The sequence below is a fragment of the Streptomyces sp. NPDC020917 genome (genome assembly GCF_044333795.1).
Lineage (GTDB): Bacteria > Actinomycetota > Actinomycetes > Streptomycetales > Streptomycetaceae > Actinacidiphila.
This window is the reverse complement of the sequence record NZ_JBIRRR010000020.1, coordinates 1-93,827: the sequence shown is the minus strand read 5'-3', so window position 1 is coordinate 93,827 and position 93,827 is coordinate 1. Positions and strand designations below refer to the sequence as shown.

The window sequence follows — 93,827 nt, the reverse complement described above, 5'->3', positions numbered from 1 at the left end:
CGGGGTGCCCCCGGGCGTGCGTTCCCGTCTGCGACGTGCGTTGCGGCTGGGCGCGGAGTTCCCCGCACTCCTGGAGCATCGCCCCTCCGGGGCGGGAATCCGGGGTGCCCCCGAGGGTGCGTTGCCGGGCGCGCGGTGCCTGGGTGGCTGAGCGCGCAGTTCCCCGCGCCCCTGCGGGTCCCGTCCTGCCCCCCCAGGGTGCGTCCCCGTCCAACGCTCCGCCGTGGTTGCTCGCGCAGTTCCCCGCGCCCCTGCGGCAACTGGGGTGCCCCCGGGCGTGCGTTCCCGTCTGCGACGTGCGTTGCGGCTGGGCGCGGAGTTCCCCGCACTCCTGGAGCATCGCCCCTCCGGGGCGGGGGCCGGGGCTGCCCCCGGGCCCACGTTCCCGCGTGCGGACCGGCTGTGGCTGGTCGCGCTGGGGGCACCTCCCAGGCGAAGCGCTGGGGGACCCCGCGCCCCCATGGGTGACCCCCGGACCCATTCCTCCCGCAGACGGGGGCCGCCCGGGAGGGGACGGTGCGGGAGTGTCCCCGCAGGAACTGTGCATCCTCCCGGGCAAGCCAAAGGACAAAGCCGCACGCACAGTTCCGAGGAGACACTCCCGTGGCGGCCCCGACCCCACCCACCGAAGGTGCACCGCCAGGGGCGCGGGGAACTGCGCGCTCAGGCGGGACGATGCCCGCAGACGGCAATGGCGCCCAGGGGGCACCCCGGACCCCGAAGGGGCGCGGGGAACTGCGCGACAAGCCACGACGGACCGTTCGCCGGGAACGGCGGCCAGGGGGCACCCCGAACACCGAGGCGCGCGGCAGGCGGCAGAGCAGGCCCAGGCCACCCGGAAGGCGGACCCCGTCCACCTCAGGCGGAGCCGACGACGCGGCGGCGTCCGCACCGTGAACCCATGGGAGAATCGGATCCCGTGAGTGGAGCCCTTGCGCGTGTGATCCTGGTGGCCGGCCCTTCGGGGTCGGGGAAGTCGTCCCTTGCCGCCCGCACCGGGCTTCCCGTGCTGGTCCTCGACGACTTCTACCGGGACGCCGACGCCCCGGGGCTGCCGCTGATGCCGGGCGGTTCCGCGGTGGACTGGGACGACCCGGGGTCGTGGGACGCCGACGCCGCCGTGGCGGCGATCGCCGCGCTGTGCGCGCTGGGCACCGCCGAGACCCCGGTCTACGACATCGCGGCGAGCGCCGCCACCGGCCGCGCCCGGCTCGACCTCGAAGGGGCACCGGTCTTCGTCGCCGAGGGCGTCTTCGCCGCCGAGATCGCCGGCCGCTGCCGTGAACTGGGCCTGCTGGCGGACGCGTTGTGCCTGCGCGGGCGGCCGGCCACCACCGCGCGGCGCCGGTTCGTCCGCGACCTGCGCGAGGGCCGCAAGTCGGTGCGGTTCCTGCTGCGCCGCGGCTGGCACCTGATGCGCGCGGAACGCGGCATCGTGGCCCGGCACGTGGCGCTCGGCTGCCACCCGTGCGGGCACGCCGAGGCCGAGCGCCGGATCGCCGACGCGCGCAACGGTGCGCCGGTCCCCGTCGACGCCTGACCCCGGCCCGGCCCCCGAACCGACTCCGGCTCCGGCTCCGACTCCGGCCCCCGACGCCGACTCCGACCCCGGCTCCGACCCAGCCCCCGAACCGACCCCGACCCCGACTCCGGCCCCGGCTCCGGCTCCGGCTCCGGCTCCCAGACCCTCACCCGCTCCCCCCTCTCGTACGCGCCGCCGCACCCCCCCGCCCGGCTTGCCCGGCCCAGCGCTGGCTTCTACGCGTACGCGCTGCCGTAACGGCCGGCCCGGGCCGCCCCGGCCCCACGCCTCTCCCCTCGTCTCGCAAGCGCCGCCACGCTCCCGCATCCCGCGCGGCGGCGCGCCCGCGCCGCTCCCGCCACGCCCCCGCGCCCGACTCCCGCTCTCCCGCCGCGGGTTCGGCTCTGGCTCCTGTCATTGACATGTACCTGCGTGCGCTGTGACCCTAGTGCTCCGAAGTGAGCGATTCACCGTAGTTTCACGCGCAACTGAGCATCCAGCAGCCTGATTTGATCGGAGACATCTGCTTTGCGGAGACTCAGACCACACCCACGGGCGGCGGGCGTGCTCGCCGCCGCACTCGCAGCGGCGCTGTCCGTCACCCTGCTCGGCGCCCGGGTGCCGACCGCCGCGGCGGCCACCGGCAGCGGCGGCGTCCTCGACGGCACCACCAAGAGCGTCACCTGGCAGAGCCCGGTCTACGCCAAGGGCACCACCGGGGGGCCCACGTCCTGCCCGGCCGAGGACGCCGACCCCGGCAACACCGTCTGCGACTGGTTCGACCTGACCGTCTCGGTGCCGGCCGGCTACTGGGACGACAACCCCGAGGGCGGCGTGCCGGTCTCGGTCCAGTGGCAGCACCCGACCGACGACTTCGACATGTACATCTACGGTGCCGACGGCAAGGAGGTCGCCGAGAGCGCGGGCACCGCGGACCCTGAGGCCACCGTCATCCCGATGGCGTCGGGCACGTACCACGTGCTCGTCGTGCCGTACGACGTGCACGACAACTCCTTCACCGGCACCGCGTACCTCCCCGAGACCACCGACGCGGGCGACCTGACGTCGTTCAGCGGGAGCGACGGCAGTTACGCGATCGCGGCCGGCGACCTCAAGGCGAAGGTCGACTTCCTGGCCGACGGGCAGCTGCGGCTGCAGGCCGCGCCCGACGGCGCCTTCACCGACCCCGCCGGCTCGGCGCAGATGATCGTGAAGCAGCCGGCCGCCGACCGGCGGACGCGGTCCTTCGACGCCGGTGCCTACTACGGCATCAGGGCCGACGACACGGTGCTGCGGGTCTACAAGAAACCGCTGCACTTCGGCCTGTACAAGGCGGACGACCGCACGGTGATCTGGCAGGAGGACAAGCCGCTGCGCTGGTCCACCCACGGCATGCGGCAGAGCCTGGTGCGCGGCGCCGACGAGCAGTTCTTCGGCGGCGGCGAGCAGAACGGCAGCTTCTCCCACCGCGGCCAGACCATGCACGTCGGCAACAACTTCAACTGGAACGAGGGCGGCTGGAACAACTCCCAGCCCTTCTACCTCTCCAGCGCCGGCTACGGGGTGTTCCGCGACACCTACTCCCCGGGCGTCTACACCTTCAACGCCCCGGTGACCACCGGCCAGCAGGAGCGGCGGCTGGACGCCTACTACTTCCTCGGCGACGCCAAGCAGGTCATCGGCAAGTACACCGCGCTGGTCGGCAAGCCGTTCATGCCGCCGGTGTACGGGCTGGAGCCGGGCGACTCCGACTGCTACCTGCACAACGCCAACCGCGGTGAGCGGCACACCCTGGACGCGCTGAAGATCGCCGACACCTACCAGCAGCAGCAGATGCCGCTGGGCTGGATGCTCGTCAACGACGGCTACGGCTGCGGGTACGAGAACCTGCCGGAGACCGCCAAGGGCCTCCAGGACGACCACGCGCAGCTCGGCCTGTGGACGCAGGACGGCATCGACAAGCTCGCCGACCAGGTCAAGGCGGGCCAGCGGGTGGCGAAGCTGGACGTGGCCTGGGTCGGCAACGGCTACGACTTCGCGCTGGGCGCCTGCGACAAGGCGAAGGCCGGCATCGAGGACAACAGCGACGCGCGCGGCTTCGTCTGGCTGCCGGTGTCCTGGGCCGGCGCCCAGCGCTGCGGCGTGCTGTGGAGCGGCGACCAGAGCCTGTCGTGGGACTACATCCGCTGGCAGATCCCGACCTACGCCGGCGCCACCATGTCCGGCATCGCCTACGACACCGGCGACGTCGGCAGCATCTACCGGCACGACCCGAAGATGTACACCCGGGACCTGGAGTGGAAGGCGTTCCTGCCGGCCATCATGACCATGGACGGCTGGGCCAGCGACATCACCACCCACAAGCCGTCCGACCAGCAGCCGTGGGTCGACGGCGACCCGTACACCTCGATCAACCGGAAGTACCTGCAGCTCAAGGAGCGGCTGCTGCCGTACATGTACACGCTGTCCGCCGAGGCGGCGAAGTCCGGGGTGGGCGCGGTGCGCCCGCTGTGGCTGGAGTACCCGGACGACCCGAACACCCTGGGTGCGAGCGCCACGTACGAGTTCCTGGCCGGCAAGGACTTCCTGGTGGCGCCGGTGTACCAGGACTCCGACACCCGCGACGGCATCTACCTGCCGAAGGGCGAGTGGACCGACTACTGGACCGGCCGCACCTACCACGGCCCGACCACGGTCAACGGCTACCACGCGCCGCTGGACACCCTGCCGCTGTTCGTCCGGGGCGGCGCGGTCGTCCCGATGTGGCCGAAGGGCACGACGTCCTGGCAGACCCGTGACCGCGGGGAGCTGGACTGGGACCTGTACCCGCAGGGCCGCAGCTCGTACACGCTCTACGAGGACGACGGCGTGACGCGGCAGTTCGCCGCCGGCTCGTCGGCCGAGCAGCGGGTGGACGTGAACCAGACCCGCGGCGCGACGGTGGTCACGGTCGGCGCGAGCAAGGGCTCCTACCAGGGCGAGCCGCAGGCCCGCGGCTACACCTTCACGGTGCACGGCGAGGCGGTGCCGCGCCAGGTGGTGCTCTCCGGCACCGGCCCGCTGGCCAGGGCCGGCTCGGCCGCGGCGCTGGACGCCGCCGGCTCCGGCTGGTGGTACGACCCGGACACCGGCGTCACGACGGTGAAGACGCCGTCGCTGCCGCTGGCGAAGGGCTTCACCGTGAACCTGGTGCGCTGACCCCGGCACTGTGACGGAACGCACCGGCCGGGCGCACGGCGGCCCGGCCGGTGCACGACACGACGGGACCGGACGGCTTCCCCCTCGCCGTCCGGTCCCGTCGTGTTCCCCCCGTGCGTTCCCCCGTGTCCCCCCTGGTGCTCCCCCGTTCCCCCGTTTCCCCCTCGTCCGGTGGGCCGTGGCCGGCCCCCGCGGGCGGTGCGTCAGGCGACGAGCTCGCCGAACGCGTCCTCCTCGCTCCGGCCGAAGCTCAGGGCCTCGTCCTCGCGCATCCGGCGCAGCGAGCGCCAGATGCTGCTCTTGACGGTGCCGACGCTGATGCCCAGGATCTCGGCGATCTCCGGGTCGGTGCGGCCCTCGTAGTAGCGGAGGACCAGCATGGTGCGCTGCTGCTCGGGCAGCCGGGCCAGCGCCTGCCACAGCACGGCGCGCAGCTCGGTGCCGCCCATCTCGTCGTTGTCGCCGACGGTCTCCGGCAGCTCCTCGGTCGGGTACTCGCTGAGCTTGCGACGGCGCCAGGCGCTGATGTGCAGGTTGGTCATGGTGCGGCGCAGGTAGCCGCCGACCGCCGCCTTGTCGCTGATCCGGTCCCACGCGCGGTAGGTGGAGAACAGCGCGCTCTGCAGCAGGTCCTCGGCGGCGAACCGGTCACCGGTGAGGTGGTAGGCGGTCGCGTACAGCGAGGCGCGGCGCTCCTGGACGTACGCGGTGAAGGCCGCCTCGGCCTCCGCCTTCTGCTCCGAGCCGCGGCGGGTGGCGTCGCCCTGGTCCTGGGCGGGCGTCCGCTCGTCGCTGCTGCCCTCGACCGGGGTGATCCATGCCGGGCGCTGGCGGCCCGGGCCGGCCTGGTGGGGCGTGCGTCCGGCGCCGCGAGCGTACCCCCGTCCGCTCGCGGCGCCGGACATCTCGTTGGTCCTGACCGAAAGGTGATCGTGCGCGGATCGGACTGCGGCGGTGGTGGTGCTGTGCAGTGCGTTCATGTCGCGCCCCCGTCGATGGAACCTTCAGCGTGGTGTTCGGCGTCGCAGCCGGTGTGGCGTGCGCTCATCCGATGGCCATAAGACTGCCGGGCCAGTTTCATGGCGCTGTCCGCCGAGTGTCACAGCACCGTCACAGAGGCAGGTCCCGGTGCGGAGCAGGTGAGCCGGGTGCGGCGGGCGGTACGGCAGAGGCGCCGGGCCCGGTACGGGCGGTGTCCCGGCCGGATCCGGGCGGAATCCCGGTGGAGCGCGGGCCTGCCGCGGGGGGCGGCTCCCCCCAGGCAGTCGCAGAGAAAGGAGCAGTAGGCAACAATGTCCGGCGTGCCTTTCCTGTTGCTAATCGAGGATGACGACGCCATCCGCACCGGTCTCGAGCTCGGCCTGTCCCGTCAGGGCCACCGCGTGGTGGCCGCTGCGACGGGTGAGGACGGCCTGCGGCTGCTCAAGGAGCAGCGGCCGGACCTGATCGTGCTGGACGTGATGCTGCCCGGGATCGACGGCTTCGAGGTGTGCCGCCGCATCCGCAGGACCGACCAGCTGCCGATCATCCTGCTCACCGCCCGCAGCGACGACATCGACGTCGTGGTGGGCCTGGAGTCCGGTGCCGACGACTACGTGATCAAGCCGGTGCAGCCGCGGGTGCTGGACGCCCGGATCCGCGCGGTGCTGCGCCGCGGCGAGCGGGACAGCACCGACTCGGCGGCGTTCGGCGCCATCGTCATCGACCGCAACGCGATGACCGTCACCAAGGACGGGCAGGACCTCCAGCTCACCCCGACCGAGCTGCGGCTGCTGCTGGAGCTGAGCCGGCGGCCCGGACAGGCGCTGTCCCGGCAGCAGCTGCTGCGCCTGGTGTGGGAGCACGACTACCTCGGGGACTCGCGGCTGGTCGACGCGTGCGTCCAGCGGCTGCGCGCCAAGATCGAGGACGTCCCGTCCTCCCCCACCCTGATCCGCACCGTCCGCGGGGTCGGCTACCGCCTGGACACGCCTCAATGACCGCTGCCGCACCTACGGCGGGGAAGGAAGCTCACGGCCTGCGCAGGCGGCTGCCCGGCCTGCTGCGCCTGTCGTCGCTGCGGCTGCGGCTGGTGGCGGTGTTCGCGCTGGTGGCGCTGACCGCCGCCGTCTCCGTGTCCGGCATCGCCTACTGGCTGAACCGCGACGCGGTGCTCACCCGCGCGCAGAACAGCGCGCTCAACGACTTCCGCGACTCGCTGCAGCGCAACGCCGCCTCGCTGCCGGTGCAGCCCACCTGCGCGTCGCTGAACACCGCGGCGAACCGGATGGGCGGTCCGGACACGTACCAGGTCGTGCTGATCGACACCACGCCGGACAACTCGCCGTGCGCCGCGCCCTCGAACCGCGACGCGTTCACCCTCGACGACGTGCCCGCCTCGCTGCAGCACGCGGTGAACACCCCGCACAGCAAGGACGACAACCGCTACCACCTGCACTGGGAGCGGATCTCGCTGCAGAGCCACCCCTACCTCGTGGCGGGGGCGCGGATCAACGACGGCGGCCCGACCGGCTACATGCTCAAGTCGCTGGACGCCGAGCGCAAGGACCTCAACTCGCTCGCGTGGTCGCTGGGGATCGCGACGCTGCTCGCGCTGATCGGCGCCGCGCTGCTCGCGCAGGCCGCCGGCTCGACCGTGCTGCGCCCGGTGCGGCGCCTCGGCGAGGCCGCGCAGCGGCTCGGCGAGGGCCATCTGGACACCCGGCTGAAGGTCAGCGGCACCGACGAGCTCGCCGATCTGTCACGGACGTTCAACAACGCTGCGGAGCTGCTGGAGAAGCGCGTCGAGGAGCTGAGCGGCCGGGAGGCGGCCAGCCGCCGGTTCGTCGCCGACATGTCGCACGAGCTGCGCACCCCGCTGACCGCGATCACCGCGGTGACCGACGTGCTGGAGGACGAGGCCGAGGCGCTGGACCCGATGATCGCGCCCGCGGTCCGCCTGGTGGTCAGCGAGACCCGGCGCCTGAACGAGCTGGTGGAGACGCTGATGGAGGTCACCCGGTTCGACGCCGGAACCGCGAAGCTGCGCGTCGACGAGGTCGACGTCGCCGACATGATCATGGCGTGCATGGACGCGCGGGCCTGGCTGGACTCCGTCGAGCTCGACGCGCCCCGCGGGGTGCTGGCCACCCTCGACCCGCGCCGGCTGGACGTGATCATGGCCAACCTGATCGGCAACGCGCTCAAGCACGGCGGCTCCCCGGTGCGGGTGTCGCTGCGCAAGGAGGGCGACGACGAGACCGGCGAGATCGTCGTCGAGGTCGCCGACCACGGCCCCGGCATCCCCGCGGACGTCCTGCCGCACGTCTTCGACCGCTTCTTCAAGGCCGACGCCTCGCGTGCCCGGTCCGAGGGCAGCGGGCTGGGCCTGTCCATCGCGATGGAGAACGCGCACATCCACGGCGGCGACATCACCGCCCGCAACTCCCCTGCCGGAGGCGCGGTGTTCACCCTGCGCATGCCGATCCGGCCGCGGCACGGCGACGGCCCCGAGGGCTCCCCGGACGCGGCCGTCGACGGGCAGGACGGGAACGGCCGCCAGGGGAACGGGCGCGACGGCTCCGGCCTCGGCGGCCGTGACGAGGGGCGCACCAGCGGTGCGGCCGGCACTCCCGGCAGCAACGGCGCGGGCGGTGCCGGATGAGATCCCGCTCCACCCGCCCGGCCCCGAGCCGCACCCGCGCCCACAGACGCGGGGCGGCTCCCGCCGCGGCCCTGGTCGCCCTGGTGCTGCTGCCGCTGCTGGCCGGCTGCGGGATCCGCACCACCTCGGTCCCGGTCGACGCCGGGCCGGCGCCCTCGCGGGTGTCGTGCGCACCGCCGAAGGCCGCGGCGGACCCGGACCCGGACACCGTGAGCCGGCAGGTCTACCTGGTGTGCAGCATGCAGCTGGCGCCGGTCAGCCGGAGCGTGCCGGTGCGCGACGTCGGCAACGTGCGCACCAGCGTCTCCAGCCAGGCCACGGCGCTGATCCGGCAGCTGGAGCAGAGCCCGCGCAGCGCCGAGTCGCAGGCCGGGTTCTCCACCGCGGTGCCGGCCACGACGGAGATAGCCGCGCGGCACGGCGGCGACCCGGCGAACGCGCTGCGCCTGAACCAGGAGCTCGACGATCTGCCGTCCTTCGCGCTGGCGCAGATCGTCTGCACGCTGACCGCCGACTCCGGAATCGCCCCGGACGGCACGGTGCTGCTCGGCGGGCAGTCGCCCGGCGATCCGCTGCGCACCTACACCTGCACGTCCGACCTGCGGACCCGGCCCGACGCCGGGGACGACGCCGGCACACTCGTGCGGCAGCCGTGAGCGAAGAGCGGAACCGCGTGACCCCGTACCGCGTCATCGAAGGCGTGCGGCACGAGGGCTCCAGGATCAGGGTGCGCGCGGCCGGGCTGCTGCTCACCGCGGCGTATCTCTGCTTCGTCGCGTGGCTCCTGCTGCGGCCTCATTATGCGGCCTGGGTGCCCGCGCCGAACCTGCGTCCGCTGGCCACGATCCGCTCCGACCTGTCGGCGGGCGCGGTGCCCGCGGCCCGGCGGATCGGCGAGGGCCTCGGGCTGCTCGCGCCGCTGGGCGTACTGCTGCCGATGGCCGGCGGGCGGGTCGACGTGCCCGCGTTCACCTCGTTCGCGCGGACCGTGTTCGCCGGGCTGATGGTGTCGATGTCGCTGGAGTTCACCCAGACCGTGGTCCCGGGCCAGCTCTTCGATGTCGACGCGCTGCTTCTGAACACGGCGGGCGTGGCGCTGGCTCATCTTCTGGTCGTCCCGGCCGTCCGTCGCCGGCTTCGCCAGCGCTTTCCCGTTTCTCCTCCCCCGCACCCGACCCCCGCGCCCGCCGGCCTCACCCCCTGAGCGGGGGGATCCCCCCTCCCCACGGCGAAGTGCGCCCCGCCAGGGGCGCGAGGTCCCCCAGAGCTGCGCCTGGGAGGTGCCCCCTGCGCGCTCAGCCCCAGCGGCGACCCGCCGTCCCCACGACGAGGTGCCCCCACAGGGGCGCGAGGAACTGCGCGAGCAACCGGCCACCGGCCGGTGGTCCGGGACGGACCGAACTGCCCCTTCGGGACGGTGACGACCCGCGGCGCCGCGCTGGCTGAGCGCGCTGGGGGCACCTCCCAGGCGCAGCTCTGGGGGACCCCGCGCCCCTTTCGGGGCTCGTCCTGCCCCGCGAGGCGACGTCGCCGTCCAACGGCCCGTGGATGGTTGCTCGCGCAGTTCCCCGCGCCCCTGGCGGGGCAATGTCGCCGTCCAACGGCTGCCGGGGGCCCGCGCCGTGTGCGGGCGGGGCGGGAGGGAGGGGTGGCTCCCCGCAGGGGGGCTAGCCGAGGAGGCCGCCGCCGGCGGGGAGGCCGCCGAGGAGGCCGGAGACGGGCGCGACCTGGTTGCCCGACACGTGGTTGCCGGAGGGGAGCAGGCCGTGGGTGGGCAGCGCGGACGTGCCGTCGCCGACCGCCTGCCGGGCGCCGGCCGCCGAGTCCGCGGCGCCGGGCACCAGGTCGGTGGCCTGGCCGACGGGCAGCCCGCCGAGCGTGTTGGTGGCTCCTGCGAGGTCGGCCGCGGAGGCGGAGCCCGCGGCGGCGGCCACGGCCGCAAGTCCCAGCGCAGCCGTGGTGAGGGTCTTCTTGGTTCGCGTGTGCATAACCGCGGAACGTAGTCATCCGCTCACGGCCCCCGCAACCGCCGTGGCGTGCCCGCACTCCCGCCGCGGCGGCCAGGCGCGGGCCGCCCGATCAGCCCTCGGAGTCGGCAGATCCGCTGGCCACAGGGGGTGCGGCCGCACCGGCCGTGAACAGCCACTCGGCCTTCAGCTCGGCGTACCCGGGCTTGATCACCTCGTTGATCATCGCCAGACGTTCGTCAAAAGGAATGAACGCCGACTTCATCGCATTGACGGTGAACCACTGCATGTCGTCGAGCGAGTAGCCGAACGCCTTCACCAGGTGCTCGAACTCGCGGCTCATGGTGGTGCCGGACATCAGGCGGTTGTCGGTGTTGACGGTGACCCGGAAGTGCAGCCGCCGCAGCAGCCCGATGGGGTGGTCGCGGTAGGACTCGGCGGCGCCCGTCTGGAGGTTGGACGTCGGGCACATCTCCAGCGGCACCCGCTTGTCCCGCACGTAGGCGGCCAGGCGGCCCAGGGACACCTCGCCGCCCTTCTGCTCGATGTCGTCGATGATCCGCACGCCGTGGCCGAGCCGGTCGGCGCCGCACCACTGGAGCGCCTGCCAGATGGACGGCAGGCCGAACGCCTCGCCCGCGTGGATCGTGAAGTGGTTGTTCTCGCGCTTGAGGTAGTCGAACGCGTCGAGGTGCCGGGTGGGCGGGAAGCCGGCCTCGGCACCGGCGATGTCGAACCCGACGACGCCGGCGTCCCGGTAGCGGTTGGCGAGTTCGGCGATCTCCTTGGAGCGGGCCGCGTGCCGCATCGCGGTGAGCAGGGCGCCGACCCGGATCCGGTTCCCGTTCTCGCGTGCCCGCTGCTCGCCCTGCCGGAAGCCGTCGTTGACCGCCTCGACGACCTCCTCCAGGGACAGGCCGCCCTCCAGGTGCTGCTCGGGCGCGTACCGGATCTCGGCGTAGACCACGCCGTCGGCGGCCAGGTCCTCGGCGCACTCGGCGGCCACCCGCGCCAGCGCGTCCCGGGTCTGCATCACCGCGCAGGTGTGCGCGAACGTCTCCAGGTAGCGCTCCAGCGAGCCGGAGTCGGCCGCCTCGCGGAACCACGTGCCGAGCTTGTCCGGGTCGGTCTCGGGCAGCGCGGTGTAGCCGCCTGCCCGCGCGAGCTCCACGATGGTGCCGGGGCGCAGGCCGCCGTCGAGGTGGTCGTGCAGCAGCGCCTTGGGCGCGCGGCGGATCTGTTCGGCGGTCGGGATGCTCGATGTCGGGTTCTGCATGCACGAACGATAGCCCCTACGCGCGTAGATATCGCGTACGTGCCCACTATTTTCCGCAGGGCCATACAGTGCACACCCTGTCTTCTGCCAAGGTTGCCGCATGGCTTCGCAAGCTTTACCGGCGCGTGGCGCCCGGCTGGGGCGGCAGGTGACCGTCGGGCTGGTGCCCGGGCCCCGGCAGCGCGACCCGCACGCCGGCGCGACCGTACGCGCGGTGGTGCTCGCGCTGCCCGGTGGCGACGCGCTCAGCACCCGGCGGCGCTCCCCGCTGGCCGCGGCCCTGATCTGGCCGCTGGCCCGGCACCTCGTGCGTGAGGGGCAGGACGACGGTCTGGCCGCGCACGTGGTCCACTACCGCTTCCGCGGCTGGAACGGCGGGCACGCCCACCCCGCGGAGGACGCCGAGTGGGCGGTCGGTGAGGCGGTGCGCCGGTACGGGGACGTGCCGGTGTGCCTGGTCGGCATCGACATGGGCGCGCGGGCGGCGCTGCACGCGGCCGCGCATCCCGCGGTGACCGCCGTGGTGGCGCTCGCGCCGTGGCTGCCCGGCGGGCCGGAGCCGGAGCCGGTGAAGCAGCTGATCGGCCGCAAGGTGCTGCTCGTGCACGGCACCGAGGACGACTCCACGGCGCCGGAGCTGTCGTACCGGCTCGCCGAGCGGGCGAAGAAGGTGAACCGGGACGTGTGCCGCTTCGAGGTGCACTCGGACGGGCACAGCCTGCACCAGCACCGCGCGGAGGTGTCCGCGCTCACCGCGGACTTCGTGCTCGGCAACCTGCTGGACCGGCCGTTCGCCCGCCCGGTGGCCGACGCCCTGGCCGCGCCGCCCCCGCTCGGCCTGCGCATGCCGCTGGCCGCCGGCTTCGGCCGCTCCCTGCGCGCGTAGCGCCCCGCGGAAGGGCGGCCCGCGGAGCGCTGTCCCGCGGTCGTCCGGACGGCGCCGTGACCCGGGGGACGACCGGCGTCGTCCGACCGACGGATCCTTCCAGCGCAGTCGCGGGTCCCGGGACGGGCAGGTGGGCTCCGACTCCCCGCGCCCACCTGGCCTTTCAGTGGCGGGGATCGGGAAGCAGGCGGCCCTTGCGGGAGAGCAGGAAGCGCTTGAAGGCGGCGACGGGCGGGGCGTCGTCCTGGCCGTCGAGCCAGGCCACGCCGATCTCCCGGACCGCCCGCTGGCCGAGCACGTCCAGCTCGGTGACGCCGGGGCGCGGCACGGCGGGCGGCGGCAGCAGGGCCACGCCGAGCCCGGCCGCGACCAGGCCGCGCAGCGTCTCCGCCTCCTCGCCCTCGAAGGCGACCCGCGGGGCGAACCCGGCCTCCTCGCACAGCGCGTCGGTGATCCGGCGCAGCCCGTATCCGGCTTCGAGCGTGACGAACGGGTCCCCGGCCACCTCCGCCAGCCGCACCCTGCGCCGCCCGGCGAGCCGGTGCCCGGCCGGCACCACCAGCCGCAGCCGCTGCTCGTCCAACCGCCGCACCACCAGGCCCGGCTCGTCCGGCAGCGGCGAGGTCAGGCACAGGTCGAGACCGCCGGCCCGCAGCCGCTCCAGCATCGCCTCGCCCCACGTCTGCACCAGCTGGAACCGCACCCGCGGGTGGTCCGCGCGGAAGGTCCGCAGGAGTCCCGGCACGGTCTCGGGGCCGAGGGTGTGCAGGAAGCCGAACGCCACCCGGCCGCTGCCGGGGTCCGCCTCCAGCCGGACGGACTCCGCGGCGCGCTCCACCTCCGCCAGGGCCCGCTCCACCGCGCCGCGGAACGCCACCCCCGCCCGGGTCAGCCGCACCGTGCGGCCCTGCCGGGCGAACAGGGTGACGCCCAGGTCCGCCTCCAGCCGGGCCAGCGCGCGGCTGAGAGTGGGCTGCGGCATCCCCAACTGCTGGGCGGCGCGCGTCACATGCTCGGAACGCGCGACCGCGGCGAACTGCGCGAGGCGCGGCGCGAGCAGCGCCGCCCAGGCGTCGGCGGACGGCTCGGGGCCGGGCGGCTGCGCAGTGGTCCTGATCTCGTCGCTCACCTCGTACACCCCTGCCCACCTCGTGTCATGCGCTGGCGCATCAATAGTGCCGCATTCATGCATTGGACGCATGGAAGCAGGCGGTCCTACGGTCGGGCCATGACCTCCGCCGATACCGGGGCGGCGACGCCAGTGCGCCGCGACGCCGCCCGCCCCAGCGCCTCCCCCGGGCCCGCCGCCTCCGCCGCAGCGCCTGCCGGTTCCACCGACTCCCGTCTGCGCAAGGGCACTTCGGCGTACCGGCGGGCGAACCTCGCGTTGTTCGCCGCGGGCCTTGCGACCTTCGCGCTGCTGTACTCCACGCAGGCGCTGCTGCCCGCGCTGTCCAGCGGCCTGCACCTGTCGCCGGCGCAGGCGAGCCTGACGGTGACGGCGTCGACCGGTGCGCTCGCCGTCGCGCTGCTGCCGGTCAGCGCGCTGAGCGAGAAGTACGGGCGCACCACGGTCATGACGGCGTCGGTCTTCGGCGCGTCGCTGCTCGCCCTGGCGGTCCCGTTCGCGCCGAACCTGACCGCGCTGGTCGTGCTGCGCGCGGTGCAGGGCGTGGCGCTGGCCGGGCTGCCGGCCACGGCGATGGCGTACCTCGCCGAGGAGGTCCACCCGTCGGCCATCCCGTCGGCGATCGGCCTGTACGTCGCGGGCAACTCGATCGGCGGCATGAGCAGCCGGGTCGCCGGCGGCGCGCTGGCGCAGGCGTACGGGTGGCGGGCCGCGCTGCTGGCCGTCGGCCTCACCTCGCTCGCCTGCGCGGTGGCCTTCCGGCTGCTGGCGCCGCCCGCACGGCACTTCACACCCGGCCCGGTGCATCCCTCGGCCCTGTGGCGCACGGTCCGCGGCCACGTCGGCGATGTGCGGCTGCGCCGGCTGTACGCGCTCGGGATGCTGTTCATGGCGGTGTTCGGGGCGGTGTACACGGTGCTCGGCTACCGGCTGACGGCGGCGCCGTACCACCTGTCGCAGACGGCCGTCGGCGCGATCTTCCTGGTCTACCTGGTGGGGACGGGCACCTCCGCGGCGTCGGGCGCGCTGCAGGCACGGCTGGGCCGGCGCGGCGCCTTCGCGGTCGCCCTGGTGCTGTGCGCCGCGGGCCTGCTGGTGACGCTGGCCGGGCCGCTGCTCCTCGTCCTGCTCGGGCTGGTGCTGATCACCGCCGGGTTCTTCACCGGCCACTCGGTCGCCTCCGGCGCCGTCAGCCGGACCGCCACCGCGGGCCGCGCCCAGGCCTCCGCGCTGTACCTCACCGCCTACTACGTCGGCAACAGCGTCGGCGGCAGCGTCGCGGCGTCCGCCTACCACCGCGCCGGCTGGCCGGCCGCCGCCACCGTGGCCCTCGTCGCCGTCGCCCTCTGCCTGCGCCCCGCCCTGCGCCGCATTCCCGCACCTCGCCGCTGATGCCGCAGTGAATGTGCCTGCCGACTCGACCGGCTCTCAAGCGAACTGACGAATACTGCAGATGCATTGAGACAGCACGTACCAGCGGAGGAAAATGTGTCCGAGACCACTGAGTTAGCGGACCTCTACTCGGTCATCGAGGAATCGGCCCGGCTGCTCGAGGTGCCGTACTCGCGGGACAAGGTGCGGCCGATCCTGACGGCCTACCAGGATGCGCTGCGGAGCGAGCCCATCGCATTCAGGATGGGGATGGGAGAGCGCTATACGGGAGACGTCGATTGGCGCTTCTCGGTTCCCGTCGAGGACGACGAACCTTACTCCGTCGCCCTGGCGCACGGACTGCTCGACAGTACCGACCATCCGGTCTTCTCGCTGCTCGGGGAGGCCACGGAGCGGTGCAACGTCAGTTCCTACGGCGTGGACTTCGGCGTCGTCGGCGGCCTCAAGAAGATGTACGTGGTCTTCCCGCCCGACGACATGGCCGACCTCGCCGCACTGCGCGACCTGCCGTCCATGCCGCCCTCCGTGGCCGGGAACTACGACACGTTCGCCCGCCACGGCATGGTCGGCAAGCTGGTCCCCACGTTCGCGATCGACTACCGGGACCGCACCGTCAACCTGTACTGGAACTTCTCCGTGCTGCCGGCGGCCACGCTCGCCCCCGACGGCGTCCGTGCCCTGTTCCGCGACCTGGGGCTGCGGGCTCCCAGTGACCGGATGATCGAGCTGAGCAAGCAGGCCATCGGCGCCTACGTCACCCTGGGCTGGGACTCCGCGCGGGTCGAGCGGTTCAGCTTCACCGTCCTGGCCAAGGACCCGGCGGACCTCCCGGTGCCGATGGAGCCCGAACTCCGGAAGTTCCACGCCGACTTCCGGCACCACGCCGACGATGACACGTTCCTGTACTACGTCGCCGTGTCGTCCTCCGGCGAGGAGATCTACAAGTACGCCCAGTACTACCGGTCCAAGGCGTTCGTGAACCAGATGCTGCAGTCCACTCCGGGCGAGAGACGGAACGGCTGACCACTCGCCGCCGCGCAGCCCCGAAGGACGGCCCGGCCACCGGGCGTCCTCTTTCCAGGACCCTCTTTCCCGCACGTCAGCGCAGCCGGCCCGGATCCACCGCTTCGAGGTGATCCCCCCGCGGGCCACGGGAATCCACGTTCCCTTTCTCTTTTTCATGACGGCCCGGTCCTGCCGTCTTTTCCAGCGAGCGATCCGCCGCCATTCGGCGTGCCGCCACGTGGTGACACGCCGATGGTTCGCGCGCGGTTTCCCGCGCGTTCACGGCGGCGTCCACGACGTCATCACCGAATCTCCCGATATCCAGAACAGGAGTGTGGCATGAGGCCACTGAATGATGCGTGCTCGGCTCCCATCCCCTGGCCCGCGGAAGTCGATCCGGGCCAGGTGCGCCAGGCCACATCGCGACTGGTCGCATATGTCAGCAACAGGGTCGGTCCTGACGGCGCGTTGCAGGAGGAGTGCCAGAGCCGCGTACTGGAGTCGGCGCTCGCGCTGACGCTCATGATCCGCACCGGAACGGTCTCCCCGGCGCGGGATCGCGTGCTCGCCTTCCTGGAGGCGCAGCGCGACACCTCGAACGAGTTCAACCGCCTGCTGGCCGCGTTCGCCCTCGGGCGGGCGTCGGACCGGGAGCCGGCCGGCGACGCCGAGCTCATCGCCAAGCTGACCGAGGCCGTGCTCGGCAACGCGCCGGAGTTCCTCTCCGCGCGCCGCCGCCGGATGCTGTACGCCGTGCTGTCGGTGCTGGGGTGCCCGCTGCCCGCGGGCGTCGTGCCGGCGGCCGACGAGGAGCCGCCCACCGACGTCGTCCACTCCTGGGCCGCCGTCCAGCAGGCCGGTGTCACGCTGATCCTGGCCTCCGCCGCGGGCGTCAGCAACAAGGCCACCGACGCCGCGCTGAGCACCCTGACGGCCACCCGCCCGGCGTCGACCGTGTGGGAGGGGTACGTCCTGCTGCACCTGCTGTCGCTGCACGGCCTCGCCGGCGTTGCCGGGCAGGAGGCGACCGTGCGGCGCGGCCTGCGGGCGCTGGTCCGCTGCCAGCGGCACGACGGCGGCTTCCCCTTCGTGATGCAGATGGACAACTGGTGCGCCTCGACCGCGGGTCTCGCGCTCGCCGCGGCCGGTGCCCGGCCGAGCGTGCTGCGGCCGATGGCGCAGACCCTCGCGGCCCACCGGGTCGACGCCTCCCAGCGCGACCTCTACCTGTCCCTGTCCCGCGGCAGGCCGCTGCTCGGCGGCTGGTCCATCGGCCCCGAGGTGGCGCAGGAGGACGTGGACGACACCGCGTGCGCCGTGGAGTTCCTGCACGAGGTCGACCCGGTCGCGTTCCGGGGGCCGGTGCGGCGCGGCGTGGACGCGCTGCTGGCCGTCCAGAACGACGACGGCGGGTTCCCCACCTATGTCGCCGGCGGCTCCTCCGAGCCGTGCATGACGGCCGCCGCCGTCAACGCCCTCGCGCCGTTCCCCTCCACCGCGCCCGCGCGGGAGCGCGCCCTGAAGTCCCTCGTCGACAGCCAGCTGGCCGACGGCGGGTTCGAGCCGGGGTGGAGCAGCAGCCGCCACCACGCGATGTTCCGCGCGCGCCTGGTCGCGCTCACCGCGGACCCGGACGACCGCGGTGCGGCCCTGATGGCCGAGCGGATCGAGCGGTCGGTGTACGAGACGCAGAACGACGACGGCGGCTGGGGGATGCAGCCCGGCGATCCCAGCGACGACATCAGCACCGCCTCGGCGCTGATCACGCTGTGCTACGGGGACAGGTCCGAGCCCGTCGGGCGCGCCCTGGCCTGGCTGCTGGCGCACCAGAACGCCGACGGCGGGTACAGCGGCCCGCCCGACCAGGTGGGCCCCCGCCCGCTCTCGTACCACTTCCCGGTGCTGACCGACATCCCGGTGCTGCTGGCCCTCGGCCACGTCCGCTCCCGGGTCGGCCGTACGACGTCCCAGCTCCAGGGCATCGCATGACCTCGAACACCCCAGCCGTCCAAGGGAGTTGAGGACTGCCTGCCCGCCCCGCCGGCCGCCCTGCGGGCGGGCGGCGGGGTGACGCCGGGCCGGGGTCCGGCACCGGCGTCGGCGGGGACGACATCACCGACGCCGGCGTGGGCGGTACCGCCTCCGCGGGTCAGGCGATGCGGTCGAGGACGATCGGCGTCGGGGTGAAGGGCTGCCCGGCGGCGGACACGGCCACGGCGCCGTCGAGGGCCTGCAGCGCGTACCCGAACTGCTCGGGGGTGTCCGTGTGGAGGGTCAGCAGCGGGGCGCCCTCGGTGACGGTGTCGCCCGGCCTGGCGTGGAGTTCGACGCCCGCACCGGCCTGGACGGCGTCCTCCTTGCGGGCGCGGCCGGCGCCGAGGCGCCACGCGGCCAGGCCCACGGCGTAGGCGTCGAGGGAGGTGAGCACGCCGGAGGCGGGCGCCGGCACCACGTGGGTCTCGCGGGCCACCGGCAGCGCCGCGTCCGGGTCGCCGCCCTGGGCGCGGATCATGCGGCGCCACACGTCCATGGCCGAGCCGTCGGCCAGGGCCTTCGCGGGGTCCGCGTCGACCAGCCCGGCGGCGTCCAGCATCTCGCGGGCCAGCGCCAGGGTCAGCTCGACGACGTCGGCCGGGCCGCCGCCGGCGAGCACCTCGACGGACTCGCGGACCTCCAGCGCGTTGCCCGCGGTGAGGCCGAGCGGCACGGACATGTCGGTGAGCAGCGCGACGGTTCGCACGCCGTGGTCGGTGCCGAGGCCGACCATGGTGGCGGCCAGCTCCCGGGCGTCCTCCAGGGACTTCATGAAGGCGCCCGAGCCGACCTTGACGTCGAGCACCAGCGAGCCGGTGCCCTCGGCGATCTTCTTGGACATGATCGAGGAGGCGATCAGCGGGATGGCCTCGACCGTTCCGGTGACGTCCCGCAGCGCGTAGAGCTTCTTGTCGGCCGGGGCCAGCCCGTCGCCGGCCGCGCAGACGACCGCGCCGACCTCGTCGAGCACCGACAGCATCTCGTCGTTGGAGAGGGTGGCGCGCCAGCCGGGGATGGACTCCAGCTTGTCCAGGGTGCCGCCGGTGTGGCCGAGGCCGCGGCCCGACAGCTGCGGCACGGCCGCCCCGCAGGCGGCGACGAGCGGGGCCAGCGGCAGCGTGATCTTGTCGCCGACGCCGCCGGTGGAGTGCTTGTCCGCGGTGGGCCGGGACAGGGCGGAGAAGTCCATGCGCTCGCCGGAGGCGATCATCGCGGCGGTCCAGCGGGCGATCTCGGCCCGGTCCATCCCGTTGAGCAGGATCGCCATGGCGAGCGCCGACATCTGCTCGTCGGCGACCACGCCGCGGGTGTAGGCGTCGATGACCCAGTCGATCTGCTCGTCGCTGATCCGGCCGCGGTCGCGCTTGGTACGGATGACGGAGATGGCGTCCATGAAAGGCAGTTCCCTCGGGGTTCGTGAGGTCGGCGGTCACCGGCCGGCCGCCCGCCGGGCTGCGGTGGCAGCCCGGCGGGGCGCCGGCGGTCAGCGGTCGGTGGAGGCGGCGGCGGGGCGCCGGGCGGTCAGCGGTCGAGGTCCTCCGGCCCGAACGCGTCGGGCAGCACCTCGCTCATCGGGCGCACGCCCCGCACCGTCTCGACCTGCAGCCCGGGCCCGCCGTGCTCCCACAGCAGCTGCCGGCACCGCCCGCAGGGCATCAGCACGTTGCCCCGCAGGTCGACGCAGGTGAAGGCGACCAGCCGGCCGCCGCCCGAGGCGTGCAGCGCGGAGACCAGCCCGCACTCCGCGCACAGCGCGACGCCGTACGCCGCGTTCTCCACATTGCATCCGACGACGACGCGGCCGTCGTCGGTCAGCGCGGCCGCGCCCACCGGGAACCCGGAGTAGGGCGCGTAGGCCCGCTCCATGACCTCCCGGGCGGCGCGGCGCAGCGCCTCCCAGTCCACGGCGGGATCGGTCACCCGCCCTCTCCCTTCCGGTACGGAACGCCGTCCGCCTTCGGCATGCGCAGCCGTTGCGCGGACAGACCCATCACCAGCAGTGTCGCCACATAGGGCGTGGCCTGCACGACCTCGTCGGGCACCGTGTCGGTGGTCACGTACCAGATGGACAGCAGGACGGCGAAGGCCAGCGCGACGGCCGCGCCGATCCGCGCGCCGCGCAGGAACTTCCAGATCGCCATGCCGAGCAGCAGCACCGCGAGCAGCAGGAGCAGGGCGTGCACCGAGGGGCCGCCGTTGCGCAGCTGGAGGCTGTCGGCGTAGCCGAACAGCCCGGCGCCCATGGCGAGGCCGCCGGGCCGCCAGTTGCCGAAGATCATGGCGGCCAGACCGATGTAGCCGCGGCCACCGGTCTGCCCGGCCAGGTAGAAGTGCGTCTGGATGGCCAGGAAGACGCCGCCGAGGCCGGCCAGCCCGCCGGAGATGATCACCGCGATGTACTTGTACGTGTAGACGTTGACGCCCAGCGACTCCGCGGCGACCGGGTTCTCGCCGCAGGACCGCAGCCGCAGGCCGAACGAGGTCCGCCACAGCACGAAGAACGTCCCGGCGAACAGCACGATCGCCAGCAGGGTCAGCGACGAGATGTGGGTGACGAAGCCGCCGACGATCCCGGCGAGGTCGGAGATCAGGAACCAGTGGTGCTTCTCGATGGTGCTGAGCCAGTGCGACAGGCCCGGCACCGTGAAGTGCTTGATGTCGTCCATCGGCGGCGACTGCTTGGGGGTGCCGCCCTTCTCGGCCGCCGCGCCGCCGGTGAACAGCTTCTTGGCCAGGTAGGCGGTGACGCCGGTGGCCAGGATGTTCATCGCGACACCGGCGATGATGTGGTCGACGCCGAAGGTGACGGTGACGATCGCGTGCACCAGGCCGCCGGCCGCGCCGCCGAGCACGCCGATGAGGACGGCCAGCCACGGGTTGGTCTGCCAGCCCACCCACGCACCGAAGAAGGTGCCGAGGATCATCATGCCCTCGAGGCCGATGTTGACCACGCCGGCCCGCTCCGACCACAGGCCGGCCAGACCGGCCAGGCCGATCGGCACCGCGCTGGACAGGGCGCCGGCGATCTGCCCGGCGGAGGTGACGTCGTTGGCCCCGGTGACCGCGCGGACCGCGGACACCAGGATCAGCGCCGCCGCTATGACCAGCAGGACCACCGCGGGGGTGAACCTGACCCGCCGGTTCTGCGGCTTCCCCACCCGCGGCGCAGCCGGCGGCGGAGTCTTCGTAGCTGTGGCGCTCACTGAGTCTCCCTGTTCGCTTCTCCGCCCGCTCGGCGAAGCCGAAGGCTCTTGTCTGACTGCGGGCCGGTGGCCTCGCGTGCGCCGCTCACGCCGCAACCTCCTGCTTCGTAGCGCCAGCAGCGGCGAGTTCCGCGCCGACCTGGCGTTGCTGCCGGGTGATGCCGTAGCGGCGGACGACTTCGTAGGCGATGACGACGGCCAGGACGATGACGCCCTGGATGACGCCGACGATCTCCTTGTCGTAGCCCTCGAACTCCAGGCCGTTGGAGGCCCGCTCCAGGAACGCCCAGAGCACCGCGCCGACCGCGACGCCGATCGGGTTGTTGCGGCCGAGCAGCGCGACCGCGATGCCGGTGAAGCCGATGCCGACCGGGAAGTCGGTGCCGTAGTCGTAGGACTCGTTGAGCAGGGTGGGCATGCCGACCAGGCCGGCCATCGCGCCGGAGATCAGCATGCTGGTGACGACCATCCGCTTGACGCTGACGCCGGACGCCTCGGCCGCGGACTGCGAGCGGCCGACCGCCCGCAGGTCGAAGCCGAACCGGGTGCGGGACAGCCCGAACCAGTAAACGACGCCGGCCACCACCGCGAGGACGATGAACCCGTCGATCGGGCCGCCGCCGGTGGTGAAGTTGAACAGGTGGCTGGAGGACGGCAGCGGCTTGGTGGAGACCATGTTGGCGCTCTTGTCGAGCACGCCGAGCCGGCCGCCTTGCAGGAAGTACCCGATCACGATCCCCGCGATCGAGTTCAGCATGATCGTGGAGATGACCTCGCTGACCCCGCGGGTGACCTTCAGGACGCCCGCGATGGCCGCCCAGACCGCGCCGACCGCCATCGCGGTCAGGATGATGATCGGGATCTGGATGACGCCGGGGAGGGACAGCGCCCCGCCGACCGCGGCGGCGAAGAACGCCGCGAGCCGGTACTGGCCGTCCACACCGATGTTGAAGAGGTTCATCCGGAAGCCCACCGCGACCGCGAGACCGGCCAGGTAGTACGTGGTGGCCTTGTTCAGGATGTAGACCTGGCTGTCGGTCTTGTCGCCGTAGTCGATCATGACCCGGAAGGCGGTGAACGGCTCCTTGCCGGTCGCCAGGATCACCAGCGCGGTGACGATCAGCGCACCGACCACCGCGAGCACGGGCGCGGCGATCCCCAGGACCACCCGGTCCTTGTCGAACTTCTTCATCGGTCCTCTCCCCCGGACGCGCCGGACCCGGAGAGGGTCCCGTCGCCGTTCTCGGAGTCCACGGTGTCCACCGGGCCCGCGGTGTCCGCGGCCAGTACGGGGGGTTCGGCGCCTTCGCCGCCGTCGTCGTGTTCCAGGTGGCCGCTGGCCGCGCCGGTCATGGCGGAGCCCAGCTCCTCCGGGGTGACGGTGGCCGGGTCGGCGTCCGCGACGAGCCTGCCGCGGTACATCACGCGCAGGGTGTCGGACAGGCCGATCAACTCGTCGAGGTCGGCGGAGATCAGCAGCACCGCCAGGCCCTCGCGGCGGGCCTGGCGTATCTGGTCCCAGATCTGCGCCTGGGCGCCGACGTCCACGCCGCGGGTGGGGTGGGCGGCGATCAGCAGCTTGGGCAGGTGGCTCATCTCCCGCCCGACGATGAGCTTCTGCTGGTTGCCGCCGGACAGCGACGCCGCGGTGACCTCGATGCCGGGGGTGCGGACGTCGTACTCCTCGACGATCCGCTCGGTGTCGCGGCGGGCTGCCGTGGTGTCGATGAGGAAGCCCTTGCTGTTGGGCCGCTCGGTGACGTGGCCGAGGATGCGGTTCTCCCACAGCGGCGCTTCCAGCAGCAGGCCGTGCCGGTGCCGGTCCTCGGGGATGTAGCCGATGCCGTCCTCCCGGCGCTTGCGCGTCGGGTCCCGGGATATGTCCTGGGCGTCGAGCACGATCGTGCCGGCGTCCGGGGTGCGCATGCCCATGATCGTCTCGACCAGTTCGGCCTGGCCGTTGCCCTCCACACCGGCGATGCCCAGCACCTCGCCCTTGTGGATGGTGAACCCGATGTCGTCCAGCAGGATGCGCTCGACGCCGTCAAGATCCACCTCGGCCAGCCGCAGCGCGCCGACGGTGAGCATCGGCTCGGTGGTGACGGTGGACTCGCGGGTCTCCGGCGACGGCAGCTCGCTGCCGACCATCAGCTCCGCGAGCTGCTTGGTGGTGGTGCGCTTCGGGTCGGCGTTGCCGACCGTGGTGCCGCGCCGGATGACGGTGATCTCGTCGGCGACCGACAGCACCTCGCCCAGCTTGTGCGAGATGAAGATGACGGTGAGGCCCTCGGCCTTCAGCTCCCGCAGGTTGTCGAAGAGCGCGTCGACCTCCTGCGGGACGAGCACCGCGGTCGGCTCGTCGAGGATGAGGATGCGGGCGCCGCGGTAGAGGACCTTGAGGATCTCCACCCGCTGCCGGTCGGCGACGCCCAGGTCCTCGATCAGCACGTCCGGGCGCACCCCCAGCCCGTACGCGTCCGACAGCTCCTTGATCCTGGCCCGGGCGCGGCCGCCGATCCCGTGCAGCTTCTCGCTGCCCAGGACGACGTTCTCCAGCACGGTCAGGTTGTCGGCGAGCATGAAGTGCTGGTGGACCATGCCGATCCCGCGCGCGATCGCGTCGCCGGGGTCGCCGAAGCTCACCTGCTCGCCGTTGACGGCGATGGTGCCCTCGTCCGGCTTCTGCATGCCGTAGAGGATCTTCATCAGCGTGGACTTGCCGGCGCCGTTCTCGCCCACGAGGGCGTGCACGGTGCCGCTCCGCACGGTGATCTCGATGTCGTGGTTGGCGACGACGCCGGGGAAGCGCTTGGTGATGCCGCGCAGTTCGACGGCGGGTGGACTCGTGGACGCGTTGATGGCGCACTCTCCTCAGGGGAAAGGCTCGGGGCGGGGGCGGTTCTGGCGTGGGGGCGAAGGTATCGCGGAATCACATGTCTACGCGCGTAGTGCTATCCGATCGGCACGGAACAGAGGCCCGGCGGGGATGCCGCAGCAACCCCCCGCCGAGCCTCTGGTCACACCTGGTCACGCGCCATGGGTCACGGGGTCGACTTGACCGTGATCTGCTTGGAGACGATCTTCTGCTTGGCCGCGTCGATCTGGGCCTGGATGTCCTTGATGAAGCCGCCCGAGTCGGCCAGCGAGACACCGCTGTTGGCCAGGTCGTACGTGTTGGTGCCGGCCTTCGCCTTGCCGTCGTGGACGGACTTGATCAGGTCGTAGACGGCCACGTCGACGTTCTTGACCGCCGAGGTGAGGATGCTGTTCTTGTACTTCGCCAGCGCCGCGTCCTGGTACTGGTCGGAGTCGACGCCGATCGCCCACGCGCCGGCCTTGCCCGCCACCGCCTGGATGGAGCCGTCACCGGAGAGGCCGGCCGCGGTGTAGATGACGTCCACGCCGCTGTCGAGCATGCCCTGGGCCTTGCCCTGCGCCGACGTCGGGTCGTTGAAGCCCTTGGTGTCGGTCTCGTACAGGTACTGGTCGGTGACCGTGGCGGACGGCTTGGTGTCCTTCACGCCCTGGTCGAAGCCGGCCTGGAAGGTGCCGATCAGGGTGTTGTGCACGCCGCCGATGAAGCCGACCTTGCCGGTCTTGGTCTTCAGGGCCGCGGCGACACCCGCGAGGTAGGAGCTCTGCTCGGTGGCGAAGACCATGCTGTCCACGTTGGACGCGTCGACCACGGAGTCGACGATGCCGAAGGTGGTCTTCGGGTACTTCGCGGCGATCTTCTTCACCGCGTCGCCGTAGGTGAAGCCGACCGCGACGACCGGGTTGTAGCCCGCGCCCGCCAGCAGGTCGAGGCGCTGCTCACGGTCGGACTCGGTCTCGCCGTTGCTGGCCGTCTGCTCCTTGTGGCCTGTGTTGAACTCCTTGTCGGCCTTGTCCATACCCCGGGCCGCGGAGTCGTTGAAGGAGTGGTCGCCACGACCGCCGACGTCGAAGGCCATACCGACGCCCTTGTTGCCCTTGCTGCTCGAACTGGAGCTGCTGCTGCCACACGCGGTCGCGGTCATCGCGAGGGCCGCGGACACCACGCCCGCCGCAGCGATCTTGGTTACCCGGCGCAAGAGGGTCCCCTTCAGTCGGAAGCGCCCCGTCCGGCGCTGGCTAAGCCCGGAGCTTAACGCGCGTAGATGTCAGGTAAAGACCGAATGAAGACCCGTTATCGGATCGACGCATTTCGGCCAGGTGAAGCCTCGGTAGCCGCTGCCTCACCCGGCGTCAGAACGGCAGGCAGGCCGCCGTGGAGGCGGCGGCCGGTCGCCGTTCAGGACGCGTGCGGATCACCTCGGGCCATCATCGCGCGACATCAGGGGACACGGGGCCGTATCAGGACAGCAGCACCGCGGAGGTGAGGAGTTCCACTCCGACCGCGATGGCGCCCTCGTCCACGTCGAAGTCGCCCTGGTGCAGGTCGCGCTTGGCGGTGTCGCCGACCGGACGCACGCCGAGCCGGGCCAGCGCGCCCGGAACGTGCTCCAGGTACCAGGAGAAGTCCTCGCCGCCCAGGCTCTGCTCGGTGTCCTCGATGGCGTGCGCCCCGAACCGGGCGGTCATCGCGTCCCGCAGCAGTTCCACCGACGAGCCCTCGTTGACCACCGGCGGCACCCCGCGCTGGTACGTGATCTCGCACTTGGCCCGGTAGATCGCGGCGACCTGGTCGATCACCTCGTGCACCAGGTCCGGCGCCTCGTGCCAGGCGGCCAGGTCCAGGCAGCGGACCGTGCCCTCCAACTCGGCGTGCTGCGGGATGACGTTCGCGGCGTGGCCGGCCTCGATCCGGCCCCAGACCACGCTCAGCCCGGAGCGCGGGTCGACCCGGCGGGTCAGCGCGGCCGGCAGTTCGGTGGCCAGCTTGGCGGTGGCCATCACCAGGTCGGTGGTCAGGTGCGGCCGGGCGCTGTGCCCGCCGGGGCCGTCCAGCGCGAGCTTGAGCTTGTCGGCGGCCGAGGTGATCGGGCCGTGCCGCAGGCCGATCCGGCCGACCTCGACCTTGGGGTCGCAGTGCAGGGCGAGGATACGTTCCACCCCGTCCAGCACACGGGCCTTCACCGCGTCCAGGGCGCCGCCCGGCATGACCTCCTCGGCCGGCTGGAACACCAGGCGGACCGGGCGCGGCAGCCGCCCCTGCTCGGCGAGGGCGGCGAGCATCAGGCCGGCGCCGAGCACGATGCTGGTGTGCACGTCGTGGCCGCAGGCGTGGGCGCGGCCCTCGACGGTGGAGCGGTACTCGACCTTCTTGGTGTCCGGCACCGGCAGCGCGTCCAGGTCGGCGCGCAGGGCGAGCCGGCCGCGGGCCGGGTCGTCGGGGCCGATGTCGCACACCAGGCCGGTGCCGTTGGGCAGCACGCGCGGGCTCAGGCCGGCCTCGGCCAGGCGGGACCTGACCTTCTCGGTGGTGCGGAACTCCTGGCGGCCGAGCTCGGGATGGCGGTGCAGGTCGCGGCGGAAGGCGATCAGCTCGGCGCGCAGGCCGTCGGGCAGGGCGGGCGCGGCCAGCGGGTCGGCGTCGTCGACGAGGCCGGCGGCGGGCTCGCCCGCGGGCTGGGCGGTGCCGGACGACGGGCCGGGCGCGGGGTCGTGTGCCGTGCTCTGCGCGGCAGAGCTCTCGTCGAGGGCCTTGCGCGCGACCTCGGACGGCGCGCCGGAAGGACCTTCGGACGGCGCTGCTGGTGAGTCGTTCACCTCAGTCAGGGTATGCCCCACGACCGGCTCCTCTTACATGATCGGGAAAAATAAAGTGCTGCGGGAGGAGAAGAAGTCGCCCGATCGGCGCATACCGGATCATCCTCGAGGGTATGCCCACCCTTTTGGGGTCCGGGCCTGTTGACACCCATAGTCGCTCAACGAGCGCCGCGTCGCGAGGCAACGCGGGGGCGCTCGGCTCGGCGCTACGGCAAACGGGGTGACCGCCGCCCGCGAGCACGACGCCCGGGCGCGCCGCCGCCCCGCCCCTCCCGGCAGCACCACCCGCACGTGATCCCCCACCCTACGGCCGCCGTGTTACGGCAACGTGGCGCCTCCAGCGGGACTCGATCACCCCGCAGGGGCCGGGCGTCCGGCATCCCGCGGGGAATCTTCCGCGGGCGGCTGCGGCGGCCGGTGCCGTTCACCATCGATCTGGATCTTGACGTGCTGACCCCCTGAGCGCGGAGGATTCCCGGCCGGACCGGGCGGGGTCCGGGCCGGCCGGGCGGGTGGGTGGGCGTCAGGGGGCGGTGCGGTCGGCGGTGAGCCACTCGTCGAAGGTCTGGGTGCCGCGCGGGCCGGGCTCGGTGGGGAGCAGGGCGCCGCTGGTCATGGCCTTGCCGACGGCTCCGGGCAGGGCGACGGCGACGAGGGGGCGGCGGTCGCCGCGCGCCGTCCGCAGCCGCCGGACCATCTCGTCCATCTTCAAGTGCTGTTCCGGCCCGGCCAGTTCGGGGGCCAGGCCCAGCGGGCGGCCATGGGCGAGGTCCACCAGGTGCGCCGCGACGTCGCGCACGGCGACGGGCTGGCTGAGCATCTTCGGGGCGATGACGAGGGGGCCCTTGCGGGCCAGGGTCTGCGCCGCGAACTCGTGGAACTGCGTGGCGCGCAGCACGGTCCCGGGCACCGGTCCGGCCAGCACCAGTTCCTCCTGGCGGCGCTTCCCCTCGTAGTAGCCGTAGTCGACGCGGTCGACGCCGACGATCGACAGCGCGACGTGGTGGCCGACGCCGGCCTGGGCGCCCGCGGCCAGCAGATGGGCGGTGGCGGTCGCGAAGAAGGCCACCGCGGGCTTCCGGCGGACGGTCATGATGTTGCTGACGTCGACGACGGCCTCGACGCCGTCGAGGGCGCCGGCCAGGCCGCGCCCGGTGACCAGGTCGACGCCGGTCGATCGGGCCAGGACCACGGGGTCGTCACCGCGTTCGCGGAGGACCTCCACGACGCTCCGGCCGGTCCATCCCGTGCCTCCCGCTACTGCGATACGCATGGCTGCTGTGCCGTCCCTTCTGCCGTGCTTCGGTGTTCGGTGTTCCGGGGCCGTGCCGGCCGGTGGGGCGCCGGCGGCAGGAGCAGGGCCGCCCGTCCCCGGCCGGGAGGGCGCTCGTGGAACTGGCGCGGCCGGAAGGCGGCCCACACCCCCGCGTACACGGCGGTCAGGGCGAGCGCTGCGGCCAGGATCTGTTGGGTGCGCAGGGTCATGCCCATGCGACGAGACAGGGCCCCGATGTGTCAGGTCGTGACCCGCCCGCGGGCGTGTGAACCCGCTCACCCGGCTCCGCCCCGGAAGCTCGGACGCCTCGTCACGTCCGGGACCCGGGGGCCCTGGCCCGGGGCTAGCCTGGGCCGGGGCCCGGACCGGGGCCACCTGACGTTCCGGTGGCCCGCGGTGTCCTGAGGGCGAGGAGGGGGACGCGTGGAGCACGAGCAGCAGCAGCCGCTGGTGGACGACCCGGTGCTCGGCGGGCGCCGGCATCTGGTGTGGCTGGCGTTCCGGATCCTGGGCACGGTGGCCGAGGCCGAGGACGCGGTCCAGGAGACCTACACGCGCTGGTACCGCATGAGCCAGGCCGAGCGGGACGCCATCGAGGTGCCGCGCGCCTGGCTGACCCGGGTCGCCGGCCGGGTCTGCCTGGACATGGCGACCTCGGCGCGGGCCCGCCGTGAACGCTACGTCGGGCCGTGGCTGCCCGAGCCGGTGCCCACCGCGATGCTGGGCGAGGCCGGCGGGGGCGCCGGGGATCCCGCGGACCGGCTGACGCTGGACGAGTCGGTCAGCACCGCGCTGCTGGTGGTGCTGGAAGCGATGACCCCGGCGGAACGGGTGGCGTTCGTGCTGCACGACGTGTTCGCCGTGCCGTACGCGGAGATCGCCGAGACGGTGGGGCGCACCCCTGGCGCGTGCCGGCAACTGGCGTCCTCCGCCCGTTCCCGGGTGCGGCGCTCCCCCGGCAGGCAGGTGACGCGGGCCGACCACGACAACGTGGTGCGGGCGTTCGCGGCGGCCTGCCGGGAGGGCGACCTGGTCGCGCTGACCGCCGCGTTGGACCCGCAGGCGGTCCTGCGCTCGGACGGCGGCGGGAAGGCCAGCACCGCCCGCAAGCCCGTCCACGGTGCCGACCGGGTGGCCCGTTTCGTGCTCGGGGCCGCGCGGGCCCGCCCCTACGTCGAGATCACCGAGCAGCAGACGGCCGACGGCCTGGGCTTCGTGCTGTGGGAGCAGGGCCGGATCACCGGCGTGGTCACCCTGGAGGTAGCCGGCGGCCTGGTCACGGCCGTCCTCATGATGCTCAATCCCGACAAGCTCACGCTGTGGAACCCCTGAGCGCCGGCCGGGCCGCTGGGCCGGGGGGGCCGCGGAGGCGCCGTTAAATGCGCTGACGACGTGCGTGCGGGGCGCCTAGGGTCGGCGCATGACTGACGACATCGCGGCGCTTCCCAAGGCCGAGTTCGCGTTTCCGGGGCCGCTGCGGGACAAGCTGCTGGCGGCGGTCCTGAGCGGGGCGAAGACCTCGACGACCGGGCTGCTGGCCGCGTACGAGGCCGAGGACGAGGCGCTGCCGGAGGTGGGGGCGCGGTTCGCCGTGGTCGACTCGGCGGAGCTGCCGGTCGCGGTGATCGAGACCACCGAGGTGCGGGTGGTGCCGATCGGCGAGGTGGACCTCGCGCACGCGGTGGACGAGGGCGAGGGCGACACGTCCCTCGACACGTGGCGGGCGACCCACGACGAGTTCTTCACCAGCGCGCCGATGCGGGAGATCCTCGGCGACCCCGGCTTCACGGTCACCGACGCCACCCTCGTCGTCCTCGAACGCTTCCGCGTGGTCGAGCGCCTGGGCTGAACGACGGCCGCCCGGCCGCGGGACCTCGTCCCTCGCGGCCGGGCGGCTGGCGGCGTCAGTCGCCGAAGATGTCCTCGGCACGCTCGGCGGTGACGGCCCGGTGGAACCACAGACGGACCAGATCGGAGTCCGTGCAACTCTCGACCCGCTCGCGCACGTCGTCGCTGACCTCGATACCGCGGAGTTGAAGCGCGGTGAGCGTGTCCTCCGCGCGACTCTGCACCCGCCCCTCTTCGCGGACCTTCTCAGCCGTCTCGGAGCGGAAGAACGAGGTGGGGATGGCCATGAGGTCCCTCCAGATCTCTGCTGCCGGGCTCGTACCCAGCCCAAGTTCGGTGATTTCCTTGAAAAGGTCGGCCGTATCGGGATCGGCCTTTCGGAGAGCCGCGGACAGTGCCCTCAACATCGTATCCGCATGCGGATGCCTACTGTGAGTGAGCACGGAGAAGACAGCCACGGGGATGTCCTCGGCCGCGGACGCCACGTCGGCGACGATCGGTACGTTATGCGGCCCCAAGACCAGTGGCCGAAGGGTCAGCGTGCGCCACATCGGGGTTCCGAGGTGGAACGGCATCTTGGCCCACTGCGCGGTTGCTTCGTCCTGGCAGACGACCAACAGCAGCGGTGGCATGCGGTACTTCGCGTACAGGTACGACAGGTAGTACGCCCAACTGCAGTGCTTGTCAGGGTCCTTCCTTCCTTGGGCCTCAACCGCCAGGAGGTAACTCCCGCCGTCGGCCGTCTCCACTTGGAGCAGCGTGTCCAGCCGCCGCTCCAGCGGCTTGATCTCCGTGAGATCCGTCGGGAGCAGTGAGACCGCCACGGGTTCCGTGAAAGGTATGCCGAGACGGTCGAAGGTGCGGGCGAAGATGCCGGGGTCTTCCTGGAAGATCCGGTGCATCGCCTCATGCGATGAACTGACCATGCAAGGAACATATGGGCGGGCGTATGCGCAAAAACGGTCCTGCTTGGGCAGATTCACTCTTTCGTGGTTGGAAAAGGTGGAGAAGCGGGCAATCTCAGTCACATACGGTCGCGGGTGGGGTGAGCGCCGCGCGCGCGTCCCGGCCGGGAGACCGCTGGTTCTTTGCCCCTCAGACGAGGGGGAGTTCGCCCTCCCTGACCGCGTGCGTGAAGGCGGTCCACGCTTCCGCTGTGAAAAGGAGGGCGGGGCCCTGCGGGTCCTTGGAGTCGCGAACGGCCATGGCTCCGGCCCCGACGCGTGCGGCCTCGACACATTCGCCTTGCGCGTTGCTGTAGCTCGACTTGTACCAGTCGGCTGCGCTGAGAGCCTCGGCCATGATGGTCATCGGTATCAATGCTCCTTGATCGCTTCTTTGATCATGTGCAGGGATTCACGCGGTCCTGGCGCAAGGGCTTGCAGGTCCGAGACCGCGTCCGCGTACCGCTCGACGTCGCCTTCACCGCGCTTGACCCAGGCGTCCACGAGGCCCTCCAGGTAGACCATGGGTTTCAGCGACAGCTTCTCCGGAAACTGGATGAGGACGAACGACCCGTCCATCCCCGAGTGCGCGCCCACGCTGAACGGCACAACCTGCACTCGCACGTTGGGCCGGGACTCGACCACATCGACAATGTGCGCAAGTTGCTCGCGCATGACGGGGCGTCGCCCAACTGGCCTACGGAGAACGGCCTCGTTGATGATCGCGGTGAACTTCAGGGGGGATTCCGGTCGGCTCAGGACATCCTGACGCCTCGTTCGGATGGCGGCGATCATGTCGGCCTCCTCATCCGTCGGCCGGTTGAGCGCCAGCTCATTCAGTGCACGGATGTAGGCCTCCGTCTGCAGGAGACCCGGGACGAACTCCGCCTGGTAGTTCTGCACCGCGGTCGCGGTCGCCTCCAGGTCGAGGAACGCCTTGAGGCCGGGACTGATGACCTGCCGGTATTCCGGTGTCAGCCACCAGTCCCGCTTCGTCTTGGTCACCGCGGCGTAGCTGAGGAGCACCGCTCGCCTCTCAAGGTCCACTCCGTAGATCTCGCACAGCGCCATGACGTCGGCGGTCTCGACCGAGGTGTTCTCGCCCGTCTCCAGGCGAGTGAGCTTGGACGGGCTCCACAGGAGCCGCTTCACCACTTGAGAGCCCTTGAGACCCGCCGCTAAGCGAAGTTGCCTGAGTTCACTGCCGAGTTGGAGGCGGCAGAGGGCGGGAGTCGCCGCTTCCAGATCCGTGATCATCCGTACTCCTCCTGAGCGAGTCCAGTCTGTCGGCGCACGTTCCAGGCGTGCAACGAACTTTCTGCGCCCCAGCGGGACATCTCGCGGCTCCGCGAGAACCTGCCATCCCGCCACGCAATTTCGCGTGGGAATTTGCCGAGCAGAATTGCTGCTAACGGCTGCCACCGTAGCCCGAACGGTGCCACGCTTACAGCCAGTCGCTCACATTGCGCAGCGGTGCCCTCGCCCTGAGTGGTCGGGCCGGGGGCGGACCACGCGCGCCCACTCCGCAGAACAAAGACCCGGCACAGCCGTGCCCGGAAACGGAGGCACCACCATGGATCAGGCGCCCAGCCTGCCGGTCACGTTGTGGCCGGCCACACCCCACAGCGTGCACCGCGCGCGCCACGCGCTGCTCGACGCGCTGGACGCATGGGAGTTGGGCGGGCTCGGGGACAGTGCCGCGCTCGTGCTGTCGGAGTTGATGACGAACGCGGTGCGGCACGGCCGCGTGCCCGGCCGCGGGATCGGGACGCGGTTCGTCCGGCAGGGGAACGGCCTGCGCATCGAGGTGCACGACTGCGGAGACGCCAAGCCCGAGCTCCAGTCGCCCGCGGACGACTCCGAGCACGGCCGCGGGCTCGCGCTGGTCGAGGCGATCACCGGGAGCCGGTGGGGGGTCGTCGCGCGGTCGGGGCCGGGCAAGGTCGTCTGGGCCGAGCTGGCCGCTGAGTAGAATCGACGGCCGTGGTGGACACCCAGTACGAAGACCTGTTGCGGCTGGTACTCGACTCCGGGACGGCCAAGGCCGACCGGACGGGCACCGGCACCCGAAGTGTCTTCGGGCACCAGCTGCGCTACGACCTCGCGCGGGGGTTCCCGCTGGTCACCACCAAGAAGGTGCACCTCAAGTCGATCGTGTACGAGCTGCTGTGGTTCCTGCGCGGCGACGCGAACGTCGGCTGGCTGCGCGAGCACGGCGTCACCATCTGGGACGAGTGGGCCGACGCGAACGGCGACCTCGGTCCGGTGTACGGCGCGCAGTGGCGTTCGTGGCCCGCTCCTGACGGCCGGCACATCGACCAGATCAGCGAGGTCCTCGACACGCTGCGCCGGGACCCCGACTCCCGGCGGATGATCGTCTCCGCCTGGAACGTCGCCGAGCTGCCGAAGATGGCTCTCGCGCCGTGCCATGCCTTCTTCCAGTTCCACGTCGCCGACGGCAGGCTCTCCTGCCAGCTGTACCAGCGCAGCGCGGACCTGTTCCTCGGCGTCCCGTTCAACATCGCCAGCTACGCCCTGCTCACGCACATGGTGGCGCAGCAAGTCGGCCTGGAACCGGGCGACTTCATCTGGACCGGCGGCGACTGCCACATCTACGACAACCACGTCGCGCAGGTGACGGAGCAGCTGTCGCGGACCCCGTTCGCGTTCCCTGAGCTGCGTCTGCGCCCGGCCGAGTCGCTCTTCTCGTACGCGTACTCCGACGTGGAAGTGGCCGGCTACCGCCACCACCCGGCGATCAAGGCCCCGGTCGCGGTCTGAACGGCGGCGGCAGCGGGCCCTGTTGCCCGCGTCGCACGGTGCACCACCGGGCGCGCGCGGAATTCGATGGCCTGGGGGCCGGGGGCCGCGTACCGTGCGCGGGCATGGCGACAGCTGACGCGCATGCGCGCTCCGACGCGACCGGTGAGGCCGCTCCCGACGTGACGATCAGGGCCGAGGCGGCCGGCGAGGAACAGGCGGTCAGGGCGCTCCAGGCGGCGGCGTTCGGGGACCCGGACCGCGTCCCCGGTCTCGTCGACGCGCTGCGCGCGGCCCGCGCGGCGGTGCCGCCGCTGTCCTTCGTGGCCGTCGCGCACGGCATCACAACAGGCGTGTCCGCCAACGGGATTGCGGGCGCGGAGAGCGCCGCGGACCCCGCGCACGAGCGGATCGTCGGGCACGTGATGCTGAGCGCGTGCCGGCTGGACGCGCTGCCGCGCCTGGTCGACGTGTACTCGCTGTCGCCGCTGGGGGTGCACCCGGACCATCAGGGGCGCGGCATCGGGACCCGGCTGATCGCGCACGCGCTGGCCGCTGCCGATGCGTCGGGCGTCCCGCTGGTCTTCCTGGAGGGCTCGCCGCGCTACTACAGCGCCCGCGGGTTCCGGCCCGCCGAGGAACTCGGCTTCCGCCCGCCGACGTTGCGCTATCCGCCGGGCGCCTTCCAGGTGGCGGCGCTCGCCGCGCACGAGGAGTGGATGACGGGCACGTTCGTCTACTCCGACACCTTCTGGGCGCTGGACTGCGTGGGTCTGCGGGGCGACGACCTCGCCGAGGCCCGGGCGCACGCGCAGCCGCCGCAGTCGTAGATTTTCCGCGGGCAGGGCGGCCGGGAAAGGGCCCGTCACGGCCCGCGGGCGCGGTCCTGGCGCCCGCCGGGGCCGGGGCCGGGGTGACGGGCTTCCGGGCGTCCCGCCGGGCCCGCAGCCTGCCGTTCCCGGCCCCCGCATGCAGTGTGTGACCTGGGCTTTTGTCGTGTCCGGACGGTACCGTGACGGCTCCGCTTGAGAGGGGGCCCGATGTCGCAGGGGCTGGAGCCGGACCGCTCGATCCGCACGGTCGAGGACGTCCTGACGCTGCTGGACGGGCTGTTCGCGCCCGAGGCCGACCGGTGGACGGAGGACGGGGGCAGCGCGTGGTGGGACGGCTTCTACGCCGACCGCGCGCGGCCGGTGCCGTTCTTCGTCGACAAGCCGGACGAGAACCTCGCGGGGTATCTGGACGGCGGGCTGGTCGCCCGCGGCGGGCGGGCGCTCGACCTGGGGTGCGGGCCGGGGCGCAACGCCGTCCACCTGGCGTCCCAGGGGTTCGAGGTGGACGCCGTCGACCTGTCACCGGCGGCCGTCGCCTGGGCGCGGGACCGCGCCCGCGAGGCCGGCGTCGCCTCCCGGATCCGCTTCCACCGCGGGAACGCCTTCGCGCTGGAGGCGATCGGCGCGGCGGGCCCGTACGACCTGGTGTGCGACTCGGGCTGCTTCCACCATCTGCCGCCGCACCGGCGGATCAGCTACCTCGGGCTCCTCGACCGCGTGCTGGCGCCCGGCGGGCACCTCGCCCTCACCTGTTTCGCCGCGGGCGCGATGGGATCCGAACTCCCCGACGCCGCCTTCTACCGCGACGCCCGGCTCCACGGCGGCCTCGCCTACTCCCCCGCCTCGCTGCGCGCCCTCTTCGCCGCGCTCGTCCCCCGGGAACTGCGCCGCATGCGCGAACAGCCCGCGGAATCACCGTACTTCGGCGCACCCTTCCTCTGGACCGCCCTCTTCCAGCGCCCGCAGCGCTGACCTCCACGCCCGGACACCAAAAAATCCCCGGTGCCGCGAATTGCGGATCGGGGATTTCCTCGCGTATATTGGCTGTTTCTGTGTTCTCACGAAGAAAGCCCCGCAACGGGGGCTTCTGGAAACAGAATATCGGACAGGGGGCGATGATGTCAAATCACGAGAAGCACGAATTGCACAAGGAGCAGGAATTCATCGACCGGCTCTACGACCGCGTCGACACCCTGCGCGGGGCCGCCGCGCAGGCGGTCGAGGACGCGCTGGCGCCGGTGGGGAACAGCAGGCAGGCCCGGGTCGAACGCGATGTGGTCGTCGCCGAGCGGTCCGGTCTGCTGGCGGCCCTGAACGCGGTGGACGGCTCGCTGTGCTTCGGGCGGATCGATCTCCGGGACGGCACCGCGCACCATGTCGGCCGGATCGGAATTCGTGAGGACGACACCGATCACACCCCCCTGCTGATCGACTGGCGGGCACCGGTCGCCCGGCCTTTCTATCTCGCCACCGGGCATACCCCGATGGGGCTGCGCCGGCGCCGGCACATCACCACCGAGGGCCGCACGGTGACCGAGCTGCACGACGAGATCCTCGATCTCGGCGACCGCGAACGCAGCGGCTTCGAGGACCCGACCGGCGACGCCGTGCTGCTCGCCGCACTCAGCTCGGCCCGCACAGGCCGCATGGCCGACATCGTGCGGACCATCCAGGCGGAGCAGGACCGCGTCATCCGTGCCCCGCACCGGGGGGTCCTCGTCGTCGAGGGCGGCCCCGGCACCGGCAAGACGGCGGTCGCCCTGCACCGTGCGGCCTTCCTCCTGTACGAGCACCGCGAGCTCCTGGCCCGGCGCGCCGTCCTGGTCGTGGGGCCCAACCCGGCGTTCCTGCGGTACATCGGCGAGGTGCTGCCCGCCCTCGGCGAGACCGGGGTCATGCTCGCCACGCAGGCCGAACTCTTCCCCGGCGTCCACGCCCGCGGCACCGACACCCCGCGGGCGGCGGCCGTCAAGGGCGGCGCGGGGATGGCCGAGGCGCTCGCCCTCGCCGTGGACGACCGGCAGCGGCTGCCCGAGCCCGGTGCGCCGGTGATCATCCGGCACGACGACGGGGATCTCGTCCTGGACTGGGAGATCGCCTACGAGGCGCGGGCGGCGGCCCGCGAGACGCGGCTCCCGCACAACCTCGCCCGCCCGTACTTCACCTTCCACGTCATCGACGCCCTCACCGCGCAACTGGCCGCACGCATCGGCACGGACCCGTACGGCGGCCCCAACTTCCTCGGTCCTGACGACGTCGCCCTGCTCGGCAAGGGCGTCGCCGCGAGCGAGGAGGTGCAGGCCGCGGTCGGGGAGCTGTGGCCGATGCTCACGCCGCAGGAGTTCCTCGGCGACTATCTGGCCGAACCGCGCTACCTGCCCGACGAGGACGCCGAGGCCATCCGCCGCGCGCCCGGCGAGGGGCAGTGGACCCCGGCGGACGTGCCGCTCCTGGACGAGGCGGCCGAGCTGCTGGGGGTCGACGAGAGCGCCGCGCGGGCGGCCGCGGAGGCCGAGCGCCTGGAGCAGATCGCGTACGCGCAGGGCGTCCTGGACCTGTCGGCGGGGTCGCGGACCTTCGAGTTCGAGGACGCGGAGTCCGAGGTCCTGGCCGCCCACGACGTCATCGACGCCGAGCGGATGGCCGAGCGGCAGGAGGAGGCCGACCACCGGACCGCGGCGGAGCGGGCGGCCGCCGACCGGACCTGGGCGTTCGGGCACATCATCGTCGACGAGGCGCAGGAACTGTCGCCGATGGCATGGCGGTTGCTGATGCGGCGGTCGCCGACCCGCTCGCTGACCCTGGTCGGCGATCCGGCGCAGACCTCCGAGGAGGCGGGCGTCGGCTCGTGGGAGGCGATCCTGGAGCCGTATGTCGGCGACCGGTTCGACCATGTGCGGCTGGGGGTCAACTACCGCACGCCGGCCGAGATCATGGACCTGGCGGCCAGGGTCGTGCGCGCGAAGGACCCCTCGTTCGAGCCGCCCGGGTCGGTGCGGTCCACCGGCGAGGAGCCGTGGACGCGGGACGCGGGTGAGGACCTGGCGGGGGCGGTGGCGCGGGCCGTCGCCGAGCTGACGCCCGCCGAGGGGCGGCTGGCGGTGATCGCGCCGCGCGAGCTGCACGAGGAGATCGCGGCCCCGCTCGACGGCGTCACGGCCGGCGCCGAACCCGACCTCACCCGTCCCGTGGTGCTGCTCGGCCCGCGAGCCGCCAAGGGCCTGGAGTTCGACCACGTCCTGGTCGTGGAGCCGGGACGGTTCGGGACCAGCGACCTGTACGTCGCCCTGACCCGGGCGACCCGCCGCCTCGGCATCATCCACCGCGAGGAACTCCCCGCCGCCCTGCGCTGACCGCCGGCTGAGCGCGCCGGACTTCCCCGTCCCCCGGGCGGCTCGGCGCCGCAGGCGTCGGGCGAGGCGCTGCGCGGGGGTGGGCGCACCATGCCCCACTTCGGCAACGGGCGTAAGCGTGCGCATGATTTTGCAGAGTTGAGTCTGTATTCAACGAAAGTGGATACGGATATTGCACGCGTGTGTCCAGGAGGCTACGGTCCCCCTGCACCGTCCAGCCCCACCCGGCGACCGGGCCGGCGATCCCCCCACCCATCCCTCCTTCGTTCCCCCGCACCCCGCTCCGTGAGGCGGTCCGCCATGCCCGGGTGCGCCTCCCCCCACCCCTTCGAAGGGAGCAAGTCGTGTTCGCCAGACTCAGAAAGCTCAGGCGTGCGGTCGCCGCGGGAGGTGGCACCGCCCTGCTGACCGTGGGCGTGGTCGCCCTCGCGGCACCGCAGGCGATGGCCGCGGCCACCGGCGGCAGCGGCGCGAGCCTGCCGTACGTCGAGGTGCAGGCCGAGAACTCCGCCACCAACGGCACGGTCATCGGCCCGAGTTGGGCAGCCGGCCAGCTCGCCGACGAGGCGGCGTACCGCAAGGCGGTCACGCTGTCGGGCAGCGGCAAGTACGTCACCTTCACCACGCCGGTGGCGACGAACTCCATCGACTTCCGCTACAGCATCCCGGACGGCTCGGGCGGCTCGGTCTACACCGCGCCGCTGTCGTTCTCCGTCAACGGCGCCGCGCAGTCCGACTTCACGCTGACCAACGCCTACAGCTGGTACTACGGCAGCTACCCGTTCACCAACACCCCGGGCAGCAACCCGCACCACTTCTACGACGAGGCGCACCGGCTGCTGTCGCAGACGTATCCGGCCGGCACCACCTTCACCCTGCAGGTCCCGTCCGGCGGCACCGCCACCACCATCGACTTCGCCGACTTCGAGAACGTCGGCCCGGCACTGGGCCAGCCCTCGGGCTCGGTGTCGGTGACCAGCAAGGGCGCCGACGCCACCGGCGCCGCCGACTCCACCGCGGCCTTCAACGCGGCCATCGCGGCGGCCGGTTCGGGCGGCACCGTGTGGATCCCGCCGGGCACCTTCAAGGTCCCCGGCCACATCATCGTCAACAACGTCACCGTCGCCGGCGCCGGCATGTGGTACTCCACGGTCACCGGCGCCGCGCCCGGCTTCTACGGCAACTACCAGCCGAACCCCAGCAGCAACGTCCACCTGCAGAACTTCGCGATCTTCGGCGACGTCCAGGAGCGCGACGACAGCGCCCAGGTCAACGGCGTCGGCGGCGCGCTGTCCAGCTCCTCCGTCTCCAACCTGTGGATCGACCACATGAAGGTCGGCGCGTGGATGGACGGGCCGATGGACGGGCTGACGTTCAGCGGCATGCGCATCCGCGACACCACCGCGGACGGCATCAACTTCCACGGCGGGGTCACCAACTCCAAGGTGACCAACAGCGACATCCGCAACACCGGCGACGACGGCATCGCCACCTGGGCCGACTCCAGCCTGGGCGCCGACGCCAACGACACCATCTCCAACAACACGGTGAGCCTGCAGATCCTCGCCAACGGCATCGCGATCTACGGCGGCCACGACAACACCGTCAGCGGCAACCTGGTCACCGACACCGGTCTGGCGCAGGGCGGCGGCATCCACGTCGGCCAGCGGTTCACCTCCACGCCGGTCGGCACCACCACCATCTCCAACAACACGCTGATCCGCGACGGCAGCCTCGACCCGAACTGGCAGTTCGGCGTGGGCGCGCTGTGGTTCGACGGCAGCCAGGGATCGATCACCGGCCCGATCAACGTGAGCAACGCGCTGATCGAGCAGAGCCCGTACGAGGCGATCCAGTGGGTCGAGGGCACCATCAGCGGCGTCAACCTCGACAACGTGACGATCGCCGGCACCGGCACCTTCGCGCTGCAGGAACAGACCGGCGGCGCGGCCAAGTTCAGCAACGTCACCGCCACCGGCGTCGGCGCGTCCTCCCCGGTGTACAGCTGCGAGGGCGGCAACTTCGCGGTCACCGACGGCGGCGGCAACTCGGGGATCAGCGGTACGCCGCTGTGCGGCGGCTGGCCCACCCCGGTCTTCCCGCCGTACCCGGCCGAGGGTGTGACGGCCAGCCCGAGCGCCCTCAACTTCGGTTCGGTGGCGACCGGTGCGACCAGCGCCGCGCAGACCGTGACGGTCTCCAACCCGACCGGTGCGGCCGCCGCGGTCTCCTCCATCGCGGCCGGCGGCGACTTCGCCCAGACCAACACCTGCGGCTCGTCGATCCCGGCGAACGGCTCGTGCGCGGTCAGTGTGACGTTCAAGCCCACCGCGACCGGCAGCCGCAGCGGCACGCTGACGGTGAACGCGGGCGGCACCACCAGCACCGTCGCCCTGTCGGGCACCGGCACCGCGCCCGGCCCGGTGCTGAACGCCACCCCGGCGTCGCTGTCCTTCGCCGGCACCGTCGTCGGCGCCACGGCCGGCGCGCAGACGGTGACGGTGACCAACTCCGGCACCACCTCGGCCACCGTCTCCGCGGTGTCCGTGTCGGCCGGGAGCAGCGACTTCAGCCAGACCAACAACTGCTCCACGATCGCGGTCGGCGCCTCCTGCGCGGTCACCGTCTCGTTCAAGCCGACCACCGGCGGCGCCCGCACCGGCACCCTGACGGTCACCAGCAGCGCCAACAACAGCCCGACCACGGTGGCGCTCAGCGGCACCGGCATCGACAGCTCCACGAACATCGCCGCGGGCAAGACCGCGTCGGCCAGCTCCAGCAACGGCACCTACACCCCGGCGAACCTGACGGACGCGGACGCCTCCACGTACTGGGAGAGCGCCAACGGCGCCTTCCCGCAGTGGGCGCAGGTCGACCTCGGCCAGAGCTACGGCATCGGCAAGGTGGTGCTGAAGCTGCCGCCGGCCACCGCGTGGGCGGCGCGCCAGGAGACGCTGTCGGTGCTGGGCTCGACCGACGGCTCGTCGTTCGCCACCCTCGTCGGGTCGGCTGCCTACACCTTCGACCCGAACGCCAACAACAACACGGTGACCATCACCTTCGCGTCCGCCACCGCGCGGTACGTGCGGGTGAACATCACCGCCAACTCCGGCTGGACCGCCGGGCAGCTGTCGGACTTCGAGGTCTTCCCCAGCGGCAGCGGCGGCAGCCCGTCCGCCACGCTCACCGCAGCCCCGGCGTCCCTGACCTTCGCCTCGCAGGCGCCCGGCACCACCAGCGGCGCGCAGACGGTGACGGTGTCCAACACCGGCACCGCCGCCGCGTCCGTCTCCGGGGTGAGCGTCACCGGTGACTTCGCGCAGACCAACACCTGCGGGTCGTCGATCGCCGCGGGCGCCTCCTGCACGGTCGGCGTGACGTTCACGCCGACTGCGTCGGGCACCCGCACCGGCACGCTGACCGTCGCGAGCAGCGCGTCCAACAACCCGCTGACGGTGGCGCTGACCGGCACCGGCAGCGGCACGGTCGCCACCAACCTCGCGGCGGGCAAGGCCACCAGCGAGTCCAGCCACAACGACGTGTACCCGTCGTCGCACGTCACCGACGGGGACCAGAACAGCTACTGGGAGAGCGCCAACAACGCGTTCCCGCAGTGGGTGCAGGTGGACCTCGGGTCGGCGCAGAGCGCCGGCAAGGTGGTGCTGCAGCTCCCCGCGTCCTGGGGCGCGCGCAGCGAGACGCTGACGCTGGCGGGCAGCACGGACGGTTCGACGTTCACGACGCTGAAGGCCTCGGCGTCCTACAGCTTCGACCCGGCCGCCAACAACAACACGGTGACGATCACCTTCCCGGCCGCCACCGAGCGCTACTTCCGCGCGACGTTCACGGCCAACTCCGGCTGGCCCGCCGGCCAGCTCTCCGAGTTCCAGGTCTGGAGCTCCTGACCCCGCGGGACGTCCCGACCTCCCCCCACGGGATCCGGCGCCGCCGGGAGGGCACCCCCCTCCCGGCGGCGCCGCCGTCGTTCAGGGCCGGGGCCCCAGCAGGCGGGCGTAGAGGTCGATCAGCGGCACCGACTCGGTCTGCCAGGACCACTGGCGCAGCACGTCGTCGCGGTCGTACGCCTTGCGGTAGCGCTTGGGGTTGGTGAGCACCGCGCCCACCGCGCGCACGAAGTCGGCGGTGTCGCCGGCCCGGAACACCTCGCCGTTGCCGAGTTCCAGGGTGGCCGCGGCCATCGCCCGCACGTCGCTGACCACCACCGGCAGCCGGGCGTGCGCGTACTCGAAGTAGCGTGAGGCCAGCACCCCCTGGTGGTGCGGCAGTTGGTGCACCGGCAGCACGCCGATGTCCGCGGACGACAGGAACGCCGGGATCTCCTCAACGGGCACGTACGGCACCACGTGCAGCCGCGCGTGCACGCCCAACTGGGCGGCCCGGTCGCGCAGTTCCGCCAGATACGGATCGCCGGTGTCGGGCACCACGAACGCCGCGTGCAGGTCGTACAGCTTGGGCAGCGCCTCGATGACGGTGGCCGGGCCGCGGTCGGGCAGCAGCCGGCCGGCGTGGACCAGCAGCGGCGTGTCCTCGGACAGGCGGCAGACGGCGCGCACGCCCTGCGGGCCGTCCGGCGCGGCGGTCAGCGGCGGCGCGTTGCGGCACACCGTCGGGGTGGCGGACAGGCCGTGCCGGGCGCGCAGTTCGCGGGCCAGCCGGTCGCCGACGGTGACCACCGCGTCCGCCTCGGGGGCGAACGTGCGCTCGTGGGCGTCCGCGGCCACCGTCGCCCGCCGGGTCGGGGCCGGGACCCGCGGCGGCGCGTCCCACACCACCTCGATGCGGTGCCCCGACGCCTCGGCCCGCAGCGCCGCCCGGATCGCGACGCCCAGCGTGCGGTGGCCCAGGGCATGGATCAGGTGCGGCCGGACCGAGTCCAGCGCGGGCCCGTAGGCGACCTCCTCGTCGAGCAGGCCCGGGTCCAGCCGGCGCCAGGCGCGGCGGCGCAGCAGCAACCGGGCGAGTTCGGTGACGATGTTGTCCAGCCGGGTGTCCGGCTTCTCCCTGCGGTGCACGGCGGTGCGGTGCTGCGCGGCCCGGGCGCGCGTCCACACGGCACGCACGCCGTGCCGCAGCAGGGCCAGCAGATGACCGCATCGGGCCACCGCGCGCAGCGGCAACGGCCGGTGGACGAGGGCGAGTTCGGCGCCGCGGGTGGCGAGCAGCGAGCGCCGCGCGGCGACCAGGGTGGTGCGGTGGGTGTACGCCTCGGCGCTGCGGTAGGCCAGCGGCCAGCGAAGTCCCGGGCGGGGCCGCAGCATGCGGTGGGTGCCGATCACGCCGGCCACGGCCACGGTGCGCGCGGCCACGCCCAGCGGCACCGCCGTCGCCGGCCCGCGGCCGATCAGTGTCACCTCGTAGCCGGCCGCCCGAGCGGCAGCGGCCACTCTCAGGGCGCGGGAGTCACCGTCGAGAACGCCGCCCGACACGACCGCCACGCGCGCTGAGCCGCGTAAAGTTCCCGCCATTCCCGTACCCAACCCGATCCAGTTGATCAAAGGGTTAAGTATGCCTGGCCGCGCGGCAAACGCGCACTGAGGGGGTCGTGGTCCCGCCACCGCGGACGCCGGCGCCCCGGCACGCGCGGGATGCCGTTCCCGCGCGGGCCCCGCCGGCCCTGCCCGGCCCTCGGAGCGGAGTCGCGGGACACGGCCCGCTCAGCGCCTCAGGCGGGGCTCGGCTCGTCGGCCGTGGGCAGCCCGTGCAGATCGCGGGCCGTGTGCGTGATGCCGGTGAGGAAGGTGTGGGCGCGCGGCGAGGCCGACGCGGTGAGCCACTCCTGGTCGATGTCGCAGACCACGATGTGCACGCCGGTACCGGCCAGCGCCAGCGGCAGGGTGTGCACCACCGTCGAGGGGAACGACAGCACCGAGCGGCCGATCGGCCCGCGGCGCGCGACGAGTTCCAGCGGCAGGTCCGGCCGGACGATCTCCAGGCCGGTCTCCGCGGCCAGCCGGTGCAGCTTGTCCGCGGCCTCCCTGCGGTGCGCGAAGTACCGCTTGGCGCCGTGCCGTTCGGCAAGCGAGCGGACCACCGCGAGGTAGCGGTCGGGGTCGACCACGCCGGTCTCCACCAGCGAAGTGCCGATCAGGTCGGTGCCGGCCAGCGTGCGCGGCGGCCCGAACCGGCTGCGGGTCCAGGCGAACCGGTTGGTGCGCAGCGCCATCCCGGGCGGCGGCGTCGCCGGCATCGCGCTGAACAGCTCGACGCGGTGCCGCCCGCCGGGCGTCAGCTTGCGCCGCGCCGCGGACGCGAACAGCCCGAACGCGAGGTCCACCGGCGACATCCGGCGCCCGCTGCGGTGCCACCGCACCAGCCGGCCGCCGCGGTTGAGGATCTCGGTGAACTCCATGGTGGCGGTGCCGTCGTCGACCACCGTGATGTCCCGCACCGAACGGCACAGCGGCAGCAGCACCTGCACCAGCCGGGAGAACGGGTCGCCGAGCACCAGCCGGCGCACCCGCAGCAGCAGCGGCGCCAGCGCCACCGCGGTGCGCAGCAGCCCGCCGCGGCCGCCGCGGGCCTCGAACCAGCGCACCACCGCGCCCTCGTCACGGGCGAGTTCGGCCATCCGGCGCAGCTGGCCGCGGCTGGTCGGGTCCGACGGCGAGAGCACCACCACGGTCAGCGGCTGCGCCGGTTCCACCGCCGCGGGCTCGTCCGCGTCGGCAGTCCCGCGGCGCTCGGCGCCGGAGCGGGCCGCGGGGATCACCGGACCGGCCGGGGGGTGGACGTGCGCCCACTCCAGGACGTTGAGCAGCTGCACGGGCGACTCGACCAGGGCGACGGCGCCCGTCCCCGGTACGGGCTGGCGTCCGCCGGCCGGCGGCGTGGGCCCTTCGGTCATCCTGCTCGGTCCCCTCGTTCCTGGTGTCTCTCGTCGGGTCCGCCCGCGGGCGGTCTGCGATCCGCGGGCGGTGTGCGGCCGCGGCCGCCGGCCGGGGTCGGCCCGGACGGCGGCCGGCCGCGGGTCAGACGCCGGCGGTCTCGTGCGCGGTCTCGCCGGCGGCCTCGGCCTCGGCGACGACACCGGCGACGCGGCGCAGCTTCTTCATCGGGCCCAGCTCGCCCTCGTAGACCTTCTTCACGCCGTCACCGAGAGAGGTCTCGATGATGCGGATGTCGCGCACCAGGCGCTCCAGGCCCTGGGACTCCACCGACGCGGCCTGGTCCGAGCCCCACATGGCGCGGTCGAGGGTGATGTGCCGCTCGACGAAGACCGCGCCGAGCGCGACCGCGGCCAGCGTGGTCTGCAGGCCGACCTCGTGGCCGGAGTAGCCGACCGGCACGTTCGGGTACTCCGACTGCAGGGTGTTGATCATGCGGAGGTTGAGCTCCTCGTGCTTCGCCGGGTACGTCGACGTGGCGTGGCACAGCACGATGTTCTCGCTGCCGAGGACCTCGACCGCGTGGCGGATCTGCTTCGGCGTCGACATGCCGGTGGACAGGATCACCGTGCGGCCGGTGGCCCGCAGCGCGCGCAGCAGGTCGTCGTCGGTCAGGCAGGCCGAGGCCACCTTGTGCGCGGGCACGTCGAACTTCTCCAGGAAGGCGACGGACTCCACGTCCCACGGGGACGCGAACCAGTCGATGCCGCGCTTGCGGCAGTACTCGTCGATCGACCGGTAGCCGGCCTCGTCGAACTCCACGCGGTGGCGGTAGTCGATGTAGGTCATCCGGCCCCACGGGGTGTCGCGCTCGATCTCCCACTGGTCGCGCGGGGTGCAGATCTCCGGCGTGCGCTTCTGGAACTTGACCGCGTCGCAGCCCGCGGCGACCGCGGCGTCGATCAGCGCGAACGCGTTCTCCAGGTCGCCGTTGTGGTTGATGCCGATCTCGCCGGTGACGTACACGGGCTGGCCGTTGCCGATGTGGCGGCTGCCGACGGCACGGAGGTTGGCGGGGAGGGTGTTCTGCGAAGAGGTCACGGGGGAGGTCCTTCGTGGTCGGGACGTGTACTTCAGGGGGTTTCAGGGGATGGAGGGCGGACCCTGGCTCAGCGGGCCAGGTTCGGGCCGAGCAGCCAGGCGGCGATCTCGCGGATCGCACCGTGGCCGCCGTGCGCCGTGGTGACGGCGCGCGCCGCGGCCCGCACCACGTCGTGGGCGCCCGCGACGGCGACCGGCCAGCCGACCAGGCCGAAGCACGGCAGGTCGTTGACGTCGTTGCCGGCGTAGAGCACCCGCTCCGGGGCGATGCCGTTCTCCTCGCACCACTGCTTGAGGGCGAGGTCCTTGCGGTCGATGCCGTGCAGCACGGGAACCTGCAGCTTGCGGGCGCGTGCGGCGACGACCGGGTTGGTCTCGGTGGACAGGATGAGGACGGGCAGCCCCGAGCGGCGCAGCGCCGCGATCCCGAGCCCGTCGCCGCGGTGCACGGTGACGGCCTCATGTCCGTCCGCGTCGATCAGCACCCGGTCGTCGGTCTGGGTGCCGTCGAAGTCGAGGACGACCGCGTCGACGTCGTCGGCGGTCGGGGTGGCCGCGTGCGGGTCCAGCAGCGGCGCGAGGGCGCGGGCCCGCTCCAGGTCGGCGGGCTCGTCGATCTCCAGGACCCGCGCGGGGTCGGTGCGGACCAGCGCGGTGCGGCCGAAGAAGCGGTGGCCGGCGGCGCGGAAGCCCGCGGCGCGCATCCCGTAGGCGGCGCCGGTCTCCAGCAGGTCCTGCGGGCGGTCCTGCCGGCGCGGCCGGGTCGCCTTGTCGTGGTTGACACCCACGCCGCCGGCCGCGGCGGGGATCGCGGTCTCCGCCTCTGCGGTGTCCATGGCGTCCATGGCGTCCATGGCGTCCGTGGCGTCTGTGGCGTCCCGCCAGACGAAGCCGTGGAAGGGCGCGACGGTGTGGGCGGTGTCGGCGCCGTCCTCGGTGACCGCGGCGACGACGCCGTCGATCTCCTCGCTGGTGATGAACGGGCTGGTGCACTGGACGAGCAGCACGACGTCGGCCGGTATGCCGGACATGGCCGCGTGCGCGTCCATGGCGTGCAGCACCGCCGCCTCGCTGGTGGCCGTGTCCCCGGCGATGGACTGCGGGCGCAGCACCACCTCGGCGCCGGCCGTGCGGGCGACCTCGGCGATCGACGGGTCGTCGGTGGACACCACGACGGCGGTGACCCGGCGGGCGCCGGTGCAGGCGCGGACCGCGCGGGCGACCAGGGGCACGCCGCCCACCGGCGCCAGGTTCTTCCCCGGCACCCCCTTGGAGCCCCCGCGGGCGGGAATGACGGCCAGTACGTGGGCACTTGCCGTCTGCGGCGTCTGGTTCATCGGGTGGCTCCTGTCACTTCTCGGCTTCCGCCGTGGTCGTCCGCCCTTCTCTGGGCGGCTCCTTCTGGGCGGCCGGCTCGCGCATCTCGCGCGGCGGGGTGCGCCCCTTCAGGGGCGCGGGGAACTGCGTGACCGGCCCACCGCGGCCCTCGGGCCGTCACCGCCCCGGAGGGGCAGATGCGGTCGTCACCGGGCCACCGGCCGGAAGGCGCGCTCACAACTGGCCCCAGCGGCGGATGGCGGGGGCGACGCGCTGGACGCCCTGGCGGTACGCGGTGCGCGCGGAGTTGCGGACCAGGTCGCGGACGGCGCGGCGGACCGGTCCCGGCTCGGTGGGCGCGAGCCCCTCGATCGGCTCGCCCTTGACGTTCAGGCCGTGCCGTGCCAGCACCCCGGGCAGGTACCCGGGCGCCGTGCGCGCGGTGTAGTACGGCGCCAGCCGCGGCAGTTGCCTGGCGCCCAGCAGGCCGCGCACCCGGGCCCGCAGCGCCGCGTACGGGTCGGCGCCGGCCACGCCCTGCGCCGCGGTCCAGTCGGGGTCGGCCTGCGGCAGGCGGCCGTCGTCCAGCTCGTCCCAGGACGCGTAGAGGCCCGAGCCGAGGAAGTGGTGGTTGCCGAGCGCCTCGCGGATCCCGAGGTCGGTGAGCACGGCGGTCGGGATCCCGCGGTGCAGCGCCTCCAGCGCGGCGGTCGAACTGACCGTCACCAGCAGGTCGGTGCGGTCCAGGACCTCGGCCATGTTGCCGTAGACCAGGCTGAGGTTGTCCGGCGGGTTCAGCCCGGCCACCAGCTTCTGGTACGGGTGCTCCTCGATGTGCGTGGTGTGCTCGCCCGGCTTGCTGCGCAGCTTGACCAGCACGGCGCGCTCGGGGTGCCGCCGCGCGTGCTCGACGGTGCGGCGCAGCAGGTGCATCCGGTCGGCGCGGCCCTCGGGCGCGGACGGCTGGACGGCGAAGGTGACGGTGAACGGCCGTGCCGGGTCCGGGCGGTAGCGCTCGCCGCCGAGGAACGGCAGCGCGGTCTCCACGATCGCGTCGGCCGGGTGGCCGACCCCTTCGTACACGGCGGTGAACCGTCGTGCGTCGTCGGCGCTGTTGGCCAGCACGACGTCCGCGCCGGCCCGCAGCAGCAGGCCGTCGGCGAGCTTCTCGTAGACCACGCCCACGTAACCGGTCACCACGACCGGACGCGAACCGCGGCCTTCCCAGGCCCGGTTGAAGCCGTGCAGCAGCGCCTGGACGGTGCCGCCGACGCAGGAGACGACCACGACGTCGCAGATCTCGTCGTTCGTCGCGGCGAGGATCTCCGCGGCGGTCGCCTCGACCATCGAGTCGGCGGGGATGCCCAGTTCGGCGAGCTGCCGCGGGGTGGGCGTGGCCCGGCCGCGGAGCAGGCGCGCATCGACGCGGGCCTCGGGGTCGATACGGCGCGCTATCAGCGCACCCCACTTCCACCGGGTATCCGAATCGGCGATCACCGTGACCCGCAGCGGGCCGGACTTGCGTTCTGGCACGACGCAGACGGTAGGAAGCCGGAGGGTTCATCCGACAAATCCGCGACCAACGGCAGGTAAACAAAATGCCGCCACTTTGCACCTCTCCAGGTGGCAGCGGTGCACCTGACCGCCGGCGAAGACGCACGTCACCGTCTCGTCATCTTTCGTTTCACCAGATGTTCACCGGCGGCTAATCACCGAGCCTTAGGCGCCCGTAGTGTTCGGCGGGTGGTAAAGCTCTCCGTCATCGTGCCGTTTTACAATGTGCAGCAATACGCTCCTGACACGCTGCACAGCCTGCGCGCCAACGCCAGGTCAGACTTCGAATTCGTGTTGGTGGACGACAAATCCACCGACCGGACGCCCGAACTGCTGGAAAGAGCGCTGGACTCCCTGCCGGGCGCGCGCCTGGTACGGCACGAGCGCAACGGCGGCCTGGCCACCGCGCGCAACACGGGCATCGACGCCGCCCGTGGCGAGTACCTGACCTTCCTGGACGGCGACGACTGGTACGGGCCCGGCTACCTGCCCCGGCTGGTCGCCGCCATCGAGGACATGGGCACCGACTTCGTGCGCGTGGACCACGTCCAGTGCACGGGCAGGACCCGCAACGTGATCCGGGTGCCGCACGGCCGCAGGGGCGTCGCGCTGAAGGCGCGCGACGCGATCCTGCCCGCCGACCGCTCGACGTCGGTCGACTACCCGTACGCGTGGGCGGGCATCTACCACCGCCGGCTGCTGGACGCCGGGTTGCTGCACTTCCCCGACGGGCTGCGCACCGCCGAGGACCGGCCGTGGATCTGGCGGCTGCACCGCAAGGCGGAGACGTTCGGGGTGGCGGAGCTGTTCGGCATCTTCTACCGGCGCGGCGTGACCACCTCGCTCACCCAGATCGGCGACGTCCGCCAACTCGACTTCATCCGCAGCTTCGACCAGGTGATCGCCGAGGTGAGCGAGGACCCGGACGCCGACCGCTTCCTGCCCAAGGCGGTCCGCACCTACTGCGCGATCATCGCCCACCACCTGGGCAACATCGAGCGGTTCGAGCCGCAGGTGGCCCGCAAGCTCAAGTCGATGAGCGCCGCCGCACTGCGCCGGCTGCCGCAGGACGTGCTCGCCGACGCGCTGGACTCGATGGACCTCGAACGCAGCGTCAAGATCCGCAGACTTCGCTGGCGGATCCCCGCCGACGGAACGGCGGCCGCGTGATGGCCGTCGGCACGGGCCGCACCCGCGGCCGTACCCAGCTCTTCGTCGCCTCCACCCTCTACGGCGCCGCCACGCTCGCCGCGGCGCTGGACGCGGGCTGCTTCGAGCGGGCCGACCGCCGGCTGCTGGTGGTCAGCAACAACGCGGCGATCCCGGAGATCACCCCGCCGCTGAACGAGGCGCCCGGCTTCGCCGCGCTGCGCCCGCGGTTCGACAGCCTGCGGTCGTGGAACGAGGCGATCCACCCGCTGCACCCCGGCGGCTGGTCGCCGCGCGCCGACGACGCGCCGATCTGGGAGCGGCATCTGCGGATGCTGTGGGACCTCGGTGACGACGAGATCGAACTGGTCGTGGAGTCCATCCAGGTCGAGCCGGCGCTCGCCGTCGCCGCGTGCTTCACCGGCGCGCCGATCACCGTGTACGCCGACGGCCTGATGTCCTACGGCCCGACCCGCAACAAGATCGGCGCGCTGGTCGACACCAGGATCGACCGGCTGCTGCACCTGGACCTGGTGCCGGGGCTGCGCCCGCTGCTGCTGAGCGAGCACGGCGTGGAGGCCGAGGTGGTGCCGACCGAGGAGTTCGTCAAGGTCCTCGCCGAGGTCGCCGACGCCTCGGAGGTGGCGGCGGGCAGCACGCTCGCCGACGTGCCCTCCGGCAGCGCGCTGCTGCTCGGCCAGTACCTGTCGGCGCTGGGGCTGATCAGCGCCGCCGAGGAGGAGGACCTGCACCTGACGATGGTGCGCGGGGCCGCCGCACTCGGCCACACCGAGATCGTCTTCAAGCCGCACCCGACGGCGCCGGCGCACTGGACCGAGCCGCTGATCGCCGAGGCCGAACGGCTCGGCGCGCGGCTGACGGTGCTCAACACCCCGGTGCTCGCCGAGGTCGTCTACCAGAAGGCCGAGCCCGCGCTGGTGATCGGCTGCTTCTCGACGGCGCTTCTCACCGCGTCGGCGCTGTACGGGATCCCGGTCGCCCGCACCGGCACCGGCCTGCTGCTGGACCGGCTGACGCCGTACCAGAACAGCAACCGGATACCGGTCACGATCGTGCACGACGCACTCCCCGACCTGGCCGACGCCAAGGCGGTACGCGCCTGGCGTGCGCCGACCCCGGAGTACGTCGAGGGCGAACTGACCCCGCTGCTGCACACCGTCGGCTACTGCATGCAGGCGCAGGCGTACCCGCAGTTGCGGGACGAGGCGGCGGACTGGCTGACGCACCGTCTGACCGACCGGACCTGGGTGTACTTCAAGCGCCGGCGGCTGACCTCGCTGGGCCTGCCGGGCGCGGTGCCCTCGCGGCTGGCGTTCGTCCCGCGCAACCGGACCGTCCGCCGGGTGGCCCGCCGGGCCCGCGCGCTGAAGAAGGCCACCCTGGGGTGAGTGTGGGGGTCCCGTGATCTCCGGGCGGCTACGCGCCGGTCACCGGTGGGGGCTGCCCTACGATGGAAGCGTGACCGACATCACCCACGGCAGCCTGCGCGGCCAGCCCACCCGCGCGGAGGAGATCCGTGCGGGCGGTCTGCGCGACGAGAAGAGGAGGCAGACCCGGCGGCACATCGCCGAGGTCGCGACCGGCCTCTTCCTCGAGCGCGGCTTCGGCCAGGTGACGATCGCCGAGGTGGCGCGGACCGCCGAGGTCTCGGTGAACACGGTCTACACGTACTTCCCGTCCAAGGAGGACCTGGTCTGCTATCCCGAGGAGGTCTCGGCGCAGCGGATGGTCCAGATGGTCGAGGACCGCACGGCCGGCCGGTCCGCGGCCGGAGCGGTGCTGGGCGCGCTGCGCGGCGAGCTGCGGCAGGGCGACCGGATGGTCGGGCTGACGCAGGGGTTCGGCCGGTTCCTGGAGATGGCGCGGGCCGAGCCGACGCTGGCGGCGCGGCTGGACGCGATAGCCCGCGAGATGGTCGAGGCGCTCGCCGCGGTGCTCGCCGCCGAGACCGGCGCGGCGCCCGGCGACCCCACACCACGCCTGGTGGCCTCCCAACTCGGCTGGGTCCAGGAGCAGTTGTTCCTGGAGATCGGCCGCCGCAGCCACGAGGGACAGGCACCCGGCACGATCGCCGAGGCCGCCCTGGCACTGCTGGACAGCGTCGAGTCCCTCCTCGGCGACCGCCTCCTGGCCTACGCCACGCGTTAGGGCCCCGCTTGCGGGCCGCCCCGGCAGGGGCGCGGGAACCCCGGGCAGCCGGTCGGCCGGGAAGGGTCCGGCCGGCCGGGAAGGGTCCGGTCAGACGGGGGCGGTGGCCGCGGGGGGAAGGCCGATCCGGGGTGGGGGCTAGAAGGCGTCGGTGGGCACGTAGGTGCCCCACACCTCGCGCAGGGCGTTGCAGACCTCTCCCACGGTGGCCCGGGCCCGCAGCGCGTCCTTCATCGGGTACAGGACGTTGTCCGTGCCCTCCGCGGCCTTGCGCAGCGCGGCGAGCGCCGCGTCGACCGCCTGCTGGTCGCGGCCGGCCCGCAGGTCCGCCAGCCGCTGCGCCTGCTGCGCCTCGATCGCCGGGTCCACCCGCAGCGGCTCGTACGGTTCCTCCTCGTCGAGCTTGAAGCGGTTGACGCCGACCACGGTCCGCTCCCCCGCGTCGGTCTCCAGCGCGATCCGGTAGGCGTTCCGCTCGATCTCGGACTTCTGGAAGCCGTGCTCGATCGCCGCGACCGCGCCGCCGAGATCCTCCACCTTGGCCATCAGCTCCAGCGCCGCCGCCTCGACGTCGTCGGTCATCTTCTCCACCACGTACGACCCGGCGAACGGGTCGACGGTCGCGGTGACGTCGGTCTCGTAGGCGAGCACCTGCTGGGTGCGCAGGGCGAGCCGCGCGGACTTGTCGGTGGGCAGCGCGATGGCCTCGTCGAAGCTGTTGGTGTGCAGCGACTGCGTGCCGCCGAGCACCGCGGCCAGGCCCTGGACGGCGACCCGGACCAGGTTGACCTCCGGCTGCTGGGCGGTGAGCTGCACGCCGGCGGTCTGGGTGTGGAACCGCAGCATCTGCGACTTGGGGTTCTTCGCTCCGAACTCCTCGCGCATCACCCGCGCCCAGATCCTGCGGGCCGCCCGGAACTTGGCGACCTCCTCCAGGATCGTGGTGCGGGAGACGAAGAAGAACGACAGCCGCGGCGCGAAGTCGTCCACGTCCATCCCCGCCGCGATCGCGGTGCGCACGTACTCGATGCCGTCGGCGAGGGTGAAGGCGATCTCCTGCGCGGGCGAGGCGCCGGCCTCGGCCATGTGGTAGCCGGAGATCGAGATGGTGTTCCACTTGGGGATCTCGGCCCTGCAGTACGCGAAGATGTCCGCGATCAGCCGCAGGCTCGGCTTGGGCGGGAAGATGTAGGTGCCCCGGGCGATGTACTCCTTGAGCACATCGTTCTGGATGGTGCCGGTCAGCTGCTCCGCGGGCACGCCCTGCTCCTCGCCGACCAGTTGGTAGAGGAGCAGCAGCAACGCGGCGGGGGCGTTGATCGTCATCGAGGTGGACACCTTGTCCAGCGGGATCCCGCCGAACAGCACCTTCATGTCCTCGACCGAGTCGATCGCCACCCCGACCTTGCCGACCTCGCCGTGCGCGATGGCCGCGTCGGAGTCGTGGCCCATCTGCGTCGGCAGGTCGAAGGCCACCGACAGGCCCATCGTGCCGTTGGCGATGAGCTGCTGGTACCGGGCGTTGGACTCGGTGGCGGTGCCGAACCCGGCGTACTGCCGCATCGTCCACGGCCGCCCGGTGTACATCGACGGGTACACGCCGCGGGTGAAGGGATAGCCGCCGGGCGCGCCCAGCTTGGCGTCCGGATCCCAGCCGTCCAGGGCGTCGGGACCGTAGACCGGCTCGATCGGCAGACCGGATTCCGACTCGCGCGCCATGCTCACGCCTCCGCTGAAGAAACTCACTGGTGGGGCCAGCCACGGACTGTAGTGGCGGCCGTGCTGCCCGTGCAGTGCGCCGGGCTGGGACCTTCCTCACAGTCTTCCCCGAACTGCCGCAACCGCACAGGCGCCATTCGATGTCTAGGGGGTGACAGAGCATTCGAGACGCTGAGATTCGGGACGAAGGCGGGGAAGGTGACGACCGTGCGCAGAAGACCTACCGCGGCCGTGGCAGCGGCGGCGGTGACCGCGGTGCTGTCCGCGGCCGTGCTCACGGCCTGCGGGCCGACCGACAACGCGGCGGACGGCAAGCCGGCCACACCGTCCGCGACCAGGGCACCGGCGACCACCGCGTCCGCCACGCCCAGCAGCGATCCGACGACCGCGGCGCCGACCACGCCGTCCGGTACGCCGGCCACCACGCCCGCCGCCCCGGCGACCACGGCCACCCCTACCGCGACCAGGCCGCCGGTCGAGCCGGTCGTGATGGCGGTGGGCTCCAGCAGCGCCCAGGTGCGCGAACTGCAGGCCAGGCTCGGCCAGCTGCACCTGTTCAGCCGCACCCCTACCGGCTACTACGGCACGGTCACCCAGCACGCGGTGAGCGACTTCCAGGAGCGGCACGGCCTCAGGTCCAGCGGCACGGTGACGAAGGCCACCTGGACCAAGCTGCGGGGTCTGACCCGGCAGCCGACCCACACCGAGATGTACCCGCCGGCCCCGCCGAAGCCGGCGACCAAGCTGGACCCGCGCTGCATGACCGGCCACGTGATGTGCATCAGCAAGACGACGCGGACGCTGTCCTGGGTCGTCGACGGCAAGGTGCAGGCCACCATGGACGTGCGGTTCGGCTCGCAGTACACCCCGACCCGCGAGGGGCTCTTCCACGTCACGTTCAAGAGCCGCAACCACGTCTCGACGATCTACCACACGCCGATGCCGTACGCGATGTTCTTCAGCGGCGGCGAAGCCGTCCACTACTCCGCGGACTTCGCGGCCCGCGGCTACGCCGGCGCCTCGCACGGCTGCGTGAACGTGCGGGACAGGGCGGCGATCGCGAAGCTCTTCGACGAGGTGAAGGTCGGCGACAAGGTCGTCGTCTACTGGTGACGGGATGAGCGCGCATCGCTGAACGTCCGCGGCGGACCCAACACCGCTCGCGGACGAGCGCGGCCGGGCAGGGGGAATGCGCCCGGCCGCGCTCTGTACGCGGACCCCGGTACGGGGAGAACCGGGGTCCACCGGACCGATGACCAGTCGGTCCACTACCTAAAGCGCATCGGCCGCCGGAAGTGTCACCCCGCTGTCGCGGGCGCCGCTGCGGCGGCCGGCGACTTCGCGGGCTTGTGCGGCGTTTTGGGCGACTTCACCAGGGTTTGCGAGCGGGCCGGTGTGGCCTGGCTCTTCGCGGGCCTGCGGCCGGAGCCGGACGGGGCGGCGGCGCGCCGCACGGTCGCGCCGGCCTGCGAGGCGTTCACCGGCTGGGTGCCGGAACGGCCGTGGTCCTGCGTGTCCACGGCGTCCTTGACCGCGTTCTGGTTCTGGCCGTTGCCCTGACCCTGACCCTGGTTCTGACCCTGGCCGTTGCCCTGACCCTGACCCTGGCCGTTGTTCTGGTTCTGGCCTTGGCCGTTCCCCTGGTTCTGGTTCTGGCCCTTGCCCTCGACCTGGCTCTGGTTCTGGCTCTGGTTCTCGTCGTCGCCCTGGTTCTGGCCGTTGCCCTCGTTACCGTTCCCGTTCTGGTTCTGGCCCTGGCCGTTGCCCTCGTTGCCGCCGCCCTTGCCCTCGTTGCCCTCGTTCTGGCCGCTGTTGCCGCCGTCCCGCCCGTTGCCGGTGCGGTCCTTGTCCTTGCGGTCCTCCGAGCCGGTGCGGTCGGACCCGGCGCAGTGGGCGCCGGACCCGTACCAGCGGTCGGTGTCCTGCCGGAACGCGCGCGGGCAGGAGTGGGCCGGCCCGGTCGGCACCGTGCCGTGCAGACCCGCGCCGCCGCGGCGCGGCGGGACCGTCGTCGCGGGGGCCGCGCCGCCGCCGTGGGTGTCCGCGCCGGGCGAGCCGGTCACCGCGGGGGCGCCCGAGCCGGCGCCGGGTACCGGCAGCCGTCCGGTGCCCGCGGCGACCGCGGCCGCCACCCCGCCGAGGGCGAGCACCGCGGCCATCGCCGCGGTGGCCACGCGGACCGAGCGCAGTCCGGGCAGCCGCAGCCGCACGCCGCGGCCGGTGGCGGAGTCCCGCCGCACGGGCAGGGTGCGGACGATCGCCGGCTCGGGGATGCCGGAGTAGACGTCGGAAGCCTGGGAGGACACGGAGGGCAGCGAAGCCGCCGGGGACGCCTCGGCGCGGGCGGCGCGGAAGGCGGCGAGCGCGGCCTCCTCGCGGGCCGGGTCCAGCGCGAACCCGAGCTCGGTCAGCGGCCCTTCGGCGCCGGCGCCGGAAGGCCGGCCGGCGGCGGCGGAGAGCAGGCGGGCCAGCCGGTCCGCGGTCTCCGCCGCGACGGCGTCCTGGGGGTGGACCCGCCTGCCGGACAGCAACTGCTCCGCGGCCTGTCCGGTGAGCCAGTCGATGCGGGCCGCGCGCAGTGCGCGGCGGGCGCCGGGCCGGTTCGTGGGGGCGGACCGGGGCCCGGGCAGCGGTGGGGCGCCGTCGTGGCGTGGGTTCTCGGTCATGTCAATTCCTCACAGCGCCCGGGACGCGGAAAACGTCACATCGGCCCGCCGGCCCGCGGCCGTCCGGGGGTCGGGGGTCCGCTCGGCGGGCTCGGGGCCGCGGCCGCGCCGCCCGCCGCCGGCCGCGCCGGTCCCTCCCCCGCCGCCGCGGTCCGCGCCCCGGACCGGGTGCGCGGCCGCCGCCCGCTCCCTGGCCCTGCGCTGCTCCTGCTGCTCGCGCCGTTCCCTGCGCTCGCGCTGCTCCTGCTCCTCCCGCTGGGCCTCCTCGGCCAGCAGTTCCGCCAGCCGCCGCAGCCCGCGGTGGGTGGCCATCCGCACCGAGCCGGCCCGCTTGCCGAGCACCTTGGCCGCGCTGGTGGAGTCCAGGCCCATCACCACCCGCAGCATCACCGCCTCGGCCTGCTCGCGCGGCAGCGCCGCGATCGCGGCCAGCGCCCGGTCGGTGGCGACCGCGTCGAGCGCCTCGCCGGCGGTGTCGGCCCGGTCGGGCAGCTGGACCAGTTCGTCGACACCGCCCCCGGCGATCGGCCGGCGGCTGCGGGCCCGGATGTGGTCCAGGGCCCGGTTGCGGGCGATGCGGGCGGCCCAGCCGCGGACGGACGTGCCGTCGCCGCGGAACGACGGCAGGTCGCGGGCGATCTGCAGCCAGGCCTCGGACGCCACGTCCTCGGCGTCCACCGGGCCGACCAGGCTGCGCACGTACTGCAGCAACTGCGGCTGCACGGCGCGGTACACGACGCGGAACGCGGCCTCGTCGCCGCGTTGCGCACCGCTCACCGCGGTATCGAGATCCACGTTGGGCCCCACCCCTTCGAGCACCGTCCCATCCTGCCTCATGCCGGCCGGTGACACTTTCGGACGGCCGTACGCCGTACTAGTGGCGGCCGGGGACGCTCCTGTGGGGGGAGGCGGACCCCGGCCGTCGTCACAGCTCAACGGCCGCCGACCTGCCGACGGTACGTTCCGGGCGCCGCGGGGGCACCGCTGGGAAACACGCCGAAGTCCCGTGGCCGGGCTTCCGCCAGGAACCGCAGCACACTCCCAGGCGTCCAGCTCAACGGGTCGCGCCCCCGTGCGTCAACCCGCCGACCGATCCCGGTCCCGTACGGGTGAACACTGCCGCCACAGCGGTCACCACAGCCCCATTCGCCGTGCGCGGCCGTACAGTTGGGTGACCCCGTCGTACGTCCCGCCGTGTTCCCAGGAGCGTCCGCTGTCCAGCGACACCCCGCCCGAGGGGCTGATCCTGCTCAACCTGGCACCCTCCACGGAGGCCGAGGCCGCCTTCAGCGACTGCTGCGGCTCCCACCGCTGGGCCCGCCGGATGACCGCGCACCGCCCCTACCCGACGGTGGAGGCGCTGCTGGCCGCCGCCGACGAGGCCGCCTACGACCTCACCTCCGGCGACCTGGCCGAGGCGCTGGCCGCCGAGGCCACCACCCCGCTGCCCGACCGCGGCAGCCTCACCGTGCACACCGCGCTGCGCGCCGCGCACGCCGCCTACGAGGCGAAGTTCGGGCATGCGTTCGTCCTGGCGCTGGACGAGGAGGACCCCGGCCACGCGCTCGACCAGACGCTGGCCTCGCTGCGGCAGCGCCTCGGGCACGACGAGGACGAGGAGGCGGTGGCGACCGCCGAGCAGCTCCGCCGGACGGCCCGATTCCGGTTGATTCGGCTCGCCGGTTCACCCGACCGTGCGGGATCGATCACACCTGGCCTACCCCGTGGTACCGAGCCGACATCGCGTCGCTACGATGGCCGGGGCCGGTGGACCGTACCCGGCCGGGCGTGACCGACTAGCAAAGCGAACGACAGCCGGCACCCCTCGTCCCGCTCCCGGAGGGTTTTTCCGTGCCGGCTGGAACGCTGTACCGCGGCCGGGAAGGCATGTGGTCCTGGGTGGCTCATCGAGTCACCGGTGTCCTCATCTTCTTCTTCCTGTTCGTCCACGTCCTCGACACCGCACTCGTGCGCGTCTCCCCCGAGGACTACGACAAGGTCGTCGCGACCTACAAGACCCCGATCGTCAGCCTGCTGGAATACGGCCTCGTCGCCGCGATCCTGTTCCACGCGCTGAACGGTCTGCGGATCATCGCCGTCGACTACTGGACCAAGGGTCCCCGCTACCAGAAGCAGATGTTCTGGACGGTCATGGGCCTGTGGATCGTGCTGATGCTCGGCGCGATCTACCCGGTCCTCGGCCACGCCGCACGAGTCCTGTTCGGGAGCTGAACGACATGGCCACTGAAGTCACCCCGGCCGACGAGGTGGAGCTGACCGGCTCCAGCGTCTCGTACAGCCCCGAGAACCCTGCCCCGGTCATCGAGCCGCCGCGCGCCCGCACCGCGCGCACCCCGCGCGCCACCCGCACGAACTTCGAGCTGTACGGCTGGCTGTTCATGCGGCTGTCCGGCGTCGTGCTGGTCGTCCTGGTCATCGGCCACCTGCTGATCCAGCTCGTGCTGGACGGCGGCGTCACCAAGGTCGGCTTCGCGTTCGTCGCGGGCCGCTGGGCCTCGCCGTTCTGGCAGGGCTGGGACCTGGTCATGCTGTGGCTGGCGATGCTGCACGGCGGCAACGGCCTGCGCACCGTGATCAACGACTACGCCGAGCAGGCGAACACCCGCTTCTGGCTGAAGACGCTGCTGTTCACCGCTGTGGCGTTCACCATCGTGCTCGGATCGCTGGTGATCTTCACCTTCGACCCGAACATCCGCTAGGCCAGGGCCGGACAGGGAAGCGATCCCCATGCAGATCCACAAGTACGACACCGTCATCGTCGGCGCGGGCGGTGCCGGCATGCGCGCCGCCATCGAGGCCACCAAGCGCAGCCGCACCGCCGTCCTGACCAAGCTCTACCCGACCCGGTCCCACACCGGCGCCGCGCAGGGCGGCATGGCCGCCGCCCTCGCGAACGTCGAGGAGGACAACTGGGAGTGGCACACCTTCGACACGATCAAGGGCGGCGACTACCTGGTCGACCAGGACGCCGCCGAGATCCTGGCGAAGGAGGCCATCGACGCGGTCCTCGACCTGGAGAAGATGGGCCTGCCGTTCAACCGGACGCCCGAGGGCCGGATCGACCAGCGCCGCTTCGGCGGCCACACCCGCAACCACGGCGAGGCCGCGGTGCGCCGCGCCTGCTACGCCGCGGACCGCACCGGCCACATGATCCTCCAGACGCTGTACCAGAACTGCGTCAAGGAGGGCGTGGAGTTCTTCAACGAGTTCTACGTCCTGGACCAGCTGATCACCGAGGTCGACGGCGTCAAGCGGTCGTCCGGCGTGGTGGCCTACGAGCTGGCCACCGGCGAGATCCACATCTTCCAGGCCAAGGCCGTGATCTACGCGTCCGGCGGCACCGGCAAGTTCTTCAAGGTGACCTCCAACGCGCACACCCTGACCGGTGACGGCCAGGCCGCGGTGTACCGGCGCGGGCTGCCGCTGGAGGACATGGAGTTCTTCCAGTTCCACCCGACGGGCATCTGGCGGATGGGCATCCTGCTGACGGAGGGCGCCCGCGGTGAGGGCGGCATCCTCCGCAACAAGGACGGCGAGCGCTTCATGGAGAAGTACGCGCCGGTCATGAAGGACCTCGCTTCCCGCGACGTGGTGTCCCGGGCCATCTACACCGAGATCCGCGAGGGCCGCGGCTGCGGCCCCGAGGGCGACCACGTGTACCTGGACCTCACCCACCTGCCGCCGGAGCAGCTGGACGCCAAGCTGCCCGACATCACCGAGTTCGCGCGGACGTACCTGGGCATCGAGCCGTACACCGACCCGATCCCGATCCAGCCGACCGCGCACTACGCGATGGGCGGGATCCCGACCAACGTGCAGGGCGAGGTGCTCTCCGACAACACCACGGTGGTGCCGGGCCTGTACGCGGCCGGCGAGGTGGCCTGCGTGTCGGTGCACGGCGCCAACCGCCTGGGCACCAACTCGCTGCTCGACATCAACGTCTTCGGGCGCCGGTCCGGCATCGCCGCCGCCGAGTACGCGCACGCCAACGACTTCGTCGCGCTGCCGGAGGACCCGGCCGCGCTCGTGGTCGAGACGATCGAGCGGCTGCGCGACTCCACCGGCAACGAGCGGGTGGCCGACATCCGCCGGGAGCTGCAGGAGACGATGGACGCCAACGTGATGGTGTTCCGTACCGAGCAGACCATCAAGACCGCGGTCGAGAAGATCGGCGAGCTGCGCGCCCGCTACCGGAACGTCTCCATCCAGGACAAGGGCAAGCGGTTCAACACGGACCTGCTGGAGGCCGTGGAGCTGGGCAACCTGCTGGAGCTGGCCGAGGTCATGGCGGTGTCCGCCCTGGCGCGCAAGGAGTCGCGCGGCGGCCACTACCGCGAGGACTTCCCCAACCGCGACGACGTCAACTTCATGCGGCACACGATGGCCTACCGCGAGGTGGACGCGAACGGCACCGAGTCGATCCGCCTCGACTACAAGCCGGTCGTGCAGACCCGCTACCAGCCGATGGAGCGTAAGTACTGATGAGCACCCCGACGCTCGACAAGCACGACGGCAACTCGGCGGCGCTGGACGCGGCCGAGGCCGGAACGTCGCACCTGATCACCATCGTCCTGCGGATCCGCCGGTTCAACCCGGAGGTCGCGGCCGAGGCCGAGTGGGTGGACTACCAGATCCCGATCGACCCCAAGGAGCGCGTCCTGGACGCCCTCCACAAGGTCAAGTGGGAGATCGACGGCACGCTGACGTTCCGCCGCTCGTGCGCGCACGGCGTGTGCGGCTCCGACGCGATGCGGATCAACGGCCGCAACCGGCTGGCCTGCAAGACGCTGATCAAGGACCTCAACCCGGACAAGCCGATCACGGTCGAGCCCATCAAGGGCCTGACCGTGCTGAAGGACCTCGTGGTCGACATGGACCCGTTCTTCCAGGCGTACCGGGACGTGATGCCGTTCCTGATCACCAAGGGCAACGAGCCGACCCGCGAGCGGCTGCAGTCCGCAGCCGACCGCGAGCGGTTCGACGACACCACCAAGTGCATCCTGTGCGCCGCGTGCACGTCGTCCTGCCCGGTCTTCTGGAACGACGGCCAGTACTTCGGCCCGGCCGCGATCGTCAACGCGCACCGCTTCATCTTCGACTCGCGCGACGAGGGCGGCGAGCAGCGCCTGGAGATCCTCAACGACAAGGACGGCGTGTGGCGTTGCCGCACCACCTTCAACTGCACGGACGCCTGCCCGCGCGGTATCGAGGTCACCAAGGCCATCCAGGAGGTCAAGCGCGCGCTGGTCACCCGCCGCTACTGAGCACGCGGCGGCACTGACGCGCCAGGGCCCGCACCGGTCGGACGACGACCGGGGCGGGCCCTTCCGTTGTGCGCGGGGGCCGCGGGAAGGCGTCAGGCGGCGTCCTGCTCGGCGAAGATCTCCCGCGCCTCGGCGACGCCGTTGAGGGCGGCGGGGAAGCCCGCGTAGCCGGCCATCTGCGTCATCAGCTCCACGACCTCCTCGCGGGTGCCGCCGACCCTGAGGAAGGCCCGCAGATGGACGCGGAGTTGGGGTCCGGCGGTGCCGAGCGCGGTGCACATCGCGACCGAGGCCAGCTCGCGGTCGGCCAGGTCCAGCCCGGTACGGGTGTAGACGTCGCCGAAGACGTACTCGACGAGGTAGCGGCCGAGGTCGGGGGCGATGTCGTCCAGCGCGTGGACGACGTGCTCGCCCGCCGGACCGTCCACGGCCCGCAGCGCCGCCAGGCCGCGCTGGTAGCGGTCTCCCCCGGCTGGGGCGCCGTCCGTTGAGCCGTCCGCTGAGTCGTCCGCTGCGGGGGCCGTCGCCGCGTCCTCCGGGGCCCCCTCGCCGGCCGGGCGCCGGGCGAACACCTCGCGGGCCGCGGCCAGGGCGTTGAGGGCGGCAGGGAAGCCCGCGTAGACGGTGGCGTGGATGAAGGTCTCGACGATCTCCCGGCGGGTGCAGCCGACGTTGAGCGCGCCGCCGATGTGGAAGCGCAGCTGCGGCGCCGCGTTGCCGAGCGCGGCGAGCGCCGCGACGGTGGCGAGCTGCCGCTGCCGCGGGGTGAGCCCGGGCCGCGACCAGACGTCGCCGTACCCGAACTCGACGGTGAACCGCGCCAGATCGGGGGCGATCTCCGCGACCGGGTCCAGGACGGCCGGGTGCGCGGTCCCGGTGACCTGCGCGAGGGCGGCCAGGCCGCGGGCGTAGCGGTCGTCGGCTCCGCCGTGCGGGTGGGCGTGCGGCGGTACGTGCTGCTCTTCCTGCGTCATGCCCACGACGCTACGAGTTGGAGCACGCTCCAAGGCAAGCGCCGCCGCCGTGTCCGGCGCCGGGGTCAGGCGCTCGCGCGGCTGCCGCCCCAGTTGCGCAGGTCCGCGGCGTTCACCGCGGGCAGCACCCGGACGCCCGCGTCGCGGCAGGCGTTCAGCAGCGGGCGCACGCCGGCGGCCCGGATCTCCACCCAGGTGCCGTCCGCCATCCTCAGGTCGGTGCCGGCCAGCGACCACAGCGGATGGCGCGGGGTGAACTCGCAGGCCACCGCGATGTCCTTCCACGCGGCGACGGGCTGCCGGGTGCCCTCGGCGGTGTGCAGGGCGAGCCCGCCGTCCTCGGCGACGAGCAGCCCCTTGCGCCCGTCGACCGCGGCGGGCAGCGCCAGGCCGGTGCCGGGGCGCGGCACCCCGGCGGCGGCGCGGCGCAGCGCGGATCGGCGCAGCAGGTACCGCACGCCGACCGGCATCACGACCAGCACGAAGGGCACCACCCAGAACGCCAGCCCCACCATGAGCCGCACGGCTCTCTCATGGCTGTCGGCGTTGCCGCCTCCCCGGTAGACCAGGGTGATGCCGACGCAGATGACGAGCGCGAGAACCAGCATCACCCCCGGGTTGAACCGGGTGTAGCTGTTCTCGTAGGCCCGCACGCCGAACCGCGGTTTCGGCCCGTCGAGTTCGGCGAGCTTCTCGGTGAACTGCTCCCGCCGCGCCACCACCGCGGATTCGCTCATGATCGGGCCTCGCTCACTTTCCGTCGTTCTCCGCCTGGCCGGGCTGGTCCGTCCCGCCGGTCCCGCCCGCGTCGGTGAACACCGAACGTCCGGCGATGACCGCGACCAGCGCGCCCAGACCGTACACCTGGGTCGAGTCGAGGCAGTTGCCGACCACCAGCAGGCCGCGCCCGCCGCCCGGCGGGCAGGCCAGCGCGACGGCCAGCCCGATCTGGGCGACCACCTCGGACTCGTCCTGCGGCGGGGCGACTCCCGAACCGGGCACGGACATCGTGCCGTCCCGCCCGAGCACCGGCCGGTCCAGCAGCCCGAAGCCGAGCCCCATCTCGGTGGTGTAGGTCTCCATGTAGGCAGTGGCCGCGTCGGGACGGCTGCCGAGCAGCCGCACCACCACCTCGGCGAGGTCGATGTCGGGGTCGATGGTCGGCAGGTCCACCACGCCGGCCATGATCTGCCACGTGGCGCCGTGCTCGGTGCCCGTCTCCTCCGGCGGCACCGCGACCAGCCCGTCCAGGATGACGCCCTGGTCGAGCAGGGTGCGCCGCCAGAGCATCATCGCCTGCACGAAGTCGGCGCGCAGCTCCGCGTCGTGCTGCGGGTAGCTGCGGCGCACCAGGTCCTCGATGCGGGCGCGGGCGGCCTCGTCGTCCTGGCCGTCCTCCAGCAGGTCGAACCAGTCGGTGGGCACGAACAGCTCGATCTCGCCCAGGGCGTCCGCCGGTGCGGCGGTGGGAGTACTCATGACGGCGTCGCAATCGGGGAGTTGTTGGTGAGCGGTCCGAGGCCCTTGCCCTTGAACCAGTCGCCGACCATCTGCACGGTGCCCTTGGCCCCCATGGAGATCATGACGTTGCCGCCCCACGTGCAGTGGAAGCGGGCGGCGCGCAGCCCGAACTCGGCGGTCGACATCTCGTAGGAGGCGTCCTTCGCGAGTTCGAAGTAGCTGGGTGGCGCCTTCATCTTGGCCAGCGGGCTCATCGACTTGAGCGCCATCTGGCTGAACGTGCCGCCCTCGCCCGCGAGTTTGGCCAGCTTCATGGAGGCGGTGAAGGCACCGGCGCCGAACGCGAGGGTGACCGCGTCCATGATGACCGTCGGGTTGGTGAGCGCCTTGAGGAAGCTGCCGCTCTCGCCGACCGCGCTGAGGTAGTGGCTGACCAGCGCCACGCCGCCGAGGAGGAGCGCGGGCAGGGCGAGGAACTGCAGGCCGGGGATCAGCGAGAGCAGGCCGAGCACGGTGCTGGCCAGGCCCGCGATGTCGCCGATCACCTTCAACAGCGGTGCGATCTTGGCGAGTTCCTTGACCGCCCAGTCGGCGAAGGAGTCGGCGAGTTTGCCGACGTCGTCGATCAGGCCGCCGATGGCCTCGCCGATCCGGTCGAAGAAGCCGGGCTTGCCGGGCGCCTCGTCCATGGCGTGCTTGAGCTTGTCGGCGACGTCCTTGCCGTCGTGCTGGTACTGGTCGTGCAGCGTGTGCGCGCGGCGGCGGACGTCGTCCAGCGCGGCCTGCGCGTGGGTGACCGCGGTGTTGGCGTCGGTGCGGTCCTTGGCGTCCTGGGTGGCCTTCTTCTTCCCCGCGTCGTCGTCGGGTTCGGGGTCACCGGGCCTGGGAGCGGGCGGCAGCCCGTTGAGGTGGGACTGCTTGGAGCTGAGGGTGGAGGCCGCGGTGGCCGCCTCGTGCTCCAGGGACACGGCGGCCTTCTGCTGGGTGCCCATGGTGGTGACCCAGCCCTCCAGCGCGGTCGCCGCCTCGCCGAAGGAGCGCTGGGCGGTCTCCAGCTTGGGCCGGAAGTCGTGGGAGAGCAGATCGCGGAAGGCACGGGCCGCCTCGCCGCGCCACTCGCCGTCGGCGGCTCCGCGCAGCACGTGGTCGACCTCTTCGAGGGCCTTCGCGGCGCCCCGCACCACGCGGGCGACGTCGCCGGCCTGGTCCTCGTCGCCGGGGCACGGCACGAACCCGAGGTTGGGGAAGTCCGCAGCCGTGGGGGAGCTCACTTGGCGTCCCCCTTGCTCTTGGCGGCGTCCGTCAGCGCCTTGGCCAGGTCGGTGTCGGCCTTCTCGAAGGTGCTCTTGATCTTCTCCAGTGCCGTCACCGCGCCGTGCGAGAACTCGCCGAGCTTGCCGATGCCGTAGTGCCACTCGTGGCCGAAGTCGTCCATCCGGCGCGCGAGTTCGTCAGCCCCCATGGCGGCACCGTCGACCGAGGCCATCTTCTTGGCCGGCGTCTCCAGCAGGTCGCGCATGTGCGAGAGGTGACCGTGCACACGATCCAGCATCGGACCGTCCACGTAGAGGTCCCCCATGTCGTTCCACCCCGTTTGTCTTCTGTTGATCGGTGCGATTGTCGTACGGGCGTCGAGCCTAGTAACGCGAGCAGGAGGAGCGGGAGCCCCGGGACAAGATTGCGACAAAGCCCCGATCCGCCCTCACCGCTCGGCCTGGATCAGCACGCGGCGCAGCAGATCCGACAGCGTGCGCCGCTCCTCGGCGTCGAGGACGCCGAGCAGGCGGTACTCCTCGTGCCCGACCACGTCCATCGCGCCGAGCCACACCGCGCGCCCCTCCTCGGTGAGTTCGACGTCGACGCGGCGGCGGTCGCCCGGGGCCGGCCGGCGGCGGACGTAGCCGCGGCGCTCCAGGGCGTCGAGGCGGCCGGTGATGGAGGCGGGGGCCATCTGCAGGTCGGCGGCGAGTTCGGAGGGCGCCGCGTGGCCGCCGCGGCCGGCCAGCGTGTGCAGCGTGTCGTACTCGTGCTTGTGCAGGTCGAAGTCGGCCAGCGCGCGCTCGCGGACGCGGCGCAGGTGGTCGGTGAGGACCTTGACCCGGGTGGTCGCCCCCTCGATGTCCGGGTCGAGCCCCGGCAGCACCGGCAGCCAGCGCTCGACATGGCCGTCGGTCCAGTCGCGCTCGGGCCCGGGGGTGCTCATGGCGGCCGATTCTAGCCGGGCCCGTCCTGATACATCGACACCGAAATATTCGTTGACGAAAAGTTCGGCGCCGAAATACTCTCGGGGCGTGCCGCATCCCCTGCGCCAACGCGCCTTCCGCCTGCTGTTCACGGGCCGCACGCTGTCCGCGCTCGGCGACGCCGTCGTCCCCGCCGCGCTCGCCATCGCCATCACCCGCGCCGACGGCTCCGCCTTCGCGCTGGCCCTCGTGCTCGGCTGCGCGATGGTGCCGCGGCTGCTGCTGCTCCCGCTCGGCGGTGTGGCCGCCGACCGCTTCGACGCCCGGACGGTCGCGCTCTGCACCGACCTGGTGCGCTGCGCCGCCCAGCTCCTCGTCGGGTTCGAACTCATCGGCGGGGCACCGCATCTGACCCACATCGCGGTCGCCGAGGCGGTCGGCGGCGTCGCCTCCGCGTTCGCGATGCCCACCACCGGGCCGCTGGTCAGCGGCACCGCGCCCGGCGACGGACTGCTGCGGGCCAACGCCCTGATGGCGTCGGCGGCCAACGCCACCCGGCTCGCCGGCCCTGCCGTGGCCGGCGCGCTCATCTTCACCGCGGGCCCCGGCTGGGCGTTCGTGCTGGACGCCGTCTCCTTCGCGGCGAGCGCGGCGCTGCTCGCGGTGATCCGGGTGCCGCGCACGACGATCCCCCGGCGGTCGGTGCGGGCCGACCTGGTCGAGGGCTGGAGCGAGGTGCGCGCCCGCGACTGGTACTGGACGAGCCTGGTCGCCCACTGCGTCTGGAACGGCACCGCGGCCGTGCTGGCCACCCTCGGCCCGCTCGCGGTGCACGGCCGCAAGGGCGGTGACGGCCTGTGGGTCGCCGTCCTGGAGGCCGGGTCGGTGGGCCTGCTGATCGGCTCGCTGCTGGCCTCCCGCGCCCGACTCAAGCGCCCGATCCTCACCGGCAACCTGGGACTGGCCAGCTACGCGGCCCCGCTGGCCCTGCTGGCCGCCGGCGCCCCCGGCTGGCTGCTCGTCGCCGGCTACTGCCTGGCGCTGGGCGCGCTGGGCTTCCTCACCCCGGTGTGGGAGACGTACGTCTACGCCTCGGTGCCGGCCGGCGTCCTGGCCCGCGTCACCTCCTACGACTGGCTGCTGTCGCTGGCCGCGATGCCCGTGGGGTACGCGGTCGCGCCGCTCGCCGCCCGCGCGTTCGGCACGTCCGCGCCGCTCTACGCCTGCGCGGTGCTGGTCGCCGCCGCCTGCCTGGGCACCGCCGCGGTCCCGGGGGTCCGCAACGCGCGGCCCGTCGACGCCGCGCCCAAGGACGCGGTGCCGCGGCCCGCCGAGGCCGTCTGAACGCCCGTCAGACGGGGACCTCGGCACAGGCGGTGGGCAGCCGCACGGTGACGGTCAGCCCGCCGCCGGGCGTGGGGGTCAGCGCGACCGCGCCCCCGTGGGCCTTCACCACGGCCTGCACGATGGACATGCCGAGCCCGGCCCCGCCGGTGTCGCGGGAACGCTGCGGGTCGGCGCGGAAGAAGCGGTCGAACGCCCGGGCCGCGTCCTGCGCGCTGAGCCCCGGCCCGGTGTCGCTGATCCGCAGCGCCGTCCGGCCGTCCCCCGCGTCGGCGATCTCCACGGTGACCATCGACTCCGCGGGCGTGTGCACCCGTACGTTGCCCAGCAGGTTGCCCACCACCTGCCGCAACCCCGCCTCGTCGCCCAGCACATGGCCGTACGCGGCAGCCGGTGCGGCCCCGGCGGCGTCGCCGCCCCCGCCGCTCCCGTCGGGCAGCAGCAGCCGCAGCGGACGCTCGGGCTGCTGCGCGCCCAGGTCGGCGGCCGCCTCCCGCACCAGGCAGCGCAGGTCGACCGGTTCCAGGGTGAGCCCCGGACGGTCGTCGAGCCGGGCCAGCGCGAGGAGTTCGTCGACCAGCCGGCTCATCCGCAGCGCCTCCGCCGAGACCCGGCTCAGCGCGCGCTCCTGCTCGTCCGCGTCGAGCATGCCCTTCTCGTACAGCTGCAGATAGCCGCGCACGGACGCCAGCGGCGTACGCAGTTCGTGCGAGGCGTCGGCGATGAACTGCCGCAGCTGGGCGGTGGCCCGCTCGCTCTCGGTGAGGGCGGTCTCGATCTGCTGCAGCATCGCGTTGAGCGCGGCGCTCAACTGCTCGACCTCGCTGGACCCGTGGCGCGAGGTGCGGATCCGGCGCGACAGGTCGCCCTCGGAGATCGCGGACGCGGTCTCCACCATGTGCTCCAGCGGGCTGAGCCGGCGCCGCGCGGCGGTCAGCGAACCGGTGGCCAGCAGCGCCAGCAGCACCACCCCGGCCGCGGCCTCCCAGAACAGCAGCTTGACCATGGCGTGCTTGACGCCGCTCATCCGCATGCCCTTGACCACGATCGTGCCGTCGGACAGCCGCAGCGCGACGACGCGGTACTCCTGCGAGCCGCTCTCCACGGTCGCGGCGTGACCGGAGGCGGCCAGCTTCGCCGGGTCCGGCAGCGCCGCGGCCAGCCGCCGCTGCTCCGGACTCACCGCCATGGTGCCGTCCTGGCACACGGTCGCGGGCGTGCCGTGCTTGTCCAGCACCACGAACAGGTCCTGCTGGAACGCCTGCGCGATGGAGGACGCGCCGGCGCCCGCCGCCGGGCCCTGCGCGGAACTTCCCTGCAGCAGGTCGGCGAGCGTGCACAACTGCCGCAGCCCGTCCGCCCCCAGCTCGGTGTGGGCCAGCGCGGACTGCGAGGACTTCAGCGAGTCGTCGATCTGCCCGATGAGCACCATGTAGGTGGCGGCGATGCTGGCCGCCGCGGCCAGCACCAGACCCGCGGCCAGGAAGGCCACGTTGGCGATGGTGAACCGGCCGCGCAGCGAGTGCGGGCGGGGCCACAGCCCGCAGACCGTCACGCGCCACCGCCGTCCTGCGCCAGCAGCCCGTACCCGACGCCCCGCCGGGTCTCGATCAGCGGCGGCCCCAGCCGGTCCAGCTTCCGCCGCAGATAGGAGATGTACGTCTCCACCACGGTCGACGACACGGCCGTGTCGAACTGCCACACGTGCTGCAGCAGTTGCTCCTTGGTGAGGATCCGCCCGGCGTTGCGCAGCAGGTGCCGCAGCAGGTTGTACTCGGTGGGCGTCAACTCCACGGGCTGGCCGCCCCGCCGGACGGTGTACGTGCCCTCGTCCATCTCCAGGTCGCCGTGGCGCAGCACGCGGGTCGACGGGCCGGCCGGCCGGCGCCGGGTGCGGCGCAGCACCGCGTGCACCCGGGCCACCACCTCGTCCACGCCGAACGGCTTAGTGATGTAGTCGTCGCCGCCGAGCGCGAGCCCGGCCACCACGTCCCGCGGCGCGTCCCTGGCGGTGACGAAGATGACCGCCAGATCGCTCCCGTCGTCCTGGGCGGCGCGCTCCTCGCGCAGCGCGCGGCACACCTCCCAGCCGCTGCCGTCCGGCAGCATCACGTCGAGAAGCACCAGGTCGGGCCGGTGCCGGCGAGCCGAGGTGAGCGCGTCCTTGCACGTCGCGGCGCTGTGCACGGTGAACCCGTTGTACTTCAGGGTGATCCGCAGGATGTCCGCGATACCGGGTTCGTCTTCGACGATGAGAACGGTGGCGGTGGCCGTGGAGGCGTCCATGCCCTCAGTATCCGCGCGCGGCCGCGCCCCGGTGCGGGCGGCAACCTTGGAGTTCCTTGAGAGAAGGCGATTCGGCTTGGAGTTCGGCCGAGGGCCCACGGAGGCTGGTGGGGCCGGGGTACTGGGGGACGGTCTCCGGCGGCCGCCCGCACGGCGCCCGCAGTCCGTGCGGGGTAACCGCTGACCGTGCATCCAAGTTGCACACGTCGCAGAGACGATGGGGGATGTGACCGTGGCCGTAGTGGCGCGCTGGTGCTTCCGGCACAAATGGACGGTGATCCTGCTGTGGGTGGCGGCCCTGGTCGGGGTCGGCGCCGTCGGCAACACCGTGGGGGACGCGTACTCCAACGCGTTCTCACTCAAGGGCACCGAATCCGCGAAGGTGCTCGACCTGATGGACAAGGTGGTCCCCGAACGGTCCGGCGAGGCCGACACGGTGGTGTGGCACGTCGACTCCGGGTCGGTGCGCGACGCCTCGGTCCGGGACCGGATCGATCCCATGCTGGCGAAGGTCGCCCGGCAGAAGGACGTCGGCACCGTCATCAGTCCGTACGTGACCGCCGGTGCCGCGCAGATCAGCAAGGACGGCCGCACCGCCTACGCGACCGTCACGTACACCAAGCTCGGCAACGACATGAGCGACGACCAGGCGAAGTTGCTCATCGACACCGCGCACAGCGCGAAGGCCGCCGGGCTGCACGTCGAGGTCGGCGGCAACAAGCCGGCCCAGGCCGAGCAGCCGATGCCGGGCCTGGCCGAGGGCGTGGGCATCGCCGCCGCGGCCGTGGTGCTGTTCCTGGCGCTGGGCTCGCTGTTCGGCATGCTGATGCCGATCGTCACCGCGCTGTTCGGCGTCGGCATCTCGTCGTCGGCGATCCTGCTGCTCAGCCACGGCATGAACGTGGCTGACTTCTCGCCCGAGTTGGCGTCCCTGGTCGGCATCGGCGTCGGTATCGACTACGCGCTGTTCATCGTGACCCGGCATCGCAAGGGCATCCTGCGCGGCAAGACACCGGAAGAGGCGGCGGTCACCGCGATCAACACCTCGGGCCGCGCGGTGCTGTTCGCCGGCAGCACGGTGTGCATCGCGCTGCTCGGCATGTTCACGCTGCGGCTGACGTTCCTCAACGGCGTCGCCGTCGCGGCGGCGTTGACCGTGGTGATCACGGTCGCCGCGGCCGTCACCCTGCTGCCCGCGCTGCTCGGCGCACTCGGCCTGCGCATCCTCAGCCGCCGGCAGCGCCGCCGGCTGGCCGCGCAGGGACCGCAGACCCAGCCCACCGCGGGTGCCGCGGCCCGCTGGTCGTCGTTCCTGGAGCGCCACCCGCGCTCGCTCGCCGCGGTCGCCGTCGTCGTCATGGCCGCCCTCGCGGTGCCCGCGCTGTCGCTGCGCCTGGGCTCCTCCGACCAGGGCAACAACCCGACGACGACCACCACCCGCAAGGCGTACGACATGCTGGCCGACGGGTTCGGCCCCGGCTTCAACGGCCCGCTGACGATCCTGGCCGAGGCGCCGGGCGCCGGCGGCCAGGCCGCCGTGGACCACCTGGTGACCAGCCTGAAGTCCACGCCGGGGATCGCCTTCGCGGCCCAGGTGCCGATCAAGAACGCCGGGGACATCGCGTTCATCAACGCGGTGCCCACCACCTCCCCGCAGGACAAGGCGACGTCCGACCTGATCGACCACCTGCGCAACGACGTGGTGCCGCAGGCCGAGAAGGGCACCGCCATGCGGGCCTACGTCGGCGGCCAGACGGCGATCTTCGAGGACTTCGCCAGCGTGCTGTACGGCAAACTCCCGCTGTTCATCGGGGTGATCATCGCGCTCGGCTTCGTGCTGCTGCTGTTCGCCTTCCGCAGCGTGGTCGTGCCGCTCACCGCCGCGCTGATGAACCTGGTCGCGGCCGCCGCCTCGTTCGGCGTGCTGGTCGCCGTCTTCCAGTGGGGCTGGGGCGGTGCGATCGCCGGCCGCGCCGGGCCGATCGACGCCTTCCTGCCGGTGATCATGCTGTCCCTGCTGTTCGGCCTGTCGATGGACTACCAGGTGTTCCTGGTGAGCCGGATGCACGAGGAGTGGGTGCACACCCGCGACAACGCGCGGGCGGTCCGGGTCGGCCTGGCCGAGACCAGCCGGGTCATCAACTCCGCGGCCGTCATCATGATCTGCGTCTTCTTCGCCTTCGTGCTCAGCGGCGAGCGGGTGCTGGCGATGTTCGGCATCGGGCTGGCCGGCGCGGTGGCGCTGGACGCCTTCATCCTGCGGACGGTGCTGGTGCCGTCGCTGATGCACCTGTTCGGGTCCGCCAACTGGTGGCTGCCGGGCTGGCTGGACCGGCGCCTGCCGCACCTGGCGGTGGAGCCGGCCGAGGAGGCGGTCGGCGCCGCGGCTGCCGCGGGCGCCACGGCGGGTGTCGCGTACGCCGGATTCGGGGGCACGGGCGGTGCGTCAACGGGCTTGGCCGGCAAGGATCTCGGCGCGGATCTCGGCGAGGCCCTCGGCACGGGCCCGGGCTTCGGCTCCGGTGCGGCGGGTCCCGCGGTGCGCGGGCGCGTCACCGGATCGTCCACGCTGCCGATACCGCGTGCGGAGTTGACGCTGATCGCCTCCGACGGCCGCCAGGTGGGCCGGGCGCGGGCGGACGAGGACGGCGCGTTCCTGCTCCCGACGCCGGGCGCGGGCAGCTACGTCCTGGTCGCCAGCGCCGAGGGCCACCACCCGCAGACCGCGAGCGTGATGACCGACGACCGCCCGGTGGACTGTGATGTCCGCCTCAGCGGGACGGGCGTGCTGACCGGCACGGTCCGGCGGGCCGACGGCTCCGCGGTGGAGGACGCCCGGGTCGTCCTCAAGGACGCCGACGGCCACGAGGTCGCCACGGTCCGCACCGGCACCGACGGCGGATACGCGTTCAGCAACCTCTACCCCGGCAGCTACACGCTGCTGACCATGGGTTATCCGCCGTTCCCCGCCACCGTGCGGATCGGTGAGCGCGACCAGGACGGTGACGGCGACGTGGACCTGGAGCTGAGCCACTCCACCGACTGAGTCCGCAACTCCCCCTGGCCGGGGCCCGGTTCCGTCCCCCGCGGAGCCGGGCCCCTTCGCGTGCCCGCCCGCACCTCTTGCTTGAACATGTTCAAAAACGGGTCTACAGTCGAGCCGTTCGCTGGCTTTGAACACGTTCAGAGAACGGTGCCGCGAACAGACAAGAGGGGTGGAACCGATGGACAGGACTGTCCTCGCGTACGTCGTCTATCTCCTGATCAGCGTCTGCCTGACCGTCTGGGTGGCCCGCACCCTGAGCACCAACGGCCGGGTCTTCCTCTCCGACGTCCTGCACGGCGACGAGCGGCTCGCCGACGCCGTGAACCACCTGCTGGTCGTCGGCTTCTACCTGGTGAACCTGGGCTTCATCGCGCTGTACCTGAAGTCGGGTCACCGCATCCACGACGCCCGGGGGATCTTCGAGACGCTGTCGGTCAAGCTCGGCGTGGTGCTGCTGGCGCTGGGCGTCATGCACCTGGGGAACGTCTACGTGCTCAACAAGATCCGGCGGCGGGGGCTGATGGAGCGCGAGCAGTTCCCGCCGGTGGACCCGGACGGGCACACCCAGACGCCGTGGAGCGGTTCGCCGAAGCCGGCGGGGGCGTGAGATGGCGGCCGCCCCGCAGCAGGCGCGGCGCGCGGAGGGGGCGCGCCGACCTGAGAGGGTGTCCGCATCACAGCAGGGGGCCGCACCGCGGGAAGGGACCGCGCTGCGGGAGGGGACCGCACCGCGGGAGGTGCGCCGGCCGGTGCGCGGGCTGACCGTGCTCTACGACGACCGGTGCCGGCTCTGCACCTTCGTTGCGGGCTGGCTGCGCCGCCAGCGCCAGCTCGTCCCGCTCGCCCTGGTGCCGGTCGGCTCGGAGCAGGCCCGCACCTGGTTCCCCGGGCTCGACCACGACGGGGCCGCCCGCCGCGAGGTGACCGTCGTGGGGGACGGCGGCCAGGTCTACCTCGGGGACAGCGCGTGGGTGGTGTGCCTGTGGGCGCTCGCCGACCACCGGGCGTTCGCGCACACGCTGACCACGCCGGGCGGCCGCCGGCTGGCGCGGGCCGCGGTCCTGACCGCGTCGCGCTACCGGCAGCGCGCCGGCAAGGAGCCGGAGCGGCCCCGGGCCCGTGCGGTGCGGCAGCCGCCGCGCCTGCCCGGGGCGCCGGGGGCGGGGGCCGGGCCGGCGTGGGAGTACGACGGCAGCGGCGGCTGGACGCTCCGCGACACCGCCGCCGGCATCGCTGACGCCGCCGACGATCCCGCCGACGCGTGCACGGACGGCTGTTCGCCGCCCGGCTAGGCTCACCCGCGTGGAGGACAAGAAGCACGTCGTCGCTGCCGCGGCCGAGGAACTGCCGGGCGGCCGGGCCCTGCCGAAGACGGGCAAGAGCGAGCAGACCCGGGCGCTGATCCTGGACACCGCGATGCGGCTGTTCCGGGAGCGCGGCTACGACAAGACCACGATGCGGGCGATCGCCACCGAGGCGGGCGTCTCCGTCGGCAACGCCTACTACTACTTCGAGTCGAAGGAATTCCTGATCCAGGGGTTCTACGACCAGATGACGCACGACCACGCCCGCGACGCGAGGTCCCGCATGGAGGGGGTGCGGGACTTCGCGGAGCGGCTGGAGATCGCGCTGACGTCCTGGCTGGACTGCGCGGCCGACTACCACGAGTTCGCCGCGCAGTTCTTCCGTACGGCCGCCGACCCGGACAGCTCGCTGAGCCCGTTCTCCAACGAGTCCCACCCGGCGCGGGCCACCGCCGTCGCGCTCTTCCGCGACGTGCTGACGGAGTCCGACCTCGCCCCCAAGCTCGACACGGAACTCGCCGAGCTGCTGCCCGACCTGCTCTGGCTCCACCTGATGGTCGTCGTCCTCTACTGGGTCTTCGACCGCACCCCGGACACCGCCCGCACGCGGGAGTTCGTCCGCCGCTCGACACCGCTGGCCGCCCGCGTCATCGCCCTCACCCGCTACCGCGCGTTCCGCCCCCTGGTCCGCGACGCCAAGGGCCTGATCCAGGACTTCATCCTCCCCACCATCGGCCGCACCCCCCTCCCCGACCGCCCCACCACCCCGCCCCCGACACCCCGCCGCCGCACCCCCCGCAAGGCCTGACCGCCCTGCTCCCGGCCGGCGCCACGTCCGGCCGGGGAGTCAGGACCACTCATGCCCGCCACCGGACGGCCCGCCGGACGACCGCCCCTCCCCCGCCGTCCCCCCACCCTCCCGCCGGCCCCACCCCCGTGCGCCCCGTGGCGCCCACTGGTCAAGGTGTGGCTCGCCGGACTGCTCTCGGCCACCGGCATCGGCGTGCTGCGGGACGTGGCCCACAACCTGGTCCTCAGCGGCGGCGGACTCGCGGGCTTCGTCCTGCTGATCGCGCTCTGGGCGTGCGCGGTCTGCCAGTCGCTGGGCTTCTACCTGATGCACCGCCAGGTCAGGCGGGCCCGCCCGGAGCCGGGGACGGCGGCGCCGGCCACCGCCGGGGTCCTGGTGCTGGGCGGCGCGGCCATGATCGCGCTGAACACCGTGCTGGTCTCCGGCGAGGGGTTCCTCCCGGCCTTCGGCCCGGTGTCGCTGATCGTGCTCTGCTCGCCCTACCCGATCGTCTTCACGCTGCTCACCGCGCGCCGCCCGGTCGCCCTGGCCGCCGCCCTCGCGACCGCCGCGGCCGTCGGCACCACGGTTCTCCCGCTGCGCAGCTCGCAGGAGCACCTCGTCGCCGGCGCGTGGCGCACGGCCCACCCGTCCACTCCCCGGAGCCTGGTCGCCGCCGTCGACTGGCCCGGTGGCGAGCAGAGCGCGCTGACGGCACGGGCGTTCGGGACGCAGGTCACCGTCTTCTTCCAGGACAGCACCGTCGACGGCTCCCCGGACGGTGTGGTCACCGTGTCCCCTGCCGGCACCGACCCCTGCAGGAACGTGCCGGTCGTCGTCACGTACGACACCGTGCCGGATCAGGACAGGCTGCCGGACGGGGACACCATGATCGTGGCGCGGACGGGCTGTACGCCCGCGGGGCGGGGTGCCTGGTGGCTCGCCGGGACGGGTTTCCGCGGGTACGCGGTCGTGGTCGAGGGGGTCCTGGTCCGGGTCACCGTGGACGACCTGCGGCCGGACGACGACCTCGCTGCGGTGGCGCGCAGCGTGCACCCGCTGGACGACCACCAGTTGTGGCGGTACACGGGCGGATGGCCCGGGTGGGTGTGGGTGCTGACGTGAAACGGTCAGGCGGCGAGGGGGTAGGGGCGGAAGGTGTGCGGGCCGGTGGACAGGTGGGGGGACAGGATCGGCGAGGCGATCGCGCCGGAGAGCAGGCCCGCCAGGAAGTCCGTGCAGCCCATGGCGTAGACCTCGCACTCGCCCAGGTCCGCGTCCAGCACGGCGACCGGCCACTGGTCGGCCGGACGGCCCGGACTGACCAGCCAGTTGACCGTGTCGGCGTCGACGGTGTCCGCCCAGGCCACCAGCATCCGGTCGTCGCCGCCGAGTGCGACCGGCCGGTTCCCGGTGATCGCCCACAGGCCGTGCAGTTCGTTCATGCGGTCGTCGTCGTACTCGGCGATCTCGCTGCCGGTCCTGGCCGGTGGCGGCACCAGCAGCCCGAGGTGGTCGTCGAAGCTGCCGCCTCCGTAGGTGGCGACCAGGTCCTTGAACTCCTGGGGCAGCCGCCGCCCCATGCGTTCCTCGGTCCACTCCCAGGGCCGGTCGTAAGCCACCGCGGGCGGGGGCGCCACGAGGTGCGTCAAGCGCTCCAGAGAGGACAACGCGCTGAACCTTTCCATGCGGGTCAGGGCCGCCCGGGAGCCTGCCGGGCGGGATCGGCGGGCGCGCCGGGCGTCAGCGGGACGACACCTCGGGGGTGCGCTCGGGGTCGGTGGCCGCGGCGGCTTCGGCCGACTCGCGGCGGAGCGTGCGGAGGCTGCGGACGCCGAACGTGCCGATGACCACGCCCAGGGCGAAGGAGACGATCGCCAGGGTGAGGTGGATCCAGAAGTAGGTGGTGGGCGAGGAGTGGTCGCCGTGGTGGAAGGCGAGGCCGCTGGTGTCCTTCCACAGGTTCTTGACGAAGGTCGTCCAGACGATGACCGACCAGACGCCGAAGGCGACGAGGAACCAGGAGGCACGGCGGCTGAGCTTCATGTCCTCCAGTATGTCCGCGCGGGCCGTTCGGTTCCGCCAGGGGTACGTGGGATGTCTCACCCCGGCGGTGCCGGACCCGGTGGTACGGCCCTGCTGCCGGGCCCTGTACGTTCGGCGGGTGCTCATGACGACGACCGCCGCCGCCCGCCGACGTGCCCTGGCCGTGACCATGACCGCCGCACTGCTCGGCGGCACCGTACTCGCGGGGACCGCGACCGCCGCGCCGAAACCGACACCCACGCCGAGACCGCCGGCGCAGATGTCGAACGTGGGCGGCGACCGGCTGGCGTCGCCCGGCACCCAGGTGAACGCCGCCCCCGGCGTCCCCGCGCTGCCGCCCAAGCTCACCTCCCGCTCGTGGGTCGTCGCGGACGCCGAGACCGGCCAGATCCTGGCCGCGCACAACGCGCACTGGCAGCTCGCCCCGGCCAGCACCCTGAAGATGCTGTTCGCCGACACCGTGCTGCCGAAGTTCCCGAAGAGCACCGTGTACAAGGTGGCCCCGAAGGACCTGGAGGGCATGGGCGCGGGCAGCAGCCTCGTCGGGATAAAGGAGAACCTCAGCTACACGGTGAAGGACCTGTGGCTCGGCGTCTTCCTGCGCTCGGGCAACGACGCCGTGCACGTGCTGTCCGCGATGAACGGGGGCGTCGCCGCCACCGTCAGCGAGATGAACGCCGAGGCCCACGAACTGCAGGCGAACGACACGCACGTCGTCACGCCGGACGGCTACGACGAGCGCGGCCAGGTCAGCAGCGCCTACGACCTGACCCTCTTCGCCCGCCAGGGACTGCAGAACCCCGACTTCCGCGAGTACTGCTCGACGGCGACGGCCCAGTTCCCCGGCGACTACAAAAAGGACAAGTCCGGCAAGGCGACGAAGACCCGCGAGACGTTCGCCATCCAGAACACCAACCGCCTGCTCAGCGGCGACTACGACATCAGCCGCTACTCCGGGATAGCCGGCGTGAAGAACGGCGACACCACCAACGCGGGCGCCACCTTCACCGGGGTCGCCCAGCGCGGCGGCCGCACGCTGCTGGTGACGGTGATGAACCCGGCGCACACCGAGCACAACCTGGTCTACCGCGAGGCCGCCGAGCTGCTGGACTGGGGCTTCAAGGCCGGTCCGACCGTGCAGCCGGTCGGCACCCTGGTGCCGCCGCTGAGCAAGCTGCCGCACCAGTCCGCGACGCCCTCGCCGGGCCGGTCGACCTCGCCGCCGCTGAAGGCCGCCGCCTCGACCAGCGCCTCGGGCTCCGGCGGGATGTGGACGGCGGCCGGGATCGCGGTCGGCACGGCGGCCCTGCTGGCCGTGGTGATCATCGTCGTCCGCCGTCGCCGCCCGCTGCCGGCGGAGGTTCGGGGGGCGACGAGCGCGGCGAGCGAGACGAACGCCCTCGACGGGACGGACGGGTCGAGCCCGGCGGCTCCCAGCGGTGGGCGCCGCCGGAGGGCCCGCCCGCGCCGGGGCCGCTGACCCCCTGGCCGCCGGCACCCTCGTCCGACCCGCCGTCACCGCTGCCTTCCCCGCCGCCGCCGTCGTCCTGCGACGGCGGCGGCGGTGGCGACGGCGGCGCGTGCACCGGCGTCGCGGTCCACGCCGCGCAGTACAGCAGCAGCTTGGCCATGAAGTTGAACCACAGCAGCAGCGCCACGGGCGTGCCGAACGCCCCGTACAGGCTCTTGCCGGCGATCCGCTGGAGGTATCCGCTGATCAGCACCTTCAGCAGCTCGAAGCCGACCGCCCCGATCAGCGCGGCCGCCACCACCGAGCGGCGCGGCGGGTCCACGCCCGGCAGCAGCGTCAGCAGGTAGAGCAGGATCAGGAAGTCGGCGACCACCGCCAGCAGGATCCCGACGATGGTCAGCAGCAGCCGGACCGGGCCGTGGTGGCTGATCCCGGTCTTGTTCGCGGTCCAGTTGACCGCGGCCGTGGCGAAGCCGGAGGCGCCGAGCGAGACCAGCACGGCCACGCCCAGGCCGAGCAGGATGCCGCCGTCCACCAGCTTGCCGAGGAACGGGTTCCGGTCGTCGTTGTCCTTGCCCCACACCGCGCGCAGGCAGTCGCGCAGCGACCCGACCCAGCCGATGCCGGTGAACGCCAGCAGGGCGCCGGCGATGATGCTGACGGTGCCGGCGTTGGCGACCAGGCCCTTGATGTCCAGCTGGCTGGAGATGCCGGGGATCTGCTCGGAGATCTTCGTCTCCAGCGTGTTCAGCTGGTCCGGGGACAGCAGGGCCGCGCCGATCGCGGCGGACAGCGCGAGGAGCGGGAACAGCGACAGGAAGCTGGTGAACGTCATCGCCGCGGCCAGCCGCGTCCAGTGCACGTCCTGCAGGTGTGCGAACGCCCGCCATGCGTGGGTGCGCAGCAGGCGGGCGGCGCGGGGGCCGATCCAGGGCAACCGGGTCAACCAGTCCATGGCAGGCGGCTACCCCCCGGCCGCCGGAGCACGCTTGCGCCGCGCCGGCCCCCGGACCGGTCCCGCCTCCGTCCCCGTGCCCGGCCCCGTGCCCGGCCCCGCATCCGCCCCTGCCGCCGTCACCGTCCCCGCCTCCGTCCCGAACACGAACGTGCGGGTGCCCCAGAACCGCAGCACCGTCGCCAGGGCCATGCCGATGCCGGAGCCCGCGACCACGTCGTCGCGCGGTCTGGTGAAGCCGAGCAGGTAGTGCGAGACGGCCAGGCACACCAGCTGGATGCAGGCGCCGGCCAGGTTCACCGCGAAGAACACCCCGTACTGCCGGGCCCTGCTCACCGCCGGCGGCCGGCGGCGGTAGGTGCCCAGGGCGTTGCCGGCGTAGGCGACGGTGCAGCCGGCCAGGAAGGACAGCGCCTTCGCGGTGAGCGGGCCGAGGCCGCCGGGGCCGCGGAGCAGGACGAACAGCCCCAGGTCGGCCGCGTACGCGGCGGTGCCGGCCATCGCGAAGCCCAGTGCCTCGGCCGCGACCGGGCTGCGCGGCCTCACCGCACACTCATCGGTTCACCACGGCCAGCACGTACAGCGCTCCCCATGCGGCGCCTATCACCGTCAGCGCCCGGTCGCGCAGCAGCACGTCCTCGGGCGCGCCGGCGGATCCGGAGTCCGCGAACACCGCGTAGCGCAGCACCGAGAGGATGAAGGGGATCATCGACAGCTGCCGCCAGGGCAGCAGGCCCGCGCCCCTGGCGCCGGTCTCCACCGCCCACAGGCAGTAGGCCAGCACCGCCACGCCGGCCGCGAGCTGCCAGACGAAGCGCAGGTAGCCGGTGGTGTAGGCGCCGAGCAGGGCGCGGGAGGCGCCGAGGTCGCCGTCCTTGCCGGCCATCAGGACGAGTTCGGAGTAGCGCTTGGCGGCGACCATGAACAGCGCGCCGAAGCCGGAGGTGATCAGGAACCAGCGGGACAGCTCGATGTCCAGCGCCACCCCGCCGGCCATGGCCCGCATGAGGAAGCCGGTGGTGACGATGAACAGGTCGACGACCAGGATGTGCTTGAGCCACACGCAGTAGGCCAGCTGTATGACGACGTACCCGGCGAGCAGGCCGGCGGTGTCGATGTTGCAGGCCACGGCGGCGATCGCGGTGGCCAGCACGGCGAGCAGCGTCCCCGCGGCGTACGCGGCGGCGGCCGGCACCTGCCCGCTGGCCACCGGGCGCAGGCACTTGACCGGGTGCGCCCGGTCGGCCTCGGCGTCCCGCGCGTCGTTGATCAGGTACACCGCGGCCGAGCAGGCGGTGAAGAGCACGAAGACCACGCCGAGCTGGGCGAGTTCGGGGACGGTCAGCAGCCGGGCGGCGGCGAACGGCGCCGCCAGCACCAGGCCGTTCTTGACCCACTGCCGCGGCCGCGCGGTGCGCAGCAGGCCGGCGGCCAGGCTCGCGGTGGACGCCGGGCTGACGAGGTCGGCGACGGCGGGCGGCGCGGGCTCGCGGATGAGCGCGGCGGAGCGTTCAGTCATGGCGGCCACCCGCCAGGTGCCCGGTCACGGGCTGCAGCAGCTCCGCGGTGGGCGCGAGCGTCCAGGTGCGGCCGAGCCGGGCCACCGCGCCGCCCAGCAGGGCGCCGCAGGCCACGTCGGTGGGGTAGTGCACGCCCACCACGAGCCGGGACAGGCACACCCCGGCGGCCAGCGGCGGCACCAGCGGCACCGCGCGGGCCAGCGGGCCGCGGGCCAGCAGCGTGCCGAAGGCGATCGCGGCCGCGGCCGAGGAGGTGGCGTGCGAGCTGGGGAAACTGTGCCGGCCCGCGGTGCGCACCAGGGGTTCGTCGCTGGGCAGTTGGGGGCGGGGGCGGCGCACGACCCGCTTGACCGCCATGCTCGCGAGGTGCGATCCGGCCACCAGCGCCGTGGCCCGCAGCCAGGCCCGGCGTCTGACGCGGTCCGCGCCGGCACCGGCCAGGCCGGCGGCGATCCAGACCGCTCCGTGCTCCCCTGCGAGGGAGAGCCCTTTCGCGGTTCCTGCGACGGCGGGGTCCGCGCCGAAACGGCGCAGTACGGCAAGCAGCTGATGGTCGTAACGCATCGGCGGATCTCCCTCAAAGTGGTCGTACCGCCCTTTAATCTGACAATCCGTATCTATCGCGGCGCCGAGTCCGGTACGTACTTCGGTACGCCCACTGCGGTGACAAAAGCGGCAAAAGCATCAAAAACCACCCCTGTCATGCTGTACGGCGCTACCGTCGCGGTATGGCCGTCCCCTCCGCCTCCGACACCGCCCCGGCCCTGAGTCCGGCACCGGCCCCGACCCCGGTCAGCGGCTGGGGCCGCACCGCGCCGACCGCGGCCCGGCTGCTGCGGCCCGCCTCGTACGAGGAGGCCGCGGCGGCGGTGCGGCAGGCGGCGGAGAGCGGCCGGGGCGCGATCGCCCGCGGGCTCGGCCGGGCGTACGGCGACGCGGCGCAGAACGCCGGCGGTGCGGTGCTGGACATGACGGGTCTGGACCGCATCCACGAGATCGACGCGGTCAACGGCCTGGTGGTGTGCGACGCCGGCGTGTCGCTGCACCAGCTGATGCGGGTGCTGCTGCCGCTCGGCTGGTTCGTGCCGGTCACCCCCGGCACCCGGTACGTGACGGTCGGCGGGGCGATCGGCGCGGACATCCACGGCAAGAACCACCACGTCTCCGGGGCGTTCAGCCGCCATGTGCGGGCCATCGAGCTGCTGACCGGCGACGGCGAGACGCGGGTGGTCACCCCCGAGGACGACCCCGAGCTGTTCTGGGCCACCGCCGGCGGGATGGGGCTGACCGGGGTGATCCTGGCGGCCACCGTCGAACTGCTGCCGGTGCAGACGTCCCTGATGCAGGTGGACACCGAACGCGCTACGGACCTCGACGACCTGATGGCCCGGCTGTCCGCCACCGACCACCGCTACCGCTACTCGGTCGCCTGGATCGACCTGCTGGCCCGCGGCGCCCGCACCGGCCGCGCGGTCCTCACCCGCGGCGACCACGCTCCGCTGGACGCGCTGGACGCCAGGGCCCGCCGCGACCCGCTGGCCTTCCACCCCGGCCGGCTCCCGGCGCCGCCCCGGATGTTCCCGGAGGGCCTGCTGACCCGCACCACCGTCGGGATGTTCAACGAGCTGTGGTACCGCAAGGCCCCGCGCGCCGCCCGCGGCCGCCTCCAGCGGATCTCCGCGTTCTTCCACCCGCTGGACGGGGTGCCCGACTGGAACCGGATCTACGGCCGCAGCGGCTTCGTGCAGTACCAGTTCGTGGTCGGCCAGGGCCAGGAGGAGGCGCTGCGGCGGATCGTGCGGCGGATCGGCGCACACGGCTGCCCGTCGTTCCTCGCCGTGCTCAAGCGGTTCGGGGACGCCGACCCGGGCTGGCTGTCCTTCCCGATGCCGGGATGGACGCTGGCCCTGGACATCCCCGCCGCGATGCCAGGACTCGGGGCGCTGCTGGACGAGCTCGACGAGGAGGTGGCCGCCGCCGGCGGCCGCGTCTACCTCGCCAAGGACTCCCGGCTGCGCCCCGACATGCTCGCGCGGATGTACCCGCGGCTCGACGCCTTCCGCGAGCTGCGCGCCCGGTACGACCCGCGCGGCACGCTGACGTCCGACCTGGCGCGGCGCCGCGCCCTGTGAGGGCGCCGCGCCCGACCCGAAGTCCGACCGAGAACCCGGAGGCCCTGGTGAAAGACGCGTTCGGCGCACCCCAGACCCTGCTGCTGCTCGGCGGCACGTCGGAGATCGGGCTGGCCACCGCGCGCCGGCTGATCGGCCGCCGCACCCGCCGCGTGTACCTGGCCGGGCGCCCCTCCCCCGCGCTGGACCAGGCCGCCCGGGAACTGCGGGCGCTGGGCGCGGAGACCATGACGGTCGGCTTCGACGCGCTGGAGCCCGACACCCACGAGGAGGTCCTCGGCAAGGTCTTCGCCGAGGGCGACATCGACACCGTGCTGCTGGCCTTCGGCGTGCTCGGGGACCAGGCGCACGACGAGCAGGACCCGGCCGCCGCGGTCCGGGTCGCCGCCACCAACTACGCCGGCGCGGTCTCCTCGGCCCTGGTGTGCGGCGCCGCCCTGCAGCGGCAGGGCCACGGCTCGCTGGTGGTGCTCTCCTCGGTGGCCGGCGAGCGGGCCCGCCGGTCCAACTTCATCTACGGCAGCAGCAAGGCCGGCCTGGACGCCTTCTCGCAGGGCCTGGGCGACGCGCTGCACGGCTGCGGCGTCCACGTCATGGTGGTCAGGCCCGGCTTCGTCCGCACCCGGATGACCGAGGGCCGACCCGAGGCCCCGATGGCCACCACCCCCGAGGCGGTCGCCGAAGCCATCGAGACGGGCCTGCGCCGCCGCACCGAGGTCCTCTGGGTCCCCGCCACCCTCCGCCCCGTCATGGCCGCCATGCGCCTCCTCCCCCGCCCCCTGTTCCGGCGCCTGCCCATGTGACCCGCACCGGCAAAAATTACAGCCGGGAGGCTGCGCGGATCTGCTGGTGGGGGAGGACGGGGCGGTCCTCGGCGCCGAAGGGGTAGTCGCGGAGCTTGCGCCAGACCGCGTCGGAGCCCTGCTCGTAGAGGGCGAAGCCGGCGGCGGTCCAGGCGGCCTCGAAGCCGGAGAGCTCGGCCTGGGCGCGGTCCATCGCCTCCTCGGCGATGCCGTGGGCGACGGTGACGTGCGGGTGGTACGGGAACTGGAGCTCGCGCGCGACCGGCCCGGAGCGCACCGCCTCCTGCAGCTCTGCACACGCCGCCGCGCCGTCCGCGACCCGCACGTACACCACGGGCGACAGCGGGCGGAAGGTGTCGGTGCCGTCCAGCCGCATCACGAAGGACCGGCTGCGGGCGGCGGTCCTGGACAGGTGCAGCCCGAACTGGGGCAGCTCCGCTATGGCGACCTCGGTGGGCGGCAGCAGGGTGATGTGGGTGGGGATGGCGTACGCCGCCGGGTCGCCGAACCCGGCCCGCCGTTCCTGGAGCAGCCGCCCGTACGGCTCAGGGACCGCGATGGACACGCCGATCGTGGTGCTGTCCGCTGCCACGTGCGTTCACCCCTTCCCAGTTCATCCCCGCCCGTCCGGCCACCGCCGGCCGGTCACCGGCACAGCCGGTCACATCGGTCACGCCGGGGCAAGTCACCCCGTCTCAGTGTCGCGCGCACACCGGCCCGCCGGGAGCGACGTGCGTCACAGCCCCGCGGGCCTTTCCCACGTCAGCCTTCCGGCGTCCGCGCCGTTCAGTGCTTGGCGGGCAGAAAGCCGATCCGGTCGTACGCGGCGGCCAGCGTCTCGGCCGCCACCGCACGCGCCTTCTCGGCCCCCTTGGCCAGCACGGAGTCGAGCGTCTCCGGGTCCCCCAGGTACTCCTGCGTCCGCTCGCGGAACGGCGTGACCCAGGCCACGAAGATCTCCGCGAGATCGGTCTTGAGCGCACCGTAGCCCTTGCCGGCGTACTGCTCCTCGAGTTCCGCGATTGTGGTGCCGGTGAGGGCGGAGTGAATCGTGAGCAGGTTGCTGATGCCCGGCTTGTCCTGTTCGTCGAACCGGATCACCGTGTCGGTGTCGGTCACCGCGCTCTTGAACTTCTTCGCCGACGCCTTCGGGTCGTCGAGCAGGTTGACCAGGCCCTTCGGCGTGGCCGCGGACTTGCTCATCTTCGCCGACGGGTCCTGCAGGTCGTAGATCTTCGCGACCTCGCGGACGATGTGCGGCGCCGGGATGGTGAAGGTGTCGCCGAACCGGGTGTTGAACCGCTCGGCCAGGTCACGGGTCAGCTCGATGTGCTGCCGCTGGTCCTCGCCCACCGGGACGGCGTCCGCCTGGTAGAGCAGGATGTCGGCGACCTGGAGGATCGGGTACGTGAACAGGCCCACGGTGGCCCGGTCGGCCCCCTGCTTGGCCGACTTGTCCTTGAACTGCGTCATCCGCGAGGCCTCGCCGAACCCGGTCAGGCAGTTCATCACCCAGCCGAGCTGGGCGTGCTCGGGCACGTGGCTCTGCACGAACAGGGTGCAGCGGTCCGGGTCCAGGCCGGCGGCCAGCAGCTGGGCGGCCGCGAGCCGGGTGTTGGCGCGCAGCGCCGCCGGGTCCTGCGGCACGGTGATCGCGTGCAGGTCGACGACCATGTAGAACGCGTCGTGGGTCTCCTGCATCGCCACGTACTGGCGGATCGCACCGAGGTAGTTGCCCAGGTGGAAGGAGCCGGCGGTGGGCTGGATGCCGGAGAGTGCGCGGGGACGGTCAGAGGCCATGGCCCCATTCTCTCAGGTGCGGCCCCGCCCTCCACACCCCCTCTTTTTGCCGGCCGCCCGGGAGGACTCGCTCGGCCCGCAGGTCACCCGTAAGGTTTCACGTCACCACGGGCGAGCGACGATAGAACCGACGGACACGTCGGACAGGGGCACCACCCCGCACCGTCGCAGGCCGCTATCCGCTCCTGACGCACAACGAACGGAGTAACGCACGTGACCACCACCTCCGGCACTCCCGCCACCCCGGGGAACGCCGCCGCTGCCACCTCCACCGACCGCCAGATCGCGGCCGCCGAGGCGCACAGCGCGCACAACTACCACCCGCTGCCCGTCGTCGTCGCCACCGCGGAGGGCGCCTGGATGACGGACGTCGAGGGCCGCCGCTACCTGGACATGCTCGCCGGGTACTCGGCGCTGAACTTCGGCCACGGCAACCCGCGGCTGATCGCCGCCGCCAAGGCGCAGCTGGACCGGGTCACGCTCACCTCGCGGGCCTTCCACCACGACCGGTTCGCCGCGTTCTGCACCGAGCTGGCCGAGCTGTGCGGCATGCAGACGGTGCTGCCGATGAACACCGGCGCCGAGGCCGTCGAGACCGCGATCAAGACCGCCCGCAAGTGGGGCTACCGCGTCAAGGGCGTGCCCGACGGCCGGGCGAACATCGTGGTGGCCGCGGACAACTTCCACGGCCGCACCACCACGATCGTCAGCTTCTCCACCGACCCCGACGCCCGCGCGGACTTCGGCCCGTACACGCCGGGCTTCACGATCGTGCCCTACGGCGACCTGGCGGCGGTCGAGGCCGCGGTCGACGACGACACGGTCGCGGTGCTGCTGGAGCCGATCCAGGGCGAGGCCGGCGTGCTGGTGCCGCCGCCCGGCTACCTGGCCGGGGTGCGGCGGCTGACCACCGAGCGGAACGTGCTGTTCATCGCCGACGAGATCCAGTCCGGCCTCGGCCGCACCGGGCGCACCTTCGCCTGCGAGCACGAGGACGTGGTGCCGGACGTGTACGTGCTGGGCAAGGCGCTCGGCGGCGGCGTGGTGCCGGTGTCCGCGGTGGTCTCCTCGCAGGAGGTGCTCGGGGTGTTCCGGCCCGGCGAGCACGGGTCCACCTTCGGTGGGAACCCGCTGGCCTGCGCGGTCGGGCTCGAGGTCATCGCGATGCTGCGGACCGGGGAGTACCAGGAGCGGGCGGCGGAGCTGGGCGCCCACCTCCACCGGGAGCTGGCCGGGCTCGTCGGGGCCGGCGTCACCGAGGTGCGCGGGCGCGGGCTGTGGGCCGGGGTCGACATCGACCCCGCGCTCGGGACCGGGCGCGAGATCTCGGAGCGGTTGCTCGGGCGGGGCGTGCTGGTCAAGGACACGCACGGGTCGACGATTCGGCTGGCGCCGCCGCTCGTGATCACCAAGGAGGACCTCGACTGGTCTCTCGACCAGCTCCGGGGCGTCCTGCCTTCTGCCTGACCCCGGGGTTCGGGCGCGCCCTTTGTACGACGGCGCGCCGTGCCCCCTCCCCTGCGGTGCGCGCCCCCCTCCGCCCTCGGGTCGCGCCCGCCGGGGTGCCCCCTGGGCGCCATTGCCGTCTGCGGGCATCGTCCCGCCTGAGCGCGCAGGGGGCACCTCCCAGGCGAAGCGCTGGGGGACCCCGCGCCCCTGGCGGTGCACCTTCGGTGGGTGGGGTCGGGGCCGCCACGGGAGTATCTCCTCGGAACTGTGCGTGCGGCTTTGTCCATCGGCTTGCCCGGGCGCATGCACAGTTCCTGCGGGGACACTCCCGCACCGTCCCCTCCCAGCCCGCCCCCCGTCTGCGGGAGGAATTGAGCCGGGGGTCACCCCAGGGGCGCGGGGAACTCCGCGCCCAGCCACCCAGCACACGCCGCAGACGGCAACGACGCCCAAGAGGCACCCCCGTTGCCGAAGGGGCGCGGGGAACTGCGCGACCAGCCACCCACGCACCACGCACCCGGCAACCCACCGCCCGGGGCACCCCGGCTGCCCGCCCCGGAGGGGCGATGCACCAGGAGCGCGGGGAACTCCGCGACCAGCCACCCAGCCACGCCGCAGACGGCAATGACGCCAAAGGGGCACCCCAGAACCCCGCAAGGGGCGCGGGGTCCCCCAGCGCTTCGCCTGGGAGGTGCCCCCAGCGCGACCAGCCACCCACGCACGGCGCACCCGGCAACGGCGGCCCGGGGGCACCCCGGATTCCCGCCCCGGAGGGGCGATGCTCCAGGAGCGCGGGGAACTCCGCCCCCAGCCACCCACGCACGGCGCAGACGGCAACGACGCCCAGGGGGCACCCCGGCTTCCGAAGGGGCGCGGGGAACTGCGCGAACAGCCACAGCGCACCGTTCGACGGGGACGCACCCCGGGGGGCTGCCCCGGTTGCCCGAGGGGCTGATCGACCCCAGCCCGGGGAGGGCGGACGCGGCCCGCGGAGGGCGGGAGCCCGGTTCGTGGAGAGGGGCAGGTGGTGGTGGGTGAGCGCGCCGCACGGCGGGACGGCTAGGGTGAACCGTGGTTTTGGGGATGATCGCGGCGCTCGGCGCCAGCGTGTGCTTCGGTGTGGCCTCCGTCCTGCAGGCGGTGGGGACGCGGGCCACCGCGCCCGGGACGGGCTCCGGCGTGGACACGCGGCTGCTCGCCCGCGCCCTGCTCCAGTGGACGTACCTGCTGGGCCTCGGCGTGGACGGCGTCGGGTTCCTGCTGGAACTGGTGGCGCTGCGCGCCCTGCCGATCTACGCGGTGGGCGCCGCCCTCGCCGCCAGCCTGGCCGTCACCGCGCTCGCCGCCAGCCGGCTGCTGCACACCCGGCTGTCCCGTCAGGAGTGGGCGGGGGTGGCCGCGGTCTGCGGGGGCCTGGCCCTGCTGGGCCTGTCCTCGGGCGCGGAGGGCGGCGGCCACGGCAGCTCCGCGCTGCGCTGGTCGACGCTGGCCGCTGCCGCCGTCGTGCTGCTGATCGGCGTGGCGGCCGGCCGCCTGCCGGACCGGTGGCGGGCCGCGGTCCTGGGCCTCGGCGCCGGCTTCGGCTTCGGCGTCGTCGAGGTCACCGTACGGCTCATCGACAGCCTGTCCCCGGCGGACCTGTTCGCCAATCCGGCGCTGTACGCGCTGCTGCTCGGCGGCGGCTCCGCGTTCCTGCTGCTGACCTCCGCGCTGCAGCGCGGCTCGGTGACGGTGGCGACCGCCGGCATGGTGATCGGCGAGACGATCGGCCCGGCCCTGGTGGGCGTTCTCGCCCTCGGCGACCGGACGCGCGACGGCTGGGAGCCGGTCGCCGTCGCCGGTTTCGTGCTGGCCGTGCTGGGCGCGCTGGTCCTGGCCCGCTTCGGCGAGGTCGCCCCGCCGCAGAACGAGGACGCCGATCCGGACGAGGGCCAGGACCCGGGCGAAGGCGAAGGCCCGGGCCACGGCGCCGGGACGGCCCGGGGCGCCGGGACCGCGCGCGGCCGCGCGGACTAGCGAGCCCCCTTCCCCCTCGGGCCGGCTACGCCCGCGGCGCGGGCGACAGCCGGCAGGTCACGCCGATCCGCGTCCACGCGTTCATCGTCACGCACATCGCGATCAGCCGCGGCAGCTCGTCCTCGTCGAAGAGCGCCGCCGCCTCGTCGTAGACGTCGTCCGGCACGCCGTGGGCACCGAGCGCGGTGACGGCCTCGGACAGGGCCAGCGCGGCCCGCTCGCGCGCGGTGAAGAACGGCGTCTCGCGCCAGACGGTGACGCCGTACAGCTTCTGCTCGGACAGGCCCAGGGTGCGGGCGTCGGCGCTGTGCTTGTCCACGCAGTAGGCGCAGCCGTTGATCTGGGCGGTGCGGATGCGCACCAGTTCGCGCACCATCGGGTCCAGACCGCGGGCGGCCGCCTTGTCCAGCGCGAACATCGCCTGGTAGAAGTCCGGCGCCTTGTCCATGAGGTTGATCCGGCGGGCGGGCGCCGGGACGGGCGCGTCCGCGGAGGTCGCCTGCGCCTGCGGCACCGTGCCGGCAGTGGTCTCGGAGATCGTCATGGCACCACCGTAGAGGCGCAGTGGCTCGTCCCCGTGGTCCACTTGGGTCATGGACCAGTGGGCCACTTCGGAACGCGGCGGCAGCTACGACCTGCTGCTCGACCTCGCCGGCCGCAACTCGCGGGCCGCGCTGGAGGACGCCCTGCGGGAGGCGGTCCGCGAGGGGCGGCTCGCGGCGGGCAGCCGGCTGCCCTCCAGCCGGGTGCTGGCGCGGGATCTGGGCGTGGCCCGCAACACCGTCGCCGACGCCTACGGGCAGCTGGTGGCGGAGGGGTGGCTGACCGCCCGCCAGGGCTCGGGCACGACCGTGGCCGAGCGGCCGGCGCCCCGTCGCCGTCCCGCCACCGCCGCGGGCAGCGCGGCGCTCGACGTCGGACACGGGCCGCGGACCGGCCCCACCGAGCTGGTGCCGTTCGCCACCGGACTGCCGTACGTGCTGTGGCCCGGCTCGCCCGACCTGTCGGCGTTCCCGCGCAGCGCCTGGGCGGCCGCCACTCGCCGCGCGCTGCACTCCGCGCCCAACGAGGCGTTCGGCTACGCCGATCCGCGCGGCCGCCCCGAGCTGCGCACGGCGCTGTCCGGCTACCTGGCCCGCGTCCGGGGCGTGCGCACCGATCCGGACCGGCTGGTGCTGTGCAGCGGCTACGTCCAGGCGGTCGGCCTGCTCGCCCGGGTGCTGCGGGGCCGCGGGGCCCGGCGGGTGGCCGTGGAGGAGGTCGGGCTGCCGGATCTGCGCACCCTGCTGCGGGCCTCGGGGCTCGGCACGCTGACGCTGCCGGTCGACGCCGACGGTGCGCAGGTCGGCGCGCTCGACCAGGCGGGCGGGGAGGTGGCCGCGGCCCTGCTCACCCCCGCCCACCAGTTCCCGATGGGCGTGCGGCTCTCGCCGGAGCGCAGGACCGCGGTCACCGCGTGGGCGCGGGCCACCGGCGGGCTGGTCGTCGAGGACGACTACGACGGGGAGTTCCGCTACGACCGGCAGCCGGTCGGCGCGCTGCAGGGGCTCGCCCCCGATCACGTCGTCTACGCCGGCACCGCCAGCAAGAGCCTGGCACCGGGCCTGCGGCTGGCCTGGATCGCGGTGCCGCCGCACCTGCTGGAGGCGGTGGTCAGGGAGAAGCGGCTGGCCGACCACCAGTCGCCGGTGCTGGAGCAGTTGACGCTCGCCGAGTTCATCGAGTCGGGCGCCTACGACCGGCACGTGCGCAGGATGCGGCTGCACTACCGGGGTCGCCGGGACCGGCTGGTGGCCGCGCTGGCCGAGCGGGTGCCGGGCGCGCGGGTCTCGGGGATCGCCGCCGGACTGCATGTGCTGGTCGAACTGCCGCCCGAGGCAGGGCCGTTGGACGCGGTCATCACCCGGGCGCACCGCCGGGGCCTGGCGCTGGGCGGGCTGCCGACGTTCGGCGCGCCGCCCGGCGCCGCAGCCGCCCTGGTCATCGGCTACGGCACGCCGCCCGAGCACGCGTTCGCCGGCGCGCTGGACCTGCTGTGCGAGGTACTGGCGGAACCCGGTCGCTGACCCGTACCACCGGCACACCGCGGCGCACCTCCAGAGCGCTCCGCCGAACGGCTGACATCCCGTCAATTCCCCTGGCAGGGAAACCACCCGGATGGGTTAATTCGGATGACTGCACCACAGGGGGAAGATCCATCGACACCCCTGCGGGCACGCCTCCCGACCGGGCCTGCGCATCCCGTCGGGACGCGCAATCGCGCAGCACCCCACCCGCCTGTGGTTCGAGGCGTCGTGGCGTGAGACGTTCGGCCCGCACCGGTTCGGCACGTCCTTGGATCCGCACTCCCTCGTCACTGCTCGGACACCGAGCGCCTTTCAAGTGAGGAGGAATCCCATGCCCATCAGCCCGAACCAGGGTCCCACCAGCGGCGGCACCACCGTCACCATCACCGGCGTCAACCTGGCCGGCGCCACCGCCGTCCACTTCGGCTCCCGGACGGCCACGATCACCGCCAACACGCCCACCTCGGTCACCGTCGTCGACCCGGCGGGCAGCGGCGTGGCCGCCGTCACCGTGACCACGGTCGGCGGCACCAGCAACCCGCTCTCGTTCTTCTACATCAACGCGCCCATCGCGGTGTCCCTCAGCCCGGACTCCGGTCCGACCACGGGCGGTCAGACGGTCACCGTCTACGGCTACGGCCTGGCCACGGCCAGTAGCGTGTCGTTCGGCGCCAACAGCGCGACGCCGACGGTCCTTTCGGACAGCCAGGTCACGGTGACCGTGCCGGCCGGCACCGCCGCCGGGTCCGTCGCGGTCACCGTCACCACTGCGGGCGGCACCACCAGCGCACTCAGCTACACCTACGTCGACGTGCCGACGGTGACGTCGATCGCCCCCATCTCGGGCCCGACGTCCGGCGGCACCGCGACCACCATCACCGGCACCGCACTCACCGGCACCACGGCAGTCACCTTCGGTGGCACCAGCGCGTCCTTCACCGTGCTGGACGACACTTCGGTGGCAGCCGTCACCCCGCCCGGGACCGCGGGCGGCGTCGACGTGGTCGTGACCACCGGATCCGGCAGCGCCACCCTGACCGACGGGTTCACCTACGTGGCAGGGCCCGGCATCTGACGGTCGTCCCCAGTCATCCGTCCATAGCCCGCCACCGGCCCGGCCGGGCCGACCGCACCCCTTGGAGTCACCGTGGCCCCTCCCGTCCTCACGTCGGTCGTACCCAACACGGGTCCGGTGGCGGGCACCAATCCCGTGACCTTGAACGGCAGCCAGTTCACCGGCGCCACCGCCGTCACCTTCGGCTCGGCGGCCGCGCTGTCGTACACGGTCACCACACCGTCGGCGATCTCCGCGACGGTCCCCCCCGGCACCGGCACGGTCAACGTCACCGTGCGCACCCCCTCCGGGCTCAGCAACACGGTCACCTACACCTACGCGCCGGCGCCGACCCTCAGCTCGATCGCGCCGGGCCAGGGCCCGACGTCCGGCGGGACCACGGTGGTCCTCACCGGCACCGGCCTCACGGGGGCCACCGCGGTCACCTTCGGCAGCACCCCCGCAACCTCCTTCACCGTCAACTCCGCCACCCAGATCACCGCGACCACCCCGGCCGGCAATGGTGCGGTGCCGGTCACCGCGACCACCGTCGGCGGCACCTCGGGAGCGGTGTTCTTCTCCTACCTCACCGCGCCCTCGCTGCTGTCCGTCGCGCCGTCCCAGGGGCCGGCGTCCGGCGGGACCACCGTCGTCCTCACCGGCACCGGCCTCACCGGGACCACCTCGGTCACCTTCGGCAGCACCCCCGCGACCTCTTTCACCGTCAACTCCGCCACCCAGATCACCGCGGTCAGCCCGGCCGGCACCGGGACGGTGCCCGTCACCGTCACTGGTCCCGGCGGCACGAGCAACACGGTCTTCTACAGCTACCTCGCGGCTCCGGCGCTCACCGCGCTCTCGCCGGCGCAGGGACCGACGACCGCGGGCGCCAGCGTGACCCTGACCGGCACCGGGCTGACGACGGCGTCCGCCGTCCTCTTCGGTTCCACGCCGGCGTCGTTCACCGTGGTCTCCGACACGACGCTGGTCGCGCTCGCCCCCGCGGGCCCGGCGGGCGCGGTGGCGGTCGGCGTGACGACGGCGGCGGGCAGCAGCAACACGGTCAGCTACCTGCGGGTGGCGGCGCCGGCGATCTAGGGCCTGTCTGACACATAGCGCCGTCCGCCCGGAGGGCGGGGCCCGCGGGGCCTGGTGCGTGCGATCGCAAGGCGGAGGGAGGACAGCGCAGCGGGCTGCGCCGACGACTGGCAACGCAGCGATCGCACGTGCCAGGCCCCGCGGGACAGGCGGGATTTGTCAGACAGGCCCTAGAAGAGTCATGAAGATCTTGGAGTTCTGGTCCCGCCGCGTGAGTGGCGGGGCCAGAGTGGTTTCGTGGTGATGGGGGAATGGGCCGGGGAC

At 73.0% G+C, this 93,827-nt stretch carries 80 protein-coding genes and 1 pseudogene; 41 read left to right on the top strand and 40 right to left on the bottom strand.

Annotated elements, in window-relative coordinates; translation table 11 throughout:
* The first annotated feature begins 901 nt into the window (after nucleotides 1–901).
* Together ACH4TG_RS32330 and ACH4TG_RS32325 are read left to right on the top strand one after the other, a co-directional pair.
* Nucleotides 902–1,540, top strand: a complete 639-nt coding sequence (locus ACH4TG_RS32330) for an ATP-binding protein (RefSeq protein WP_398246170.1) — start codon at nucleotides 902–904, stop codon at nucleotides 1,538–1,540.
* A gap of 546 nt (nucleotides 1,541–2,086) precedes the next feature.
* Nucleotides 2,087–4,720, top strand: coding sequence for a TIM-barrel domain-containing protein (locus ACH4TG_RS32325; protein WP_398246169.1), 2,634 nt, complete (start codon nucleotides 2,087–2,089; stop codon nucleotides 4,718–4,720).
* Between the two features lie 203 nt (nucleotides 4,721–4,923).
* Here ACH4TG_RS32325 and ACH4TG_RS32320 read toward each other — a convergent pair whose 3' ends face one another.
* A complete protein-coding gene (locus ACH4TG_RS32320; protein WP_398246168.1) occupies nucleotides 4,924–5,700 on the bottom strand; it encodes a SigE family RNA polymerase sigma factor in 777 nt (258 codons plus the stop codon).
* A gap of 321 nt (nucleotides 5,701–6,021) precedes the next feature.
* On the opposite strand from ACH4TG_RS32320, the gene ACH4TG_RS32315 reads away from it, so the two are divergent.
* From ACH4TG_RS32315 to ACH4TG_RS32300, 4 genes are read left to right on the top strand one after another with little or no spacing between them, the layout of a single operon-like run.
* Nucleotides 6,022–6,699, top strand: a complete 678-nt coding sequence (locus ACH4TG_RS32315; protein WP_398246167.1) for a response regulator — start codon at nucleotides 6,022–6,024, stop codon at nucleotides 6,697–6,699.
* The gene (locus ACH4TG_RS32310; protein ID WP_398246166.1) at nucleotides 6,696–8,363 is read left to right on the top strand and encodes an ATP-binding protein; all 1,668 of its coding nucleotides are present in this window, start codon (nucleotides 6,696–6,698) and stop codon (nucleotides 8,361–8,363) included. The genes ACH4TG_RS32315 and ACH4TG_RS32310 overlap by 4 nt, the downstream gene beginning before the upstream one ends.
* The gene (locus ACH4TG_RS32305) at nucleotides 8,360–9,019 is read left to right on the top strand and encodes a hypothetical protein (protein ID WP_398246165.1); all 660 of its coding nucleotides are present in this window, start codon (nucleotides 8,360–8,362) and stop codon (nucleotides 9,017–9,019) included. The genes ACH4TG_RS32310 and ACH4TG_RS32305 overlap by 4 nt, the downstream gene beginning before the upstream one ends.
* A 35-nt stretch (nucleotides 9,020–9,054) precedes the next feature.
* Nucleotides 9,055–9,567 (top strand): VanZ family protein, encoded by a 513-nt coding sequence (locus ACH4TG_RS32300; protein WP_398246257.1) that lies wholly within the window; start codon nucleotides 9,055–9,057, stop codon nucleotides 9,565–9,567.
* Between the two features lie 463 nt (nucleotides 9,568–10,030).
* Here ACH4TG_RS32300 and ACH4TG_RS32295 read toward each other — a convergent pair whose 3' ends face one another.
* Both ACH4TG_RS32295 and ACH4TG_RS32290 read right to left on the bottom strand, forming a co-directional pair.
* Nucleotides 10,031–10,351 carry an ATP-binding protein gene (locus ACH4TG_RS32295; protein WP_398246164.1) on the bottom strand — a complete coding sequence of 107 codons (321 nt, stop codon included), beginning with the start codon at nucleotides 10,349–10,351 and terminating at the stop codon, nucleotides 10,031–10,033.
* Between the two features lie 91 nt (nucleotides 10,352–10,442).
* A complete protein-coding gene (locus ACH4TG_RS32290) occupies nucleotides 10,443–11,606 on the bottom strand; it encodes an adenosine deaminase (RefSeq protein ID WP_398246163.1) in 1,164 nt (387 codons plus the stop codon).
* 100 nt (nucleotides 11,607–11,706) lie between these two features.
* Between ACH4TG_RS32290 and ACH4TG_RS32285 the strand changes: the two genes are divergently transcribed.
* The gene (locus ACH4TG_RS32285) at nucleotides 11,707–12,492 is read left to right on the top strand and encodes an alpha/beta hydrolase (protein WP_398246162.1); all 786 of its coding nucleotides are present in this window, start codon (nucleotides 11,707–11,709) and stop codon (nucleotides 12,490–12,492) included.
* A 163-nt stretch (nucleotides 12,493–12,655) separates the two neighbouring features.
* Here ACH4TG_RS32285 and ACH4TG_RS32280 read toward each other — a convergent pair whose 3' ends face one another.
* On the bottom strand, nucleotides 12,656–13,630 hold the full coding sequence (locus ACH4TG_RS32280; RefSeq protein ID WP_398246161.1) for a LysR family transcriptional regulator: 975 nt from the start codon (nucleotides 13,628–13,630) through the stop codon (nucleotides 12,656–12,658).
* Nucleotides 13,631–13,720: 90 nt separating this feature from the next.
* Here ACH4TG_RS32280 and ACH4TG_RS32275 point away from each other — a divergent pair, with 90 nt between their 5' ends.
* The 3 genes from ACH4TG_RS32275 (at nucleotide 13,721) to ACH4TG_RS32265 (ending at nucleotide 18,007) form a co-directional block, all read left to right on the top strand.
* On the top strand, nucleotides 13,721–15,013 hold the full coding sequence (locus ACH4TG_RS32275) for an MFS transporter (RefSeq protein ID WP_398246160.1): 1,293 nt from the start codon (nucleotides 13,721–13,723) through the stop codon (nucleotides 15,011–15,013).
* Nucleotides 15,014–15,109: 96 nt separating this feature from the next.
* Entirely contained in the window at nucleotides 15,110–16,036 is a 927-nt protein-coding gene (locus ACH4TG_RS32270; RefSeq protein WP_398246159.1) for an aromatic prenyltransferase, read from the top strand.
* 321 nt (nucleotides 16,037–16,357) lie between these two features.
* Nucleotides 16,358–18,007 (top strand): prenyltransferase/squalene oxidase repeat-containing protein, encoded by a 1,650-nt coding sequence (locus ACH4TG_RS32265; RefSeq protein WP_398246158.1) that lies wholly within the window; start codon nucleotides 16,358–16,360, stop codon nucleotides 18,005–18,007.
* Nucleotides 18,008–18,167: 160 nt separating this feature from the next.
* On the opposite strand, the gene ACH4TG_RS32260 is transcribed toward ACH4TG_RS32265, so the two are convergent.
* The 8 genes from ACH4TG_RS32260 to ACH4TG_RS32225 all read right to left on the bottom strand — a co-directional run bounded on the left by ACH4TG_RS32260 (nucleotide 18,168) and on the right by ACH4TG_RS32225 (nucleotide 28,219).
* A complete protein-coding gene (locus ACH4TG_RS32260) occupies nucleotides 18,168–19,445 on the bottom strand; it encodes a thymidine phosphorylase (protein WP_398246157.1) in 1,278 nt (425 codons plus the stop codon).
* Nucleotides 19,446–19,573: 128 nt separating this feature from the next.
* Complete coding sequence (locus tag ACH4TG_RS32255; protein ID WP_398246156.1) at nucleotides 19,574–19,972, bottom strand: cytidine deaminase; 399 nt, start codon at nucleotides 19,970–19,972, stop codon at nucleotides 19,574–19,576.
* Nucleotides 19,969–21,255 carry an ABC transporter permease gene (locus tag ACH4TG_RS32250; RefSeq protein ID WP_398246155.1) on the bottom strand — a complete coding sequence of 429 codons (1,287 nt, stop codon included), beginning with the start codon at nucleotides 21,253–21,255 and terminating at the stop codon, nucleotides 19,969–19,971. Before ACH4TG_RS32250 ends, ACH4TG_RS32255 begins: the two co-directional genes overlap by 4 nt.
* A gap of 85 nt (nucleotides 21,256–21,340) precedes the next feature.
* Nucleotides 21,341–22,447, bottom strand: coding sequence for an ABC transporter permease (locus ACH4TG_RS32245; RefSeq protein WP_398246154.1), 1,107 nt, complete (start codon nucleotides 22,445–22,447; stop codon nucleotides 21,341–21,343).
* Complete coding sequence (locus ACH4TG_RS32240; RefSeq protein ID WP_398246256.1) at nucleotides 22,444–24,081, bottom strand: ABC transporter ATP-binding protein; 1,638 nt, start codon at nucleotides 24,079–24,081, stop codon at nucleotides 22,444–22,446. The genes ACH4TG_RS32245 and ACH4TG_RS32240 overlap by 4 nt, the downstream gene beginning before the upstream one ends.
* 215 nt (nucleotides 24,082–24,296) lie before the next feature.
* Nucleotides 24,297–25,328, bottom strand: a complete 1,032-nt coding sequence (locus tag ACH4TG_RS32235) for a BMP family protein (RefSeq protein ID WP_398246153.1) — start codon at nucleotides 25,326–25,328, stop codon at nucleotides 24,297–24,299.
* 262 nt (nucleotides 25,329–25,590) lie between these two features.
* On the bottom strand, nucleotides 25,591–26,760 hold the full coding sequence (locus ACH4TG_RS32230; protein ID WP_398246255.1) for an amidohydrolase: 1,170 nt from the start codon (nucleotides 26,758–26,760) through the stop codon (nucleotides 25,591–25,593).
* A 709-nt stretch (nucleotides 26,761–27,469) separates the two neighbouring features.
* Nucleotides 27,470–28,219 (bottom strand): SDR family oxidoreductase, encoded by a 750-nt coding sequence (locus tag ACH4TG_RS32225; protein ID WP_398246152.1) that lies wholly within the window; start codon nucleotides 28,217–28,219, stop codon nucleotides 27,470–27,472.
* A 426-nt stretch (nucleotides 28,220–28,645) separates the two neighbouring features.
* Here ACH4TG_RS32225 and sigJ point away from each other — a divergent pair, with 426 nt between their 5' ends.
* Entirely contained in the window at nucleotides 28,646–29,554 is a 909-nt protein-coding gene (sigJ, locus tag ACH4TG_RS32220; protein WP_398246151.1) for an RNA polymerase sigma factor SigJ, read from the top strand.
* A gap of 88 nt (nucleotides 29,555–29,642) precedes the next feature.
* The gene (locus tag ACH4TG_RS32215) at nucleotides 29,643–30,071 is read left to right on the top strand and encodes an ASCH domain-containing protein (RefSeq protein ID WP_398246150.1); all 429 of its coding nucleotides are present in this window, start codon (nucleotides 29,643–29,645) and stop codon (nucleotides 30,069–30,071) included.
* Between the two features lie 55 nt (nucleotides 30,072–30,126).
* Here the strand turns inward: ACH4TG_RS32215 and ACH4TG_RS32210 are convergent, their stop codons facing one another.
* From ACH4TG_RS32210 to ACH4TG_RS32200, 3 genes are all read right to left on the bottom strand, one after another.
* Nucleotides 30,127–30,996: a hypothetical protein gene (locus ACH4TG_RS32210; protein WP_398246149.1), complete on the bottom strand. Its 870-nt coding sequence runs from the start codon at nucleotides 30,994–30,996 to the stop codon at nucleotides 30,127–30,129.
* A gap of 169 nt (nucleotides 30,997–31,165) precedes the next feature.
* Nucleotides 31,166–31,381: a DUF397 domain-containing protein gene (locus tag ACH4TG_RS32205; protein ID WP_398246148.1), complete on the bottom strand. Its 216-nt coding sequence runs from the start codon at nucleotides 31,379–31,381 to the stop codon at nucleotides 31,166–31,168.
* A gap of 5 nt (nucleotides 31,382–31,386) precedes the next feature.
* Entirely contained in the window at nucleotides 31,387–32,271 is an 885-nt protein-coding gene (locus tag ACH4TG_RS32200; RefSeq protein WP_398246147.1) for a helix-turn-helix domain-containing protein, read from the bottom strand.
* A gap of 316 nt (nucleotides 32,272–32,587) precedes the next feature.
* Here ACH4TG_RS32200 and ACH4TG_RS32195 point away from each other — a divergent pair, with 316 nt between their 5' ends.
* The 6 genes from ACH4TG_RS32195 (at nucleotide 32,588) to ACH4TG_RS32170 (ending at nucleotide 41,865) form a co-directional block, all read left to right on the top strand.
* On the top strand, nucleotides 32,588–32,986 hold the full coding sequence (locus tag ACH4TG_RS32195; RefSeq protein ID WP_398246146.1) for an ATP-binding protein: 399 nt from the start codon (nucleotides 32,588–32,590) through the stop codon (nucleotides 32,984–32,986).
* 11 nt (nucleotides 32,987–32,997) lie between these two features.
* Nucleotides 32,998–33,795 carry a thymidylate synthase gene (locus ACH4TG_RS32190; protein ID WP_398246145.1) on the top strand — a complete coding sequence of 266 codons (798 nt, stop codon included), beginning with the start codon at nucleotides 32,998–33,000 and terminating at the stop codon, nucleotides 33,793–33,795.
* A 104-nt stretch (nucleotides 33,796–33,899) separates the two neighbouring features.
* Nucleotides 33,900–34,604, top strand: a complete 705-nt coding sequence (locus tag ACH4TG_RS32185) for a GNAT family N-acetyltransferase (protein WP_398246144.1) — start codon at nucleotides 33,900–33,902, stop codon at nucleotides 34,602–34,604.
* A gap of 210 nt (nucleotides 34,605–34,814) precedes the next feature.
* A complete protein-coding gene (locus tag ACH4TG_RS32180) occupies nucleotides 34,815–35,579 on the top strand; it encodes a class I SAM-dependent methyltransferase (protein WP_398246143.1) in 765 nt (254 codons plus the stop codon).
* Nucleotides 35,580–35,749: 170 nt separating this feature from the next.
* Nucleotides 35,750–37,960, top strand: coding sequence for a HelD family protein (locus ACH4TG_RS32175; protein WP_398246254.1), 2,211 nt, complete (start codon nucleotides 35,750–35,752; stop codon nucleotides 37,958–37,960).
* A gap of 344 nt (nucleotides 37,961–38,304) precedes the next feature.
* The gene (locus ACH4TG_RS32170) at nucleotides 38,305–41,865 is read left to right on the top strand and encodes a choice-of-anchor D domain-containing protein (RefSeq protein ID WP_398246142.1); all 3,561 of its coding nucleotides are present in this window, start codon (nucleotides 38,305–38,307) and stop codon (nucleotides 41,863–41,865) included.
* Nucleotides 41,866–41,946: 81 nt separating this feature from the next.
* Here the strand turns inward: ACH4TG_RS32170 and ACH4TG_RS32165 are convergent, their stop codons facing one another.
* The 5 genes from ACH4TG_RS32165 to ACH4TG_RS32145 form a co-directional block, all read right to left on the bottom strand.
* The gene (locus ACH4TG_RS32165; RefSeq protein WP_398246141.1) at nucleotides 41,947–43,365 is read right to left on the bottom strand and encodes a glycosyltransferase; all 1,419 of its coding nucleotides are present in this window, start codon (nucleotides 43,363–43,365) and stop codon (nucleotides 41,947–41,949) included.
* Between the two features lie 278 nt (nucleotides 43,366–43,643).
* Complete coding sequence (locus ACH4TG_RS32160) at nucleotides 43,644–44,825, bottom strand: hypothetical protein (protein WP_398246140.1); 1,182 nt, start codon at nucleotides 44,823–44,825, stop codon at nucleotides 43,644–43,646.
* 124 nt (nucleotides 44,826–44,949) lie between these two features.
* The gene (locus ACH4TG_RS32155) at nucleotides 44,950–45,906 is read right to left on the bottom strand and encodes an N-acetylneuraminate synthase family protein (protein WP_398246139.1); all 957 of its coding nucleotides are present in this window, start codon (nucleotides 45,904–45,906) and stop codon (nucleotides 44,950–44,952) included.
* Between the two features lie 68 nt (nucleotides 45,907–45,974).
* Nucleotides 45,975–47,243, bottom strand: coding sequence for a cytidylyltransferase domain-containing protein (locus ACH4TG_RS32150; protein WP_398246138.1), 1,269 nt, complete (start codon nucleotides 47,241–47,243; stop codon nucleotides 45,975–45,977).
* Nucleotides 47,244–47,457: 214 nt separating this feature from the next.
* On the bottom strand, nucleotides 47,458–48,756 hold the full coding sequence (locus tag ACH4TG_RS32145; protein WP_398246137.1) for a DUF6716 putative glycosyltransferase: 1,299 nt from the start codon (nucleotides 48,754–48,756) through the stop codon (nucleotides 47,458–47,460).
* 210 nt (nucleotides 48,757–48,966) lie between these two features.
* On the opposite strand from ACH4TG_RS32145, the gene ACH4TG_RS32140 reads away from it, so the two are divergent.
* The 3 genes from ACH4TG_RS32140 to ACH4TG_RS32130 all read left to right on the top strand — a co-directional run bounded on the left by ACH4TG_RS32140 (nucleotide 48,967) and on the right by ACH4TG_RS32130 (nucleotide 52,095).
* Nucleotides 48,967–49,947, top strand: a complete 981-nt coding sequence (locus ACH4TG_RS32140) for a glycosyltransferase family 2 protein (protein ID WP_398246136.1) — start codon at nucleotides 48,967–48,969, stop codon at nucleotides 49,945–49,947.
* Nucleotides 49,947–51,335, top strand: coding sequence for a polysialyltransferase family glycosyltransferase (locus ACH4TG_RS32135; protein ID WP_398246135.1), 1,389 nt, complete (start codon nucleotides 49,947–49,949; stop codon nucleotides 51,333–51,335). The genes ACH4TG_RS32140 and ACH4TG_RS32135 overlap by 1 nt, the downstream gene beginning before the upstream one ends.
* Nucleotides 51,336–51,405: 70 nt before the next feature.
* Nucleotides 51,406–52,095, top strand: coding sequence for a TetR/AcrR family transcriptional regulator (locus tag ACH4TG_RS32130; RefSeq protein ID WP_398246134.1), 690 nt, complete (start codon nucleotides 51,406–51,408; stop codon nucleotides 52,093–52,095).
* Nucleotides 52,096–52,233: 138 nt separating this feature from the next.
* On the opposite strand, the gene ACH4TG_RS32125 is transcribed toward ACH4TG_RS32130, so the two are convergent.
* Nucleotides 52,234–53,814: a methylmalonyl-CoA mutase gene (locus tag ACH4TG_RS32125; protein WP_398246133.1), complete on the bottom strand. Its 1,581-nt coding sequence runs from the start codon at nucleotides 53,812–53,814 to the stop codon at nucleotides 52,234–52,236.
* A 207-nt stretch (nucleotides 53,815–54,021) separates the two neighbouring features.
* Between ACH4TG_RS32125 and ACH4TG_RS32120 the strand changes: the two genes are divergently transcribed.
* A complete protein-coding gene (locus ACH4TG_RS32120) occupies nucleotides 54,022–54,927 on the top strand; it encodes a L,D-transpeptidase family protein (RefSeq protein WP_398246132.1) in 906 nt (301 codons plus the stop codon).
* Between the two features lie 185 nt (nucleotides 54,928–55,112).
* On the opposite strand, the gene ACH4TG_RS32115 is transcribed toward ACH4TG_RS32120, so the two are convergent.
* Nucleotides 55,113–56,480 (bottom strand): hypothetical protein, encoded by a 1,368-nt coding sequence (locus ACH4TG_RS32115; RefSeq protein WP_398246131.1) that lies wholly within the window; start codon nucleotides 56,478–56,480, stop codon nucleotides 55,113–55,115.
* A gap of 9 nt (nucleotides 56,481–56,489) precedes the next feature.
* The gene (locus ACH4TG_RS32110; protein WP_398246130.1) at nucleotides 56,490–57,275 is read right to left on the bottom strand and encodes an RNA polymerase sigma factor; all 786 of its coding nucleotides are present in this window, start codon (nucleotides 57,273–57,275) and stop codon (nucleotides 56,490–56,492) included.
* Nucleotides 57,276–57,651: 376 nt separating this feature from the next.
* Between ACH4TG_RS32110 and ACH4TG_RS32105 the strand changes: the two genes are divergently transcribed.
* The 5 genes from ACH4TG_RS32105 to ACH4TG_RS32085 are packed head-to-tail and all read left to right on the top strand — an operon-like array spanning nucleotide 57,652 to nucleotide 61,765.
* Nucleotides 57,652–58,272, top strand: coding sequence for a 2-oxo-4-hydroxy-4-carboxy-5-ureidoimidazoline decarboxylase (locus tag ACH4TG_RS32105; protein ID WP_398246129.1), 621 nt, complete (start codon nucleotides 57,652–57,654; stop codon nucleotides 58,270–58,272).
* A 59-nt stretch (nucleotides 58,273–58,331) separates the two neighbouring features.
* A complete protein-coding gene (gene sdhC / locus ACH4TG_RS32100; protein WP_398246128.1) occupies nucleotides 58,332–58,712 on the top strand; it encodes a succinate dehydrogenase, cytochrome b556 subunit in 381 nt (126 codons plus the stop codon).
* 5 nt (nucleotides 58,713–58,717) lie between these two features.
* Complete coding sequence (locus ACH4TG_RS32095; RefSeq protein WP_398246127.1) at nucleotides 58,718–59,200, top strand: succinate dehydrogenase hydrophobic membrane anchor subunit; 483 nt, start codon at nucleotides 58,718–58,720, stop codon at nucleotides 59,198–59,200.
* A gap of 28 nt (nucleotides 59,201–59,228) precedes the next feature.
* Complete coding sequence (gene sdhA, locus ACH4TG_RS32090; RefSeq protein ID WP_398246126.1) at nucleotides 59,229–60,983, top strand: succinate dehydrogenase flavoprotein subunit; 1,755 nt, start codon at nucleotides 59,229–59,231, stop codon at nucleotides 60,981–60,983.
* Nucleotides 60,983–61,765, top strand: coding sequence for a succinate dehydrogenase iron-sulfur subunit (locus ACH4TG_RS32085; protein WP_398246125.1), 783 nt, complete (start codon nucleotides 60,983–60,985; stop codon nucleotides 61,763–61,765). Before sdhA ends, ACH4TG_RS32085 begins: the two co-directional genes overlap by 1 nt.
* Nucleotides 61,766–61,857: 92 nt before the next feature.
* Here the strand turns inward: ACH4TG_RS32085 and ACH4TG_RS32080 are convergent, their stop codons facing one another.
* The 6 genes from ACH4TG_RS32080 to ACH4TG_RS32055 all read right to left on the bottom strand — a co-directional run bounded on the left by ACH4TG_RS32080 (nucleotide 61,858) and on the right by ACH4TG_RS32055 (nucleotide 66,403).
* A complete protein-coding gene (locus ACH4TG_RS32080) occupies nucleotides 61,858–62,739 on the bottom strand; it encodes a carboxymuconolactone decarboxylase family protein (RefSeq protein WP_398246124.1) in 882 nt (293 codons plus the stop codon).
* 65 nt (nucleotides 62,740–62,804) lie between these two features.
* A complete protein-coding gene (locus ACH4TG_RS32075; protein ID WP_398246123.1) occupies nucleotides 62,805–63,476 on the bottom strand; it encodes a hypothetical protein in 672 nt (223 codons plus the stop codon).
* Nucleotides 63,477–63,489: 13 nt separating this feature from the next.
* A complete protein-coding gene (locus ACH4TG_RS32070) occupies nucleotides 63,490–64,218 on the bottom strand; it encodes a hypothetical protein (protein ID WP_398246122.1) in 729 nt (242 codons plus the stop codon).
* Complete coding sequence (locus ACH4TG_RS32065; protein ID WP_398246121.1) at nucleotides 64,215–65,471, bottom strand: hypothetical protein; 1,257 nt, start codon at nucleotides 65,469–65,471, stop codon at nucleotides 64,215–64,217. Before ACH4TG_RS32065 ends, ACH4TG_RS32070 begins: the two co-directional genes overlap by 4 nt.
* Nucleotides 65,468–65,779, bottom strand: a complete 312-nt coding sequence (locus ACH4TG_RS32060) for a hypothetical protein (protein WP_398246120.1) — start codon at nucleotides 65,777–65,779, stop codon at nucleotides 65,468–65,470. The genes ACH4TG_RS32065 and ACH4TG_RS32060 overlap by 4 nt, the downstream gene beginning before the upstream one ends.
* Before the next feature lie 123 nt (nucleotides 65,780–65,902).
* Nucleotides 65,903–66,403: a MarR family winged helix-turn-helix transcriptional regulator gene (locus ACH4TG_RS32055; protein WP_398246119.1), complete on the bottom strand. Its 501-nt coding sequence runs from the start codon at nucleotides 66,401–66,403 to the stop codon at nucleotides 65,903–65,905.
* Nucleotides 66,404–66,491: 88 nt separating this feature from the next.
* On the opposite strand from ACH4TG_RS32055, the gene ACH4TG_RS32050 reads away from it, so the two are divergent.
* Entirely contained in the window at nucleotides 66,492–67,727 is a 1,236-nt protein-coding gene (locus ACH4TG_RS32050) for an MFS transporter (RefSeq protein ID WP_398246118.1), read from the top strand.
* Between the two features lie 7 nt (nucleotides 67,728–67,734).
* Here ACH4TG_RS32050 and ACH4TG_RS32045 read toward each other — a convergent pair whose 3' ends face one another.
* Together ACH4TG_RS32045 and ACH4TG_RS32040 are read right to left on the bottom strand one after the other, a co-directional pair.
* Nucleotides 67,735–69,282: a sensor histidine kinase gene (locus ACH4TG_RS32045; protein ID WP_398246117.1), complete on the bottom strand. Its 1,548-nt coding sequence runs from the start codon at nucleotides 69,280–69,282 to the stop codon at nucleotides 67,735–67,737.
* On the bottom strand, nucleotides 69,279–70,013 hold the full coding sequence (locus ACH4TG_RS32040) for a response regulator transcription factor (protein ID WP_398246116.1): 735 nt from the start codon (nucleotides 70,011–70,013) through the stop codon (nucleotides 69,279–69,281). Before ACH4TG_RS32040 ends, ACH4TG_RS32045 begins: the two co-directional genes overlap by 4 nt.
* A 226-nt stretch (nucleotides 70,014–70,239) precedes the next feature.
* Between ACH4TG_RS32040 and ACH4TG_RS32035 the strand changes: the two genes are divergently transcribed.
* The 5 genes from ACH4TG_RS32035 (at nucleotide 70,240) to ACH4TG_RS32015 (ending at nucleotide 76,278) form a co-directional block, all read left to right on the top strand.
* Nucleotides 70,240–73,059, top strand: coding sequence for an MMPL family transporter (locus ACH4TG_RS32035; protein ID WP_398246114.1), 2,820 nt, complete (start codon nucleotides 70,240–70,242; stop codon nucleotides 73,057–73,059).
* 178 nt (nucleotides 73,060–73,237) lie between these two features.
* On the top strand, nucleotides 73,238–73,666 hold the full coding sequence (locus ACH4TG_RS32030; protein WP_398246113.1) for a hypothetical protein: 429 nt from the start codon (nucleotides 73,238–73,240) through the stop codon (nucleotides 73,664–73,666).
* Nucleotides 73,667–73,808: 142 nt separating this feature from the next.
* Nucleotides 73,809–74,351, top strand: coding sequence for a thiol-disulfide oxidoreductase DCC family protein (locus ACH4TG_RS32025; RefSeq protein ID WP_398246112.1), 543 nt, complete (start codon nucleotides 73,809–73,811; stop codon nucleotides 74,349–74,351).
* Between the two features lie 10 nt (nucleotides 74,352–74,361).
* A complete protein-coding gene (locus ACH4TG_RS32020; protein ID WP_398246111.1) occupies nucleotides 74,362–75,171 on the top strand; it encodes a TetR family transcriptional regulator in 810 nt (269 codons plus the stop codon).
* A gap of 156 nt (nucleotides 75,172–75,327) precedes the next feature.
* Entirely contained in the window at nucleotides 75,328–76,278 is a 951-nt protein-coding gene (locus tag ACH4TG_RS32015) for a hypothetical protein (protein ID WP_398246110.1), read from the top strand.
* 5 nt (nucleotides 76,279–76,283) lie between these two features.
* Here the strand turns inward: ACH4TG_RS32015 and ACH4TG_RS32010 are convergent, their stop codons facing one another.
* Both ACH4TG_RS32010 and ACH4TG_RS32005 read right to left on the bottom strand, forming a co-directional pair.
* Nucleotides 76,284–76,823 (bottom strand): SMI1/KNR4 family protein, encoded by a 540-nt coding sequence (locus tag ACH4TG_RS32010; protein WP_398246109.1) that lies wholly within the window; start codon nucleotides 76,821–76,823, stop codon nucleotides 76,284–76,286.
* Nucleotides 76,824–76,896: 73 nt separating this feature from the next.
* Nucleotides 76,897–77,199, bottom strand: a complete 303-nt coding sequence (locus tag ACH4TG_RS32005; RefSeq protein WP_398246108.1) for an SCO4848 family membrane protein — start codon at nucleotides 77,197–77,199, stop codon at nucleotides 76,897–76,899.
* 124 nt (nucleotides 77,200–77,323) lie between these two features.
* Between ACH4TG_RS32005 and ACH4TG_RS32000 the strand changes: the two genes are divergently transcribed.
* Nucleotides 77,324–78,679: a D-alanyl-D-alanine carboxypeptidase family protein gene (locus ACH4TG_RS32000; protein ID WP_398246107.1), complete on the top strand. Its 1,356-nt coding sequence runs from the start codon at nucleotides 77,324–77,326 to the stop codon at nucleotides 78,677–78,679.
* Between the two features lie 169 nt (nucleotides 78,680–78,848).
* Here ACH4TG_RS32000 and ACH4TG_RS31995 read toward each other — a convergent pair.
* The 4 genes and pseudogenes from ACH4TG_RS31995 to ACH4TG_RS31980 form a co-directional block, all read right to left on the bottom strand.
* Nucleotides 78,849–79,505: pseudogene (locus tag ACH4TG_RS31995) on the bottom strand (YihY/virulence factor BrkB family protein); the annotation flags it as partial.
* Nucleotides 79,506–79,634: 129 nt separating this feature from the next.
* On the bottom strand, nucleotides 79,635–80,126 hold the full coding sequence (locus ACH4TG_RS31990; RefSeq protein WP_398246253.1) for a GtrA family protein: 492 nt from the start codon (nucleotides 80,124–80,126) through the stop codon (nucleotides 79,635–79,637).
* Nucleotides 80,127–80,178: 52 nt separating this feature from the next.
* Nucleotides 80,179–81,144, bottom strand: coding sequence for a decaprenyl-phosphate phosphoribosyltransferase (locus ACH4TG_RS31985; RefSeq protein ID WP_398246106.1), 966 nt, complete (start codon nucleotides 81,142–81,144; stop codon nucleotides 80,179–80,181).
* Nucleotides 81,137–81,709: a phosphatase PAP2 family protein gene (locus ACH4TG_RS31980; RefSeq protein ID WP_398246105.1), complete on the bottom strand. Its 573-nt coding sequence runs from the start codon at nucleotides 81,707–81,709 to the stop codon at nucleotides 81,137–81,139. The genes ACH4TG_RS31985 and ACH4TG_RS31980 overlap by 8 nt, the downstream gene beginning before the upstream one ends.
* Before the next feature lie 164 nt (nucleotides 81,710–81,873).
* Between ACH4TG_RS31980 and ACH4TG_RS31975 the strand changes: the two genes are divergently transcribed.
* Complete coding sequence (locus ACH4TG_RS31975; RefSeq protein WP_398246104.1) at nucleotides 81,874–83,277, top strand: FAD-binding oxidoreductase; 1,404 nt, start codon at nucleotides 81,874–81,876, stop codon at nucleotides 83,275–83,277.
* A 47-nt stretch (nucleotides 83,278–83,324) separates the two neighbouring features.
* A complete protein-coding gene (locus ACH4TG_RS31970; RefSeq protein ID WP_398246103.1) occupies nucleotides 83,325–84,080 on the top strand; it encodes a decaprenylphospho-beta-D-erythro-pentofuranosid-2-ulose 2-reductase in 756 nt (251 codons plus the stop codon).
* Between the two features lie 16 nt (nucleotides 84,081–84,096).
* Here the strand turns inward: ACH4TG_RS31970 and ACH4TG_RS31965 are convergent, their stop codons facing one another.
* Both ACH4TG_RS31965 and trpS read right to left on the bottom strand, forming a co-directional pair.
* A complete protein-coding gene (locus ACH4TG_RS31965; RefSeq protein ID WP_398246102.1) occupies nucleotides 84,097–84,672 on the bottom strand; it encodes a 2'-5' RNA ligase family protein in 576 nt (191 codons plus the stop codon).
* 194 nt (nucleotides 84,673–84,866) lie between these two features.
* Nucleotides 84,867–85,880: a tryptophan--tRNA ligase gene (trpS, locus tag ACH4TG_RS31960; protein WP_398246101.1), complete on the bottom strand. Its 1,014-nt coding sequence runs from the start codon at nucleotides 85,878–85,880 to the stop codon at nucleotides 84,867–84,869.
* A 282-nt stretch (nucleotides 85,881–86,162) separates the two neighbouring features.
* Between trpS and rocD the strand changes: the two genes are divergently transcribed.
* Together rocD and ACH4TG_RS31950 are read left to right on the top strand one after the other, a co-directional pair.
* On the top strand, nucleotides 86,163–87,347 hold the full coding sequence (rocD, locus tag ACH4TG_RS31955) for an ornithine--oxo-acid transaminase (protein ID WP_398246252.1): 1,185 nt from the start codon (nucleotides 86,163–86,165) through the stop codon (nucleotides 87,345–87,347).
* Nucleotides 87,348–88,412: 1,065 nt separating this feature from the next.
* On the top strand, nucleotides 88,413–89,345 hold the full coding sequence (locus tag ACH4TG_RS31950; RefSeq protein ID WP_398246100.1) for a hypothetical protein: 933 nt from the start codon (nucleotides 88,413–88,415) through the stop codon (nucleotides 89,343–89,345).
* A 25-nt stretch (nucleotides 89,346–89,370) separates the two neighbouring features.
* Here the strand turns inward: ACH4TG_RS31950 and ACH4TG_RS31945 are convergent, their stop codons facing one another.
* Complete coding sequence (locus ACH4TG_RS31945; protein WP_398246099.1) at nucleotides 89,371–89,889, bottom strand: carboxymuconolactone decarboxylase family protein; 519 nt, start codon at nucleotides 89,887–89,889, stop codon at nucleotides 89,371–89,373.
* A 49-nt stretch (nucleotides 89,890–89,938) separates the two neighbouring features.
* Here ACH4TG_RS31945 and ACH4TG_RS31940 point away from each other — a divergent pair, with 49 nt between their 5' ends.
* The 3 genes from ACH4TG_RS31940 (at nucleotide 89,939) to ACH4TG_RS31930 (ending at nucleotide 93,563) form a co-directional block, all read left to right on the top strand.
* Nucleotides 89,939–91,411, top strand: coding sequence for a PLP-dependent aminotransferase family protein (locus ACH4TG_RS31940; RefSeq protein ID WP_398246098.1), 1,473 nt, complete (start codon nucleotides 89,939–89,941; stop codon nucleotides 91,409–91,411).
* Nucleotides 91,412–91,742: 331 nt separating this feature from the next.
* A complete protein-coding gene (locus tag ACH4TG_RS31935; protein ID WP_398246097.1) occupies nucleotides 91,743–92,486 on the top strand; it encodes an IPT/TIG domain-containing protein in 744 nt (247 codons plus the stop codon).
* A 72-nt stretch (nucleotides 92,487–92,558) separates the two neighbouring features.
* Nucleotides 92,559–93,563 carry an IPT/TIG domain-containing protein gene (locus ACH4TG_RS31930; protein ID WP_398246096.1) on the top strand — a complete coding sequence of 335 codons (1,005 nt, stop codon included), beginning with the start codon at nucleotides 92,559–92,561 and terminating at the stop codon, nucleotides 93,561–93,563.
* The last annotated feature ends 264 nt before the right edge of the window (nucleotides 93,564–93,827 follow it).

Bases quoted from the DNA above. Each gene is read 5' to 3' on its own strand.
- ACH4TG_RS32200 (WP_398246147.1), bottom strand. From the start codon at position 32,271: ATGATCACGGATCTGGAAGCGGCGACTCCCGCCCTCTGCCGCCTCCAA.
- ACH4TG_RS32265 (WP_398246158.1), top strand. From the start codon at position 16,358: ATGAGGCCACTGAATGATGCGTGCTCGGCTCCCATCCCCTGGCCCGCG.
- ACH4TG_RS32305 (WP_398246165.1), top strand. From the start codon at position 8,360: ATGAGATCCCGCTCCACCCGCCCGGCCCCGAGCCGCACCCGCGCCCAC.
- trpS (WP_398246101.1), bottom strand. From the start codon at position 85,880: ATGGCCTCTGACCGTCCCCGCGCACTCTCCGGCATCCAGCCCACCGCC.
- ACH4TG_RS32070 (WP_398246122.1), bottom strand. From the start codon at position 64,218: ATGAGTACTCCCACCGCCGCACCGGCGGACGCCCTGGGCGAGATCGAG.
- ACH4TG_RS32330 (WP_398246170.1), top strand. From the start codon at position 902: ATGGGAGAATCGGATCCCGTGAGTGGAGCCCTTGCGCGTGTGATCCTG.
- ACH4TG_RS32195 (WP_398246146.1), top strand. From the start codon at position 32,588: ATGGATCAGGCGCCCAGCCTGCCGGTCACGTTGTGGCCGGCCACACCC.
- ACH4TG_RS32040 (WP_398246116.1), bottom strand. From the start codon at position 70,013: ATGGACGCCTCCACGGCCACCGCCACCGTTCTCATCGTCGAAGACGAA.
- ACH4TG_RS31985 (WP_398246106.1), bottom strand. From the start codon at position 81,144: ATGACTGAACGCTCCGCCGCGCTCATCCGCGAGCCCGCGCCGCCCGCC.
- ACH4TG_RS32075 (WP_398246123.1), bottom strand. From the start codon at position 63,476: ATGAGCGAATCCGCGGTGGTGGCGCGGCGGGAGCAGTTCACCGAGAAG.
- ACH4TG_RS32005 (WP_398246108.1), bottom strand. From the start codon at position 77,199: ATGAAGCTCAGCCGCCGTGCCTCCTGGTTCCTCGTCGCCTTCGGCGTC.
- ACH4TG_RS31945 (WP_398246099.1), bottom strand. From the start codon at position 89,889: ATGACGATCTCCGAGACCACTGCCGGCACGGTGCCGCAGGCGCAGGCG.
- ACH4TG_RS32180 (WP_398246143.1), top strand. From the start codon at position 34,815: ATGTCGCAGGGGCTGGAGCCGGACCGCTCGATCCGCACGGTCGAGGAC.
- ACH4TG_RS32275 (WP_398246160.1), top strand. From the start codon at position 13,721: ATGACCTCCGCCGATACCGGGGCGGCGACGCCAGTGCGCCGCGACGCC.
- ACH4TG_RS31980 (WP_398246105.1), bottom strand. From the start codon at position 81,709: ATGCGTTACGACCATCAGCTGCTTGCCGTACTGCGCCGTTTCGGCGCG.
- ACH4TG_RS32245 (WP_398246154.1), bottom strand. From the start codon at position 22,447: ATGAAGAAGTTCGACAAGGACCGGGTGGTCCTGGGGATCGCCGCGCCC.
- ACH4TG_RS31935 (WP_398246097.1), top strand. From the start codon at position 91,743: ATGCCCATCAGCCCGAACCAGGGTCCCACCAGCGGCGGCACCACCGTC.
- ACH4TG_RS32080 (WP_398246124.1), bottom strand. From the start codon at position 62,739: ATGACGCAGGAAGAGCAGCACGTACCGCCGCACGCCCACCCGCACGGC.
- ACH4TG_RS31990 (WP_398246253.1), bottom strand. From the start codon at position 80,126: ATGGCCGGCACCGCCGCGTACGCGGCCGACCTGGGGCTGTTCGTCCTG.
- ACH4TG_RS32150 (WP_398246138.1), bottom strand. From the start codon at position 47,243: ATGAACCAGACGCCGCAGACGGCAAGTGCCCACGTACTGGCCGTCATT.
- ACH4TG_RS32295 (WP_398246164.1), bottom strand. From the start codon at position 10,351: ATGCACACGCGAACCAAGAAGACCCTCACCACGGCTGCGCTGGGACTT.
- ACH4TG_RS32085 (WP_398246125.1), top strand. From the start codon at position 60,983: ATGAGCACCCCGACGCTCGACAAGCACGACGGCAACTCGGCGGCGCTG.
- ACH4TG_RS32225 (WP_398246152.1), bottom strand. From the start codon at position 28,219: ATGCGTATCGCAGTAGCGGGAGGCACGGGATGGACCGGCCGGAGCGTC.
- ACH4TG_RS32285 (WP_398246162.1), top strand. From the start codon at position 11,707: ATGGCTTCGCAAGCTTTACCGGCGCGTGGCGCCCGGCTGGGGCGGCAG.
- ACH4TG_RS31940 (WP_398246098.1), top strand. From the start codon at position 89,939: ATGGACCAGTGGGCCACTTCGGAACGCGGCGGCAGCTACGACCTGCTG.
- ACH4TG_RS31950 (WP_398246100.1), top strand. From the start codon at position 88,413: ATGATCGCGGCGCTCGGCGCCAGCGTGTGCTTCGGTGTGGCCTCCGTC.
- ACH4TG_RS32290 (WP_398246163.1), bottom strand. From the start codon at position 11,606: ATGCAGAACCCGACATCGAGCATCCCGACCGCCGAACAGATCCGCCGC.
- ACH4TG_RS32125 (WP_398246133.1), bottom strand. From the start codon at position 53,814: ATGGCGCGCGAGTCGGAATCCGGTCTGCCGATCGAGCCGGTCTACGGT.
- ACH4TG_RS32320 (WP_398246168.1), bottom strand. From the start codon at position 5,700: ATGAACGCACTGCACAGCACCACCACCGCCGCAGTCCGATCCGCGCAC.
- ACH4TG_RS32160 (WP_398246140.1), bottom strand. From the start codon at position 44,825: ATGACCGAAGGGCCCACGCCGCCGGCCGGCGGACGCCAGCCCGTACCG.
- ACH4TG_RS32185 (WP_398246144.1), top strand. From the start codon at position 33,900: ATGGCGACAGCTGACGCGCATGCGCGCTCCGACGCGACCGGTGAGGCC.
- ACH4TG_RS32260 (WP_398246157.1), bottom strand. From the start codon at position 19,445: ATGGACGCCATCTCCGTCATCCGTACCAAGCGCGACCGCGGCCGGATC.
- ACH4TG_RS32135 (WP_398246135.1), top strand. From the start codon at position 49,947: ATGGCCGTCGGCACGGGCCGCACCCGCGGCCGTACCCAGCTCTTCGTC.
- ACH4TG_RS32030 (WP_398246113.1), top strand. From the start codon at position 73,238: ATGGACAGGACTGTCCTCGCGTACGTCGTCTATCTCCTGATCAGCGTC.
- ACH4TG_RS31975 (WP_398246104.1), top strand. From the start codon at position 81,874: ATGGCCGTCCCCTCCGCCTCCGACACCGCCCCGGCCCTGAGTCCGGCA.
- sdhA (WP_398246126.1), top strand. From the start codon at position 59,229: ATGCAGATCCACAAGTACGACACCGTCATCGTCGGCGCGGGCGGTGCC.
- ACH4TG_RS32310 (WP_398246166.1), top strand. From the start codon at position 6,696: ATGACCGCTGCCGCACCTACGGCGGGGAAGGAAGCTCACGGCCTGCGC.
- ACH4TG_RS32095 (WP_398246127.1), top strand. From the start codon at position 58,718: ATGGCCACTGAAGTCACCCCGGCCGACGAGGTGGAGCTGACCGGCTCC.
- ACH4TG_RS32115 (WP_398246131.1), bottom strand. From the start codon at position 56,480: ATGACCGAGAACCCACGCCACGACGGCGCCCCACCGCTGCCCGGGCCC.
- ACH4TG_RS32000 (WP_398246107.1), top strand. From the start codon at position 77,324: ATGACGACGACCGCCGCCGCCCGCCGACGTGCCCTGGCCGTGACCATG.
- ACH4TG_RS32215 (WP_398246150.1), top strand. From the start codon at position 29,643: ATGACTGACGACATCGCGGCGCTTCCCAAGGCCGAGTTCGCGTTTCCG.
- ACH4TG_RS32060 (WP_398246120.1), bottom strand. From the start codon at position 65,779: ATGGGGGACCTCTACGTGGACGGTCCGATGCTGGATCGTGTGCACGGT.
- ACH4TG_RS32205 (WP_398246148.1), bottom strand. From the start codon at position 31,381: ATGACCATCATGGCCGAGGCTCTCAGCGCAGCCGACTGGTACAAGTCG.
- ACH4TG_RS32055 (WP_398246119.1), bottom strand. From the start codon at position 66,403: ATGAGCACCCCCGGGCCCGAGCGCGACTGGACCGACGGCCATGTCGAG.
- ACH4TG_RS32210 (WP_398246149.1), bottom strand. From the start codon at position 30,996: ATGGTCAGTTCATCGCATGAGGCGATGCACCGGATCTTCCAGGAAGAC.